Annotated in this window: 100 protein-coding genes and 1 pseudogene (1 of these 101 running past the window's edge); 41 read left to right on the plus strand and 60 right to left on the minus strand. The window is 68.9% G+C overall.

Annotated elements, in window-relative coordinates:
• Positions 1–168 precede the first annotated feature (168 nt).
• Positions 169–732: a 3'-5' exonuclease gene (locus AB0C30_RS29845; protein ID WP_357950780.1), complete on the plus strand. Its 564-nt coding sequence runs from the start codon at positions 169–171 to the stop codon at positions 730–732.
• 52 nt (positions 733–784) lie between these two features.
• Complete coding sequence (locus AB0C30_RS29850; RefSeq protein WP_357950783.1) at positions 785–991, plus strand: hypothetical protein; 207 nt, start codon at positions 785–787, stop codon at positions 989–991.
• On the opposite strand, the gene AB0C30_RS29855 is transcribed toward AB0C30_RS29850, so the two are convergent.
• Both AB0C30_RS29855 and AB0C30_RS29860 read right to left on the minus strand, forming a co-directional pair.
• Entirely contained in the window at positions 963–2,783 is a 1,821-nt protein-coding gene (locus AB0C30_RS29855) for a protein kinase (RefSeq protein WP_357950786.1), read from the minus strand. The two genes, AB0C30_RS29850 and AB0C30_RS29855, sit on opposite strands and share 29 nt — an antisense overlap.
• A gap of 45 nt (positions 2,784–2,828) precedes the next feature.
• Positions 2,829–3,527, minus strand: coding sequence for a M50 family metallopeptidase (locus tag AB0C30_RS29860; RefSeq protein WP_357950789.1), 699 nt, complete (start codon positions 3,525–3,527; stop codon positions 2,829–2,831).
• A 241-nt stretch (positions 3,528–3,768) separates the two neighbouring features.
• On the opposite strand from AB0C30_RS29860, the gene AB0C30_RS29865 reads away from it, so the two are divergent.
• Complete coding sequence (locus AB0C30_RS29865) at positions 3,769–4,245, plus strand: nuclear transport factor 2 family protein (protein WP_357950792.1); 477 nt, start codon at positions 3,769–3,771, stop codon at positions 4,243–4,245.
• A gap of 22 nt (positions 4,246–4,267) precedes the next feature.
• Positions 4,268–5,389, plus strand: a complete 1,122-nt coding sequence (gene corA / locus AB0C30_RS29870) for a magnesium/cobalt transporter CorA (RefSeq protein WP_357950795.1) — start codon at positions 4,268–4,270, stop codon at positions 5,387–5,389.
• Between the two features lie 47 nt (positions 5,390–5,436).
• Here the strand turns inward: corA and AB0C30_RS29875 are convergent, their stop codons facing one another.
• The 4 genes from AB0C30_RS29875 to AB0C30_RS29890 all read right to left on the minus strand — a co-directional run bounded on the left by AB0C30_RS29875 (position 5,437) and on the right by AB0C30_RS29890 (position 9,224).
• Positions 5,437–6,045, minus strand: a complete 609-nt coding sequence (locus tag AB0C30_RS29875) for a hypothetical protein (RefSeq protein WP_357950797.1) — start codon at positions 6,043–6,045, stop codon at positions 5,437–5,439.
• A 193-nt stretch (positions 6,046–6,238) separates the two neighbouring features.
• Positions 6,239–7,825, minus strand: coding sequence for a hypothetical protein (locus AB0C30_RS29880; RefSeq protein ID WP_357950799.1), 1,587 nt, complete (start codon positions 7,823–7,825; stop codon positions 6,239–6,241).
• Between the two features lie 179 nt (positions 7,826–8,004).
• A complete protein-coding gene (locus AB0C30_RS29885; RefSeq protein ID WP_357950801.1) occupies positions 8,005–8,670 on the minus strand; it encodes a hypothetical protein in 666 nt (221 codons plus the stop codon).
• Between the two features lie 422 nt (positions 8,671–9,092).
• A complete protein-coding gene (locus AB0C30_RS29890; protein WP_357950804.1) occupies positions 9,093–9,224 on the minus strand; it encodes a hypothetical protein in 132 nt (43 codons plus the stop codon).
• Between the two features lie 67 nt (positions 9,225–9,291).
• Here AB0C30_RS29890 and AB0C30_RS29895 point away from each other — a divergent pair, with 67 nt between their 5' ends.
• The gene (locus tag AB0C30_RS29895; RefSeq protein ID WP_357950807.1) at positions 9,292–9,855 is read left to right on the plus strand and encodes an ATP-binding protein; all 564 of its coding nucleotides are present in this window, start codon (positions 9,292–9,294) and stop codon (positions 9,853–9,855) included.
• Between the two features lie 255 nt (positions 9,856–10,110).
• On the opposite strand, the gene gap is transcribed toward AB0C30_RS29895, so the two are convergent.
• Positions 10,111–11,106, minus strand: coding sequence for a type I glyceraldehyde-3-phosphate dehydrogenase (gene gap / locus AB0C30_RS29900; protein ID WP_357950810.1), 996 nt, complete (start codon positions 11,104–11,106; stop codon positions 10,111–10,113).
• A gap of 47 nt (positions 11,107–11,153) precedes the next feature.
• On the opposite strand from gap, the gene AB0C30_RS29905 reads away from it, so the two are divergent.
• Positions 11,154–11,771, plus strand: coding sequence for a MarR family transcriptional regulator (locus tag AB0C30_RS29905; protein ID WP_357950812.1), 618 nt, complete (start codon positions 11,154–11,156; stop codon positions 11,769–11,771).
• Here AB0C30_RS29905 and AB0C30_RS29910 read toward each other — a convergent pair.
• The 3 genes from AB0C30_RS29910 to AB0C30_RS29920 are packed head-to-tail and all read right to left on the minus strand — an operon-like array spanning position 11,716 to position 14,046.
• Positions 11,716–12,186, minus strand: a complete 471-nt coding sequence (locus tag AB0C30_RS29910) for a nuclear transport factor 2 family protein (RefSeq protein ID WP_357950815.1) — start codon at positions 12,184–12,186, stop codon at positions 11,716–11,718. The two genes, AB0C30_RS29905 and AB0C30_RS29910, sit on opposite strands and share 56 nt — an antisense overlap.
• Before the next feature lie 59 nt (positions 12,187–12,245).
• On the minus strand, positions 12,246–12,893 hold the full coding sequence (locus AB0C30_RS29915; protein ID WP_357950818.1) for a response regulator transcription factor: 648 nt from the start codon (positions 12,891–12,893) through the stop codon (positions 12,246–12,248).
• Positions 12,868–14,046 carry a histidine kinase gene (locus AB0C30_RS29920; RefSeq protein ID WP_357950821.1) on the minus strand — a complete coding sequence of 393 codons (1,179 nt, stop codon included), beginning with the start codon at positions 14,044–14,046 and terminating at the stop codon, positions 12,868–12,870. The genes AB0C30_RS29915 and AB0C30_RS29920 overlap by 26 nt, the downstream gene beginning before the upstream one ends.
• A gap of 130 nt (positions 14,047–14,176) precedes the next feature.
• Here AB0C30_RS29920 and AB0C30_RS29925 point away from each other — a divergent pair, with 130 nt between their 5' ends.
• The 4 genes from AB0C30_RS29925 to AB0C30_RS29940 all read left to right on the plus strand — a co-directional run bounded on the left by AB0C30_RS29925 (position 14,177) and on the right by AB0C30_RS29940 (position 17,057).
• Positions 14,177–14,890, plus strand: a complete 714-nt coding sequence (locus AB0C30_RS29925) for an ATP-binding cassette domain-containing protein (RefSeq protein ID WP_357950824.1) — start codon at positions 14,177–14,179, stop codon at positions 14,888–14,890.
• Complete coding sequence (locus AB0C30_RS29930; RefSeq protein ID WP_357950827.1) at positions 14,887–15,621, plus strand: ABC transporter permease; 735 nt, start codon at positions 14,887–14,889, stop codon at positions 15,619–15,621. The genes AB0C30_RS29925 and AB0C30_RS29930 overlap by 4 nt, the downstream gene beginning before the upstream one ends.
• A gap of 1 nt (position 15,622) precedes the next feature.
• A complete protein-coding gene (locus tag AB0C30_RS29935) occupies positions 15,623–16,870 on the plus strand; it encodes an erythromycin esterase family protein (RefSeq protein ID WP_357950830.1) in 1,248 nt (415 codons plus the stop codon).
• 94 nt (positions 16,871–16,964) lie between these two features.
• Positions 16,965–17,057 carry a fumarylacetoacetate hydrolase family protein gene (locus AB0C30_RS29940; protein WP_357950832.1) on the plus strand — a complete coding sequence of 31 codons (93 nt, stop codon included), beginning with the start codon at positions 16,965–16,967 and terminating at the stop codon, positions 17,055–17,057.
• On the opposite strand, the gene AB0C30_RS29945 is transcribed toward AB0C30_RS29940, so the two are convergent.
• The 9 genes from AB0C30_RS29945 to AB0C30_RS29985 all read right to left on the minus strand — a co-directional run bounded on the left by AB0C30_RS29945 (position 17,018) and on the right by AB0C30_RS29985 (position 27,505).
• On the minus strand, positions 17,018–18,214 hold the full coding sequence (locus tag AB0C30_RS29945) for a GDSL-type esterase/lipase family protein (RefSeq protein WP_357950835.1): 1,197 nt from the start codon (positions 18,212–18,214) through the stop codon (positions 17,018–17,020). The genes AB0C30_RS29940 and AB0C30_RS29945 overlap by 40 nt on opposite strands.
• A gap of 5 nt (positions 18,215–18,219) precedes the next feature.
• Positions 18,220–19,011, minus strand: a complete 792-nt coding sequence (locus AB0C30_RS29950) for an SDR family NAD(P)-dependent oxidoreductase (protein WP_357950837.1) — start codon at positions 19,009–19,011, stop codon at positions 18,220–18,222.
• Positions 19,012–19,143: 132 nt separating this feature from the next.
• Entirely contained in the window at positions 19,144–20,727 is a 1,584-nt protein-coding gene (locus AB0C30_RS29955) for a heparinase II/III family protein (RefSeq protein WP_357950840.1), read from the minus strand.
• 178 nt (positions 20,728–20,905) lie between these two features.
• Positions 20,906–21,763, minus strand: a complete 858-nt coding sequence (locus tag AB0C30_RS29960; RefSeq protein WP_357950843.1) for a CU044_5270 family protein — start codon at positions 21,761–21,763, stop codon at positions 20,906–20,908.
• On the minus strand, positions 21,756–22,397 hold the full coding sequence (locus AB0C30_RS29965) for an RNA polymerase sigma factor (protein ID WP_357950846.1): 642 nt from the start codon (positions 22,395–22,397) through the stop codon (positions 21,756–21,758). The genes AB0C30_RS29960 and AB0C30_RS29965 overlap by 8 nt, the downstream gene beginning before the upstream one ends.
• A 178-nt stretch (positions 22,398–22,575) precedes the next feature.
• Positions 22,576–23,628: an endonuclease/exonuclease/phosphatase family protein gene (locus tag AB0C30_RS29970; protein WP_357950848.1), complete on the minus strand. Its 1,053-nt coding sequence runs from the start codon at positions 23,626–23,628 to the stop codon at positions 22,576–22,578.
• Positions 23,586–25,559 carry a serine protease gene (locus AB0C30_RS29975; protein ID WP_357950850.1) on the minus strand — a complete coding sequence of 658 codons (1,974 nt, stop codon included), beginning with the start codon at positions 25,557–25,559 and terminating at the stop codon, positions 23,586–23,588. Before AB0C30_RS29975 ends, AB0C30_RS29970 begins: the two co-directional genes overlap by 43 nt.
• Positions 25,560–26,196: 637 nt before the next feature.
• Positions 26,197–26,358, minus strand: a complete 162-nt coding sequence (locus AB0C30_RS29980; RefSeq protein WP_357950853.1) for a hypothetical protein — start codon at positions 26,356–26,358, stop codon at positions 26,197–26,199.
• Between the two features lie 79 nt (positions 26,359–26,437).
• The gene (locus tag AB0C30_RS29985) at positions 26,438–27,505 is read right to left on the minus strand and encodes a DUF5937 family protein (RefSeq protein WP_357950856.1); all 1,068 of its coding nucleotides are present in this window, start codon (positions 27,503–27,505) and stop codon (positions 26,438–26,440) included.
• On the opposite strand from AB0C30_RS29985, the gene AB0C30_RS29990 reads away from it, so the two are divergent.
• Both AB0C30_RS29990 and AB0C30_RS29995 read left to right on the plus strand, forming a co-directional pair.
• A complete protein-coding gene (locus tag AB0C30_RS29990; protein ID WP_357950859.1) occupies positions 27,492–27,662 on the plus strand; it encodes a hypothetical protein in 171 nt (56 codons plus the stop codon). The genes AB0C30_RS29985 and AB0C30_RS29990 overlap by 14 nt on opposite strands.
• 65 nt (positions 27,663–27,727) lie before the next feature.
• A complete protein-coding gene (locus AB0C30_RS29995) occupies positions 27,728–29,389 on the plus strand; it encodes an LLM class flavin-dependent oxidoreductase (protein ID WP_357950862.1) in 1,662 nt (553 codons plus the stop codon).
• Between the two features lie 41 nt (positions 29,390–29,430).
• Here AB0C30_RS29995 and AB0C30_RS30000 read toward each other — a convergent pair whose 3' ends face one another.
• Positions 29,431–31,650 (minus strand): thiamine pyrophosphate-dependent enzyme, encoded by a 2,220-nt coding sequence (locus AB0C30_RS30000; RefSeq protein ID WP_357950865.1) that lies wholly within the window; start codon positions 31,648–31,650, stop codon positions 29,431–29,433.
• A 198-nt stretch (positions 31,651–31,848) separates the two neighbouring features.
• On the opposite strand from AB0C30_RS30000, the gene AB0C30_RS30005 reads away from it, so the two are divergent.
• On the plus strand, positions 31,849–33,198 hold the full coding sequence (locus tag AB0C30_RS30005) for a hypothetical protein (protein ID WP_357950868.1): 1,350 nt from the start codon (positions 31,849–31,851) through the stop codon (positions 33,196–33,198).
• A 60-nt stretch (positions 33,199–33,258) separates the two neighbouring features.
• On the opposite strand, the gene AB0C30_RS30010 is transcribed toward AB0C30_RS30005, so the two are convergent.
• From AB0C30_RS30010 to AB0C30_RS30030, 5 genes are all read right to left on the minus strand, one after another.
• Positions 33,259–33,687, minus strand: a complete 429-nt coding sequence (locus AB0C30_RS30010; protein WP_357950870.1) for a hypothetical protein — start codon at positions 33,685–33,687, stop codon at positions 33,259–33,261.
• Between the two features lie 176 nt (positions 33,688–33,863).
• Entirely contained in the window at positions 33,864–34,718 is an 855-nt protein-coding gene (locus tag AB0C30_RS30015; RefSeq protein WP_357950873.1) for an ABC transporter permease, read from the minus strand.
• 37 nt (positions 34,719–34,755) lie between these two features.
• A complete protein-coding gene (locus AB0C30_RS30020; protein WP_357950877.1) occupies positions 34,756–35,736 on the minus strand; it encodes an ATP-binding cassette domain-containing protein in 981 nt (326 codons plus the stop codon).
• A 3-nt stretch (positions 35,737–35,739) separates the two neighbouring features.
• Positions 35,740–36,222 (minus strand): PadR family transcriptional regulator, encoded by a 483-nt coding sequence (locus tag AB0C30_RS30025; protein ID WP_357950880.1) that lies wholly within the window; start codon positions 36,220–36,222, stop codon positions 35,740–35,742.
• A gap of 223 nt (positions 36,223–36,445) precedes the next feature.
• Positions 36,446–37,030 (minus strand): TetR/AcrR family transcriptional regulator, encoded by a 585-nt coding sequence (locus tag AB0C30_RS30030; protein WP_357950883.1) that lies wholly within the window; start codon positions 37,028–37,030, stop codon positions 36,446–36,448.
• A 64-nt stretch (positions 37,031–37,094) separates the two neighbouring features.
• On the opposite strand from AB0C30_RS30030, the gene AB0C30_RS30035 reads away from it, so the two are divergent.
• The 4 genes from AB0C30_RS30035 to AB0C30_RS30050 are packed head-to-tail and all read left to right on the plus strand — an operon-like array spanning position 37,095 to position 42,843.
• Positions 37,095–38,663 (plus strand): carboxyl transferase domain-containing protein, encoded by a 1,569-nt coding sequence (locus AB0C30_RS30035; RefSeq protein ID WP_357950885.1) that lies wholly within the window; start codon positions 37,095–37,097, stop codon positions 38,661–38,663.
• Positions 38,664–38,683: 20 nt separating this feature from the next.
• Positions 38,684–40,789 (plus strand): biotin carboxylase N-terminal domain-containing protein, encoded by a 2,106-nt coding sequence (locus AB0C30_RS30040; RefSeq protein ID WP_357951604.1) that lies wholly within the window; start codon positions 38,684–38,686, stop codon positions 40,787–40,789.
• Positions 40,789–41,700 carry a hydroxymethylglutaryl-CoA lyase gene (locus AB0C30_RS30045; protein WP_357950888.1) on the plus strand — a complete coding sequence of 304 codons (912 nt, stop codon included), beginning with the start codon at positions 40,789–40,791 and terminating at the stop codon, positions 41,698–41,700. The genes AB0C30_RS30040 and AB0C30_RS30045 overlap by 1 nt, the downstream gene beginning before the upstream one ends.
• 6 nt (positions 41,701–41,706) lie before the next feature.
• Positions 41,707–42,843 carry an acyl-CoA dehydrogenase family protein gene (locus AB0C30_RS30050; protein WP_357950891.1) on the plus strand — a complete coding sequence of 379 codons (1,137 nt, stop codon included), beginning with the start codon at positions 41,707–41,709 and terminating at the stop codon, positions 42,841–42,843.
• Positions 42,844–42,848: 5 nt separating this feature from the next.
• Here the strand turns inward: AB0C30_RS30050 and AB0C30_RS30055 are convergent, their stop codons facing one another.
• From AB0C30_RS30055 to AB0C30_RS30070, 4 genes are read right to left on the minus strand one after another with little or no spacing between them, the layout of a single operon-like run.
• The gene (locus AB0C30_RS30055) at positions 42,849–43,613 is read right to left on the minus strand and encodes a hypothetical protein (RefSeq protein ID WP_357950894.1); all 765 of its coding nucleotides are present in this window, start codon (positions 43,611–43,613) and stop codon (positions 42,849–42,851) included.
• Positions 43,610–45,178 (minus strand): serine/threonine-protein kinase, encoded by a 1,569-nt coding sequence (locus AB0C30_RS30060; protein ID WP_357950897.1) that lies wholly within the window; start codon positions 45,176–45,178, stop codon positions 43,610–43,612. The genes AB0C30_RS30055 and AB0C30_RS30060 overlap by 4 nt, the downstream gene beginning before the upstream one ends.
• A 2-nt stretch (positions 45,179–45,180) precedes the next feature.
• Entirely contained in the window at positions 45,181–46,782 is a 1,602-nt protein-coding gene (locus tag AB0C30_RS30065) for a serine/threonine-protein kinase (RefSeq protein ID WP_357950900.1), read from the minus strand.
• Between the two features lie 4 nt (positions 46,783–46,786).
• Positions 46,787–48,421 (minus strand): serine/threonine-protein kinase, encoded by a 1,635-nt coding sequence (locus AB0C30_RS30070; protein WP_357950903.1) that lies wholly within the window; start codon positions 48,419–48,421, stop codon positions 46,787–46,789.
• 36 nt (positions 48,422–48,457) lie between these two features.
• On the opposite strand from AB0C30_RS30070, the gene AB0C30_RS30075 reads away from it, so the two are divergent.
• The 4 genes from AB0C30_RS30075 to AB0C30_RS30090 all read left to right on the plus strand — a co-directional run bounded on the left by AB0C30_RS30075 (position 48,458) and on the right by AB0C30_RS30090 (position 54,804).
• Positions 48,458–49,363 (plus strand): hypothetical protein, encoded by a 906-nt coding sequence (locus AB0C30_RS30075; RefSeq protein WP_357950906.1) that lies wholly within the window; start codon positions 48,458–48,460, stop codon positions 49,361–49,363.
• A gap of 109 nt (positions 49,364–49,472) precedes the next feature.
• Positions 49,473–49,907 (plus strand): GNAT family N-acetyltransferase, encoded by a 435-nt coding sequence (locus tag AB0C30_RS30080; protein WP_225289643.1) that lies wholly within the window; start codon positions 49,473–49,475, stop codon positions 49,905–49,907.
• A 235-nt stretch (positions 49,908–50,142) separates the two neighbouring features.
• A complete protein-coding gene (locus AB0C30_RS30085; protein ID WP_357950909.1) occupies positions 50,143–51,753 on the plus strand; it encodes a carboxylesterase family protein in 1,611 nt (536 codons plus the stop codon).
• A gap of 69 nt (positions 51,754–51,822) precedes the next feature.
• Complete coding sequence (locus AB0C30_RS30090; RefSeq protein WP_357950913.1) at positions 51,823–54,804, plus strand: AAA family ATPase; 2,982 nt, start codon at positions 51,823–51,825, stop codon at positions 54,802–54,804.
• A 117-nt stretch (positions 54,805–54,921) separates the two neighbouring features.
• Here AB0C30_RS30090 and AB0C30_RS30095 read toward each other — a convergent pair whose 3' ends face one another.
• The 4 genes from AB0C30_RS30095 to AB0C30_RS30110 form a co-directional block, all read right to left on the minus strand.
• Positions 54,922–57,759 (minus strand): hypothetical protein, encoded by a 2,838-nt coding sequence (locus tag AB0C30_RS30095; protein WP_357950916.1) that lies wholly within the window; start codon positions 57,757–57,759, stop codon positions 54,922–54,924.
• An 83-nt stretch (positions 57,760–57,842) separates the two neighbouring features.
• Complete coding sequence (locus AB0C30_RS30100; protein ID WP_357950918.1) at positions 57,843–58,772, minus strand: sugar kinase; 930 nt, start codon at positions 58,770–58,772, stop codon at positions 57,843–57,845.
• The gene (locus AB0C30_RS30105) at positions 58,769–59,695 is read right to left on the minus strand and encodes a pseudouridine-5'-phosphate glycosidase (protein WP_357950921.1); all 927 of its coding nucleotides are present in this window, start codon (positions 59,693–59,695) and stop codon (positions 58,769–58,771) included. The genes AB0C30_RS30100 and AB0C30_RS30105 overlap by 4 nt, the downstream gene beginning before the upstream one ends.
• 100 nt (positions 59,696–59,795) lie before the next feature.
• Positions 59,796–60,809, minus strand: a complete 1,014-nt coding sequence (locus AB0C30_RS30110; RefSeq protein ID WP_357950924.1) for a putative sulfate exporter family transporter — start codon at positions 60,807–60,809, stop codon at positions 59,796–59,798.
• Positions 60,810–60,879: 70 nt separating this feature from the next.
• On the opposite strand from AB0C30_RS30110, the gene AB0C30_RS30115 reads away from it, so the two are divergent.
• The 4 genes from AB0C30_RS30115 to AB0C30_RS30130 all read left to right on the plus strand — a co-directional run bounded on the left by AB0C30_RS30115 (position 60,880) and on the right by AB0C30_RS30130 (position 65,196).
• Positions 60,880–61,770, plus strand: a complete 891-nt coding sequence (locus AB0C30_RS30115) for a LysR substrate-binding domain-containing protein (protein ID WP_357950927.1) — start codon at positions 60,880–60,882, stop codon at positions 61,768–61,770.
• A gap of 67 nt (positions 61,771–61,837) precedes the next feature.
• Positions 61,838–62,743, plus strand: coding sequence for an NAD-dependent epimerase/dehydratase family protein (locus tag AB0C30_RS30120; RefSeq protein WP_357950930.1), 906 nt, complete (start codon positions 61,838–61,840; stop codon positions 62,741–62,743).
• Positions 62,744–62,777: 34 nt separating this feature from the next.
• Positions 62,778–63,626 (plus strand): SDR family oxidoreductase, encoded by an 849-nt coding sequence (locus tag AB0C30_RS30125; RefSeq protein ID WP_357950933.1) that lies wholly within the window; start codon positions 62,778–62,780, stop codon positions 63,624–63,626.
• A gap of 67 nt (positions 63,627–63,693) precedes the next feature.
• Entirely contained in the window at positions 63,694–65,196 is a 1,503-nt protein-coding gene (locus AB0C30_RS30130) for an NAD(P)/FAD-dependent oxidoreductase (protein WP_357950936.1), read from the plus strand.
• On the opposite strand, the gene AB0C30_RS30135 is transcribed toward AB0C30_RS30130, so the two are convergent.
• Positions 65,185–65,760, minus strand: coding sequence for a helix-turn-helix domain-containing protein (locus AB0C30_RS30135; RefSeq protein WP_357950939.1), 576 nt, complete (start codon positions 65,758–65,760; stop codon positions 65,185–65,187). The genes AB0C30_RS30130 and AB0C30_RS30135 overlap by 12 nt on opposite strands.
• Before the next feature lie 89 nt (positions 65,761–65,849).
• On the opposite strand from AB0C30_RS30135, the gene AB0C30_RS30140 reads away from it, so the two are divergent.
• The 5 genes from AB0C30_RS30140 (at position 65,850) to AB0C30_RS30160 (ending at position 72,614) form a co-directional block, all read left to right on the plus strand.
• On the plus strand, positions 65,850–67,049 hold the full coding sequence (locus AB0C30_RS30140) for a cytochrome P450 (RefSeq protein ID WP_357950942.1): 1,200 nt from the start codon (positions 65,850–65,852) through the stop codon (positions 67,047–67,049).
• Positions 67,050–67,122: 73 nt separating this feature from the next.
• The gene (locus AB0C30_RS30145) at positions 67,123–67,818 is read left to right on the plus strand and encodes a response regulator transcription factor (protein WP_225289654.1); all 696 of its coding nucleotides are present in this window, start codon (positions 67,123–67,125) and stop codon (positions 67,816–67,818) included.
• Positions 67,815–69,152 carry a HAMP domain-containing sensor histidine kinase gene (locus AB0C30_RS30150; protein ID WP_357950945.1) on the plus strand — a complete coding sequence of 446 codons (1,338 nt, stop codon included), beginning with the start codon at positions 67,815–67,817 and terminating at the stop codon, positions 69,150–69,152. Before AB0C30_RS30145 ends, AB0C30_RS30150 begins: the two co-directional genes overlap by 4 nt.
• Positions 69,153–69,195: 43 nt before the next feature.
• On the plus strand, positions 69,196–70,365 hold the full coding sequence (locus AB0C30_RS30155) for a bifunctional glycosyltransferase family 2/GtrA family protein (RefSeq protein ID WP_357950948.1): 1,170 nt from the start codon (positions 69,196–69,198) through the stop codon (positions 70,363–70,365).
• Positions 70,366–70,400: 35 nt separating this feature from the next.
• Entirely contained in the window at positions 70,401–72,614 is a 2,214-nt protein-coding gene (locus AB0C30_RS30160; protein WP_357950951.1) for a glycosyltransferase family 39 protein, read from the plus strand.
• A gap of 409 nt (positions 72,615–73,023) precedes the next feature.
• Here AB0C30_RS30160 and AB0C30_RS30165 read toward each other — a convergent pair whose 3' ends face one another.
• Positions 73,024–74,679: a hypothetical protein gene (locus AB0C30_RS30165; RefSeq protein ID WP_357950954.1), complete on the minus strand. Its 1,656-nt coding sequence runs from the start codon at positions 74,677–74,679 to the stop codon at positions 73,024–73,026.
• 954 nt (positions 74,680–75,633) lie between these two features.
• On the opposite strand from AB0C30_RS30165, the gene AB0C30_RS30170 reads away from it, so the two are divergent.
• Entirely contained in the window at positions 75,634–82,950 is a 7,317-nt protein-coding gene (locus AB0C30_RS30170; protein WP_357950957.1) for a LamG-like jellyroll fold domain-containing protein, read from the plus strand.
• 424 nt (positions 82,951–83,374) lie between these two features.
• Here the strand turns inward: AB0C30_RS30170 and AB0C30_RS30175 are convergent, their stop codons facing one another.
• Both AB0C30_RS30175 and AB0C30_RS30180 read right to left on the minus strand, forming a co-directional pair.
• Positions 83,375–83,656, minus strand: a complete 282-nt coding sequence (locus AB0C30_RS30175; protein ID WP_357950960.1) for a helix-turn-helix domain-containing protein — start codon at positions 83,654–83,656, stop codon at positions 83,375–83,377.
• A 37-nt stretch (positions 83,657–83,693) separates the two neighbouring features.
• A complete protein-coding gene (locus AB0C30_RS30180; protein ID WP_357950963.1) occupies positions 83,694–84,071 on the minus strand; it encodes a hypothetical protein in 378 nt (125 codons plus the stop codon).
• A gap of 400 nt (positions 84,072–84,471) precedes the next feature.
• Between AB0C30_RS30180 and AB0C30_RS30185 the strand changes: the two genes are divergently transcribed.
• The gene (locus AB0C30_RS30185; protein WP_357950966.1) at positions 84,472–85,044 is read left to right on the plus strand and encodes an ATP-binding protein; all 573 of its coding nucleotides are present in this window, start codon (positions 84,472–84,474) and stop codon (positions 85,042–85,044) included.
• Positions 85,045–85,601: 557 nt separating this feature from the next.
• On the opposite strand, the gene AB0C30_RS30190 is transcribed toward AB0C30_RS30185, so the two are convergent.
• The 3 genes from AB0C30_RS30190 to AB0C30_RS30200 all read right to left on the minus strand — a co-directional run bounded on the left by AB0C30_RS30190 (position 85,602) and on the right by AB0C30_RS30200 (position 88,066).
• Positions 85,602–86,885, minus strand: coding sequence for an MFS transporter (locus tag AB0C30_RS30190; RefSeq protein WP_357950969.1), 1,284 nt, complete (start codon positions 86,883–86,885; stop codon positions 85,602–85,604).
• A 651-nt stretch (positions 86,886–87,536) separates the two neighbouring features.
• Complete coding sequence (locus tag AB0C30_RS30195) at positions 87,537–87,911, minus strand: PIN domain-containing protein (protein WP_357950971.1); 375 nt, start codon at positions 87,909–87,911, stop codon at positions 87,537–87,539.
• A 20-nt stretch (positions 87,912–87,931) separates the two neighbouring features.
• Positions 87,932–88,066 (minus strand): hypothetical protein, encoded by a 135-nt coding sequence (locus AB0C30_RS30200; protein WP_357950973.1) that lies wholly within the window; start codon positions 88,064–88,066, stop codon positions 87,932–87,934.
• A gap of 436 nt (positions 88,067–88,502) precedes the next feature.
• On the opposite strand from AB0C30_RS30200, the gene AB0C30_RS30205 reads away from it, so the two are divergent.
• The gene (locus tag AB0C30_RS30205) at positions 88,503–88,901 is read left to right on the plus strand and encodes a hypothetical protein (RefSeq protein WP_357950976.1); all 399 of its coding nucleotides are present in this window, start codon (positions 88,503–88,505) and stop codon (positions 88,899–88,901) included.
• Between the two features lie 112 nt (positions 88,902–89,013).
• Entirely contained in the window at positions 89,014–89,262 is a 249-nt protein-coding gene (locus tag AB0C30_RS30210) for a hypothetical protein (RefSeq protein ID WP_357950978.1), read from the plus strand.
• 240 nt (positions 89,263–89,502) lie between these two features.
• Here AB0C30_RS30210 and AB0C30_RS30215 read toward each other — a convergent pair whose 3' ends face one another.
• From AB0C30_RS30215 to AB0C30_RS30225, 3 genes are read right to left on the minus strand one after another with little or no spacing between them, the layout of a single operon-like run.
• Positions 89,503–89,892, minus strand: coding sequence for a hypothetical protein (locus AB0C30_RS30215; protein WP_357950980.1), 390 nt, complete (start codon positions 89,890–89,892; stop codon positions 89,503–89,505).
• A complete protein-coding gene (locus AB0C30_RS30220) occupies positions 89,889–91,208 on the minus strand; it encodes a hypothetical protein (protein WP_357950981.1) in 1,320 nt (439 codons plus the stop codon). The genes AB0C30_RS30215 and AB0C30_RS30220 overlap by 4 nt, the downstream gene beginning before the upstream one ends.
• Positions 91,205–92,362, minus strand: coding sequence for a hypothetical protein (locus AB0C30_RS30225; protein WP_357950984.1), 1,158 nt, complete (start codon positions 92,360–92,362; stop codon positions 91,205–91,207). Before AB0C30_RS30225 ends, AB0C30_RS30220 begins: the two co-directional genes overlap by 4 nt.
• Before the next feature lie 203 nt (positions 92,363–92,565).
• Here AB0C30_RS30225 and AB0C30_RS30230 point away from each other — a divergent pair, with 203 nt between their 5' ends.
• The 4 genes from AB0C30_RS30230 to AB0C30_RS30245 are packed head-to-tail and all read left to right on the plus strand — an operon-like array spanning position 92,566 to position 95,957.
• Entirely contained in the window at positions 92,566–93,357 is a 792-nt protein-coding gene (locus AB0C30_RS30230; protein ID WP_357950986.1) for an ATP-binding cassette domain-containing protein, read from the plus strand.
• Positions 93,358–93,366: 9 nt separating this feature from the next.
• Positions 93,367–94,350, plus strand: a complete 984-nt coding sequence (locus tag AB0C30_RS30235) for an ABC transporter permease (RefSeq protein WP_357950988.1) — start codon at positions 93,367–93,369, stop codon at positions 94,348–94,350.
• A 10-nt stretch (positions 94,351–94,360) separates the two neighbouring features.
• Positions 94,361–95,320, plus strand: coding sequence for an ABC transporter substrate-binding protein (locus tag AB0C30_RS30240; protein ID WP_357950990.1), 960 nt, complete (start codon positions 94,361–94,363; stop codon positions 95,318–95,320).
• Between the two features lie 19 nt (positions 95,321–95,339).
• On the plus strand, positions 95,340–95,957 hold the full coding sequence (locus AB0C30_RS30245) for a TetR/AcrR family transcriptional regulator (RefSeq protein WP_357950992.1): 618 nt from the start codon (positions 95,340–95,342) through the stop codon (positions 95,955–95,957).
• 35 nt (positions 95,958–95,992) lie between these two features.
• Here AB0C30_RS30245 and AB0C30_RS30250 read toward each other — a convergent pair whose 3' ends face one another.
• The 5 genes from AB0C30_RS30250 to AB0C30_RS30270 all read right to left on the minus strand — a co-directional run bounded on the left by AB0C30_RS30250 (position 95,993) and on the right by AB0C30_RS30270 (position 99,459).
• Positions 95,993–96,259, minus strand: a complete 267-nt coding sequence (locus AB0C30_RS30250; RefSeq protein WP_357950995.1) for a hypothetical protein — start codon at positions 96,257–96,259, stop codon at positions 95,993–95,995.
• 69 nt (positions 96,260–96,328) lie between these two features.
• Positions 96,329–97,180 (minus strand): helix-turn-helix transcriptional regulator, encoded by an 852-nt coding sequence (locus tag AB0C30_RS30255; RefSeq protein ID WP_357950997.1) that lies wholly within the window; start codon positions 97,178–97,180, stop codon positions 96,329–96,331.
• A 56-nt stretch (positions 97,181–97,236) separates the two neighbouring features.
• Positions 97,237–97,497, minus strand: coding sequence for a hypothetical protein (locus tag AB0C30_RS30260; RefSeq protein ID WP_357950999.1), 261 nt, complete (start codon positions 97,495–97,497; stop codon positions 97,237–97,239).
• A gap of 88 nt (positions 97,498–97,585) precedes the next feature.
• The gene (locus tag AB0C30_RS30265; protein ID WP_357951002.1) at positions 97,586–98,596 is read right to left on the minus strand and encodes a phosphotransferase family protein; all 1,011 of its coding nucleotides are present in this window, start codon (positions 98,594–98,596) and stop codon (positions 97,586–97,588) included.
• Between the two features lie 56 nt (positions 98,597–98,652).
• Positions 98,653–99,459, minus strand: coding sequence for a GNAT family N-acetyltransferase (locus AB0C30_RS30270; RefSeq protein WP_357951005.1), 807 nt, complete (start codon positions 99,457–99,459; stop codon positions 98,653–98,655).
• Between the two features lie 66 nt (positions 99,460–99,525).
• Here AB0C30_RS30270 and AB0C30_RS30275 point away from each other — a divergent pair, with 66 nt between their 5' ends.
• Positions 99,526–100,404: an ROK family protein gene (locus AB0C30_RS30275; RefSeq protein WP_357951008.1), complete on the plus strand. Its 879-nt coding sequence runs from the start codon at positions 99,526–99,528 to the stop codon at positions 100,402–100,404.
• A gap of 7 nt (positions 100,405–100,411) precedes the next feature.
• On the opposite strand, the gene AB0C30_RS30280 is transcribed toward AB0C30_RS30275, so the two are convergent.
• The 9 genes from AB0C30_RS30280 to AB0C30_RS30320 form a co-directional block, all read right to left on the minus strand.
• Positions 100,412–101,542 (minus strand): methyltransferase domain-containing protein, encoded by a 1,131-nt coding sequence (locus AB0C30_RS30280; RefSeq protein ID WP_357951010.1) that lies wholly within the window; start codon positions 101,540–101,542, stop codon positions 100,412–100,414.
• Positions 101,539–101,688 carry a hypothetical protein gene (locus AB0C30_RS30285; RefSeq protein WP_357951012.1) on the minus strand — a complete coding sequence of 50 codons (150 nt, stop codon included), beginning with the start codon at positions 101,686–101,688 and terminating at the stop codon, positions 101,539–101,541. The genes AB0C30_RS30280 and AB0C30_RS30285 overlap by 4 nt, the downstream gene beginning before the upstream one ends.
• 93 nt (positions 101,689–101,781) lie before the next feature.
• Complete coding sequence (locus AB0C30_RS30290) at positions 101,782–103,488, minus strand: acyclic terpene utilization AtuA family protein (protein ID WP_357951015.1); 1,707 nt, start codon at positions 103,486–103,488, stop codon at positions 101,782–101,784.
• Positions 103,485–104,267, minus strand: coding sequence for an enoyl-CoA hydratase-related protein (locus AB0C30_RS30295; RefSeq protein ID WP_357951017.1), 783 nt, complete (start codon positions 104,265–104,267; stop codon positions 103,485–103,487). Before AB0C30_RS30295 ends, AB0C30_RS30290 begins: the two co-directional genes overlap by 4 nt.
• The gene (locus tag AB0C30_RS30300) at positions 104,264–106,132 is read right to left on the minus strand and encodes a biotin carboxylase N-terminal domain-containing protein (protein ID WP_357951019.1); all 1,869 of its coding nucleotides are present in this window, start codon (positions 106,130–106,132) and stop codon (positions 104,264–104,266) included. Before AB0C30_RS30300 ends, AB0C30_RS30295 begins: the two co-directional genes overlap by 4 nt.
• Complete coding sequence (locus AB0C30_RS30305) at positions 106,129–107,661, minus strand: carboxyl transferase domain-containing protein (protein ID WP_357951606.1); 1,533 nt, start codon at positions 107,659–107,661, stop codon at positions 106,129–106,131. The genes AB0C30_RS30300 and AB0C30_RS30305 overlap by 4 nt, the downstream gene beginning before the upstream one ends.
• A gap of 53 nt (positions 107,662–107,714) precedes the next feature.
• Positions 107,715–108,347, minus strand: a complete 633-nt coding sequence (locus AB0C30_RS30310) for a TetR/AcrR family transcriptional regulator (protein WP_357951022.1) — start codon at positions 108,345–108,347, stop codon at positions 107,715–107,717.
• Positions 108,348–108,441: 94 nt separating this feature from the next.
• Entirely contained in the window at positions 108,442–110,781 is a 2,340-nt protein-coding gene (locus AB0C30_RS30315) for a protein kinase (protein ID WP_357951025.1), read from the minus strand.
• 173 nt (positions 110,782–110,954) lie between these two features.
• Positions 110,955–112,316 carry an FAD-linked oxidase C-terminal domain-containing protein gene (locus AB0C30_RS30320; protein WP_357951028.1) on the minus strand — a complete coding sequence of 454 codons (1,362 nt, stop codon included), beginning with the start codon at positions 112,314–112,316 and terminating at the stop codon, positions 110,955–110,957.
• Between the two features lie 112 nt (positions 112,317–112,428).
• Between AB0C30_RS30320 and AB0C30_RS30325 the strand changes: the two genes are divergently transcribed.
• Complete coding sequence (locus AB0C30_RS30325; protein WP_357951031.1) at positions 112,429–112,950, plus strand: hypothetical protein; 522 nt, start codon at positions 112,429–112,431, stop codon at positions 112,948–112,950.
• A 97-nt stretch (positions 112,951–113,047) separates the two neighbouring features.
• Here AB0C30_RS30325 and AB0C30_RS30330 read toward each other — a convergent pair whose 3' ends face one another.
• On the minus strand, positions 113,048–113,623 hold the full coding sequence (locus AB0C30_RS30330; RefSeq protein WP_357951034.1) for a ricin-type beta-trefoil lectin domain protein: 576 nt from the start codon (positions 113,621–113,623) through the stop codon (positions 113,048–113,050).
• A gap of 383 nt (positions 113,624–114,006) precedes the next feature.
• The gene (locus AB0C30_RS30335; RefSeq protein WP_357951037.1) at positions 114,007–114,387 is read right to left on the minus strand and encodes a hypothetical protein; all 381 of its coding nucleotides are present in this window, start codon (positions 114,385–114,387) and stop codon (positions 114,007–114,009) included.
• Positions 114,388–114,737: 350 nt separating this feature from the next.
• Here AB0C30_RS30335 and AB0C30_RS30340 point away from each other — a divergent pair, with 350 nt between their 5' ends.
• On the plus strand, positions 114,738–115,295 hold the full coding sequence (locus AB0C30_RS30340; RefSeq protein ID WP_357951040.1) for a hypothetical protein: 558 nt from the start codon (positions 114,738–114,740) through the stop codon (positions 115,293–115,295).
• Here AB0C30_RS30340 and AB0C30_RS30345 read toward each other — a convergent pair.
• A pseudogene (locus AB0C30_RS30345) lies at positions 115,280–115,343 on the minus strand (IS630 family transposase); its annotated part runs 77 nt beyond the window's last position; the annotation flags it as partial. The gene AB0C30_RS30340 and the pseudogene AB0C30_RS30345 overlap by 16 nt on opposite strands.

A 115,343-nucleotide genomic window follows, 5' to 3' on the forward strand; every position in this document is an offset into this window, starting at 1 on the left:
CCAGATGCATGGACGCGCAGGATTCACCCTCCTTCGCCATCGCATCCTTCTCGGATAGCTGCACGCTCGGTCACCACCGAATGTGAGACAGGGCCAGAAACTCTGCGCGGGGGTGATCAGGCGAAATCCTGATGACCTGGGGCAAGGCTGCTTCTACGCTCACTCCTCATGGACGCTAACGAGCACCTGCTGAACGTGGTCGATGTCGAAGCGACATGCTGGGAGGGACAGCCGCCGCCCGGCCAGGTGAGCGAAATCATCGAAATCGGGCTCACTGTCGTTGATCTGCGCGCGGGCGAGCGCCTCGCCAAGCACCGGCTGCTTGTACGCCCAGCCCGATCGAGGGTGAGCCCATTCTGTACGGAGCTGACGGGGCTGACGCAGACCGAGGTAGACGGGGGTCTTCCCTTTGCTGAGGCGTGCCGAGCGCTGGCGGCCCAGCATCAGACGGGCTTGCTGCCCTGGGCCAGTTGGGGTGACTACGATCGTAACCAGTTCACCCGCCAGTGCCGCCAGACGGGTACGGAGTACCCCTTCTGCCAGCGTCACACCAACGCGAAGGTCGCCTTCACCGTCTCTAACGGCCTGCGACGACGCCCTGGAATGGCCCAGGCCTTGATGATGGCCGGCCTCCCGCTGGAGGGCCGCCACCACCGAGGCGACGACGACGCGTGGAACATCGCTGCCCTCGTGCTACATCTGGCGAGGCGCGGAGACTGGCCTGTCAGCTAGCTTCCCCGATTCACGGCGGCTGGCGGCCGCGTTGCGGATGCGGGGACGTCAGGTGGTCCACGATCGGGGCCGGGTGTTGTTCGATCTCCCCCTGCTCAAGCAGTGCTTCGCCGATCTCGCCCTGGCCAACGGCGACGGCCTGACCACGCGGCTCCTGCGCGACTCCGGGGCCGACACCGCCCGCAGCCAGGACTGGAGTACGGCGCTGGCCCGCTACGCCATCGCCGGCGCTAGCCGTTCTTGGCCACCGCGCCTCTGACGCAGACGGGCTTGGACCAGGCGACCTTGCTCGTCTTCGAGATCTGCAGTGGGACGCCCACCAGGAAGCAGTAGCCGGTGTCCGGGTCCAGGCCGCTCACACGGGCCGAGGTGGTGCCGGGCTGGAGGGCGGTGATCGCCTGCTCGCCCTGCTTGGCCGGGGAGCGCTGGACCACGACCGGGTAGCGGGCGGACTCCTTCGGCAGCGCCCACCGCAGCTCCACCAGTGTGCTGCGGTCGGCTACCACGCGTACCCGGCGCGGGGCCAGTGCGGCCAGGGCTTCCTTGCCGACGTTCTCGGACGGCTTGGCGGCGGTCGAGGGGGGCTGGGACCGCTGCGGGTCGGCCAGGGGAGCTTCGTTCTGTATCGACAGGTATACGGCGAACCCGGCGCCCGCTAGTGCCACGATCGTGGCGGCGGCTCCGATCGCCATCACCCGGGTCCTCGTACTGCCAGGCGTCCTCGAACCGTCGGACGGAACTCCGCTCGACGCGTGCGCGGGACCGGCTGGGTATGCGGCGCCGAACGAGGAGCCGGTCTGCGCCGGGTGCGCCGGTGGGACCGTGGCGGGGGCGCTCGACCCGTCCGTGCCGAGCTGGGAACCGGTCGCGTGCGGGCCGCCGAACTGCGGACCCGACGGCTGGAGCCCAGCGGGGTGGTGGCCGGACGGTTGCGGTGCGAAAGGGCTCTGATCAGGCGGTTGAGGCGCCGAGGGTTGGGGCGGCGCGAAGGGGCTCTGATCAGGCGGTTGAGGTCCCGAGGGCTGCGGCGCGAAAGGGCTGTAGCCCGTCGGCAGCGGGCCGCTCGCCGGGCGCGCCGGGTTCGGTGTGTACGCACCGGTCGCGGGCCCGGCCAAGTGCGCGCCCGTCGAGGGGCCGGGCACCGGGGGCTCGCCGCTGTCGGCTCGCCGGGGAGTCGTCGAAGGCACGGGCCCGGCATCTTGCCCGACCAGGTCCGTCACCGATAGTCCCAGCTCCGCCTGCACCTGCCGCAGCCGCTGCGCCAACTCGCGCGCCGAGCCGTACCGTACCTCCGGCTGCTTCGCCATCGCCCGCAGCACCGTCTCGAACACCACCGGTGGCACGTCGGCGCGGTTGATCGGCGGCGGATCCGCGCTCAGCACCCGGTACATCAGCGGCGCGATCGACGGGTCCGTCGGGCTGTGGAAGGCGGGCTGCCCGGCGAGCAGATGGTAGAGCGTCGAGCCGAGCGAATAGATGTCGGATGAGGCGGAGTGCGGCTGCCCGGTCAGCACCTCCGGCGCCGCGTGCAGCGGCGTGAACGCCTGCGCCGTGGCCGAGATCTCCGCCGAGTCGACGACCCTGGCCACGCCGAAGTCGGCCACGGCCGGCTCGCCGTACCGGGAGATGAGGATGTTCTGCGGTTTGATATCGCCGTGCAGGACCCCCGCCTCGTGTACGGCGGCCAGCGCCCCGGCCAGCTTCACGCCGGTGCGCAGCACGTCGGGCACCTGCAGCGGCCCCTCCTTGCGGACCTTGTCGCGCAGCGAGCCGTTCTCGAAGAAGTCCATGGCGATGTACGGCTTGCCGGAGCGCGTCACGCCGGTGTCGAACACGGTGACCACGTTCGGATGGCCGGTGAGCCGGCCGGTGAGCTGGAGTTCGCGCTGGAACCTGCGCATGGTCCGCTGGTCGACCCGGTCCACGGACAGGACTTTCAGCGCCACGATCCGATCGAGGCGCTCCTGGTAGGCGCGGTAGACGATGGCGAACCCGCCCTGGCCGGCCTGATCGAGTACCCGGTAGCCGGGCGCGTCCTCGACTGGCAGCACAGTACTCCCCCCTGTCACGGGCGAGTTTAATGTGATTTTTCCGGACTAGAGCGGATTCATGAGATAGGCGCCGGCCACCACGGAGGCGCCCGCCACGACCAGGAAGAAGAACACATAGAAGCCGCCGGGCAGGATGGTCAGCCTGGCGAGCTGGTCGGCGTCGGAGTCACGCGCCTGCCGCCTGCGCCGCTTGCGCTGTAACTCGATGATCGGCCGCACCCCGCCGAACAGCAGGAACCAGACCGCCACCAGGGCCACGACCTGCTGCACGTTGTCCGGCGCGTACATCGACAGGGCGAACACCGCGCCACCCGTCGCGAGCAGGATCAGCGCGCCGTACAGGTTGCGGATCAGTAGCAGCATGCAGACCAGGAACAGCAGCACGGTCCACATCAGCAACGTGATGCGTCCCTGCTCGGTCAGCCACGCGGCGGCCAGTCCGAGCAACGACGGCGCCAGATAGCCCGCCAGCGCGGTCAGCACCATGCCGGGGCCGGTGGGCCGGCCTCTGGTCAGCGTTACGCCGGAGGTGTCGGAATGCAGGCGAATGCCTTCGAGCTTCCGGCGGGTGACCAGCGCCATCAGCGCGTGGCCGCCTTCGTGGGCGATCGTGATCAGGCCCCTGGACAGTTGCCAGGACATGCCGAAACTGACGATCGCGAGCGCGACGAGTGCCGAGACCACCACGACCCACGGGTCGGGGGCAGGCTGAACCTCGATCAGGTGGGCCCAGAGCTTGTCCATCGAGGTATGACCCTATCCAGGTAAAGACCCGCTCGTGCTCACAGAACAAGATTCTGATGCCGCGCGTCTTTTCCGCCAAGTCGCCGCTTGATCTGGTTCCTGTGGGGAAGGTGGTGCTCGGCACAGATTTCCCGACAATTCCCCACTCGTACGCGCACCGGCTGGCCGCTCTTCACTCGTTCGATCTGGGAGGCGACTGACCGGGGGCCGTATGCTGGCATAACGGTACAACCATGATCTGATGGGCAAGGTGAACGACCAGCACGTGGCGCTGATCCGCGCCTTCTACGAGGCACTCGGCCGCACCGACTACGCGGCGATGGAGAGTTGCTACCACCCGGAGGTGAGCTTCGGCGACCCCGTCTTCCTGGAAGTGGAGGGGCGGCGGCGGGTGATGGCGATGTGGCGGCTGCAGCTGGGCGTGAGCGACGGGCTGAAGTCGGAGTTCAGGGACGTGACGGCCGACGACTACACCGGTACGGCGCGCTGGACCTCCCGCTACACCTTCTCCCGTACGGGTCGCGAAGTGGTCAACGAGATCGACGCGCTGTTCAGGTTCGAGGACGGCCTGATCGTCAGGCACCACGACGACTTCGACTTCAAACGCTGGTCCCGGATGGCGCTGGGCAGGCCGCACGGCCTGCTGTTCGGCTGGACGCCCATGTGGCGCAAGTCGATCAGGGACCGGGCGACGCGGGCACTCGACGACCTCGAGTAGAGATTTGGGTAAGGGGCGGGCAATGGCACGGATGAAGGGTTTCGGACGCGGAGGCGGCAGCGCCCGCGAGCCGGCGCCTGAGCACTCGATGGACCCGCGCCCCGGCGAAGAGGCCCCCTACCAGCCCACCGTCATCGACAACGCGATCTATCAGGACGGCAAGCGGGTCGACAACCCCGCCTCGCTGGCCGACGCCTTCGAACGCCTCAAGGAACTGCCCGACAGTCTCGCCTGGATCGGCCTCTACCGACCGAAGGACTGGGAGCTGGCCAAGCTGGCCGAGGAGTTCCAGCTGCACCCGCTGGCCATCGAGGACGCCATCGTGGGCTCCCAGCGGCCCAAGGCCGACCGCTACGGCGACATGCTGTTCGTCGTCCTGCGCGCCGCCCGCTACCTCGACGACGTCGAGGAGGTCGCGTTCGGCGAGCTGCACGTCTTCGTCGGGGCCAACTTCGTGATCACCGTACGGCACGCGGAGGCGCCTGACCTGCAGGCCGTACGCAAGCGCATGGAATCGGACCCCGACCTGCTCCGCCAGGGCCCGCAGGCGGTGCTGTACGCCATCCTCGACGCCGTGGTCGACGGCTACGCCCCGGTGGTCGCCGGGCTGCAGAAGGACATCGAGGAGATCGAGGCCCAGGTGTTCGGCGGCGACCCGTCCGTCTCCCGGCGCGTCTACGAGCTGTCGGGCGAGGTCATCGAGTTCCAGCGGGCCACCACGCCACTGGTACGGATGATCGACGGGTTCATCGCCGGGGCGACCAAGTACGGCGTCAACGAGGAGCTGCAGAGCTACCTGCGTGACGTGGCCGACCACGCCATCACGGTCAACGAACGCGTGGCCTCCTTCCGGCAGATGCTCCAGGACATCCTGCTGGTCAACTCGACGCTGGTGACCCAGGCGCAGAACGAGGAGATCGCCAGGATGACGGAGGCCAGCATCCGGCAGGGTGAGGAGGTCAAGAAGATCTCCGCGTGGGCGGCCATCCTGTTCGCCCCGACATTGGTCGGCACCATTTACGGGATGAACTTCGACTTCATGCCCGAGACGCACTGGGTGTTCGGCTACCCGTTCGCGATGCTGCTGATGGCCCTGGTCTGCCTGGTCCTCTATACGGTCTTCAAGCGCCGCGACTGGCTCTAAAGTCTGTACGGAGTTGAGACTGGTCAGTGTCGACTCCGCCACCGGCGCTAGCAGGCCAGTTCGAGCGCCATGCGGGCAATGCGGTTCTCGTCCCCCGTCTTGACGCCGCACTCCGCCGTCCCGCCGGAGTCGCCGGACTGCCAGGAGGTGGCGTGTCCCGAGCCGAGCCGCTTCCCGCCGCACTCCACGACGAAGTCAGCGTCTACCAGGTGACGCGCCACCTGGTAGACGACATACCGTCCCGCGGCACCGAAAGAGTTTTCACCGTGACGGCCCTTGGACGGATACATCTGGCCGATCGGTGCCAACGACTGGCCGACCCGCTTGCCCAACGACGTGATCGCTGTCTGCGGGTTGTCGAGCTTCACCCCGGTCACCTGCGCGACGCCCGACCGCAGCACATGCATGGACGGGACCCACTTCTCGCCCTTTGCCAACGTTCTCGCTTCGGAGACCGCGGTGAGGACGTCACGGTCGTCGATGTTGGACCAGGTGAACGTGCATGACTCCTGGGAAGCAGTCACGGCTGAAGTGGTACAGGCGGACGAAAAGATGAGGATGCCGACCCCGGTGATGGCTGCGGTCACGATCTTATGCATGATGCGTAGGACGTGAAGAACCTCCCAAAGGTTCCCGCGCGCCATGGCGATGGCCAACCAGGACCTCACACCAGAACGCGGGCGGATCCGCTGATCTCAACTCCGTACAGGCCTAGGCCATTCACCCGGAATCCCCGCGCATACATAGCCATTCCGCTTCAACATCTTCTTCTCCCTGGTTACCATCCAATCGACCCCGCCTCCACGAGATCGGGCGAGATCAGGCCAACGACCGAATTCTTCCGCCAGCTCAAGCCCCTCCTGCTGGACAAGCCGAAGTGAGGCCGCAAGATCGCAGGGTGTCATCCAGTTGGCGAACGTAACTGGTGTCCGCCCATGGCCCCAGCCGGGCCCGCGCCTGGCCGACCTCGTCGATCAGCCGAGCCGAGTTGTGCTGCTTGGTGACATCGGCGGCCTCCGCCAGCTTGGCTGCTGCCTCGGGGATTGCCTTGGCCAAGGTCAAGGCAATGGCATACCGGGCAAGTGCCAACCCATATAGCCTCGGTCTCGCACGCCGGGGATCGAGTCCGGCCAGAGATTGCTCGGCCGCCGCCAGGGCGGGCTCAGGCTGGTTGAGCCGGATCAAAGACCAGGCCCTCCTGGTCTCCTCTGAGGAGGGTGAGACCCAGTACAGGAACGGTGGTTCGTCGCCCTCCGAGGGCCCAGCCAACGCGAGTGCGCGTTCATACGCGCGGGTACTCGCCGCGGCATTACCCTCAGCGGCGTAGGCGAGCGAGAGCAATCCTTCGTGTATGGACGCCAGCAATTTGCTGGGGGACCGGACGGCCCATTCCCGAGCCGCGAAGGCATGGTCAAAGACCGAGGCAGTCCGGTTCTGCTCAGCGGCTGCCCTGCCCAGCCAGTAGTGCACGTAGCCGATCAATGTCGGATCGCCCAGGTCGAGTGCCGCCCGCAGCCCGTCGTTCAGGGGTTGCTCGGCCGCTGCGTAATCGCGGAGGTCGCAGGCGAGGAACCCCGCCAACTGTGACAGCTGGGCATACGTCCCGAGGAGCCGGTCGCGCAGGCCCGGCGGCATTGACTCACGTACGAGAAGCCGCCCGACCGCTGCCCGCTGCCCGTTCACCACGGGTAGCAGCGCCGCAGGCCCGGACATGTCGTCGGCCCGCCGCGCGTGCATCGTCAGCTTCTCAAACGTCTGCACTGCTGCCTCATCCACCCGCCACGTGCTGCGCAGCACCCCGGCCAGGCGTTCCTCCTCTTCCGATGTGAGGATCCGCAGCAGGTCGAGCGCCCGAGTGCCGCCGAGCACCAGGGCTAGTTCGAAGAGCAGTTCCCGTCGCTTCACATCGGCCTCCTCGGCGCCGGTGGCATGCAGCAACCGCACGCACGCTGAGGCGTCCAGGGGCGACGTGTCAGCGGGTGGGGCTGCCGCGCTCATCTCCATGGTGACACGCGCTCCAGCGGGCCGATTGGCGTCCAGGTCGCGGAAATCCGCACCATCGATCAGCTCACGATCAGCGACCCCGTACGCCACTAGGTCTTCTCCTCGCGCCAGGTTGCGCGCGGCGGTCTGGTAGATCTTGGCGAGTACGGTGAGCAGACGCGCGGGCGGCCGACGTCCCGCCTCCGGCCAGGACTCGTAGTCGTACAGCCGCGTCTCACGCAGAGCGGCCGCGCCCGCCGGGTCGGCGTCGTTGACCATCGCCACCACGTCGGCCGCGGTGCGGCCGTGTGCCAGCCGGTAGAGCCGCAACGGGCTCACCTGATGGGTGAGCGCGAGCACGTCAGCGATCTGATCCCACGTGAAGCCCTTCTCCCTGAGACGCTTACTCCAAGAGCGGGCCTGGAGCAACGCTCGATAGCCTTCGCCGGACATCGGCACCCCCTCAAGCTTGAGATCGCATACTTATTGTAAAGCTACGGTTACGTTCAGCACGGGTGGATGGTAGATGGATCGAGGTCGAAGCGGGTCGACGGTTGCGAACGTCCGCATGGGCCAGGGCTGCGAACTCAGCGATCTCAGTCATGGTCACTTTCAAACCCATCGCGGCTTCCTCAGAACCGGGGGGTGAGGCTTCCGTCCAACACGCTGGCACGCCGATCCAGTACTTCCTGAACGCGGCTGAACCTCGCAACGCATCGGGCGGCCTCCGGGGAGATGTAGTCAAGGATCTTCAGCAGTGTCCGGTTGTCCTGCTCAAGATGACGACCGTGGATGGGCTCGCAGTGTGAGATCCGGTTACGGAAGAGGCGGAGGTTGTAGACGTCAGCATGCAGCGGGCCCCGGACGCCGGAGTAGCCGGGGAACGCGTCCCTGAGTGCTGGCCACCACAGGTGACTCTCGTAATTGTGTTTGCGGCCCAGGAGGGACTCCCAGAATCCGAAGGTCAGGCCTGCGACAACATCATCCGCCGTAGGTATGGCTCCGGCTTTCGGCATCGCAACGGCCGTGATCTTGTCACGGGCATGAGGTGCCAGTCTGATCCGCGGAGACGCCCACCAATCACGCCCGCCGAAGTGCGATGTGAGCCGACGGTCCATAGCGTTGCGCAGGACGACCTCAAGCTCGGACAGCGAGCCGGAGAACGCCCCGACGATCTCCTTGTTCCACGTATAGAGGCGGAGCGCCACTTCCAGATCGCCTCCACACGCGCGCAGGTAGGGTGCAAGGCGGGCAGGCGAGATGGCATCTGCGATGATCTTGTTCTCAATCGGATTCACGGCGCCTACCTCCCTTAGCCGCGGAGAGTGAGCTACGATGCTTCTGTAGGCCCCGGGATATCGCCACTGCTCTGCATGCGACCCGGGGCAAGCTCTTTTCAGGCGACATGTGGTCGCCTTCGCGCCAGGTCTCCAGCCTTGTTGTGTCGTACGGGAGAGGCTGCGGGTGAATTTGGAGTGCTATGGTCCCGATCACGTACAAGGTCGTGGAAGAACTGCCCACTCGCGGGGTCATGTTCATGCAACGGGCCCACGGCGGGTAGAAGTACGGGCGGTCGACGCCCGGCCTCCGGTTAGGACTCGAAGTCGTACAGCCGCGGGTTGCGGGATGTGAGGAGCGGGCCTGAGGCAACGCCTGGTACCTCTCGCCGGCCATCCGTACCACCTCCAGACTGGAATTACCGCTTATTGTAAAGCTTTGATCACAGTCCGTACTGGCGATCGTGGAGGTAGATCGAGATCGCATCGGGGTGCCGATCCTCGACGCCGACAGATGCGTGCAGGTCAGCGCGCGCGTAGCGCGGGTTGTCCATGAGGATGCGTTGGGGGTCCACACAGCGCATCCGATGGGGCACCGTTTGGGTACGAGTCGAACGGCTCACGTGTCCACGGAGGATCCCAATGCCCGACACCGCCGAAACGGTGGACGCACCTGCTCACCTGCTCATTCCCCGGCAACGCGACCAGGACCCGAGCGCCGGGCCATCCCACCCGGTCCTGCGCGAACACATCGACGCGATGATCGACCTGCACCCCGGCGGCCTGAACTGGCGGCGTACCTTCCCTGGCACCCCCGACCAGATCCCGCACGCCCGCCACTTCGCGCGATACCTCCTGGCCGACGCCCCATGCCGGGACGATGCCGAGCAGATCGTCGCCGAACTGGCCGCCAATGCGCTCCAGCACACCAGCAGCGGCAGCCCTCGCGGGACCTTCATCGTCGAGATCACCCGCACGACCGCCATGATCACTGTCGCGGTTTATGACTGCGGTTGGGGTGGACGCCCTCACTTCGGCGCGGCCTTCCGGACCGATGCGGAGCGTGGCCGGGGGCTGGCCCTCGTCGCCGCGATCGCCGACCAGGTGGGGTGTGAGGGCGAGAAGGAGGTGGGCCACAGGGTGTGGGCGAAGATCCACACCACCCCTGCCCATAGATCCGGTCCTGGTCCGCTCCTCTTCTACTAGAGGTCTCTTTCTGGCCCAGACCTGCAAGGGGCCCAGGCTGGGGCCGCCCCGTTTCCGGTCCCGCAAGGACGGAAACCCGTGCCTGAGATGGGCGGGAAGCGGAGACGGAGAACGCCTGCGGAGACCGGTAAGACCCCTCCGCCCGCTCCTCGGGGCGAGCACGGGCGCACGGTCGATGAAACAGGAAGCCACAGAAGTGCCGCGTGACACCACACGGCACAGACTGAATCCCCGGCGTGAACGCCGGGGAGCGCGTCAAAGCATGAGGGCCAGGTCGATGAGGCGGTTGGAGTACCCCCACTCGTTGTCGTACCAGCCGACGACCTTGACCTGCGAGCCCATCACGCGGGTCAGTTCGGCGTCGAAGACGCACGAGGCCGGGTCGCCGACGATGTCGCTGCTCACGATGGGTGCGTCGGTGTAGGTCAGCAGGCCCTTGTACGGACCGGCCGCGGCCTCGGCGTAGGCGTCCTTCACCTCCTGCACGGTGGTGGCGCGGCTGGTGGTGACGGTCAGGTCGGTGACCGAGCCGTTGGACACGGGCACTCGCAGCGCGAACGCGTCCAGCCGGCCCCGCAGCTCCGGCAGCACCAGGCCGATCGCCTTGGCCGCCCCGCTGGAGGTGGGCACGATGCTGAGCGCCGCTGCCCGGGCCCGCCGCAGGTCCTTGTGGGGCGCGTCCTGGAGGTTCTGGTCCTGCGTGTAGGCGTGGACGGTGGTCATCATGCCCGACTCGATGCCGACCGCGTCGTGCAGCACCTTGGCCAGCACACCCAGGCAGTTGGTGGTGCACGAGGCGTTGGAGATGATCGTGTGGCGCGCTGGGTCGTAGACGTCGTGGTTCACGCCGAGCACGATCGTGACGTCCTCCCCGCTGGCCGGTGCGGCGATGACGACCTTCTTCGCGCCGCCGTCCACGTGCGCGCGGGCCTGCTCGGCCTTGGTGAAGATCCCGGTGGACTCGATCACCACGTCCACGCCCAGGTCACCCCACGGCAGGTCGGCGGGGTCGCGCTCGGCCAGAACCTTGATGGTCGCGTCCCCGGCCCGGATCGCGCCCGGCTCTGCGGCGACCTCGCCGGGGAAGCGGCCCATGATCGAGTCGTACGCCAGCAGATGCGCCATGGTCGCCACGTCGCCGAGGTCGTTGACCGCGACGATCTCGATGTCGGCGTCGGCGCGAGCGGCCACCGCGCGGAAGACGTTCCGGCCGATCCGCCCGAACCCGTTGATGCCCAATCGAAGTGTCATGCCGGACATCATAAGCAACTTAAATAAGTTTGCGATATATTTCCGGCGTGAACACCACGCCGGACGAGACACCGGGCGAGATGCCGGACGAGGCGCTGGGCGATCGCGGCTCGGACCGCGACCCCGCCCAGGGCGCTGACCGCGACGGCGACCTGGACGCTGACCGCGACGGCGACCTGGACGTGAATGCCTTCGCCACCGCGATTGAGAACTTCAACCGCTTCTACATCCGCCTCCCCATGCTGGAGAAGCTGTCGTTCACGACGCTGTCGGTGCTCGACACCCTCGCCACCCGCGGCGCCCCCATGCGGCTGACCGACCTCACCAAGACAGAGCAGGTCAGCCAGCCCGGCATCACCCAGCTCGTCACCCGGCTGGAGCGCGACGGACTCGTGGAACGCCGCCCCGACCCCAGCGACCGGCGCGCCGTCCTGGTCCACATCACCGAGGCCGGACGCCAGATCGGGCGCTCCCGCCACGACGACCGCACCCGCCACCTGGTCCCGCTCATCGCCCAGCTGACCCCCGAGCAGCGCCAGGCGATCACCGACGCCCTCCCGGCCCTGACCCGCTTGGCCGAACTCGGACAGGCGAGCGCCGAATCAGTTCTTAGCGGCTCGCGGACGCCGGAGCGCGCACCGGGCTCTCCGTTGCCTGAGCGCTGAGGGCGCGCGCGACCGTGAGACTGTCCTCGTAAATGTGGTAACGGGTGATGAGTCCGTCCTCGACGGTGAGGTGCAGCGCGAACGGTGAGCTGTAAGCGGTGCCGCTGCTCCGTACCGTCTGCACGATCTCCCCGAAGACGACGGCGTCCGCCCCGTCGACCAGGATTCGCGCCACCGACGTGCCGTTCAGCTCGGGCACGTGATGGGCCTCCAGTGTCCGGAAATGGTCGGCCACGTCGGCTCGGCTCGATCGCGGCCGGATCCACGGCACCGCCGGATGCCCCTCAGCGGGCCAGTCGAGCTGCCAGTCGATCGGCTCGGCGAACAACTCGGCGACACGGTCGTGATCGCCCTCGGCGATACGCCGCATCAGCGCTTCCACGATGTCACGGGTGGCATTGGCGTTATGGGTCATGCCGCAAGCCTGTCCGAGCCTGGTGCGGCCTGTCGATTACCTGCCAGATAAGCGGATTCCTAGAGGAGGCCGGCGTCGCGTACCTTCATGGCGACCTGGACGCGGCTGTCGCTGCCCAGTTTCGCGAAGATCCGGGTGATGTTCGCCTTCACGGTCGCGACGCTCATGTGGAGCTGCCCGGCGATTTCGGCGTTCGATCTGCCTCGGGCCACCTCGATCGCGACCTCTCGCTCGCGGTCGGTGAGTCTGGCCAGCTCCCGCGGCGCCTCCGCGCGCTGCGGTTCGCCCGCGCCGGTCGCTGCGGCGATCACCTGCCGGGCGATGCTCGGCGACAGTACCGGCTCACCCCTCGCCACGGTGCGGACCGCCTCGATCATCTTCGGTGGTGGCGTGTCCTTCAGCAGAAAGCCGTCGGCACCGAGCCGCAGAGCGCGCAGCACCATGTCGTCGGCGTCGAAGGTGGTGAGTACGAGGATCCGGGGCGGGTCCGGCTGGGCCAGCAGCAGCTCGGTGGTGGTCAGCCCGTCCTGGTTGGGCATCCGGATGTCCATGAGCACGACATCGGGCCGCAGGTCGCGGATCACGTCCATGGCCTGCCGGCCGTCCCCGGCCTCGCCGACCAGGTCCAGGTCGGGCTCGCCGCCGAGAATCAGGCGCAGGCCGGTGCGTACCATCGGGTCGTCATCCACGATCACCAGTCGAGTCACGGCGTGAAGTCTCCCATGGCAGCGTGGCGTCGAGGATGAAGCGTCCGTCCCGTACGGCGTGGCTGAGAGTGCCGCCGGCCATCCGGATGCGTTCTGCCAAGCCGACCAGCCCCAGCCTCGAGCCCGGTCCCGCGGCCGTCGCGAACAGCGCCGGGTTGCTCACCCGGATGCGCAGGCCGTCGCCCGGCCGCCCGCCGAGTTCGGCCATCACCCGGCTGCCCGGCGCATGCTTGCGCGCATTGGTAAGAGCCTCCTGCACGATCCGGTACGCGTGCCGCCCGGTCGGCGTCGGCAGCAGTTCCCGGTCACCGATGGTGTCGTCCACCTCGACCTGCTGACCGGCGGTGCGCACCTCGTCGAAGAGGGCATCGAGATGGGTCAGGTTCGGTTGCGGGGCTTCCAGGGATTCGTCGTGCCGGAGCGTGCCGAGCACGGTGCGCAGCTCGTTCAGTGACTGGTGCGCGTTCTCCTGGATGGCCAGTGCGGCCTCGCGGGTCTCCTCGGCGCTGAGGTCCTTCCGGTACGCCAGGCCGCCGGCGAGCATGGACAGCAGGGAGATCCGATGAGCCAGGACGTCGTGCATCTCGTGGGCGATCTTGAGCCGTTCCGCCAGCTTGGCCTGCTCGATCAGCTGCAGCTGTTGACGTTCGGCGAGCAGGGCCGTCTCTTGCTGTGAGGCGGCCAGGTCCTGGCGACCGCGGAAGTAGAGGCCGAAGAGGGTCAGTCCGCCGAGGATGGCGGTTCCGGTCATGATGGACACATCGGTCGCCTCGGTGATGGCCGGCAGGGCGGCGAACGCCACCACGCTCAGCCAGGACACGACCGCGACGGGGACGATCTGACGCCACCGACGATGCATGCACAAGGAGACATACGTGACGTATGCCGGGCCGCTCGCCGTGCTGGAGAACGCGCTCAGCAGGGCGGTGACCAGGGCGATCTGCCACGGCCAGCGACGCCGCCAGCCCATCAGGACCAGAGCGATCACGCCGAGCCCCACATCGACCAGTGCCGACGGAAGCCGGTAAGGGTCGCGGGAAACGACCGCGATCAAGGTGGCTCCATGGAACAGCATCGGCAGCAGGGCGCACACATAGCGCAGTGTGATGCTTTGCGGGTCCAGGGCCGCCCGGCTCTCCTTCAGGTCGTGCACGTCCTACAGCCTAGAGATCTCCTGGCCGAAGCCTTAGCGACCCAGGTCCACATCCAGGTGGCCAAAGGTCTATAACCGGACTCGACCTGGGTTCGATGACCGGCGGCGTCGCATCCGGTGAACTTGATCCATGATCGAGTTCGACCACGTCAGCAAGTTCTACAAGAACGTGAAGGCACTGGACGACGTGTCCTTCACCGCCGAAGCGGGCAGCGTCACCGGCTTCCTCGGGCCCAACGGCGCCGGAAAGTCCACGGCCATGCGTATCCTGGCCGGGCTGTCCCGTCCCACCTCGGGCTCGGCCACCGTGCTGGGCCGGCCGTACGCCGAGTTGGATTGCCCGGGTTCCCAGGTGGGTGTGCTTCTCGACGCCGCTGCCCAGCATCCCGGCCGGACCGGCCGGGAGATCCTGACCCTGAGCGCGATGCTGCTCGGACTGCCGAAGTCGCGGGTCGGCGAGGTCCTCGACCTGGTCGGACTGGCCGCCAGAGAGAGCCGGCGGACGGTCGGTGGCTACTCACTCGGTATGCGGCAGCGGCTCGGCATCGCTCACGCGCTCCTCGGCCGGCCCAAGGTGCTCATCCTGGACGAACCCGCCAACGGTCTAGACCCTCAAGGCATCCAATGGATACGCGGGCTGCTGCGCAACCTCGCCGACTCGGGCCGTACGGTGCTGCTCAGCTCGCACCTGTTGCACGAGGTGGAGCGGGTCGCCGACCACATCGTGATGATCGGCCGCGGCCGTGTCCTCGCCCAGGGGACCGTCGACGAGCTCGGCCGGGGCCGGGACCTCGAACAGACCTTCCTCGAACTGACGGCGAACGCGGACCGGAGTGCGGCATGACCACATCGATTCCCTTCTACCGGCTGCTGTCGGTCGAGGCTCGCAAGCTCTTCGACACCCGCAGTGGCAAGATCATGACGGTGATCCTGATCGTTTTGACCCTGATGTCCATTACGGCGCGCAGCGTCATCGATGGTCCGCAGCTGGGCACCTTGATCGGGACCGCCGGAATCGGATTCAGCACCTTGCTCCCCGTCATCGGCATTCTCACGCTGACCGGCGAATGGAGCCACCGCACCGCCCTGACCACCTTCGCGCTCGAACCTCGGCGCCTGCGGGTGCTGGCGGCCAAGTGCCTGCCTCCGTTGATCACCGCCATGGCGGCCTCCCTGTTCGCGATGCTGGTCGCGGTGCCGGTGACGGCGGCCGTCGCCAGCGCCCAGGACGTCCCGGCGGGCTGGGAGATCACCCCTCTCGCCCTGCTGGGCTGGACCGCGACGAACGTCTTGGTGGTCGCGATGGGACTGTCCGTCGGCATGCTGCTCCTGAACGCGCCGGCCGCGATCGTGATCTGCCTGGCGACCCCGATGCTGTGGAGCGTCGTCGCCCGGCTCGGTGCCACCGGCGCGGCCCTGACCGAGTGGCTCGACCTGGGCAGCACCGCCACCCCTCTGATGGTCGGCGACATGACAGGGGGCGACGCCGCTCGGCTGGCCGCGTCAATGATCTTCTGGATCGTCATCCCGATGACGCTCGGCGTCATGCGCGTGCTCCGCAAGGAAGTGAACTGACATGAGGCGCAAGCTCGTCCTGAGCATCGCCCTGATCGGCCTGGCGGCGGCCGGGTGCGCGGGGGTGGACACCTCGCGAGTGACGTCCGACGCCGTGGTCCCTCTCGACCAGGCCCCGCTCGCCGACGCCGCCGGCAAACGGGTGGTCGGGATCGGCGAGGCCACGCACGGCAACAAGGAGTTCGTCCAGAGCCGCGCGTTGATCATCCAGAAGCTGGTAGGAGAGTACGGCTTCCGCACCGTCGCCCTGGAGGCCGATTTCGGCGGCACGGCCACGGCCAACGACTATCTCATGAAGGACCGGGGCAGCGCGGAGGACGCGGCTAGGGCGCTCGGCTTCGACATCTACCGGACCCGCGAGATGGCGGATCTGCTCAAGTGGATCCATGACCACAACGCCGCCGTCCCCGACGCGGACAAGGTGCGTCTGTACGGCTTCGACATGCAGCGTTACGACCGGAACAAGGAGCGGCTGCTGCGTTATCTCGCCACGGTCGACCCCGCTCGGGTCCGCCCGGTCCAGGAGTCGCTGGCCGCTCTCACCGATGCCACGAGGTCCGAACAGGAGAAGGAGAAGGTCGCCGCCGCCGCCACCGCCGCTGGGCGGCTCGTCGCCCAGATGACGGCGAATCGGGAGAAGTACGTCAGCCTCAGCTCCCAGGAGTCGTTCGCCCTCGCGGTGCACCACGCCGAGACGATCCAGCGCGGTGCGCAGTTACAGAATTCCGGCAATGACTACAACAGCAAGCGGGACGCCTGGATGGCCGAGAACGTCAGGTGGATCGCCGACGCGGAGGCCGCCCAAGGACGGAAGAAGGTCATAGTGGGCGGTCACAACGGCCACATCGACAAGAGCGGTGCGGCGTTCTCCTACGAGTCGATGGGGCGGCGGCTGGCCAAGGCGTACGGCAAGGACTACTTCACGATCGGCACCGAGTTCGGCACGAGCACCTTCGTCAGCAGGGACGACGGCTCCGGCGAACGCAAGCGGTTCACCGTGAGCCACACCTCGCCTTTGGCCAAGCTGTTCGGCGACCAGCCGCTGGGCTACGTGAACCTCGCGCAGGCCTCGTCGCAACCCGGCAACCGTGAGGTGCTCACCTCGGAGGTCCCGATGGGTAACGTCGGTGACGGCTTCCGGTCGATCTACAGCTCCCTGAGCTGGACGTACACGGTGAAGACGGTGCCCGCCCAGGCCTACGACGCCCTGGTGTACGTGCCGCATGCCAGCCCGGTCACCCCACTGTGATCAGTCGGCGAAGTCGGTCAGGGCCTGCTCGACCTCGGCGACCGCGCGTCTCAGCTCCCTCGCGAACACCTCCACCTGATCCCCGCCGAACCGGGTGGAGGGCTCAGCGATCGACTCGCCCGAACAGGCGCGGGCCGCCGTCGCGGGCTACTCGGTGTTCAACGACGTCACGGCACGCGACTGCTGACCGTGCGGCGCCCGCGCTCGGCCGCCGGCTCTAAGGACCGCTCCGGCGACGATGTCGGCTATGGCCTCGGTTCCCGCGTCGTTGGGATGGATGTGATCGCCGCTGTCGTATTCGGACCGCAGGACAGCCGGCGCGGCCGGGTCACGCAGCACGTGATCCAAGTCTGCGACGACGTCCGAGTGGGCGCGGATCCACTCGTTGACGCGTTGCCGTGTCCGTTCCCCCTCGGGGGTGTCGAATCCGGGGCTGACACCGTTCGCTCCGCCGAAGGGGGTCATGGTCGCGACGACCGTCGTCAGCCCCGCTCGCGCGGCTTGCCGGATGATCGAGCCGAGCCCGTCGATGAGGTCGTCCGCCGGTACGGCGGGCAGACCCAGCATGCCCGGCATGCCGATGTCGTTGAGGCCCAGCTCCAGGACGACGTGCGTCACCCCTGGCGCGGCGAGCACGTCGCGCTCGAATCGGGCGACGCCGCGTTCGCCGAAGACGTCACTGAGCAGCCTGTTGCCGGCGATGCCGAGGTTGAGCACAGAGGTGTCGGCGAGTCTGCCGGCCAACAGGTCGGGATAGCGACGGTGGGTGCCGTGGGCGGTGCCCACTCCGTCGGTGAGTGAGTCGCCGAAGGCCGCGATCACCCGGCGTCCCTCGGGCCCCCCGATGTCGATGCCGCCCAGGTGAAACCGGGATTCCACCTCTTCGGCAGCCGTCAGGCGCGTCCGCGAGACGGCGTCGCCCGCTACCACGTAACCGGTCTGCAGGGCGAAGGGATGGTAGGTGGCCAGACCGGCGTCTGAGGCGTGATACGTGCTGACCGCCAGGTCGCTGTCGCCTGCTGTGACGAAGCCGATGGGATCGCTCACGGCTTCGGCCCCGGCGTCGATCGTCACATGCGCCGTTCCCCCGAAGGTGACCGCTGTGTCGGTGCCCGCGATGATCGAGGATCGGGTGTCGTGCGCGGCCACGCTGGTCCGGGCGATGGTCAGGGGTTGCTTGCCGTACTGGTTGCTGAGACGGATCCGTAGACGATCACCGGCCCCGCGGACGCGCACGATCTGACGCAGGGTCTGGTCATGAAAGGCCCGCGAGGGGTGGATGAGCGTCATCGACTCGTACGCGCTGACCGGGGCTGACCTGAAGGCCGCCGTCCATGTGGTCATGTTGTTCAGCCCTCCAGGGAGCGCAGCAGGTGGCGGGTGACGTCGCTGAGCCTCGCGGCGGCCTCAGCCGAGAATGACGGGTGGTCCAGGCTGATCGGCTTGCTCCGCATGAAGGCGCTGAGCGGGGCGGCGGGCGGGGCATCGACGCGGGCGATGACGGGTTTGACGCCTTCGGCGACCGGCGCGCCGTGCCTTTTGAGCTGCTCGACGTGGGCGGCGGTCGCGGCGTCGTACTCGCCGCGGAAGGCGGTGGACACGGGCCCAGGGTTGATCAGGACATACCGGGTACGGCCGCTCGGCCGCTCGGCCGCGAAGGCGGTACCGAGCAGGTCGTTGGCACGGCCGGCCTGCATCTGGGCCGCCACCCCGTCATAGCCGCGCTCCAGCATCAGGTCGTCCCAGTGGACGCGGCCCATGGGGACGCCCGGGCCGGACACGTTGATGATGACTCCGGGATCGGTCAGGCCGTGGCTGAGGAGGTGGCGGCTCAGGTACTCCAGCGCGAAGGTGGCCTCGATTCCCTCGGCGGTGACGAACCGGGTGGAGCGGAAGTACCTGGCGCACAGCACGAGTGCGTCAACGGCCGGATAGGCGGCGTTGATCTCGTCGATGACCCGCCTGTTCTCGCTGACCAGGCTCAGGTCCGCGGCGATGAGACGGGCGCCGGGGAGGGCTTTGTCCTTGTCGCGGCCGACGATGACGACGGTGTCGTCGCGGCGCAGGTAGGTGCGGGCGAGCTCCTTGCCCATCCCGTCGGTGCCACCTGTGATGACCAAGGTCTTCCGAGTTGAACTCATGGGTTCAACATAGTTATCCGGACTGTTCATTTGCAAACCATTTGGTTCAGGTTTTTGAACCCATGGGTATAGTGAGCGCATGCACAGGAGGCGGCGCAGGTCGCTCTTCAACAGTGGCAACCGATCGCCTGATCACCGCAGTGGGCACAGTGTCGACCCGCCGAAGGTGACCGGGCCGCCGGGCGTACGCACCGTGATCAGGTGGCCCTCAGCCGAGACCGCCGGGTCCTCGGTGCCCGGCACGATCACGGTGAGCAGCCGGGAAGCCTCCGGGGACGTCACCGTCACGGTCACCGCCGTCCGGAGGTATCCCGGTGAGACCGTGCCCGGCCGTACCGTCTGACCGCCCACCGGCCTGCCGTCGGTCGTGAGCTGCAGGAGCGTTACGCGGCGGGCGTCGTCGCCCAGCACCACGACGCCGTCGCGCTGGTCGATCAGCCGCAGCGACGGGTCGAAGTGCCACAGGTCGCGCACCGCGTGCCCCTCCGGCACCGAGTCCAGTACGGCCATCAGGTCCGCTCCGTGACTGACCAGGACCTCGCGCGTACGGCGCACGCCATACGCCTCGTCGCTGAGCCGGTACGACTGCCGCGACGGGCCGATGTCCGACGCGTCCAGGCGCGTGGCCGTACCCGCTCGGAAGCCCGCGCCCACCACGGAGGGTACGTTGTGCGCGTCGGGCGACTTGGTCCACTCCACGTAGTCCGTCTTCTCGTAGGAGTGGAAACCGGCCTCGACCAGCACCGGGCGACCCTGCGCGTGATAGGTGACGCCCAGATGGTCCTCGTGCCCGTGCAGCCGCCGCCCCGGCCCGAACCTGATCGAGTAGAACGCCGAGCCCGGATCGTCCCATGCGGTCCGGCCGAAGACGTACCCGCCGTCGAAGACCCGCACCGTCGCCCCGTCGTGCGCGAACCCGGCCGCCCGCGTGTCCGCCGGGCTGTCCCCGAGGGGTGCCAGGAAGCCGTCGGGCTGCGTGGCATGGGCCACGTACGCTTCGAGGGCGGTCCGGCGCGCCGTCAGCCGGTTCGGGATCTTGGCGCCGCTCTCCTCGATCGCCCGTAATGCCACCCCGAGCCGCCGGTGCACGTACAGCCCGTATCTCGGCGCCTGTTCGTGCAGGACGCCCTGCTCGTCGATGGCGAGTTCGGCCGAGGCGAGCATCCGGCGGATCGCCAGGTCACGCCACTCGTTCCGGCCCAGGCGGCAGCCCACCACCAGCAGCGCGATGTCCTGGTCCAGGCCGTGGTTGTGGCCCTGCCGGTAGAGCGCCGGGTCGGACAGGATCTCGCCGTGCTCGGCGAGGCTGTCCAGCAGGCGGCGGCTGTCGACGTGGGCGCTGAGGCACACCAGCACGGGGGCGCGCAGCGCGACGGCGTGCTCGGCCCAGGCCCAAGGGCTGATGTCGGCATGGTCGCGCGGGTTCTTGCGGATCCAGTCGTCGGCCAGGGTCTCGGCCCGGTCGAGGTAGGCCCGCTCGCCCGAACCCTCGTACTCGGCGACCAGGCCGCCCATCCAGCGCAGGGTGTGCAGGTTCAGCGCCCAGGAGCGGTTGCCGTGCGGGTTCAGCCGCCAGTCGATGTCCTGGCCGAGGTCCACCGGGGGCAGGCCGACGAAGGTCACCCGCCCGGCCATCACCTCCGGCAGCTTGATCTTGGGGAACTGGTGGGCCAGGCAGATGGCCCGGCCGGGCGTCGTACGGGCACGCCAGAACACGTGGCGACTCCTGATTTCGGGCGCGCGAAACCCACACGCGGCGCGAACGGCGGCGCGCGAGCTTCACTTGCGGGGGAGGGCCGCGGCGCGCGAGAACCGAGCGCGGCGGTGCGAGCGCGTGGCACAGACGCCCGCGCGGCGGTGAGATCAGGGCACGGGTGTGCCCTGACCTATGGGGTTATGGACGGGTGCTTGCGGATTCCGCCGGACCCTTGTCGGTCCAACCGGCGCCCAGGACCACCTCGGACGTCTGCGGGCCGCTCGTCCCCGTGGTGTTGGAGCTGGCCAGCACCTGCGAACTGGTCACATCGATGATCAGCGTCCGCTGGACCGGCGGATCGCCGGCCAGGCTGAAGGTGAACGCGTCACCGGTACGTCCCCGCTGGTCCGTCTTCCGGCCCAGGTACCGGACGTTCGGCAGGTCACCGAGCAGCCGATAGGCCGCCGCCCGGACGGCCGGTGGTGACGGCTTGCTCCACAGCAGCCCGCTGAGCGCGTCCGCCAGGACATCGTCGCCGGACCCGGCGGGCAGCATCCCGATCACCCACTCCTTCAGCGCGGCCGGGTCGGACGGCAGCCGCTGGATCTGCTCGACCGTCAGATCCTTCCCCGCCATGCTGAACGGCGCCCGTCCCGAGACCGCGACGACCTTCGAGGGCCGGCCCGTCACCCGCTCGCCCGTCCACGCCTTCCCGTCGGGGGTCGCCCAGAGGTCGGTGACCTTCGTGCCGTCGTGGAGCTTCTCGATGTGCCAGTACGTCCCCTTGTCGGCGGGACCCGACGCCGCCGTGGTCGCCGCGGCCAGCAGGATCGACCGCCCGGAGACCGCCGAGCCGGGCGTACGGGGCGAAGCGAGCGCCACCACGGCCGTCACGGCGACCGCCGCCGCGGCGAGACTGCCCACGACCCCTCTCCAGGAGAGCCACGACGTACGCGAGGAGCGCTCGGCGTCCAGCCGCTCGCGGACCCTGGCCTTGAGCGCCGGGTCGGCCGAGGGCTCGCCGTACAGCTCGCGGATCGACGACAGCTCATCCATGGTCGGCCTCCTCGGGGGCGAGCAGCGGATTGGTGTCGCCCAGGGAGCCGCGCAGCTTCTTCCTGGCCCGGCTCAGCCGGGAGCCGACCGTGCCGTACGGGATGCCGAGCGCCGTGGCGATCTCCTCATGGCTCAGCCCGGCCAGCGCGACGAGCAGGATGACGTCGCGATCGCGCTGATCCAGCGCCGCCAGGGCGGAGGCCAGGTTCGGCTGCAGGCTCTGGGCGCTGACCCGCGCGGTCACCCGGTCCTCGTGTCCCGGCGCGTCGCGGTCGGGACCGTACCGTCCCAGCGCGCGCAGCGTCCGCGCCTCCAGGCGGCGGTGCTTGCCGATGAGCTTCGTCGCGATGCCGAACAGCCAGGCCCGCACGGTCGCGCGCGCCGGGTCGTACTGCGCGCGCTTCCTGAACGCGATGAGGAACGTGTCGGAGACGACGTCCTCAGCATGGTCCGCACCGAGGCGCTGGGCGACATAGCCGTGGATGTCGCTGAAACAGGCGTCGAACACCGCCCCGAACACCTCGGCGTCCACGAGCGACCCGGGCGCGCCCCCGGCCCGGTCGAGGGACTCCGGCTCCCGCTCGACCGATCCCTGGGCGGCGTGGCCGGAGATCCAGGACAGTGCCGTCACCACGGTCGCCCCTTCACAATGCTTGCCCCGTCATGTGCCACCCTTCGAACGATCAGCGGATATCTCTTATCCCCCGATCCGCCCGATCGCTTTCACGCTCGCTCAGGGCAGATACCCATCCCGCCCGGACGAGCTCCTTCCGTACGCCCCCGCCGCCCTGAGCCGGCGCCGGAAGAGCGTCTCAGGGATGAGTGAGAGTGACGCTGGCCGGGCGGTGATCGGTCGCGCGGTGGTCCCGTGCGGATCCGTCGCCGGAGATCTGGGCTTCCCAGGCGTCATGTTCGATGCGACCGGACCCCGGCACCTTGGTCAGCGATGCCCCGCCTGCCCCGCCGTTCGTCAGGGCGGGTGAGAGGAGGATGTGGTCCAGCAGCATGTGCCGGTGCGGCTCGTCGGTGACGAAATCGTCGAACACGGCGCTGTAGCGCTTGTCCTCAGCCACATCGGCCTGGGCATGGCCGAACAGTCGCTCGGGCCGATACGGTGAGCCGACGAGGATGTCGGTGACGTTGTGCGCGAGGTACAACTCCTCGAAGTAGTCCTGGCCAGGGCCGTCGTTCAGGTCTCCGAGCACGATGAACGCCGAGGCCGGATCGGCGTCCAAGCGCCGCTCCATGGCTCCGCGGATCCGCATCGCCTCAGTGGCGATCCGTCGCCGGTTCCGCAACGAGGCGCGAATGAAATCCGGGCGCCGGGCAGGGTCCTGCCACAACGCACGGCCCTGGTTGATGAAGTTCGACTTCAGATGCGCGACCACTACCTCCAATCGGGTACCGGAGACATCGGCGGTGCAGCACAGCGGGTTCCTGGTGAACGCGTACTCGTCGAGCACCGCGTCGCCGTCGACGTCGGCCAGCCACGGCTCGATGAACGGCGCCGCCTCCGTCGAAGGAGTGAGAGTGACCGCGACACGATCGGGTTTGAACAACAGGGCCAGCTTCTGACTTCCACCGGAATCGCCCAGCACGAAGTCGTACGTGGCGGTTCCGCCAACGGTCAGATAGTCGTGGATGAACAGCGCCAGTTCCGCTGCTCGGCTTGGCGCCTCCACCAGCGCGACGATGTCCGCGTCGACGGCGGAGATCAGCCCGCCCAAGCGGCCGGCGGCCTCCGCGGTGACTCCCTGCTCGCCATCGCGGGAGAATGTCGGCTTGAACGCCGCCGGTTGCGCGTCGAGGGTGAACCAGTCGTTCATCCACTCGCCGTTGACCGTCGCGACCTTGAGTGTGGCCATGGCTTTGTCCCTCCATTCATCGAACGCATGATGACCGGGGCCGGTGACGTGAGCGGAGTCCCGATCACACGGGCGACCTCGGGGTGAGCGAGATACTCCTCGATGTCGTGGGCCCGGCTTGCGGGGTTGGCGACGGGGACTTCGGTCAGCTCACCCTGCCAGCGGTCGCGCAGCGGGCAGCCGATGGCGACCGGATCGATGGGGCACCAGACATTGACCCAGTGGGCCACTCGGTCTGGACGCTGGGCCCCGCCGGTGAGCAGGCGCTGGTAGACGCTGTCCATACCGAGCGGGCTGCCGGCGGTGAGAAGTAGTTCGACCTCGACCCTCGGGTCGAGCCGGGTGAGCAGGTCCACGGCGACCACCGTGCCCAGGCTGTGGCTGACCAGCACCAACCGGCCGGTCTGCGGCATCGTCTGGAGCACGCAGTCCAGAACCGCCTCCCGGATTCGCTGGTCGTCGAGGTAGGCGGCCACATCCGCGAAGATCGCGGCTATGAGCAGCCGATCCAGGTTGGTGGTGTTGGCCAGCCAGCTCAAGCCCTGGTGTACGGCATCGCCCAGCCCTTCCCTCCGGACCAGCCGCTCGGCGGGCATACCTGCCCGGTCCGCCGCCTCAATGATCATCTGCTCGTACAGCTGACGCGTGGCGCCGGATCCCGGCGCGGCCGCATCGACCGGATCGTCGACCATCTCCCGCGGTGAGCGGGGAAGGGCTTCTCCCCGTGTTCGCATGGCCTGGACGAGCTGTTGTGCGTAGAAGGGGAACCAGACGTCGGCCGGTGCGATCGTGGCCAGCCCCGCTCGGGTGAGCCCGCCGTTCAACCCAGCGGTCCAGTACCGGCGCAGTTGCTCCGGGTCATGGTCCTGCTGGGCACGGCCGTGCAGGAAGACCAGATGCCTGGACCCGCCGAACGCGCCCGGGCCGGCGGCCAGGCCGACGCCGACCCGTACGGCTGATTCGACGGGTAGCCCGTCGACCGAAGGGGCGGGAGGCGAGACTGTGCCGGTGACGGCCGTCCGCACGGCGGTCCTGTCCTGGAGCCCGGCCTCCGGCCCCATCTCGGCCAAGAGCGCCAGATGAGCGTCGTCGAGCGTCAGCTTTGCCAGATGCTTGAGGATGACGCTGATGCGCACGCCCTCGTTGGAGACCCAGTCGATGGCGTCGTCGCCGTCTCCCTCGTGCCAGATCTGCCCGTCGCGCCGCAGGATCCGTCCCTGGTCGTCGGTCTTGGGCACGCCACTGTGGTGGAGTGCCGTCACCTCCCACTGGTCGTTGAACACCGGGGAGCCGGAACTGCCCGGCTCGGTGTCGGTCTGGTACTGGATGAAGTTGTCCAGCCGTGCCTCCAGCCGGTTTTCACGGATGGAGATCTCCTTCAGCCGGCCGCTGGGATGGCCGATGATGTTGACCGGCTCTCCGATGACCAGTTTGCCCGTCTGAACACTGAGCCTGTTCCACCCGAACGTCTCTCCCAGGGGCTGGCCGTCGGCATCAGGGCTCACCAGGACCAGGGCGAAGTCGAGATCGTAGTCGGCGATGAAGAAGGTGTCCGGGACGAGGGCGAACCGCCTGGACACGTCAGGGAGATTGTCGACGGTGACTTGGGCGTCGAATTCCACAAAGGCCGACCGCGCCGCCGTGACGCTGGGAAACACGTGGTGATTGGTCAACAGCAGCCGTGGTGAGACCAGGAAGCCGGTGCCGATCGGGACCTCGCGGCCGTTCTCGCTGACCGAGATCCGTGCGACGGTCCGCGCGGCCCGTGCGCCCCGAGGCAGGAAGCTCCAGGCTTGCAGCTCTTTGGCCACCCCGAGGATGCGTTCGTACATCCTGGTCCGGTCCAGGCTCTCGCCCCGGGTGGCCTCGATCGCTGCCTCGACCGGGACCCCGTTACGCTGGATGAGGCGGGCGGTGCGGGCTGCGAGCATCTCTGGCGAGTCGGGGAACGCCTCACCCTGCTCTTGCCTTCGCGAGGCTTCATAACGATCGGAGCCGCTCCAGCGATACCGTTTGGCGGCGGCTTTGGTATGCCTGACTTTATTTTCCTGCACTGCTGTTGATATATCCATAGCGGTCCGCCGCTCTGAGCTCCAACGATTTCACTAAAAGGTGCACATCATTTAAATATGCATGTCGCGGAGGACTGGAGTCCAGATGGCGGTGGGTTAATTGACCGCTCACTATCTTGTTTTCTACATTCGGCGATATTTCGATGAGAGACCTTTGCGGAAAGGTGGATGTCATGTCGGTTTGGTCAGTCGGAGTAGCTCCACGGCCACCTGGAGCCCTTGGCCGTGGCATCGGCGGCGGACTGTCGAAACACGCTCCCGGCCACGGCGGCATTTGGGGAAATTTCACGAAAGATCAGCCAAAGGTCGGGGTGCAGGGTAGTGATCCGCTCACGGGCGCATTTGGTAGTCTGCCGACCTCATCGCCCGCTGCGAGGCGACGGGCGTAGATCAAATGATCTTCGTGCTCCAGGTCGGTCCCCATCGCCATGAGCACATTTTCAAAAGCCGTGAATTGTTCGGGGAAAAGGTTCTGCCCGCATTCACCGAAGGCGGACTAGAAATCAGCTTTCCGCGCCGCCTTCTCGTTCTCCTCCTCGGACATCAGCACGTGAGCGGCCGCCTCGCCCAGCGGGATGAAGCTGTCCGCCGACGTCACCCGCCCCACCTGCCCGGAGAACTCCGCGTCCATCAGCTCGGCCACGATCCCCTCCGACACCCCGCCCGTGTGGCGGGTCTCGTCGGCGATCAGCGGATATCTCTTATCCCCCGATCCGCCCGATCGCTTTCACGCCCGCTCAGGACGAGCTCCCATCCTGCCGTTCTCCGGCCAGCAGTGCCTCGGCGACGGCCGTACGGGCATAGAGCACATATCTCCCAGTACGGTGCGCGCTGGTCAGTCCGGCCTTGCGGAGCGCGGTGAGATGCTGGTTCGCGCCCGGTTCCGACAGGTCGAGGCGGGTGGCCAGTTCCCTGGTCGAGGCGGGCTGGTCGAGTTCGGCCAAGAGCCGGGCGCGGGTCCGGCCGAGCACGGCGGCCAGCGCCTGTGGCGGGTCGCTCTCGCGGTGCTCCCAGAGCGTCGCGACGCCCCGCGGCGGGTAGCGGATCGTGGGCTGCCAGGGCGGGGTCGTGATGGAGAAGACCCGCGGCCAGGTGAACACCGACGGCACGAGCAACAGCCCCAGCCCGTCCAGCGGACGCACTCCTTCGCAGGCCGTCTTCGGCAGGCGCAGGGTCTCTCCCTCCCACGTCACGGCCGTGTCGAGGTCGCTGAGCATGTGCCGCAGGCCACCCTCGGCCAGCGACCTGGCGCGATAGAGCACGTCGCCGTCGAGCAGGCTGCTGATCCGGGGCCAGTAAGGCGCGATGGCCGCGTCCCAGTAGCCGCGGATCTCCTCGGCCAGCCGTTCGAGACCGCCCGCGGGGTCGGCATGGAGCGCCTGGAGCGCTCTGGTGGGTGGACCGTCCCAGATGTCGAGACCCTCCCGGACCAGGGGCGCCATCGCCACCATCGTGGCCAGCTCCACCTCCAGGTTGGGCACGGAGGTCGAGGGTGGCGGGCTGACGAAGCCGACGATCGAGGTCGTGGGCACCGGCACCAGGTCGGACAGCAACCGCCAGTCGACATCGGCGAGCCGCCGGCGTACCCGCTCGGCCCAGGGCTTGAGTACGGCATGGGCGGCCGGGTTCTTCACCACCCGGACGCTGGCGACGACCTCCCACAGAGGAGAAACGGCGAAACGGACATGGGCCGCATCCTGCGCGGTGAATGTCAGCTCAAGCCCCGGGTTGAACAACGTGCTGCTCGTCAGCTTCCGGCAGCGGGTCACGCCCGACTCGATGCTCGGCCGGATGAACGCCACCATGCGCCTGATCCTGATGGGCGCGGTCGGTGTCGGCGGCCTGCTGGCGGGTCTCCTCGGCGAGCTCTGGGGTACGGGGGCGGCGATGTGGGCAGGTGCGTCGATCATGGCGTGCAGCTGGATACCGATCTGGCTCAGCCCACTGCGCCGCGAGATCTGAGCCGGGACTCGGTGATGTCGCCGCCGTATGGTGGGAAGCATCGTCTCTGAGACCGGAGGCTTGAGGTGCGGTTCGGAATCTTCTACGAGCATCAGCTGCCCCGCCCCTGGGAGCCGGACAGCGAGCAGCGCCTGTACGCCGACGCGCTGGAGCAGGTCGAGATCGCCGACCGGGTCGGGTTCGACTATGTGTGGGAGGTCGAGCACCACTATCTGGAGGAGTACTCACACTCGTCCGCCCCGGAGGTGTTCCTCGCCGCCGCCTCCCAGCGCACCAGGAACATCCGGCTCGGCCACGGCATCGTGCAGGTGCCGCCGCCGGTCAACCACCCTGCCAGGGTCGCCGAACGCGTCGCCACGCTCGACCTCGTCTCGGGTGGCCGGGTGGACTTCGGCACCGGGGAGGCCAGTTCGGCGGCCGAGCTGGGCGGGTTCGGCGTGGATCGGGAGCGGAAGCGGGCCATGTGGCAGGACTCGCTGGATGCGATCACCCGGATGTTCGTGGAGGAGCCGTTCGCCGGGTGGCACTCGCCGTACCTGCGGATGCCGCCGCGCAACGTGATCCCGAAGACCGTGCAGAAGCCGCACCCGCCCCTGTGGGTGGCCTGCTCGCGGCGGGAGACGATCCATCTGGCGGCGCGGAACGGGATCGGGGCGCTGTCGTTCGCGTTCGTGCATCCGGAGGACGCGGGGAAGTGGTCGCGGGACTACTACCAGCTGCTGGAGTCGGCGGAGTGCGTGCCGGCGGGGTTCGCGGTCAACGCCAACCTGGCGGTCGTGCTGCCGATGATGTGCCACGAGGATCCCGCCGAGGCTCGGCATCGGGGCGCTCAGGGGGCGGCCTTCTTCGCCTATGCCCTGGCGCATTATTACGGGCCGTCGAAACACACTCCCGGCCACAGCAGCATTTGGGGAAATTTCACGAAAGAGCAGCCAAAGGTGGGGGCGCAGGGGAGGGATCCGCTCGCGGGCGCATTGGGGAGTCCGCAGCAACTCATCGACCTCATCAGCCGCTACGAGGTGGCGGGCGTGGATCAAATGATCTTCGTGCTCCAGGCCGGTCCGAATCGCCATGAGCACATTTGCGAAAGTCTTGAATTGTTCGGGAAAAAGGTCCTGCCCGCATTCACCGAAGGCCGTGAAGAGCGCGAGCGCGCCAAGTCCGCCCGGCTCGCTCCGGTCATCGAAGCCGCCCTGTCCAGGCGTTCTCCGGCCAGAAAGCTCTCCCAGCCGTACGTGATCGACGAGGACGCGGAGCTGTCCCGCGTCACCCACCGCCCGCCGCCCACCCCGGCGGACGTCTTCGCCGCGGCCCGCAAGCGAGCCCGCCTCACGGGCCGGCACCTTCTGTCCCGCTTCGTCGCGGGCCGCTCCGACGAGGACCTGACCCGCTGGCTGAGCCCCGGCCGTCAGCGGCTTCTCTTCAATCTCATGGCCCGCTCCTTCAGGCCGGACAAGGCCTTCGGTTTCCAGGGCGCTCTCGAATTCCGCCTCCAACCCCGTGCCACCTGGACCATCGCCATCCGAGGCCGCCGGGCCCGCGCCTTCCCCGGCCCGGCCCGCGCCCCGTCCATCACGCTCACCCTCCCGGTCGCCGACCTGCTCCGCATCGTCGCAGGTACGGCGAACCCGGCCGCCCTGCTGATGTCGGGCCGCCTCCAGATAACGGGCGACGTGACGCTGGCCTCCCGGGTGGGGGAGATGTTCGGCGGCGCTTCGCCGTACTGAGTCGTCCTGAAAGCCGTAGTGAGCCGTACTGAAAGGAGACCTCAGCCCAGCAGCTTCCGTGCCGCCTGCTCGATCTCCTCCTCGGACATCAGCACGTGAGCGGCCGCCTCGCCCAGCGGGATGAAGCTGTCCGCCGACGTCACCCGCCCCACCTGCCCGGAGAACCCCGCGTCCATCAGCTCGGCCACGATCCCCTCCGACACCCCGCCCGTGTGGCGGGTCTCGTCGGCGATCAGCACCTTGCCCGTCAGCTCCGCCGCCCGCACCAGGTCCTCCACCGGCAGCGGCGCCAGCCAGCGCAGGTCCAGCACCCGGCAGCCGTAGCCCTCCTGCGTCAGGCGTACGGCGGCGCGCAGGCTCATCCGCAGCCCGTTGCCGAAGGTGACGATCGTGAGGTCGCGCCCGTCGCCATAGGACCGCGCCCGCCCGATCGGGACGTGCGTCTCCGGCCAGCGCGACGGCGGCGCGTAGGGCGCCAGCCAGCCCGCGTCGCCCTCCTCGAACAGGTCGCGCGTGTGATAGAGCGCGATCGGCTCCAGGAACACGCACACGGAACCCTCCGTGCGGGCCGCCGCCAGACAGGTACGCAGCATGGCCGCCGCGTCGTCGGGCCGCGACGGCGAGGCGATGACCAGGCCGGGGATGTCGCGCAGGGCCCCGACCGCGTTGTCGTTGTGGAAGTGGCCGCCGAACCCCTTCTGGTAGGCGTAGCTCGCCACCCGCACCACCAGCGGATTGAGATAGGCCCCCTGCGAGAAGAACGACAGCGTCGACGCCTCGCCCCTGAGCTGGTCGAGCGCGTTGTGCAGGTACGCCAGATACTGGATCTCCGGCACGGGCAGCAGCTTCGACACCCCCGACCCGAGCGCGAGCCCCAGGATGGACTGCTCGTCGAGGTGCGTGTCGAACACCCGCCCGCCACCGAACCGCTTCTGCAGCCCCCGGGTGACGCCGTAGACGCCGCCCTTCTTGGCGACGTCCTCGCCGAAGACCATCATCTCCGGGTAGACGGCGAGCGCGTCGGTCAGGGTGCGGTTGATGGCCTGGGAGAGGGTCAGTTGCTTCTCGGCCTCGGGCAGGGAACCGGCGAAGGCGCGTTCTCTGACCGACGCCTCGGCCGCCACCGGGCTGATCCTGGCGATCATCTCGGGCCGGCGGGGCGCGAGCGGCTCCATGATCTCCTTGGCCGAGCCGAGGCGCGGACTGCGGGTGGTCTCCAGGGCGATCCGCAGTATGTGCTCGCGCGACGACTCGTACTGCATGAGCAGCTCGTCGGGCGTGACCAGCCCCGCTTCGACCAGCAGCCGGGCGGTGGCCAGGAGCGGGTCGCGCTCCATGTCGGCGCGGATCTCCCGCTGGGTGCGGTAGGCGGACTCGACGTCGGAGCCGGCGTGGCCCATGAGCCGGACCGTGCTCAGGTGCAGGAACGCGGGGGAGCGGTTGTCGCGTACGTGCTGGACCGCCCGGACGGCCGTGTCGTAGGCGTCGGCCAGGTCGCAGCCGTCGGCGGCGAAGTATTCGATGCCGGGACGCCGCGCGCTCGCCGCCACCCAGCCCTTGGGCGTGCGGACGCTGATGCCGATGCCGTTGTCCTCGCACACGAACAGGATCGGCAGCGCCTGCCCCTGATGCGTGGCGTAGGCGGCGGTGTTGAACCCGGTCAGCGCCGTGGCGTGGTTTACCGAGGCGTCGCCGAAGCTGCACACGGTGATCGCGTCGTCCGCCCACGGCGTGGGAACGCCCAGCGCGCGGCCCCGCTCGATGGCGAAGGCGACGCCCACCGCGCGCGGCAGGTGGCTGGCGATCGTCGAGGTCTGCGGGATGATCGCCAGGTCGGGATGGCCGAACACCTTGTGCCGGCCGCCCGCGATCGGCTCGTCGGCCGCGGCGGCCAGCCCCATGAGCACGTCGCGGATGCCCTGCTCGGGCAGCCGTCCGGCCTGCTCGGACCGGGTCAGGTAGAAGGCGCCGGAGCGGTAGTGCAGCAGCGCGGGGTCGCCGGGCCGCAGCGCGGCGGCGACCGCCGCGTTGCCCTCGTGCCCGGCCGAGCCGATCGTGTAGAAGGACTGCTCCTGCGCGCGCAGCCAGCGGGCCGCGATGTCGAGCAGGCGGCTGTCGAGCTGGCGCTGGAAGAGGGTGCGGCACTGCTCACCGGTCAGCGACGCGCCCTCGCGGACGGGCCGGCCGGGATCACGGGCCGCGCCCCCCTTCAGCGTCGCAATGGCTTGGGTGAAATGAGTCTCAACAGTGTCGCGCGCCACAAGGCGATTATGTCGCCCCGATCCCGGGTTCGTCTGCCCGTCGGGAGTGACATGTTGTGGACCGGTCCGATTGACCCCGATCTATAACAAGTTGTCAGATTTCGCAACTTTCTGGCCAACCTGAATGTCTACTGGGAAAGATAAGCGTGGCACCCTCAATGCCGCGTTGAGCACCAGGGGATCCAGAAAGGAACCCGCATGTTACAACGCATCCGTGTCGCCGCCGTCGCGCTCGCGACGGCCGCCGGGCTTCTCGCCCTGGCACCATCGGCGTCGGCCGCGGCCAAGGCCCCCGCCATCTCCAATGTGGACCTCAGTCCGGGCTCCCCGGCCGTGGTCTTCGACAAGCCGGTCACGGTGACGTTCACGTTCACCACCAAGGACGCCGGAAAGGCCGAACTCCAGCTCAAGCCGCCCGGCCTGAGCGTCGGCACGCCCATCGACCTCAAGTCGGCGCCGTTCGGCGTGTGGACGAAGTGGACCGGTACGAAGAGCTTCGAGGCGAAGGACGCCGGAAAGTGGAGCTTCCTCGCCATCGCCCACGGTGACGGCGACAAGTCCGCCAGCGGCACCTTCGACGTCCAGAAGGCCCTCGTCACCAAGATCGTGGACTTCGGCGCCAGCCCCGGCCAGGTGCACCGCGGCGACATGATCAGGGTCTCCGGCCGACTCCTGGCCGACGGCAAGGGATACACCGGGGTCGTGGCGATTACTTTCCGTGAGCGGAGTGCCGACGCCTACCGCCGGGTCGCCACGGTCACGAGCGGCCGCGACGGCTGGTTCAGCACCAGGGTGCGCGCCGATGCCACCGGCTGGTGGCGGGCCGAGTTCGGCGGGAACAAGGAAGCCAGGGCATCGGTCAGCGACAGCGACCGGGTCGACGTCCGGATCAGGCACAATTCCGACAGCAGGATCGTCGGCTTCGACGTCACCCCCGCGCCCGCCGACAAGGGCGCCCGGCTGAACTTCACCGGCACCCTGCAAGTCGAGCGCTGGCAGGCCCTGCCCGGCCAGCGGGTCTCGATCTACTTCAGGCAGGACGGCTCACGCCGCTGGGAGTACGTCACCAGCGACGTGACGAACCGCGACGGCCGCTTCTGGGCCACCGCGACCGCGCAGTCCTCGGGCTGGTGGCGGGCCGCGTTCGCGGGGACCAGGGGCGTCAAGGGCTCGGTCTCCGACGCCGCCTGGGTCAAGGTCCTCGAGCCCACCCCGCCGCCGACGGCCGACAAGTCGGCCAGCCGGGTGATCAAGTTCAACGCCTACCCGGAGCCGGTCAAGCGCGGCAGGTACCTGAAGGCCAGGGGCGTGCTGCAGATCGACGACAGCGGATCCTGGGAGGGGTACGCGGGCAAGGTCGCGCTGTACTTCAAGCCGGTCGGCTCGCACAAGTGGCAGTACGTGAAGACCACGCGGTCCGGTGACAGCGGCAAGCTGTACGTCAGGGTCAAGGCGTGGAAGTCGGGCTCGTGGAAGTTCGTGTTCGGCGGGGACGACGATTTCTACGGAGACAGCAGCCGTAGTGACTATGTCCGCGTGAAGCGGTAACACGTCGGAATCGCTGGTTTGAGGCCCGGGGCAGGTTGCTCCGGGCCTCATGCGTCTTTGCTAGGACTCGGGGGCTTTCGCGCCGAGGCTGATGAGCATCGACTTGAGCTCACCGAACCCGGTCTTGAGCTCACCCACATCGGTCTTGAGCTCACCGACTCCCGTCTTGAGCTCACTGACATCGGTCTTGAGTTCGGCTATGTCCTTGTCGACGGCCTCGAATCGACGGGCCATGGACAACTCGAGGTTGTCGAGCCTGGTGTTCTGCTGATCGAGGCGATGATTGACCTTTGCAATGTCTTGGTTGACCCGGTCGAAGCCATCCAATGTGTCGCTATTGAGCGTGTAGATCTTCTCGTCGAGCTGGTTCGCCCGGCTGTCGATCTTCTGGTTGAGCTCTTTGGTCCGCTTGTCGATCTTGTCGAGGATGTTCTTGCCCATGGCGTCCGCGCGCTCATGGTGGGTGTTGAACCGTTCGGCGACCGTCATGTCAGGCACACCGCTAACTGTACGTCTCTCGAGTACGGAGACCCGGCCCTCGAGCTCAATCACTGCCGCGTGCAAGTCCAACTCTGGCGCTCCTTTGAAGGGGGGATTGCGCTTGCATCGCAGAAGTTACCCTCCGTGACCGGAGCGTCGCAACCAGATACGAAAACCTGTACGACCTACTCCGCCCGCCTGAACTGCGCGATCCCAACCCCAAGCAGAACGGCCCCCAGCAAGGCCACAACCCCGAGCTCCACCCCCACCGGCACCTGGAAGTCGAACCACCGGACCCCGGGATTGAGCACCGCGTTCACCTGTGCGGGCACGTCGAGGTGGGAGAACACCGCGTGCCGCATCGGGTCCACCGCGTACGTCATCGGGTTGATCACCGTCAGCAGGTGCAGCCACGACGGCAGGTTGGCCAGCGGAAACATGGCCCCCGACAGGAACAGCATCGGCATGATCGCCATCTGCATGAGACCGAAGAAGGTCTGCATGTTCCGCATCCGGGCCGCCAGCATCACCCCGAACGCCGTGATCGTGAACGCCGCGAGGAACATCTCCGCCAGCATCGTCACGATCAGTGCCGGCGAGTACGGTACGCCGACCAGCCCGGCCATCGCCAGGATGATGACGCCCTGCCCGGTGGCCACCACGGCCCCGCCCAGGCACTTGCCGACCACGATCGCCGCGCGTGAGACCGGGGCGACGAGCATCTCGCGCAGGAAGCCGAACTCGCGGTCCCACACGATGGACCCGGCCGAGAACATGCCGGTCATGATCACGGTCATCGAGATCATGCCGGGATACATGAAGGTGCGGTAGTCGATGCCCGGGATGGCGCCGCGCACCAGTGAGCCGAGCCCGGTGCCCATCACGAACAGCCACAGCACCGGCTGCAGCAGCATCGACAGCATGCGGGTGCGGTCGTTGACGAACCGCAGCAGCTCCCGGTGCAGCACCACCTTGACCGCCCGGAGGTCGTGCCCGGCGCCTTGCACCGGCACCCGGACGCCGATCGCCTCTGTCGCCATCCCTACCACCCCGCCATCGCGTTGATCCAGGCCATGACTACCGCCTCGCCATCGCTCTCATCCACGTCCGGCCGCCCGACTCGCCGCCTTCCTCGGCGTCGCGGATCGTGGAACCCGTGTAGTTCATGAACACGTCGTCGAGTGAGGGCCGTGAGACGCTCACCGACCTGATCGGCATGCCCAACTCGGCGAACAGCCGGGGCACGAACTCCTCGCCCGACGCCACGGCGAACGTCACCGCGCCCTCGTGTACGGCCGCCTCCAGGCCGAACTCCTCGCGCAGCGCCCGGATCGCGGCGGCGTCGTCGCCGGTGTGGATCTGTACCCGATCCTTGCCGACGCTGGCCTTCAGCGCCTCCGGCGAGTCGATGACGACGACCTCGCCGTGGTCGATGATCGCGATCCGGTCGCAGTACTCGGCCTCGTCCATGTAGTGGGTGGTCATGAAGATGGTGATGTCCTCCAGGCGCCGGAGCTGGTTGATGTAGCCCCAGATGGCCGAGCGGGTCTGCGGGTCGAGGCCGACCGTGGGCTCGTCCAGGAACAGCACCCGGGGTGAGTGCAGGAGCCCGCGGGCGATCTCCAGCCGCCGCTTCATGCCGCCGGAGAACGTCATGACCTTGGCGTCCTTGCGGTCCCAGAGCGCGACCATCTCCATGACCTGCCGGATCCGGTCGCCGACGACGCTCTTCGGCACACCGTACAGCTCGGCGTGGAAGCGCAGGTTCTGCTCGGCGCTCAGGTAGCTGTCGAGCGTCGGGTCCTGGAAGACCAGGCCGATGTTCCGGCGTACCTCGTCGCGCTGGCGCACCACGTCGTACCCGGCGACCGTCGCGCTGCCGCCGGTCGGGTTGACGAGTGTGCAGAGCATGCTGATCGTGGTGGTCTTCCCGGCTCCGTTCGGGCCGAGGAAGCCGAAGACCTCGCCGGGGGCCACGTCGAAGTCGACGCCTTTGACGGCCTCGATCTTCCCGTAGTCCTTCCTTAAGCCGTGTACGGCCACCGCCGCGTCTGTCATCGCTCAGTCCTCCGCGAGGATCTGGAAAACGGACTTGCGCGTCTGCCTGAGCAGCTTCTTGGCCCGGACGACCTGCTGGTCGTTGGCCGTCCGCGCCAGGTGGCTGAACGCCTCGTTGAGCTGGGCCCACAGCAGTCGCAGCTCGTGCCGGTCCTCGGGCACGGAGCGCGCCACCTCGTCCCAGGGCGGCTCGCCGTCGAGATGACGTACGGCCCGCTCACGGCCCTGCTCGGTCAGGCTGTAGAGCCGGGAACCGCCGGTGTCGTCACCGGTTACCAGGCCCTCGTCCTCCAGTTGCTGGAGTGCCGGATAGACCGAGCCGGGACTGGGCCGCCACACTCCGCGGCTGCGCTCCTCTATGTCCTGGATCATCTGGTAGCCGTTCTTCGGCCCTTCGGCGAGCAGGCTCAGCAGCGCGGCCCTGACGTCTCCCCGCCGTACGCGCGGAGCGCCGCCCTCCCAGCCCATCGGCGGCACATCGGGCATGCCGCCCATCCCCGGCGCACCTCCCATTCCCGGCCCGCCGCCCGAAAAGACCGGCGGACCAGGCGGGCCCGGGGGAAGCGGGGGGTGCGGTGGCGGTGGGGCGCCGGGCGGCCCTTCCCACATGTGTGGATCACGCATCACGCCTCCAACTATCGAGATAGCGTGACGATATATCTAGATAGTTGGCATGAATAGCCCCATTTTTGGGTGTTGTGGCGCTGTGTTAGTGAGCCTTAACCGAGGCCGCGATGGCGGCCCGGGCCATCGCGTGCAGGAGGAGGCGCATGGCGCGCGCGGGGAGCTCGCCGGCGCTGTGCGGCGTGGAGTTGAGCAGCCCGAAGACGGCGTGCGTGGCGGCCCGCAGGCGCGGGGGCGGGCACGACGGATGCAGCTCGGCCAGCACGGTGACCCATTCCTCGACGTACAGCCGCTGCAGCCGCCTGATCTGCCGCCGCTCCGGCTCGGGCACGTTGCCCAGCTCCCGGTCGTGCACGGTGATCAGCGCGGGCTGTTCGAGCGCGAAGGTGATCTGCACGTTCAGGAGCGCGTCGAGCGTCTCCTCGGGCCCGCCGGGCGAGGTGACCGCCGCGGCGGCCGATTCGCGCAGCCGCGAGCTGATGCCCAGCAGCATCTCGGCGAGCAGCGCCTCCTTGCCGCTGAAGTGGCGATAGAGCGCCGGGCCCGAGACGCCGACGGCGCCGCCGATGTCCTCGATCGAGACGCCGTGGAAGCCGCGCGCGGCGAACAGGTTCGCGGCCGCGCCGAGGATCTCCAGGCGCCGGCTGCCCCGGCTCCGCGTCGTCGTCACGTCTCACATGGTAGACGGTTACGTTAATGATGACTAACATCTGCCTCATAACGGAGGGGGATACATGAGCGACTGGCCGGTGCTGAACTCGGCCGCGAACCCCGGCAGCGAGGCGTACAAGCACAACGCCGAGCTCAACGAGCGGCTCGCCGCCGACCTGCTGGAGCGCCTCGCCGTGGCCGCCGCGGGCGGTCCCGAGCGGTCGCGGCAGCGCCACGTCGAACGCGGCAAGCTGCTGCCGCGCGACCGCGTCGACGGCCTGCTCGACCCCGGCTCCCGCTTCCTGGAGCTGTCGCCGCTGGCCGCCAACGGCCTCTACGACGACCAGGCGCCGGCCGCCGGGATCATCACCGGCGTCGGCCGGATCGCCGGGCGCGAGTGCGTGGTCGTGGCCAACGACGCCACCGTGAAGGGCGGCACGTACTACCCGATCACCGTCAAGAAGCACCTGCGCGCGCAGGAGGTGGCGCTGCACAACCACCTGCCGTGCGTGTACCTGGTCGACTCGGGCGGCGCGTTCCTCCCCAAGCAGGACGAGGTCTTCCCCGACCGGGAGCACTTCGGCCGCATCTTCTACAACCAGGCCACGATGTCCGCGCGCGGCATCCCGCAGATCGCCGCCGTGCTGGGATCGTGTACGGCGGGCGGCGCGTACGTCCCGGCCATGAGCGACGAGGCCGTCATCGTGCGCGACCAGGGCACCATCTTCCTCGGCGGCCCGCCGCTGGTGAAGGCGGCCACCGGCGAGGAGGTCACGGCCGAGGAGCTGGGCGGCGGCGACCTGCACGCCCGCGTCAGCGGCGTCACCGACCACCTGGCCGACGACGACGCGCACGCGCTGGCCATCGTCCGCGACATCGTCTCCACGCTGGCCCCGAGAGCCGAGCGGCCCTGGGACCGGGTCGAGCCCGAGGAGCCCCGCCACGACCCGCGCGACCTCTACGGCATCGTGCCCGCCGACACCCGCCGGCCGTACGAGGTGCGGGAGATCATCGCGCGGCTCGTCGACGGCTCGCGGTTCCTGGAGTTCAAAGCCGAGTACGGCGCGACGCTGGTCACCGGCTTCGCCCACCTGCACGGGCACCCGGTCGGGATCATCGCGAACAACGGCATCCTGTTCAGCGAGTCCGCCCTGAAGGGGGCGCACTTCATCGAGCTGTGCGACCGCAGGCGCATCCCGCTGGTGTTCCTGCAGAACATCAGCGGGTTCATGGTCGGCAAGGCGTACGAGGCGGGCGGCATCGCCAAGCACGGCGCCAAGATGGTCACCGCGGTCTCCTGCGCCAGGGTGCCGAAGTTCACCGTGGTGATCGGCGGGTCGTTCGGCGCGGGCAACTACGCGATGGCCGGGCGGGCGTACTCTCCCAGGTTCCTGTGGATGTGGCCGAACGCCCGCATCTCGGTCATGGGCGGCGAGCAGGCCGCGAACGTGCTCACAACCGTCGGCAACGCCGACGCGGAGGCCATCAGGGCGCAGTACGAGCACCAGGGCAATCCCTACTACTCCACGGCCCGGCTGTGGGACGACGGCGTGATCGACCCGCTCGACACCCGTACGGTCCTCGGTCTGGCACTCTCCGCGGCGGCCAACGCCCCGCTCGACCCCGTCGGCTACGGCGTCTTCCGGATGTGACCACGTTGACCACGCTGCCCATGTTCACCCGTGTCCTCGTCGCCAACCGGGGCGAGATCGCCGTCCGGGTCATCCGCACGCTGCGTGCGCTCGGCATCACGTCGGTGGCCGTCCACACGGCCTCGGACGCGGGCGCCCGGCACGTCCGCGAGGCCGACATCGCTCTCCAGATACCGAAATATCTGGACATGGGGGCGATGGTGGTGGCGGCCGAGGCGTCCGGGGCGCAGGCCGTACATCCCGGATACGGGTTCCTCGCGGAGAACGCCGAGTTCGCCCGCCGGTGCGCCGAGGCGGGGCTGGTCTTCGTCGGCCCGCCGCCCGCGGCCATCGACGCCATGGGGGACAAGATCCGCGCCAAGGCCACCGTCTCGGCCGCCGGGGTCCCCGTGGTTCCGGGCGGCGCCGAACCCGGCGACTCGCTGCTGTCCTGGACGGACTTCCCCGCCCTGATCAAGCCATCGGCGGGCGGGGGCGGCAAGGGCATGGTGCTGGTCCGTTCGGCCGCCGAGCTGCCCGACGCGCTGGAGTCGGCCCGCCGTACGGCCCGCTCCGCGTTCGGCGACGAGACCCTGCTGATCGAGCGCTACGTCGAGAACCCCCGCCACATCGAGATCCAGGTGCTGGCCGACACCCACGGCAACGTCGTCCATCTGGGCGAACGCGAGTGCAGCCTGCAACGCCGCCACCAGAAGATCATCGAGGAGGCGCCGTCCCCCTTCGTCGACGCCGCGATGCGCGAGCGAATGGGCGCCGCGGCGGTGGAGGCGGCCCGCGCGGTGGGCTATGTGAGCGCGGGCACGGTCGAGTTCATCGTCGACGGCACGACCGGCGAATACCACTTCATGGAGATGAACACCCGCCTCCAGGTGGAGCACCCGGTCACCGAGCTGGTCACGGACCTCGACCTGGTGGAGCTCCAGCTCCGGGTCGCGGCGGGCGAGCCGCTGCCCTTCACCCAGGACGAGGTACGCCTCCGTGGCCACGCCGTCGAGGCCCGCGTCTACGCCGAGGACCCGTCGCGCGGCTTCCTGCCCACGGGCGGCCGGGTCCTGCGGCTGGCGGAGCCGGGTGGCGTCCGGGGCGGCTCGGGGCTGGTCGAGGGTGGTATGCGGGCCGGCTCAGGGCTGGTCGAGAGTGGCGTCCGGGTCGACTCGGGGCTGGTCGAGGGCGGTGTCGTGGGCAGCGAGTTCGACCCGATGCTGGCCAAGGTCATCGCGTGGGCGCCCACGCGGGAGGCGGCCTTCCGGCGGCTCGACCAGGCGCTCGCCGAGACGGTCGTGCTCGGGGTGATCACGAACGTCCCGTTCCTGCGGGCGCTCGCGGCGCACCCGCAGGTGCGGGCGGGCGAGCTCGACACCGGGCTGGTCGAGCGGGCCCTGCCCGCGCTGGTCCCGGCCGCCGGACCGCCCGAGGAGGTGCTGGCCGCCGCCGCGCTGGCCTTTCACACCGTGCCTCAGGCTACGGACCCGTGGGAGGTCGCGGACGGCTGGCGGGTCGGCGAGCGCGCGTGGACGGCCTGGCGGCTGGAGTCGCGGGACGGCGTCCACACGGTCCAGGTACGCGGCCTGCCCGAAAAATCAGCAGAAATCCGCATAAATCCCCCAGAGGCCGCAACCCAAGAGACCGCCGCCACCACCGCCACCGTCCCAGCGACCGGTGCGACCGGTGCGACCGGTGCGGCTGGCGCGGTCGGCGGGGTCGTGCCCGGGGTGGCCGTTCCGGCAAGGCTTCTGGTCGACGGCGCCAAGCTGACCGTCACCCTGGCCGGCCGTACCCACCACTACACCCACGCCCGCCACGACGACACCCTCTGGCTGGGCAGGGACGGACAGTCCTGGTCCCTGACCCGTCACCGCATCGGCGACCCCGGCGACCGCCCGGGCGCCGCGCACGCGGGCGACGGCGTGGTCAGAAGCCCCATGCCCGGCACCGTCCTGGTCGTCAAGGCCCAGCCGGGCGACCAGGTGAGCGCGGGCCAGCCGCTCCTCATCGTGGAGGCCATGAAGATGGAACACACCGTCACCGCCCCCTGCGACGGACGGGTCACCGAGCTGCCCGTGCAGGCGGGCCGGCCGGTCGACATGGACGCCGTCCTGGCCGTCGTCACCGCCGGGGAGTCCTGATGCGCAGGCCGTACCCGATGGAGGGCCTTCCGCACCAGGTCACCGTCTACGAGGTGGGCCCGCGCGACGGCCTGCAGAACGAGTCCGCGATCGTCCCGGTCGAGGTGAAGGCCGAGTTCATCGACCGGCTCGCCGACGCGGGCCACCGGGCGATCGAGGCCACCAGCTTCGTCCACCCCACCTGGGTGCCGCAGCTCGCCGACGCGGAAGAGCTGCTGACCCGGCTCGACCGGCGGCCGGGCGTGCGCTACCCGGTGCTCGTCCCGAACGCGCGCGGCCTGGACCGGGCGCTGGCCCACGACGTCGAGGAGATCGCCGTCTTCGCCAGCGCCACGGAGACGTTCGCCGCCAAGAACCTGAACCGGAGCCTGGAGAGCCAGTTCGACATGTTCGAGCCGGTCGTGGCCAGGGCGATCGACAACGGCGTCAAGGTCCGCGCGTACGTCTCGATGTGCTTCGGCGACCCATGGGAGGGCCCGACGCCCATCGCGCAGGTCGTCGCGGTCGGCGAGCGGCTGCTCGGCCTCGGCTGCCACGAACTGTCGCTCGGCGACACCATCGGCGTCGGCACCCCCGGGCATGTGACCGCGCTGATCGAGTCGTTCCGCGATCCCGACCGGCTGGCCGTGCACTTCCACGACACCTACGGCCAGGCCCTGGCCAACACGCTGGCCGCGCTCCGGTCGGGCGTGACCGTCGTCGACGCCTCCACCGGCGGCATCGGCGGCTGCCCCTACGCCGAGTCGGCCACGGGCAACCTCGCCACCGAGGACCTCGTGTGGATGCTGCACGGGCTCGGCATCGACACCGGCCTCGATCTCGACAAGCTCGTGTCCACGAGCACCTGGCTGGCCGAGCGGCTCGGCCGCCCCAGCCCGTCCCGCGTCGTCCAGGCCCTCGCGAAAGGCTGACCCGCCATGCTGACCGACGAGTACGAAGAGCTGCGCAAGACCGTCGAGGCGTTCGCCCGCGACGTGGTGGCGCCGGTGATCGGCGACTATTACGAGCGGGAGGAGTTCCCGTACGACATCGTGCGCCGGATGGGCGCCATGGGCCTGTTCGGCCTGCCCTTCCCCGAGGAGTACGGCGGCATGGGCGGCGACTACTTCGCGCTCTGCCTCGCCCTGGAGGAGCTGGCGCGCGCCGACTCCAGCGTGGCGATCACGCTGGAGGCCGCGGTGTCGCTGGGCGCCATGCCGATCTACCGATTCGGTACGCCCGAGCAGCGGGCGACCTGGCTGCCGGGGATGGCGGCGGGGGAGACCCTCGGCGCGTTCGGCCTGACGGAGCCCGGCGGCGGCTCCGACGTGCCCGGCGGCATGCGTACCACGGCCACGCTCGACGGCGCCGAGTGGGTGATCAACGGCACCAAGGCGTTCATCACCAATTCGGGCACCGACATCACCGGCGTGGTCGGCGTCGCCGCGCTGACCGGCGAGCGGGAGATCTCCACCATCCTCGTGCCGTCCGGGACGCCCGGATTCACGGTCTCGAAGAAGTACTCCAAGGTCGGCTGGAACGCCTCCGACACCAGGGAGCTGTCCTTCTCCGACTGCCGCGTCCCCGCCGCGAACCTGCTCGGCGAGCGCGGCCGCGGCTACGCCCAGTTCCTGCAGACGCTCGACGAGGGCCGCATCGCCATCGCCGCCGTCGGCGTCGGCTTGGCCCAGGGCTGCGTGGACGAATGCCTGCGCTACGTCAGGGACAGACGCGCGTTCGGCCACCCGATCGGCCACTACCAGGCCATCCAGTTCAAGATCGCCGACATGGAGGCCCGCGCCCACACCGCCCGCCTGGCCTACTACCACGCGGCCGAGAAGATGCTGGCCGGCGTGCCGTTCAAGAAGGAGGCGGCGATCGCCAAGCTCGTCTCCTCCAACGCCGCCATGGACAACTCCCGCGACGCGACGCAGGTCTTCGGCGGCTACGGGTTCATGAACGAGTTCCCGGTGGGCCGCTTCTACCGCGACGCCAAGATCCTGGAGATCGGCGAGGGCACCAGCGAGGTCCAGCGCATGCTGATCGCCCGCCAGCTGGGGCTGGGCGACCTGTAAACCGATCAGTTCGACGTGCCGAGCTTCTCGGCGACCGATCTGGCCACGTCCAGGGCGCCCTTGGTCAGCCTGCCCGTCGGGTCCTCGGTGACGTGCCGCTGGTAGGTCACCTGGATCACCGCGTTGCTGACCCGGACGCCGGCGGTCGCGATGGTCGGCCCCTTGCCCGTGTCGCCGGGCAGTGTGTAAAGGGTGGTCCAGGAGGCGTCGCCGATGGGCGGCTCGGCGGGGGTGGAGGTCTTGGCCAGAAGGACGGCCTCCTGCCGCTGCGCGACGAACTGCTCGTGCGCCGCCGCCACGTCACCCGGGAAGACCTTCACGTACACCTGGAGCCGGAACTGCATGTTGCCCGGCATCCCCGACCCGGGCGCGAGCGTCGACCACTCGCACTCCTCGGCCTTGATCTGCGACTTGTCCGGGAACAACGTCAGCTTCTTGACCAGGTCCTCGTCCGTGACCGTGCATGGGTCGACGGTCTTGGTGAACGTGGCGGCGCCGGTCGGCGCGGGCTCGCTCGTGCCGGCCTGCTCGCTGGGCGAAGGCGGGCTGACTGAGGGCTCGACCGTCCGCGTGGTCTTGACGGGTATGGCCACGGCCGCCGACTTGTCGGGCTGCCGGGTCAGCAGGAACAGGACGGTGAACAGCATGAGCACGACCACGGCCGCCGCCACGCTCAGGATCGCCGGCGTCACCCGCAGCCCGGGGCGGGACTGCTGGGTGGGAGCGGTGCGCGGCACGGCCGCGGTCGGGAAGTCATTTTGCTGGTTCATCGCGCCTTCTGGAGGGTGTCGGCCACCGCGCGGGCGGTCTTGAGAGCGGTGTCCCGGAGTTGGGGGGTCACCTTCGTTCGCTTCGGATGGCTGGCCTCCACCTGGATGATCACATTGCTGACCCGCATCCATATGGTGGTCGTCGAGGTGTGGGTGATGCCGGCCTCGTTGTCCTGGGCGGCCGCCTCGTCGCCCGCGCGCACCGTCCTGGTGCGCGAGGTCGTCACCGTCTGCTGGCTGCCCGCCTTGGTGTCGTGGGACCGTACGGTCTGGGTGAAGGCACGTTCGGCGGCCTTGACCGTGCCGGAGTACTTGACCTTGAGGTTGATGGACGTGCGGTCGAGAAGCCCGAGCGTGCCGACCGACCAGTAGCATTCGCTCTCGTCGTAGAGGGCGGGCTGCTTGGAATGGGAGCCGGGCAGGACGGTCTGCGCCTGGTCGTCGGTGAGCAGGGAGCACGCCTTCGGCGGCTGGCCGAACTGGCCGTCGCCCCTGGCCGGTGCGGTCGGGGGCGCCGTGGTGGGAGAGGGCGCCGGGGTCGGGGGCGCCGTGGTCGAGGCGGGCTGGGCGACGGGGGTGGCCGACGTCGTGACGGTTGGAGAGCCTCCGGAGCTGTTGACGAGTACGACCGCCGTGACCGCGATGGCCGTACCCGCCGCGAGACCGCCCAGCACGAGCGGTGTACGGCGGCGCGACCCCGCCCGGATCGGAATCGTGGCGGGCGCGGTCTCGCGCGGCCGGACGGGCAGCGGGATCGCCAGTGACTCCAGGTGCGCCCTGATGGCCCGAGGGTGCGGCCGGGCGGCGGGGTTGCGGTCGAGCATCGCCAGGAGCAGGCCGCCGAGCGGGCCCGCGTTGACGGGCGGCGGTGGTGGCAGCGTGAGCACGGCCGCGACGATCGCCATCGCCGAGTCGCGCTCGAACGGCGCCCGGCCCTCCGCGGCCAGGTACAGGGTGGCGCCGAGCGACCACAGGTCGGCCATCGGGCCCGCGGGCTCGCCGCGCAGGTGTTCGGGCGCGATGTAGCCGGGGGAGCCCGCGACGTCGCCGGCGTGCGCCGCGGCGGCGGCCGTACCCGCGCCGGGGGCGTCGCCCGTGTGCGCGGCGATGCCGAAGTCGGTCAGCACGACCTCACCGACATCGGTGATCATCACGTTGCCGGGCTTCACGTCCCTGTGCAGGATGCCGCGGTGGTGGGCGGCCTCCAGCGCGTCGAGTACGCGCAGGCCGATCGTGGCGACGTGGCCGGGCGGCAGCGGGCCGCGCGTCTTGACCAGATCGCCCAGCGAGGTGCCCGCGAGCAGGTCCATGATGATCCAGGGCTGGCCGCCCTCGGAGATCACGTCGTGCACGGTGATGATCGACGGGTGGTTCAGCGCCGCCGCCGCCCTGGCCTCGCGCAGCGTGTCGATCAGGGCCCGCTGCTGGTCCTGGCCGGGCGGCAGCCGTACCTCCTTGACCGCGACCTCGCGGTGCAGCAGCTCGTCACGCGCCCGCCACACCGTGCCCGCGCCGCCCGCCCCGAGCGGGGCGAGCAGCTGGTAGCGTCCGGCGATCACGCGCATGGTCAGGAGGCCTTGGCGTCGAGGTTCGCGGCCAGGAACTTGGCCGCCCGCGCGGCCTTGTCCCGCAGCGTGGCGTCCTTGGCCACGTCGTGCACGAAGCGGAACTCGCCCACCATGTTGCCGGTGCGGAAGAGTACGTGTACCTCGGCCTCCGCCTTGTCGTTGAACTTCACCCGGGAGATCTCGTACGCGATGGCCTCCTCGCCCGCGCCGGGGATCTCGAAGACCTCGCCCTGCTTCTCGCCCGAGCCGCCCCTGCCCGCCTTGTCCTCGGCTTCCTTCCGCGCCCCGGCGATGTGCTCCTGCGCGAGCGTGGTCTCGTAGCCGTCGCCCTGCGGCGCGTAGAGCCAGAGCGTCAGGAAGACGCTCAGCTCCTTGCCCGCCGGGGGGAGGCCCGTGGTTGACCACGCGCATCTGAACGTCGGGTCGGTCGAGGACGTGATGAACGCGCCGACGAGCTGGGTGGCCTGCGCCCTGGTGAGCAGCTGGCAGGGCCGGGGGACCTTGGAGAACTTGCCGGCCGGCAGCGTGACCGCGGGCGAGGGACTGGCGGAAACCGAGGCCGTGGGCGCCGCGCTCGTCGGGGCGGCCTTGCTCGGCGCCGGCTTCGTGGTCCGTGCCGCCGCCGACGGCGTGGCCTGCGGCGGGGCGGCGGACGACCCCATGGTCAGGATGAGCGTGACCGCGACGACGAACGCCACGACCACGGCCGCCGCCGAGCCGTACGCGGCCGTGCGCGAGACCACCCACGCGGGCGCGGGCGTCCTGACGGTGGGCACCGCGTGGCCCGCCACCTGCTCCAGTCCCCGCCGCAGCGTGCGTACGTCGGGCCGGTGGGCGGGGTCCTTGGCCAGCAGGCCGAGCAGGAGCGGGGTGAGCGTGCCGGCCCGCTGCGCCGGCCTGGGCGGCTCGGTCATCACCGCGCCGAGCGTGGCGATCGCGGTGTTGCGCTGGAACGGCGGTACGCCCTCCACCGCCGTGTAGATCGTCGCGCCGAGCGAGAACAGGTCGGACGGCGGCCCCGGCGCGACGCTCTCGGTGAGGCATTCGGGCGCGGTGAACCCCGCTGTGCCCACCGGCACGCCGCCCTGCTGGGGACCCGCTTGGGCCGCACCCGTCGGGGCGGCGATGCCGAAGTCGGACAGCAGGATGCGGCCGTCATCGGCGAGCAGCACGTTGCCCGGCTTGACGTCGCGGTGGAGCAGGCCGCGCGTGTGCGCCGAGGCCAGCGCCGACAGCACGAACAGCCCGATCGAGGCCGCCCACGGCGCCCCCATCGGCCCGCCGGTCTTGACGACCTGGTCGAGCGAGCGCCCGCGGACCAGCTCCATGATGATCCACAGCTGGCCGCCGTCGTCGATCACGTCGTGGATGCCGACCACCGCGGGGTGCCGGATCCCGGCCGCCGCGCGGGCCTCGTGCAGCGTACGGTGGCGCAGCGCGGCCTGGTCGGCGGGGGAGAGGTTCGGCGGGAGCAGCACCTGCTTCACCGCCACCTCGCGGCCGATCATGGTGTCGTGCGCGCGCCAGACGATGCCCATGCCGCCGCGGCCGAGCTGTTCGAGCAGCTGGTAGCGGCCGCCCACGAGTCGCGGTTGGTTCATTGCCTCACTCCTGGCGGTTCAATGCCTCGGCCAGCCATCGCGCGGCGTCACGCGCCCCCTTGCGCAGGGCGGCGTTGTCGCCGATCTTGTTGACGTTGACGTAGCCGATCTGGACGTTCACGTTGCTGAGCCGGAAGACCACGGTGATGTTCTCGGCGTTGCCCTTCGGGCTGACGAACTCGTAGCCGTACGCCTCATCGCCGATGCCGTCGATGTCCTCGACGTGGCGGCGCTGCTGTTTGATCCCCTTGGTGAGGCCGACCTCCGGCCATGTCCAGGTGAACTCCGAGCCCTCGCTTGCGCCGTTGCGCCGGCCGATGTACTCCTCCTCCGCGTCTTCCGGGACCGCGCTCCATTTGTCGGGCCCGCCGATGTTGGTCAGTACCTCGGCGGACAGCCCCTTGCCGCGGGTGGTCCACTCGCACCTGTCGCCGTCGCGCTTGCCCTTGCCCGCGCCGGGCACGAGCTTGGCGACCTGCGCGGGGGTGAGCAGCGTGCACAGGTTCACGGCGGCGGTGAACTTGGGGGTCTTCGCCGGCTCGGGTTCCTTGCTGGGGGTGGGAGTGGGGGACGTGGTGTGCGGCTGCTGCTTCACGGTCTCCGCCACGGGTGTCGCGGGGGTGTCCGCGGGCCGCAGGGCCACGAACGCCACCGTACCCGCCAGCACCGCCGCCGCGACCACCGCGCCGCCGACGACGATCGGCAGCCGGTTCGCGCGCCCGGCCATCGGCTGCGTGACCGCCATTGCCGGGCCGCCCTCCGCGACCCGCCGCAGCAGCTGCTCGGCCGCCTGCGGGGCGGGTCTCTGGTACGGGTCGCGGGCCAGCATCATCATCAGCACCGGCCCCAGATTCCCGGCGCGCTGGGGCGGCCGGGGCGGCAGGGTCAGGGCGTCACGCAGCACCGACATGGGGGAGGTGCCGACGTACGGAGCCTGGCCCTCCACGGCCGCGTACAGCGTGGCGGCCAGCGACCACAGGTCCGACTCGGGCCCGCCGCGCTCGCCGCGCAGCCGCTCGGGGGCGATGAACCCGGGCGACCCGATCAGCAGCCCGGACTCGGTGATCGTCGCCTGGTCCTCCAGCCTGGCGATGCCGAAGTCGGTCAGCACCACCCGGCCGTCGTCGGTCAGGAACACGTTGGCGGGCTTGACGTCGCGATGTTGGATGCCGTGCGCGTGAGCGACGGACAGCGCCTCCAGCACCCGTAACCCGATCGCCGCCGTGCGCTCCGGCGACCACGGGCCCTCGGCGGCCACCGCGTCCTTGAGGTCACGGCCGCGGAGCAGTTCCATGACGATCCACGGCCGCCCGTCCTCGGACAGTACGTCGTGAATGGTGATGATGCCCGGATGCCGCAGCTGGGCGGCCGCCATCGCCTCGCGCATGGCCCGCTGAAGCGCCTCCGCCCGCTCGGCCGGGGCGAGGGACTGCGGGAGCAGTACTTCCTTGATGGCGACCTGGCGGTCGAGCAGCTCGTCGTGAGCCAGCCAGATGGTGCCCATGCCACCCTGACCGAGCGCCCGTAGCACCCGATAGCGGCCTGCGATTTTGGAATCCCCCAGACCAGGCACGTTGGAGACCATAGTGTGCAAGACTTTCGGTTCGCTATATTTCCATCCCGGACGCGTCAACAGCATCCCATTCGTAATGATCCGCCGCGATGAGGGGTGGCCATGATCCAGGGCCCACAGGCACCGCAGGCGCCGCCCGTTCCGCCGGCCTCGTACTGGCCGGACGGCGGCGGCGAGCGGCCCGTCTCGCCGAAGGCGCCCGGCTGGGCCAAGGGCGTGCTGGCGGGGGCCGCGGCGGTGGCGGTGCTGGGCGGGGCGCTCATCGCGGTACGCAACGTCGGCCAGGAGGCGCCTCCGGTCGCGCTGCCGTCGCCCTCGTTCGACCTGCCGTCCACACTGCCGTCCACACTGCCGTCCTCCCTTCCCTCGTCGTCCGGGCTGCCGTCGGAGGCGGCTTCGTCGGATCCGGCCGAGACGCCCGCGGCCACCTCCACCTTCCCGCCGCTGAAGGCGGTGCCGGAGGTGTGCGACCTGCTGCCCGCGAGCCTGACCAGGCGGCTCGCGCCCAAATCGCAGTCCGCGCCCGGCGTCCAGAAGGACGGGTACGGAGCGCTGCGCAAGGGCTGCGAATGGACCCAGACGGCCAAGAACATCAAGAACGGCACCCTGGAATCGCGGACCATCCACCTGGCCGTCAACGTCTGGCCCAGTGTCGCGGCCGCGAGGGACGACGCCGAGTTCAACTTCGGCTCGATGAAGGACATGGCGGGCACCAAGGAGGACAACCCCGGCCTGCGGTTCCTGAGCACGTACGGTGAGATGAAGGACTTCGACGGCGTCGGCGACGAGACCCACGCCATGTACACCCAGAACCTCAAAGGCACCACGAACGTCTGGGCCTACATCGTGATGGGCAACACGACGATCAACGTCCGCTACTTCGGCACCGACAACAAGAACGGTGACATCCTCGCCCAAGGCAAGGACACCGAGCCGGTCGCCGAGGACGTGCTCATGAAGGGCGCCCAGGAGGTCGCCGAACAGGCCGTCAAGGCGCTGACGAGCTGACCTGACCGCGCCGGCCCGCTGTCCTGAGCGGGCTGACGAGCCGACATGACCGGGCTGACGGGCTGACCTGAGTGGACGGCGGCCACGCCACGACTTAAGGTCGTACGACATGACGTCAGACGATCTCCACATCAGGAGAGCGGAGAAGGCCGACGCGGACGAGCTGTTCGCCTTGGCGATGGAGTTCGGGCTGACCTTCAGGCCCGAACGGGAGGCCTTCGACGCGGCGCTGCCGCAACTGCTGCGCGATGACGACGTCATGCTGATCGCGGCCGTGGTGGGCGGCCGGGTGCACGGTTATCTGCTGGGGTTCGTCCACCTGACGCTCTTCGCCAACGGGCCTGTCGCCTGGGTCGAGGAGGCGATGGTGCAGAGCGGGTCGCGCCGGCAGGGCATCGGGCGGGCGCTGCTGGTGGAATTCGAGGCGTGGGCCCGTTCGCGGCAGGCCGGTTACGTGGCCATGGCCACGCGGCGAGCGCCCGAGTTCTACCACGCGCTGGGCTACGAGGCGTCGGCGACGATGTTCAGGAAGATCCTCCGCTAGCGCCGGCGGCGTCGCACCGTCCCCGGCGCCTTGGCATGTGAATGGGTAACGTTACCCACATTTGCGATGAGCTATTGGCCTGCTCTCCTGCTTCGTTGTGCCTTGACCAGTGACGACATCGACGTCTATGGTCGGGAAAATGTGAAAAACGTTACTCATTCGGGCTAGTCCTGCATGCGCGTGCGCTCTCCAAGAGAGGAGCCTGATGGTGGGGTCGGGAATGAGCCGCAGGGCGATGATCGGCACGTCGTTATCCGTGGTCGCCGCCGTGACGGGTGAGGGCTCCCCGGCACTCGCGCAGGGAACTGGGCGAACGGACGAGGCGGCAACCCGTTACGGCAGGGTGCGCGGCAGACGCGAGGACGGCATCGTCAAGTTTCTCGGCGTGCCCTATGCCACGCCGCCGCTCGGCAAGCTCCGGTTCAAGGCCCCGAAGCCGCCCACGCGCTGGACCGGCGTGCGCGACGCGGTGGACTTTCCCAACCCGGCATTCCAGGCAGCGGGCAACGAGATGGGCCCCAACGGCAATGGCCGGATGCCGGCACCCTCTGAAGACTGCCTCTACCTCAATATCTGGACCCCGGCCGCCGACTGCGAACGGCGGCCGGTGATGTTCTACAACCACGGCGGCGGCTACATGATCGGCTCCGGTTCGGCCACGGGGCAGGACGGCACCCATCTGGCGCGGCTCTATGACGTGGTGGTGGTCGAGTCCAACCACCGGCTGGGCCTGCTGGGCTATCTGTTCCTGGGCGATCTCGCCGGCGGCGACTACGCCGCCGACCAGGGGATGCTGGACATTCTCGCGGCGCTGCGCTGGACCAGGGAGAACATCGAGAATTTCGGCGGCGACCCCGACAACATCATGGTCTGGGGCGAGAGCGGCGGCGGCGCCAAGACCGCGGCCGTCTACACCATGCCGGATGCCGCGTCGCTGTTCCACAAGGCCTCGATCGAAAGCGCCGCACCGCTGCGCTTCCCCACCCGCGAAGGCGCCACCGCGCGGGCCGAGCGCACGCTGGAGCTCTTGGGACTGACCACGTCGGACATTCCCCAGCTGCATGAGATTCCGGCCGGAAGGCTGCTCGAGATCCAGCAGTCCGAAGCCGCGAACGGCGTCGCACCCTGGGGCGACCCCGGCTCGCTCCCCGGCTTCGGCGCCTTCGTCGATGGCACCGTCATCCCGCGGCACCCCTTCGCCGACGGAGTCGCGTCCTTCTCGGCCGGCAAGCCGCTGATGTGCGGCACATGCCGCGATGAAACGGTGTTCTTCAGTCTCTTCGGGCCGCCCGACATCTTCCGCATCGACGAGGCCGGCCTGCGCAGGGAGCTGAGTCGCACGTACCAGGGTGCCGAGCTCGACCAGATCATCAGGACCTTCCACGCGTCGCGGCCCGACGCGACGCCCGCGCAGCTCTACTTCGCGATCACGACCTCGCCCATCTGGCGCGACGCGATCAAGATCGCAGAGGCCAAGGTGACGCAGCGCGCCGCGCCCGTGTTCATGTACCAGCTCGCCTACAAGAACCCGACCGTGGTGCCAGGCACCGATTTCCCCATCGGCTCGCCGCACGCATCAGACATCAACCTCAAATTCGCCAACACCGACAAGAACCTCGACTTCTTCCTCTACGCCGATCAATCGCCGGGGCGGCTGGCGACCGCGCGGCATATGAGCGGACTGTGGGCGGGCTTCGCCCGCACGGGCCGTCCCACCGCCGTGGACGTGCCGAGATGGCCCGCCTACACGCTGAAAGACCGTGCCACGATGTGGCTCGACGCCGAGTGCGAGATCGTCACCGATCCGGACAAGGACGAGAGGTTGTTCTGGGAGAACCGCGCCTGAGGCGCGTCACCTGTACTGGTGATCAGGCCCGGGGCCGTTTCTGTCGCCGCCTGATGGCATTCTTGGGGCGTGAGCATCCACGCGGTGAGCCCGCGCTTCGTCGGCCGCGGCGGCGAGCTGAGCGCGCTCGAGCGCGCGCTGGCCGGCGTCCGGACCGGCGCGGCGTCCACCGTGCTGGTCGGCGGCGAGGCGGGCGTCGGCAAGACGCGCCTGGTCAGGGAGTTCGCCGACCGGGCGGGCGAGGCGATGGTGCTCGTCGGCGGCTGCATGGAGCTCGGCACCGAGGGCCTGCCGTTCGCCCCCTTCACCGCGGTGCTGCGCGGGCTGGTGCGCGAGCTCGGCCGCGACGGCGTCGCGGCGCTCGTGCCCGGCGGCACCACGCGCGGGCTGGCCCGGCTGCTGCCCGAGTTCGGCGAGCCCGACGGTGACGGCTCCGAGGCCCGCGCCCGGCTCTTCGAGCAGCTGCTCGGCCTGCTGGAGCGGCTGGCGGAGGACCGGCCGGTCGTCCTGGTCGTCGAGGACGCCCACTGGGCCGACCGATCCACCCGCGACCTGCTCTCGTTCCTGGTCCGCTACCAGCGCTCCGGCGTACGGCTGCTGATCGTCGTCACCTACCGTGCCGACGAGCTGCACCGCACCCACCCGCTGCGCCCGCTGCTGGCCGAGCTGGGCCGCGTCGACTGGGTGGCCAGGCTGGAGCTGCGCAGGCTCACCCGCAGGGAGGTCGTCGAGCAGGCGGCGAGCATCCTGGAGCGCGAGCCGTCCGGCCCTGACATGGACCTGATCTACGCGCGCAGCGAGGGCAACCCGCTGTTCGTCGAGGCGCTGCTCAGCGAGTCCGGTGTCGGTGAGTCGCTGCCCGAGTCGCTGCGCGACCTGCTGCTCGCCGGCGTCGAACGGCTGCCCGACGACACCCAGGAGTTGCTCCGCGTGGCCAGCGCGGGCGGCCAGCGCATCGAGCACGACCTGCTGTCCGCCGTCGCCGGGCGGGACGACGTGGCGCTGTCCAACGCGTTGCGCCCCGCCGTGGCCGGCAACGTGCTGGTCGTCGACGGTGAGGGCTACTCCTTCAGGCACGCGCTGATCCGCGAGGCGCTCCACGACGACCTGCTGCCGGGCGAGCACACCCGCCTGCACACGCGCTTCGCCGAGGCGCTGGAGCGCGACCTGTCGATCCTGCCCGTCCCGCGCGGCGCGATCGAGCTGGCCCACCACTGGCACGCCGCCCACGACACCACGTGGGCGTTGATCAGCGCCTGGCACGCCGCGGCCGCCGCCCGCCGCTCCGCCGCCTACGACGAGCAGCTCAGGATGCTGTCCCGGGTGCTGGAGCTGTGGGATCAGGTGCCCGACGCCGCGGAGCGCATCGGCGCCGACCACGTCGAGGTGCTCAGGCAGACGGCCACGGTCGCCCACCTGGCGGGCGAGTACGAACGTTCGATCGCCCTGGCCACCGCCGGGCTCGCCGAGATCGACGAGCCGGCCGAGCCGGCCAGGGCCGCCAGGCTGCTGCGCCAGCGCGGTCTCACCGGCTACGACCTCAGCCGCCCCGGCCATGTCGACGACCTGCGCCGGGCGGCGTCGCTGGTGCCCGCCGACAAGCCCAGCAAGCTGCGGGCCCAGGTGCTGGAGAGCCTGGCGCGCATGCTCTACGACGACTGGCAGGAGAAGATCTCGACGGCCCGGCTGGCCATGGAGCTCGGCCACGAGGTGGGCGACGCCAACACCGAGGCGCACGCGCTGATCAGCCTGACCTGGGCGCGCTGCCAGTTCTCCGACATCGACGCCTACCTGGACGGGTTCGCCGAAGCGCGCCGCATCGCGGCCACGGCCGACGCCCACAACGCGATGCTGCGCGGCGCCATCTCCGAATCCGACGTGCTGGAGGGCGCCGGCCGGCACGAACGCGCCGCGCAGGTCGCCCGCGACGGGATCGCCGAGGCCGAACGCTACGGCGTGGCGCGCACGTCGGGCACGTTCCTGTCGATCAACCTGGCGGAGCCGCTGTGGTCGCTCGGGCGCTGGGACGAGGCGCTGAAGGTGATCGAGCACGCCCTGGAGCTCATGCCGCCGCCGCCCTACCGGGCCAGCCTGCAGGGGTTGGCCTCCGACATCGCGCTCGCGCGCGGGCGGGTCGATCGGGCCGAGGAGCTGTTCGCGGCCTCACGCAGCGTGCTGGCGCGCGGGCGCTTCCGCGACCAGAGCGTGCTGCCGCACGCCTGCAGGGAGGTCGAGCTTCTGGTGGCGCGGGGACGCCTCGACGAGGCGCGGGAGGCGGCTGCCCGGACACTGCGTGAGCAGGATCTGGTGGCCAGCCCGCGTTACGCCTGGCCGCTGCTGGTGGTGATCGCGCAGCTGGGCGGGGATCTTGTGGGGGAGCTGCGGTCGGTCGCGGGGCGGCTCGAGGCTGAGGGCGACAGCCAGGAGGCGCACCGGCTCACGTTCATGGCCTTGACGGGGCTGTCCGAGTCCGAGCTGGGTTTAAGGTCTGGTCCTGAGTCGGGTGCCGGATCGGAGCGGGGCTCCGGGTCTGGTGTTGGCTCGGGTGTCGGATCCGAGTCTGATTCCGTGGTCGGTCTCGATGACGCGGCCTGGCGGCTAAAGATGTGGGACGCGGCGGTGGCGGCTTGGGCGGGGCTGCGGGAGCCCTACTCCGAAGCTTGCACCCTGGAAGGTGCCGCCCGTGCGGCGCTGGAGGCCGGTGATCGGCAGGGGGCGGGGGTCAGACTGGCGAGAGCCCGTGAGCTGGCCGAGCGCCTCGGTGCGGCGCCGTTGGTCGAGCGGCTGGACGCGCTCGCGCGGCGGGGCCGTGTCGCCGTGGCCGACGAGCCGGCGCCCGACGGGTTGCCGTTGGGGCTGACGGCGCGCGAGATGGAGGTGCTGCGGCACGTGGCCGAGGGGCACAGCAATCGGGAGATCGCGGGGGAGCTGTTCATCTCGGTCAAGACCGTGAGCGTGCACGTCTCCAACATCCTGGCCAAACTGGGCGTCGCCTCCCGCGGCGAGGCATCCGCGGTGGCCCATCGGATCCGCCTCTTCGCCGACGACTGACCGGCCTCGTCCGCCGCTTGACCACGGCACAAGGGTGCGGCCGCTGCTGGCCTTCGACGCCAAGACGCCGGTTGCTGCTTGGCCTCTGGTGCCAAGCGGTGTCCCGGGCGGCTGTGGTCAGCCGGTGAGCTGGGCTTCCAGGCGGTAGCCGTCGACCGTGACGTACACCTGATCGCCGGGGCGGGCGTTGAGGCGCATGAGGACCGGCTGGAGCGAGTCGAAGACCGGCTGGTGGCCCTGCCAGACCAGGACGATCGCGTTGTCGCCCGGGCCGGTCACCGACAGGAGGGTGCCGGGGCGCATGCCGAGCTGCGTGGCGTACCCCTCGGGCACCGGGACCGGGCCGCCCCGGAGGTGTTCGTTGGTGACCTCGATGCGCTGCCAGCGGCGCGGGTCCGAGGAAGGGCTCGGCAGCGGCGGCGGTGGGGTGGCCGGAGTGCCCGCGAGCGTGGGGGGCAGCATGCCGGACCGGCCGCCCGACAAGGCGGAGAGCGTGGCGAGGGCCGCCGAAGGGTCGATGGCGTTGCTCTCGGCCGAGGGGATGGGCTGGCCGCCCCTGTGGTGGTGGCCGTTGGCTCCGGGGGTACGGCGGGGGAGCGGCTGGGCCGGGGAGGGGGCGGAGGCCACAGGGTCCGACGTGTCCGGCAGCGCGTCAAGCCACGCCTTGGCCGAGTGCGCGCGGATGCCCAGCTCGCTGAGCAGCTCCACCACGTCGGCGTCGGCGGGCTGACCGGCCAGCAACTGCCTGGTACGGGCCTGCAGGCCGTGGAGGTCGCCCACCACCAGCCAGCCGTCCTGGAGACGGCGGTCGGGCATGAGCGTCACGAGTACCCGCCAGAGCGGAGTGCGCAACGACGGCACCATCACCGGGTGCGCCGGGTCGGCGCCGATGAGCTGGTCCTGCGTGGCGGCCGCGCCGAGCCACTCCGTCAGCCGGAACATGTGCCCGGTGACCGGCGCCGACTCCGACGAACGCAGCCAGTGCAGCACGCGCTCCTCGGCCGTCCGCTGCGCCTGGGAGAGCGCGTCACGGTCGACGAGCATCTTGTGGGCGAGCGTACGCAGGCTGACGGGGTCTTCGGCGAACAGGCGGTGTACGGCCACCGCGAGCGCCAGCTTGTCCAGGCTGCGGAACAGGCTGTCGACGACCCGGACCATGGCGTGATCGGTCTCGGAGGGCGCGGGCGTCGCCGCCGGTGCTGGTGTGTCGTACGCGCCGCCGAGGCCCGGAACGCTTGTCGGCGGGAGAGAGACGTCGCCGGTGTGGGTGGAGGGGTCCGCGTTCGGGGTGCGGGGCGTGGTGCCCAGGTCGCCTGGGAAGGCGCCTCCGGGGCGCGATCCCGTGCCGGCACCGGCGGATGATCCGTTGCCTGCGGGTGTTCCGGTGCCGGCGAGTGGCCCGACAGCGGGGAACGAGCCGGTGCCTGTGACGGACCCGACGGCCGGGAACGAGCCGGTGCCGCCGACGGACCCGACCGCGGGGAAGGAGCCGGTGCCGCTGACGGACCCGTTGCCCGCGGGCGTTCCGTTGCCCGCGAGCGGTCCGGTGGCGGGGCGTGGTCCGGTGTGGGGTGTTCCGCCGGGGAGGCGGTCGGCGCCCGGGAGGGCACTCGGCTGGGCGCCCGGTTGGGCTGTCCCGCCAGGACGGTCGGTGCCGGACCGGGGGTCGGTGTGCGGGCCACTGGGCGGCAGCTGGCCGCCGGCGGGCGACGTACCGGCCTGAGGGCCGCTGGTGGGGTGCGGACCGGTGTTCGGGCCGACGGTCGAGTGCGGACCCGTGTGCGGACCGGTGGCAGTGGGGTGCGGGCCCGTGTGCGGATTGGCGGTGGGATGGGGACCGGTGTGCGGGCCAGTGCGCTCGGGGTCCGCGTTGCCGGGGACGTTGGCACCCGGAAGCCCGGTGCCCGAGACGGACCCGACCGCTGGGAAGGAGCCGGTGCCTGGACCGTTGGCGGCGGGGAGGCCGGTGTTCGGGAACCCGCCGCTCTGCTGGCCAGTGCCCGGGGCGTTGGTGCCGGGGAAGAGGCCGCCCTGCTGGGCGGTGCCGGGGGGATTGGCGCCGGGGGAGTTCGTGTCCTGGCGGGCGGCCTGGGGGCTGGACTGAGGTTGCGGGGCGGACAAGGGCTGCCGACCGGCCGTGGGCGACGGGGCGCCTTCGTTCTGCGCCGGGAACGAGCCGGTCTGGCGGGCGGCCCCGCCCAGAGCGGCGAAGGAGCCGGTCTGCGGCCCACCTTGGTCAGGGAAGGAACCCGACCGCGGGGCCCCCTGGACAGGAAAGGAGCCGGTCTGGCGGGGAGAGCCGCCGTTGTCCTGGGCCACGGCGGGCTGCGGACCGGTGTGCGCCGGGCTCTGGCCCGGACCCCCGTCACGCTGGCCGGGGCCTCCGTCGCGTTGGCCGGGGACCGTGCCGCGCTGAAGCGGGCGGGTCACCTCTGGGTGGCCCTGTCCCGGATGGGCGGCGGGCTGGCCCGGCCGGGTCTGTGCCGGGTGGCCCTGCTGTGCGGGCTGGGCGGCGGGCTGGCCGGGTTCGCGTTGAACCGGGATGCGGCTGAGCACCTCGCGGAACACCGAGCCGATCACCACTTCAGGCGTGGCCGACGGCGTGCTCAGGTCGCCGGGCGACAGGCGGCGCAACCGCTGCCAGCCCCCCAGGCCGGTGATCGCCGTCCTGGTGGCCTCCGGCCAGCCGGGCAGCGCCGGGTCGATGGGGTGCACGGTCAGCGCGGGCAGCACGTCCGAGAGGGCGAGGTGGTCCCAGCGGGCCGAGGCCAGCAGGGCGAGCCGGTCGCAGATCCAGTCGAGTCCGGTCGTGCCGAGCGCCCTCGACAGGGCGACGGACGACCACCACCCGGCGGGCAGGCGCGGATCGCCCAGCGCCTCCGCGACTTGCTGGGGACGGCTCCAGCGCAAGGCAGGGACCAGGTCGCTCAGGCAGATCGATGACTCGACTTCCATCGGCGGACCTTATCCTCCCCAGTGAGCCGCGTGATGCCACTCAATACGCATGTGGTTCTTGGTGCAGCCTACGCGGCAAGCTATCAATCGGTGTGAATAGGGTAAAGAAGGTTCAGCTCCAAACCGTACCGTGGCCGACCGCCCACCAGGGCCACGCACTCCGCTCCGGCCCGGCATCCGGCGTCCAAAGACTGCCCTTCACCGGCGCCGTTCAACCTCGCTGTGAGATATCCCGCAGCGAACGCATCGCCCGCTCCCGTCGAGTCGACGACCTCGGCTGGAACCCCCGCTGCCGCCTCCGTCACAGTGCCCTCCGTGGCCGCCAGAGCTCCCTGGGGTCCCAGCTTGACGATCGCGGTGCCGTACCTCTCGCTGAGGAGTTCGGCGGCCCGCTCGGGCGTCTGCGCGCCGGCGAGCAGGAGGGCCTCGTCCCGGTTGGGGATGATGAGGTGGGCGGGGGCGGATTCGCGCAGGAACCGGGCGACGCCGAACTCGCGCAGGAAGCCGGTCGAGGCGGGATCCATGCTGACGGTCACCCCGGCGGCGCGGGCCTCGGCCATGGCGAGCCTGGCCAGCGCCAGCCCCGCCTCCGCGAAGAGCGTGTAGCCGGACAGGTGCAGGCGGCCCACGCCGTCGAGCAGCGAGCCGTCCCAGTCCTCGGCGGAGATCCGGCCGCCCGCGCCCCGGTTGGTGAGGAACGAGCGTTCGCCGGTCCGGTCCACCATGGCGATCACGATCGCCGTCGGATGGTGGGGATCGACGCGTACGTGCGGACGTACCCCGGTCTTGCGCAGTTCGGCGGTGTGCCACTCGCTGCTGTCGTAGCCGAGCCGGGCCAGCAGCCGTACGTCGGCGCCCAGGTGGGCGGCCCAGGAGGCGGTGTTCGCGCCCGAGCCGCCGGGGCGGAGCGCGATGTCGGCGGCCGTGTCGGTACCCGACATGACCGGAGTGTCGTGCAGGGCCACCACATCGGTGACGACGTCGCCGATGACGAGGAGGCCGCCTGCGCTCACGCTCGGGACCAGGCGAGCGCGATCTGCGCCGCGAGGGCGACGTTGCCGCGGACCGCGGCCAGGTTCGCCTCCAGGGAGGCGCCGCCGGTGCCGCGTACCAGGTAGTCGAGGAGGAACGGGGTGATCTTCTGCCCGGTCACGCCCTCGCGGTCGGCGGCGGCCAGAGCCTCGCCCAGCACGCGGTCGTGCAGCGCCGGATCGAGCTGCCGGTCCACCGGGATGGGGTTGGCGACGATCAGCGCGGTCTCCTGGCCGCCGAACCCGTCCTGTCCGCGCATGATGGCCGCGGCCTCGTCGGCCGACTCGATCCGCCAGTCGATCGGCTCGCCGGAGGAGTGCAGGTAGAAGCCCGGGAAGGTGTCCGTACGGTATCCCGCCACGGTCACGCCGCGGGTCTCCAGGCGCTGGAGGGTCGCGGGCACGTCCAGGATCGACTTGACCCCGGCGCACACGACGGTGATGCGGGTACGCGCCAGCGTGTCGAGGTCGGCCGACTCGTCCTGCGCCTGGGTCCAGCCCCGGTGCACGCCGCCGAGCCCGCCCGTGGCGAAGATCCGGATGCCCGCGCGGGCGGCCAGGAACGACGTGGCCGACACGGTCGTCGCGCCGCTCGCCTTCAGCGCCGCCGCCACCGGCAGGTCACGCTGGCCCAGCTTGCGCAGGCCCGACTCGGTCGCGACGCGTTCGAGTTCCACCTCGTCCAGGCCGACGCGGGCGACGCCGTCGAGCACCGCGATCGTGGCCGGTACGGCACCCGCCGCCCTGACGATGTCCTCCAGCTCCCGGGCGACCGCCAGATTGCGCGGCTGCGGCAGGCCGTGCGAGATGATCGTGGACTCCAGGGCCACGACCGGAGCGCCGGTGGCAAGGGCTTCGGCGACCTCGTCGGACGGCCGGAGGATGGGGTCGGCGGCGCTGCGCATGTGGGTTTCGTGCTCCTTCGTAGGACGGCTTGGTGGAACGGTCTATTTTACGAAGTTTGTTCCGGACAAGCACGTTACGGAGGAGGACGTCCGCCGGTGATCACACGAGAAGCATGACACCCGCGAGCGAGATGGTCCCGATCAAGCCGGTGGCCACGGCGCCGAGCAGCAGTGTGCGCCCGTCCTTGATCAGCGCGCGGGCGTCGATCCCCGTACCGAGGCCGAACAGGGCGGCGGCCATGAGAACGTTCGTGACCTGGGGGATCACGGTGGTCACGGCGGCGGGGACCAGGCCGCTGCTGCGGAGCGCGACCATGGCCAGGAATCCGGCCACAAAGAGCGGGATGACCGGCGGGCGCTTGAGCCGGCCGGGGGAGTCAACGCGGTGACGGTATGAGGTCAGGGCGACGATCGGGGCGAGCAGGATGACGCGGCCCAGCTTGACCGTGACGGCGGTGGCCAGCACGCCCGAGGCGGCCCCGATCGCGGCCACCTGGGCCACCTCGTGCACCGCCGCCCCGGCCCACACTCCCAGCTGCGTCGCCGACAGACCGAGCCAGGACGCCGCCAGCGGCACCACGGCGATGGCGGCGGTGCCGTACAGGACCACCACGCTGAGCGCGCCGGCCGCGTCCTCGTCGGAGGAGCCGTCGGTACTTTCGCGCATGGCCGCGATCGCGGCGGCGCCGCAGATCGAGACGCCGGTGGCGACCAGCAGTGACGCGCCCGGTGTGAGGCCCAGGCGGCGGCCGATCAGCGGAGTGAGCGTGAACGTGACGCCGGTCGCCACCACCACGACGGCCACCGTCCGCCACCCCAGCGCCAGCACCTGCGGCACCGCGATCTGCAGGCCGAGCAGCACGATCGCGATACGCAGCACCCGCTTGGCGACGAACCGCAGACCGGGCTTGAGCCGCTCGCCGACGCCCACCAGGTTCGCCAGCGCCGCGCCCGACACCACGGCTATGGCCGCGGGACTGAGCACCGGCACGAACCGGTTCACCACCAGCGCGAACACCACCGCCAGCGCCGCCGCGCCGACACCAGGCAGGCGATCGTCGCGCAGACGATCACCAGGCGGACGATCGTGCGGCACACGCGCGGTGGAGTACATGATCCCAGTGTTCTGAGCGCCTGGAGGGCTCGGTAGCCACGCGTTGCCTGGGAGGTCATAGCCTTGGGCTATGAGTACGCTGCCGGATCTCGACTCGCTCAAACTCCTGGTCGACGTGGGCGAGCTGGGCAGCCTCGGGCAGGCGGCCAAGGTCGCGGGCATCGCCCAGCCGTCGGCCAGCAAGCGGATCGCCCACCTGGAGCGCCGCCTGGGCCTGCCGCTGCTGGAGCGTACGCCGCGCGGGTCCACGCTGACCGCCGAGGGCAAGATGGTGGCGGGCTGGGCCGCGCAGGTGCTGGCCGCCGCCCAGGAGCTGATGCGCGCCGCCCAGGCGGTACGGCGCAGCGAGGCGGCTCATCTGCGGGTGGCGTCGAGCATGACGGTGGCCGAGTACCTGGTGCCGCGCTGGCTGGGCGAGCTGCAGAACCGCGAGCCTGACGTGCAGGTCGGCCTCGACGTGGTGAACTCCGCCGACGTCGCCGCCCGGGTCCTGGCCGAGGAGGTGGAGCTGGGCTTCGTCGAGGGGCCGAGCGTGCCCGAGGGGCTGGCCAGCCGGGTGGTGGGCACCGACCGGCTGGTGGTCGTGGTGGCGCCGGGGCACGCCTGGGCGCGGCGCCGTACCGCGCTGATGGGGGCGGAGCTGGCCGCCACGCCGCTCGTCGTCCGCGAACCCGGCTCGGGCACCCGCGAGACGCTGGACGTGGCGTTCAAGAGCCTGCACCGGGCCAGCCCGCGACTGGAGCTGGGCTCGAACTCGGCCGTCAAGGGCGCCGCCCAGGCCGGGGCGGCGCCCGCGGTGCTCAGCGGGTACGCCGTGGAGGCGGAGGTGGCCACAGGCCGGCTGGTGGAGGTGCCGCTGGCCGGGATCAACCTGGTCAGGAGCCTGCGCGCGGTGTGGCGCCGCGGCCGCTCACTCGCCGCTCCCGCCGCCACCCTCCTGGCGATCGCCAGCCGACCCTGACCGATGGTTTTGCCGCTTCGGCAAAGCAGCTTGCGATTCCATCCAGCGCAGGCTGATCCTTTCCGCCATGCATGTCTTCGTCACCGGCGCGAGCGGCTACATCGGCGGCTCCGTCGCCGCCCGCCTCATTCAGGCAGGCCATACCGTCACCGGCCTGATCCGCGACCAGGCCAAAGCCGAGGACCTCGCCCGGCTCGGCTGCCGGCCGGTGGTGGGCACCCTTGACGACGCGGCGCTGCTCACCGAGCAGGCCCACCGCGCCGACGGTGTCGTCAACGCCGCCAGCAGCGACCATCGCGGGGCCGTCGAAGCTCTCGTCGCCGCGCTGGCCGGGTCCGGCAAGCCGCTGATCCACACCAGTGGCTCCAGCATCGTGGGCGTCGGCACCGAAGGCGAGGCATCCGGGAAGATCTTCGGCGAGGACATCCTCGACGCCGACTCCGCATGGGAGCCCGACCATCCCATCCGCAAAGCACGCCTCGCCATCGACCGCTTGGTCCTGAGCGCCGCGGAGAAGGGCGTGCGCTCCGCGGTCCTGTGCAACAGCCTGATCTACGGACCTGGACGGGGTCTGGGCCGCGACAGCGTCCTGATCGCGGCGCTGGTCCACCAGGCGCGCTCCGGCGGCGTGGTCCGCCATGTCGGGAGCGGCGGCAACATCTGGTCCAACGTCCACATCGACGACATGGCCGACCTCTATCTCCTCGCCCTGGAGAAGACGCCCCCTGGCACGTTCTATTTCGTGGAGAACGGCGAGGAGTCCTTCGCCGCGATGACCGGCGCCATCGCCCGCTCCCTCGGTCTGCCCGGCCCGCGGCCCTGGGACCCTGGCTCGCCGGACAACGTCTGGGATCCCCAGTTCGCCCGCCACGCGCTGGGCTCCAACAGCCGCGTGCGCGGCACCCGTACCCGTGATCTCCTCGGTTGGCGCCCGCTGCACCGGTCGATCACCGACTGGCTCACCGATCTTTGACACCATAGAGAGCCCTCGACAGGAAAGGGCATCCATGATCAGCCAAGCGAGGATCGCCGTGACCGGCGCCACCGGCCGCCTCGGCGGGCGCGTTGTCCGGCGGCTCGCCGCCGCCGGTATCCCGCAGACCATGGTGGTACGCGACCTGGACCGCGCCCCTCAGCTGACCGGCGCCACCGCGGTCCGCGGCGGTTTCGGTGACCGTGACGCCGTCCTGCGGGCCCTGGACGGCGTCGATCGGGTCCTGATGGTGTCGGCCTCGGAAACCCCCGACCGCCTCCAGCAGCACCGCACCTTCGTCGACGCCGCCGCCGAGGCCGGAGTCGACCACCTGGTGTACATCTCCTTCTACGGCGCCGCCCCCGACGCCACGTTCACGCTGGCCCGCGACCACTGGGCCACCGAACAGCACATCCGCGCCAGCGGCCTGGCCTTCACCTTCCTGCGCGACAACCTCTACGCCGACTTCACGCCGGCCCTGGTCGGCGACGACGGCGTCATCCGCGGTCCCGGCGGGCAGGGGCGAGCCGCGGTCGTCGCGCAGGACGACATCGCCGACGCCGCCACCGGCGTACTGCTCCACGCTCCCGAGCACGCCGGAGCCACCTACGACCTGACCGGACCAGAATCGCTCACGCTCGCCGAAGTCGCCGCGATCCTGTCGCGGACCACGGGGCGCGCCATCACCTACCACCCTGAGGGCGTGGAAGAGGCCTACCGGTCCCGCGCCTCCTACGGAGCCCCGGACTGGCAACTCGACGCCTGGGTCTCCACCTACACCGCCATCGCCAACGGCGAGATGGACGGTGTCAGCGACGCCATCGCTCGCCTGACCGGCCACCCCGCCACCCCGCTGGCCGACGTCGTCCGTCCCCTCCGCTGAAGCGGGCCGGGTGCTCGCTCGTCATGCCCCGGACTCTACGAGAGCGATCACTAGGTATGGTGCCGGTATGGGGTCCTATGACGTCGTTGTCGCGGGTGGCGGGCACAACGGACTGGTGGCGGCCGCCTACCTGGCGCGGGCGGGGCGGCGGGTGCTGGTGCTGGAGCGGCTCGGGTACGTGGGCGGCCTGGCGATCTCCGCGCGGCCCTTCCCTGGCGTGGACGTACGGCTGTCGCGCTACTCCTACCTGGTCAGCCTCCTCCCCACGGAGATCGTCCGCGACCTGGGGCTCCGTCTAGACCTGCGCCGGCGCCGCTACTCCTCCTACACGCCCCACGGCGCCACCGGCCTGCTCGTGGACGACGGCGACGAAGGCGCGACCGCCGCCTCGTTCAGGGCCGTCACCGGAGGCGACGCCGACCACCGGGCGTGGCGGGAGTTCTACGGGCTGACCGCCGAGGTGGCCCGGGCCCTGGCGCCCACGTTGCTCGAACCCCTGCGTACCCCCGCCGAGATCGAGCGCTTGGTGGGCGCCGAGGCGTGGCGGGAGCTGTTCCAGCGGCCGATCGGGCAGACGGTGGACGAGCGGTTCGGTGACGACACCGTACGCGGCGTGGTGCTGACCGACGCGCTGATCGGGACGTTCGCCGACCCCGCCGCGGACCTGCTGGCCAACCGGTGCTTCCTCTATCACGTGATCGGCGACGGGACGGGCGACTGGAACGTGCCTGTCGGCGGGATGGGCGCGGTGTCAGGAGCGCTCGAAGCGGCCGCCAGGCAGGCGGGCGCCGAGATCAGGACCGGTGCGGAGATCATCGGGATCTCCCCATCGGGTGAGGTGGCGTTCCGCGCGGACGACGGTGAGCACACGGTCACCGGACGGCACGTGCTGGCCAACCTGCCGCCGGCCGTGCTCGACCGGCTGCTCGGCGCGACACCGGAGGTGCCCGAGGGCGCCCAGCTGAAGGTCAACATGGTGCTGAGCAGGCTGCCGCGGCTCAAGGACGACTCGGTGGACCCGCGCGCGGCCTTCAGCGGTACGTTCCACATCAACGAGAGCCGCGACCAGCTGGCCCGGGCCCACGCGCAGGCGGTGTCGGGCCGGATCCCGGACCTGCCGCCCGCCGAGGTCTACTGCCACTCGCTGACCGACCCGTCGATCCTCGGCCCCGAGCTGCGCGGCCGGGCGGAGACGCTGACGCTGTTCGGGCTGCACATGCCCGCCCGGCTGTTCCGCGAGAATCCGGACAAGGCGCGGGACGAGGCGCTCAAGGCCACCCTGGCCTCCATCGACAGCGTGCTGGCCGAGCCCATCGAGAGCTGCCTCCTGCGGGCCCCTGACGGCACGCCCTGCGTCGAGGCCAAGTCACCGGTGGACCTGGAGAACGAGGCGGGCCTGCCCGGCGGGCACATCTTCCACCGGGACCTGAGCTGGCCGTACGCGGAGGAAGGCGGCTGGGGAGTGGAGACGGGGCACGAGCGGATTCTGCTGTGCGGCGCGGGCGCCCGGCGGGGCGGCGGCGTCAGCGGCATCGGCGGCCACAACGCGGCGATGGCCCTACTGACCTGAGGACTCGTGGTCTGAGACCAGCCGGACCGCCACGGTCATGGCGGCGGCGGCCAGCTCGGACGGCGGCAGGTCCATGCCGAACAGCTCCGGCACCCCGCCCAGGATCAGCGCGAACACCGCCAGCCGCGCCTCGAACTGCGTGATCGCGTCGGCCCCGGGCCTGCTCAGCACCGACACCAGCGTGACGATGCGCTCCTGCATCCGGTCGCCCACCGACGACTGGGCGAACGCCCCCTGGTTCATTTGCGCGAAGCGCATCAGTGGCCGCCACTTGTCCTCCAGCAGTTCGGAGATGCGCCGCAGGATCTCCTGCCGGGCCTCGAACGTGTCCGGCTGCTGCGTACGGGCCCACTCCGCGAGCTCGTCGAGCGAGGCGATGAACCCGTCGGCGATGCTGGCGAGAATCTCCTCTTTCGTCCGGAAGTGGTAGTACAACGCCGGCCGGGTGATCTCCAGCCGCTCCGCGACCTCCTGCAACGTGGTCTTGTCGTAGCCCCGCTCGGCGAACAGCTCCATCGCGACCCGCTGGATCCGCTCACGTGTATCGGTCCGCCGCCCTGCCATTCCACTCCGTTCGCTTGACGGCCGGGCCCATCATTGCTTACTTTCGCGTAAGTAAGCAATGCGATTCCGGCTTCGTAGGGAGCAAGACTATGACCCCCTCCTTCCCTGTCCCGCGCACGTGCCCGTACGCGCCGCCGCCCGAGTACGAGCGGATGCGCGAGGAGGCGCCGCTCGTACGGACGTCGCTGCCCAACGGCGACGTCTGGCTGGTCACCAGGTACGCCGAAGCCAGGCAGGTGCTGAACGGCCAGGGCATCAGCACCAGCCCGGCCACCCCCGGCCATCCGAACAACGCCTTCACCACGGAGGAGCCCACCCAGGAGCAGCGCGAGTTCATGGAACGGTTCAGGGTCGGCCAGTTCATCGACATGGACCCGCCCGAGCACGGCCGATTCAGGCGGCTGCTCATCCCCGAGTTCACCGTCAGGCGGGTCAAGGAGATGCGGCCCGGCATCCAGCGGACCGCCGACCTGCTCATCGACGACATGCTCGCCAAGGGCCCGGAGGCCGAGCTGGTCGCCGACTTCGGGCTGGCGCTGCCGTCGCTGGTCATCTGCCAGCTGCTCGGCGTGCCGTACAGCGACCACGAGTTCTTCCAGTCGCGTACCCGCATGATGGTGTCGAGCGACGACCCGCAGGCGAGCTTCGCCGCGATCGTGGAGATCAAGAGCTACCTCGACGACCTCGTCACCGAGGCCGAGAAGCAGCCCAAGGACGACCTGCTCGGGCGGCTGATCTCGGCGGGACAGGTGAGCCACGACGAGATCGTCGGCATGATCTCGCTGCTGCTCATCGCCGGCCACGAGACCACCGCCAACATGATCCCGCTCGGCGTCCTCACCCTGCTGCGCCACCCCGCCCAGCTGGCCAGGCTGCGCGAGGACCCGGGACTGTGGCCGATGGCGATCGAGGAACTGCTGCGCTACCTGTCGATCGTCGACTGGGTGGCCTTCGACCGGGTGGCCATCGAGGACCAGGAGATCGGCGGGCAGCTCGTCAGGAAGGGCGAGGGCATCTTCGTGCTCGGCGCCTCGGCGAACAGGGACGAGCGGGCCTTCGAGCGGCCGGACGACTTCGACATCGACCGCGGCGCCCGCCACCACGTCGCCTTCGGCTACGGCGTGCACCAGTGCCTCGGCCAGAACCTGGCCAGGGCCGAGCTGGAGATCGCCTACCGGACGCTGTTCGAGCGGATCCCGTCGCTGCGTCTCGCGGTGGACGAGGAGGAGGTGTCGTTCAAGTACAGTCAGGTCATCTTCGGGGCGAACGCCATGCCCGTCACGTGGTAGCTGCTATAGCACTCATGAAACAGCCTCGGAACCGTTCATGGCGTTCTCATGATGGGGCCTTAGCGTAAAGATTATGAGTGAGCCCGCACGGTTGCTGGTGGTGGACGACGAGCCCGCGTTGCGCGAGGCGCTGCAGTCGAGCCTGGAGTTCGAGGGCTACAAGGTCGTCACCGCCAACGACGGGCAGGCCGCGCTGGACCAGGTGGCGCGCGAGACGTACGACGCGGTGCTGCTCGACGTCATGATGCCGCGCCTCGACGGGCTGACCGCCTGCCGCCGGCTCAGGGCCACGGGCAACCACATCCCCGTCCTCATGCTGACCGCGCGCGACGCGGTCGGCGACCGGGTCTCCGGGCTCGACGCGGGCGCCGACGACTACCTGGTCAAGCCGTTCGAGCTGGACGAACTGCTGGCCAGGGTCCGCGCCCTGCTGCGGCGGGGCGCGCTCAACTCGGCCGTCCCGGAGGTCACGCTGACCTACGGTGACCTGCGCATGGACCCCGACACCCGCGAGGTCACCAGGGGCGAGCGGCGGCTGGACCTGACCAGGACCGAATATCTGCTGATGGAGCTGTTCCTGACGCACCCGCGCCAGGTGCTGACCCGTGAGCAGATCCTGGGCGAGGTGTGGGGGTTCGACTTCGAGCCGACGTCGAACTCGCTCGACGTGTACGTGATGTACCTGCGCCGCAAGACCGAGGCCGGCGGCGAGCCGCGGGTGATCCACACCGTCCGCGGCGTCGGCTACACCCTCCGGGCCGCGCCGTGAGGCGCTACAGCCTGCGCTCCCGGCTCACCCTCCTCGTCACGGTCGCCGTGGCGCTGGCCATCGCGGCCTGCGCTGGTCTGTCCTGGCTCATCGTGCGCGAGCAGATGGTCCGCCAGCTCGACCAGACGATCATGGACCCCGAGTCCGGGAAGGACCAGAGATGGCTGAGGGACCATTGCTCGGCGGAGGGAACCCCCGCCGAATACGCCGCCGGCCTGGTGACGTTGCTGTACGGGGACGGCACTACCTGCTCGCTGGGCTCGCCGATCGTGGTGACCGAGGAGGACAAGCCGGCCATCCCCCACCCCGGCCGGCCGATCTACCGCTACGGCGTCACCAAGGACGGCATGCCGGTGCGCGTCGTGACGGTGAACTTCGCGCCAGGTGTGGCCGTCCTGGAGGCCAGGCCGCTTTTCCACCTTCAGGACACGTTGCGCAACACCGCGTTCGCGCTGGCCGCCGTCGCCGCTCTGGGCGTGCTCGGTGCCGGATGGGCGGGCCTGGCCATCTCCCGTACGGCTCTGGCGCCCGTCGGCCGGCTCACCAGGGCTGTTGAGCACATCGCCCAGACAGAGGACCTCGACACCCGCATTCCGGTCAAGGGCGGCGACGAGATCGCCCGGCTGAGCCTGGCGTTCAACGGCATGATCACCGCTCTGGCCGGGTCACGCGAGCGCCAGCAGCAACTGGTCGCCGACGCCGGGCACGAGCTACGCACCCCGCTGACCACCTTGCGTACCAACATCGACCTGCTGCTGCGCAGCGAGCAGACGGGCCGCAGCCTCGACCCCGGTGCCAAGGAACGCCTGCTGATCAACGTGAAGGCCCAGTTCGCCGAGCTCACCGCGCTCGTCGGCGACCTGCTCCAGCTGGCCAGAGGCGACACCGACCACGAACCGCACGTCGAACTGGGCCTGCACCAGGTGGTCACCGCCGCCGTCGAACGGGCCAGGCTGCGCGGCGCCGACGTCACGATCGACCTCCTGCCCTGGTACGTCGTCGGCAACGCCGCCTCCTTGGAACGTGCCGTACTCAACCTCATCGACAACGCCGCCAAGTTCAGCCCGGACGGCGAGGTCCAGGTGACCCTGCGGCAGGGCGAGCTGACCGTACGCGATCACGGACCCGGCATCCCCGAAGAGGACCTGCCGCACGTCTTCGAGCGCTTCTGGCGCTCCCCGGCCGCGCGCGGCCTGCCCGGCTCCGGGCTCGGCCTGGCGATCGTCGCGCAGGCCGTGGCCGAGGCGGGCGGAAAGGTACGTCTGGAGAACGCCCCCGGCGGCGGCGCGATCGCGATCGTCGAACTGCCCGGGAATCTCACCCCTCACTCATAATCGGCTAATTCCCGTTAAAGACCCCCACGATGGGATCTGGGTCATGCACACAACAGTCAAGACCCGGCTGGTCGAGGTGGTCGTCCCGGTCTACAACGAGCAGCGGGCCCTGCGCGACAGCATCGGCCGGCTGCACGCCTACCTCTCAGGCACCTTCCCCTACGACTACCGCATCACGATCGCCGACAACGCCAGCACGGACAGCACCTGGCAACTGGCCATAGAGCTGGCCGCCGAACTCCCGCACGTGCGGGCCGTACACCTGGACGGCAAGGGACGCGGGCGGGCGCTGCGCCAGGTGTGGTCGGACAGCGACGCGGACGTCGTCAGTTATATGGACGTCGACCTGTCCACCGACCTGGACGCGTTCCTGCCGCTGGTGGCCCCGCTGCTGTCGGGCCACAGCGACCTGGCCATCGGCACCCGGCTGGCCAGGACGTCGCGGGTGGTGCGCGGGCCGAAGCGCGAGCTCATCTCCCGCTCGTACAACCTGCTGCTCCACTCGGTCATGGGCGCGAAGTTCTCCGACGCGCAGTGCGGCTTCAAGGCCGTACGCACCGAGATCGCGCAGGCGCTGCTGCCCGCCGTCGAGGACGAGCAGTGGTTCTTCGACACCGAACTGCTGCTGCTGGCCGAGCGGCACGGGCTGCGCATCCATGAGGTGCCCGTCGACTGGGTCGACGACCCCGACAGCCGGGTGGACGTCTTCCAGACCGCCATGGACGACCTGCGCGGCCTGGTCAGGGTGGCCCGCAAGACGCTGTCGGGCGCGGCCCGCATTCCGGTGCCCGCCCGCGTGTCGCAGGCGCGGCTGCCGCGCGGGATGGCGGCGCAGCTGCCCAGGTTCGCGGTCGTGGGCGTGGTGAGCACGCTGGCGTACCTGCTGCTGTTCTCGGGGCTGCGGCAGGCGATCCCGGTACTGGCGGCCAACGCGATCGCGCTGCTGGTGACGGCCGTGGCCAACACCGCCGCCAACCGGCGCTTCACGTTCGGGGTGACGGGGTCGGCGGGGGCCATGCGGCACCAGTTCGAGGGGCTGATCGCGTTCCTCGTGGGGCTGGCGCTGACCAGCGGGGTGCTGGCGCTGCTGCCGGACGGGGTCTCGCATGGGGTGGAGCTGGTGGCGGTCGTCGTGGCCAACGCGCTGGCCACGTTGGTCCGCTTCCTGCTGCTGCGCGTCTGGGTCTTCAACCCTCGCCGGAGCACGTCATGACCACGGCTGCCCTCGACCGTCCGAGTCACCGTCGCATGTCCCGTCCAGCCCGGATCTGGCGCGGCGCCCCGGAGGACCCCCGCTGGTCCCGGCCCGCGCTCTGGGCCGTCCTGGCAGTCGCCCTCGTCCTCTACACCTGGGCACTGAGCGGCAACGCCAACGAGTACTACTCGGCCGCCATCCTGTCGGGCACCAAGAGCTGGAAGGCGTTCTTCTTCGGCGCGATCGACTCCAGCTCGTACATCACGGTAGACAAGCCGCCGCTGGCCCTGTGGGTGATGGGCCTGTCAGCACGGATCTTCGGCTTCTCGACCTGGAGCATGCTGATCCCACAGGCGCTGGCCGGCGTGGCCTCCGTCGGCCTGGTCTTCTCCGCCGTCAGACGGGCCTACCCCATCGTCGTGTCTGCCCACTCGGAGGTACGGCAGGCACACGTGGCGGGCCTGATCGCGGCCGTGGTCATGACCCTCACCCCGATCACCGTGGCGATCAACCGCGACAACAACCCCGACACGATCCTGGTGCTGCTGCTCGTCCTGGCCGCCTGGTTCTGCCTGGAGTCGCTGCGCACCGGGCGGCTGGGGTCGCTGCTGGTGTGCTCGCTGTTCGTGGGGCTGGCGTTCAACGTCAAGATGCTCCAGGCGTACGTGGTCGTGCCCGCGCTCGCGCTGGCGTACCTGCTGTGTGCGCGGGTTTCGTGGGTCAAGCGTGTCGGGCATCTGCTGGCGGCGGGCGCCGTGATGGTGGCGTCGAGCGCCTGGTGGATGGTGATCGTCGACCTGTGGCCTGCCGACTCCCGTCCGTACATCGGCGGCTCGACCGACAACACTGTCTGGGACCTGGTCATCGGCTACAACGGTCTGGGCCGTGTCTTCGGTCAGAGCGGTGGCGGTCCCGGTGGTGGTGGCGGTGGCGCCTCGTTCGGCGGGGCGGCGGGGGCGGACCGGCTGTTCAACGAGACGATGGCGGGTCAGATCTCGTGGCTGCTGCCGTTCTGCGGGCTGGCCCTGGTGTTCGCGCTGACCGCCCGGTGGCGGCGCGCCAAGCTCACCGCGCCGCATTGGGCCGACACGGACACGAGCACCGCCGCCAAGCCTGAGGCGACCACGCCTTGGGTCGGCCTGGTCACGCCCGAGGTTGGCACCGCGTCCAAGGTTGGCGTCGCGTCCGAGGCTGGAATCGCGCCCAAGGTCGGCACCGCGCCCGAGGCCACTGGCCCGTCCATAGCCGCTGGCACTTCAGGGGCCGCCGATCAGCTCGGGGCAAGCCTCGCCGCATGGCTGGTCTGGGGTGGGTGGCTCGTCGTTCACTTCATGGTGTTCAGCTTCGCCAGCGGTACCTTCCACCCGTACTACACGACCGCCATGGCGCCCGCCGTAGCCGCCATCACCGCTTTCGGCGGACTGGCCATGTGGGACGCGTACCGACACTCGCGGGCATGGGCGTGGGTCCTGCCTTCGGGCATCGCCGTCACGGGCGCCTGGTCGTTCATGGTGCTGCGCCGTACACCCGACTTCCTGCCATGGCTGGCCTGGGTAGTGCTTGCTGCGACCGTTGTGGCGGTGGTGGGGCTGGTCTTGGCCACGTTCCGTCGCGAGGTCGCGGTCCGACTGGTCGCGATCGGGCTGGCAGCGGCAGTGATCGCCGGGTTGGCCGGTCCGGCCGCGTACGCGGTAACGCCGCTCCAGTCGCAGGTCAACGGCTCGAACCCGACGGCAGGACCGTCGGGCGGCGCAGCCTTCGGGCCGGGCGGCGGCTTCCGCGGCATGATGCGCCCCGGCCAGAACGGTCAGCCTCCGATGACCCCACCGAACGGCCAGGACGGCCAGGCCCAGGACGGCCAGTACGGCCGGGTCCAGGACAGGCAGGACGGGCAGGGTGCGGACGGTCGGTTCGGGCGAATGGGCGGTTTCGGCGGGGGCGTCAGCAGCTCGATGATCTCCTATCTGGAGGCCAACCAGGGCAAGGCTGAGTGGCTTGTGGCCGTGAGCAGCGCCATGCAGGCGTCGTCGATCATCCTGTCCACGGGCAAGCCGGTCATGGCCATGGGCGGCTTCACCGGCAGCGACCCCGCCATGACCGTCACCCGCCTCAAGGAGCTGGTGGCATCCGGCAAGCTCCGCTTTGTGCTGGCCGGTGACGGCGACCGGGGTGGCCCCGGCAGGGGCAACAGCGAGGTGACCACGTGGGTCCAGGCCAACTGCAAGGCCGTAACCGGCCAGGACGGCCTGTACCACTGCTCCTCGTGATCCGTCTAAGGGCGCTGTGATCCGTAGCGGCGCGGCGCCCCGGGGCGGGCCTAGAGGAAGTGGAGAGGGCTTCCAAGGGCCGAAGCAGAGGGTGTCTGAAAAGGGTCGGGCGAGTCATGCTGACAGATGTCGGGGGCGTGAGCTTGGAGGCATGCGATGGTTCCTCGGCGTCCGTACCCGACCGATCTGTCCGATGCTGAGTGGGAGCTACTCGATTCCCTGATTCCAGGTCCTATGGCCAGCCTGTCGTTCATGAGCGTCGGGAGATCGTGAATGCGCCGCGGGTCAAGCCGCTGGCCTTGCACCCGCGGTGCTGAGATGACGGCCGCACCCTGACGCGCTCACCGCGTCAGGGCAAGATCCTCGAAAGGTGCTGCCCGGCGGCGGCAGGGCCGGGCAGCACCGTTGGTCACCTGCTCGGTTCGTCGACCGTGACGGCCTGACTGGTCTGTGCCGGTCCGGTCCTGCTGTCGCCGGGCCACAGCACGGTGTAGGTGTATTCACCCGCCTCCGGCGTGTCGACGAAGATGTACGACCCGTCGCTGCTGACCCTCGCCGACCACAGACGCAGGCCGCTGCCGTCGGCGGTGAGAGTGCGCTGGACGGTGACACGGGCGCTACTCGGCAACGCGACGCCCTCGAACCGCAGCACTCCGCTGAACACCATGGTGTTGCCGGCGACCCCGCTCGTCGGCCCCGTCAGCGTCAGCGTGGTCCCATACCTGACCGCAGTGGTGGCCGAGGCCTTGCTCCACCGGACTTCCCCGTCGCCCTTCCAGAGCACGGTGTAGGCGATCCGCCCTCCGACCGGTGGTGCGTCCGTGATGGAGAAGGTCCCGTCCGCCGCGGTCGTCACCCCGGGCAGTTCCGCGCTGGTTCCGTCGGGCAGAGTGCGGGTCACGGCGAGGGGCTGCGCGCCCGGGGCCGTCCCGTCGGCGAACGCCAGCTGTCCTGTCATGGTGAGCGGTTCATGCGCCGTCCCGCCGGGTGCCGCCGTCAGCGTCAGCGTCGAGCGCGGCAAGGTCATGTCGTGCAGCCGCCACAGGTAGAGCTGGTCCGTGCGCGACTTCACCAGGCTGAAGACGTCCCGGCCAGAGAACGCGACGCTCCCGTTGACCACCTCACCCACGGTGGTGTTCTCGGTGTGAAGGTTCGCCCCTGAGGCCGCGTCGTACAGCGTCATCGACGCTACCCCCTGGCCGTTGTCGCGCCCGCCCGCGACGTAGGCACTGTCTGGACTGATAGCGACCGCCGTCGCCCACGCGGGCCCGTCATAGCCGCCTACCTTCGCCAAGGTGGTGGCGTCCCACACGTCGAACGAGTAGGGGAGGGCGAACGCCGAGATGACGTGAGAGCCGTCCGGGGTGACGGTGACGTCCATCAGCCGGGCGTTGTCGTTGGCGTGCCCGTCGATCTCGCCGCGCAGGACAGGAGCTGCGCCGCTGATGTCATAGACGAACAGATCGGTCGGATAGTTCCCTCCTTCGCCGACCACCAGCGTGTTCCCGGCCGCCGCGACTACCGGGGCCGACTTGAGGAGAGAGGTGTCGAACGGCTCCGGCTCCGGCTTCGCCACCGACAGGTCGAGGCCGACGACGCCGTATCCTCCATTGCCGCAGCCGTAGTATCCGACCCACAACCGCTCACCGGTGAGCGCCAGGCTCCCCGGACACGGGTAGTCGGCGAGGTCGATCCGCCGGGTGATTTCCAATGTGGCGGTGTTGATCTCGGCCACCTCGTTCGAGCGGTACAGCGCCGCGTAGAGGCGGGCGCCGTCGGGCGTGATGGCCAGGCTGAAGGCACCGGACAGGCCGGTCACGGTGCCCTCGATCTTGCCGGTGGTGTCCGCGACGACGATGCGATCGCTGGCGGCGACGGCGACCTTGTCGCCTCCGACGACCAGGTCACTGTTGTTGGAGAGAACGTGGAGGTCGGTCATGGAGTCCTCGGCCGAGGCGGTGGGTGCCAGAGCGATGAGGAGGCCGGCCGTCAGGGTCAGAACGCCGCCGAGGGCGGCCGGCCATAATGCGGCGGGTCTGCGACGTTCCGTGGATAAGAGACGCACGTGGATCTCCGCTGTGAGGAATGAGGAAGAGATGAAGCGCCCTGATCAAGCCACACCAGTACACCTCTGGTCAAAATCTACGATCAGTAGTCATCGATGATCACCGTCCAGAAGGTGGTCACCTGCGGTGATCGCAGCAGGTCGCAAGCTTGGTAAGTGACGTCAAACCGTGACTATGCGCACATCTGGCCCGCGTCACCGCTCTGATCAAGGAGCTGTTCCGTATCGACTACACCCCGCGAGCCCCAGGTGCCCGCGCACCGCGCTGCCGAATGCGATGACGAAGCCATCACTGCCTGGGTGAAGGAGATCTGGCCGCATATTGGGAGCAGGTCGCCGAGCGCGGTGCGGACAGATTCCGCTCGTGAGCGTGTCCGGCAAGGGCTCCGGCCGGGTCGCACGATCGTCTTGGACAACCTCCCCACCCACATCTGCGCCGAGGACTCCATCAAAGTCGTGGCGGTTCAGCCGGTGTCCGAACACGGGTCTTGGATAGGCGGCTCATCGGCCTGAACTTGCAATTGGCCGGTCCCGAACACCCTCCCTGTCCAGCGAAGCGGTGCGATCTGTTACTCCTTGGCCCTGCATGCGCATACATGTCCTTATGCACGCCTGATCGTGCGGTAAGTCGCATTCCGTGACTCTTGATCACAAAAATCGATCTTGTGTCGGTTTTATACGCAGCTTACGCTTTGCCCGTTTGGCAATCTTGCTCCGAACCACACGGGCGGGGGCCTTCGGGCTCATGTCAGGTGAGCTGGGGCTTCGTCCGGCGCTGTGCGGCGCCCCGCGTGGTTCGGAGTGTGACGGCGTATGCGCCGATTGCTGGCTTGGGCTCGTTCGTGTGCGGTGGCCGCCCTTGTGGTGAGCATGCCTGTTGCGACGCTGGCGGTCCTTCCCCTATCTGCGCAGGCGCAAGTGGCAAGTGAGGCGGAGCAGACGCAGGGAATGCCCATGACACCCAAGCAGCTGACTGGTGGGGCGGGTCTGCTGCCGACGCTGGTGGAGCCTGACGCGACATCGGCGACGGGTCCTGTCCGGGCCACAACGGGGGAGCGGCCCAAGGGGGCGTTGCCGCTTGAACGTCGGCCTGCGGAACAGGCGGCGGAAGATACCGATGAGCGGGCGTTACCTGGTGGGGTGGCTCGTGCCGAGCGTTTGGACGCCGCGTGCTGTGCTCCGCTGATCGAGGACATGTTTCCGCTGGATTTTGCGCTGGTCGGGACCAGGACGCCGTTGCTGGTCGTCTATGCGACCAGCGATAACGGCATCGACTATTCCTTCAAGGTGTGCCGTGACGCCTCGATGCTGGCGGGGTGTTCCTCGTCCGCGGTGTTGAGCGATGTCAACACCTGGAGGGTGCCCGCGGGCAAGCTGGCATGGGGCAAGCAGTATTACTGGCAGGTCACGGCCACGGATCGCGGCACGCTGGTGGAGACCGAGTCGGAGGTGAACACGTTCACCACCGGCGTGAAGCAGCCGGTGGTGGGTTCTCAACTGGCGGCGCGGGGCGTGAACGGCCAGGAGTTCCACCAACTGGATGGCAACTACACGACCACGTTCGCCGACGCGTCGGTCGCGACGGCCAGCCCGCCGCTGTCGGTCGTACGCACCTACAACACGCTGGATGCACGCGTGGATGGGATGTTCGGCGCCGGGTGGTCGACGCGATGGGACATGAGGATCGTCCAAGAAACGGGAGCGCTTCTGGTCACCTGGCCTAATGGCCAGATTCTGCGTTTCGCGGCCAACGGGGACGGCACTTTCCAGTCTCCGCCGGGCATGCATGCCGCGCTTGCCGCGCAGACCGGTGGCGGCTGGCGGTTGATGGATCAGTCCTCGACTTCGTATGTGTTCGATGCTGCTGGACGGTTGCTGAAGGTGCGTGACGGTCGCGGTCGTACGCAGGATCTGGCATACGGAACCGACGGCAAGCTGGCTTCAGCGACCGCTACAGGGGGCCGGTCGTTGCGGTTCGGCTGGACGGGGAACCACGTCACCACCGTGTCAACTGACCCCGTTGATGGCGCGGCGTTGACGTGGTCATATCAGTACGACGGTGATCGTTTGACGGCCTCCTGCTCGCCGGTGGCGGCGCCGAACTGTACCCAGTACGGATACGGCAGCGGGTCGGCGTACCGGCCGCGAGTGCTGGATTCGGATCCGTACGGATATTGGCGCTTGAACGAGGCCACGGGTACCGACGCGGCCAATCTCGGATGGGGTGCGGGTCCGGCGACCTATAACGATCCCACGCTGCGGCAGCCGGGTGCGCTGGCCGGCACTGCTGACGCCTCGGTCGGGTTCACGTTTGGCGGTTTGGCGACTGGCGGCATCCAGCTTCGGCCCAATGTGGTCGGGCGGCTGGCGGGACAGGCTTCGGTGGAGGTGTGGTTCAAGACCACTCAACCCGGCGTGGTCTTCTCCGCTGGTGAGATGGGGAGTTCGTCTTCGGCGATCTATGTCGGCACCGATGGCAAGCTGCGTGCGCAATTTCGAGCGCATGGTCTCGACGTGGACGACTGGTACACACCGATCACCAGCTCAGCCACGGTCACCAACGGACAATGGCACCACGTGGTGTTGACAGCTGAAAACGGAACCGATCGGCTGTACCTGGACGGACAGTCCGTGGGCGTGCTGCAGTCCGTGCGGGATGAGGCCTGGCAGCCTGTGGCACAGTTCGCCGGCGGGCAGCTCGGCTTCCGCTGGCCTGTCGCAAGCACTGGCTTCCGTGGCCAACTGGATGAGGCGGCGATCTATGACCGGCCATTGACGGAGGCGGAGATCCAGTCGCATTACGCGGCCCGTCTGGAAGCGCCCAACAAGCTGACGAAGGTCACCTTGCCGTCCGGCCGGGTGTGGGCGGATAACACCTACGATGCGGCGACGGACAGGATCAAGACCCACACCGATCAGCATGGCGGCACGTGGCAGATTGGTGAGCCGGTCATCGATTCCGCTGAGGGAACGTCCACCATTGAGGTGACCGACCCGAATGGCAAGAAGATCACAAGTGTGCACAGCGTTTGGCGTGGCGGCCGGCTGGTCTCGGTAACCGATCAGGTCGGCGGAGAGACCAGCTACGACTACGACACTGGTGGTTTCCTGGCACAGGTGATCGACCCCAATGATAACGTCACCACGCTGGCCAATGATGAGCGGGGAAACCCGATCAGCGGCAAGACCTGCCGTACCAGCACGGTCGACTGCCAGATCGCCTATGCCACGTACTACCTGAACAAGAATGACGAGTTCGACCCGCGTAACGACCGTGTGCTGACTAATCGGGATGCCCGATCGTCTAGTTCCACGGACAATACCTACGTCACCACCTGGGAATACAACCAGTACGGGGAGTCAACGAAGCAGACTTCCCCCGCGACATCCGATTTCCCCAATGGCCGTTCGATCGGCATGAGCTTTACCGACGGGACTGAGGCGGCGATCGGTGGTGGGACCACTCCCGCGGGCCTGGTCGCTTCGCAGATCGATGCCAGAGGCTACACGTGGACTTACCGTTACACCGCAGCTGGTGACTTGGCCGAGCAGACCAATCCTGAGGGCCTGCTGGTCAAGCTGGCATATGACGGGCTCGGGCGCGTACGGGAGAAGTTCGAGGTCTCGCAGGCGTACCCGGACGGCGTGAAGACCACCTTTACCTACGATGGGGTGGGCCGTCCCTTGACGCAGACCGATCCAGGAGTGAAGAACGAGGTCTCCGGGGTCACGCACACCAAGCGCGCCACGTTCGCCTATGATCCGGACGGCAACAAGCTCAGTGACACCCTCACCGACCTGACTGGCGGAGATGCCGAGCGTGTCATCGGCTACACCTACGACACTCACGGCAAACTGGAGACGACCACCGACCCCGAGGGCGGCGTCGTTCGGCAAACCTGGAACGCTATCGGCCAGCTGGCGACGATCACCGACGCCCGCGGCGCGTTAGTGGAGTACGGCTACGACGCGCGCGGCCTACTCACCTCACGCACGTTGAAGGGCTGGACCGGCAGCCCGGTCAATCCGCAACCGGCCAAGGACGAGGTACTGGAGTCGTTCACCTATGACCCAGGCGGTCGCCTTGAGACTCAGACGGACGCGATGCGCCGCACGACCTTCTACAGCTACTTCAAGGACAACCTGCTGGAGAAGAAGACAGCCGTAGGCGCCCTGCTGAACGACTCCACGACCACCACCAGCGATGTGGTGCTGGAGAATCACACCTACGACGCGGCAGGCAATCAGATCAAACTGGTCAGTGGCGGGGATAAGTCGATCACCACCAACTCTGTCTATGATGCCGCCGGCCGACTGACCTCACAGACCTTCGATCCCACTAGCCTGGCCCGCAAGACGGCCTTCGTCTACGACGCCAACGGCAACGTGCTCGAGACCACCCGCACCGGCGCCGGCTCCACCCGCGCAGAGGTCACCGAGTACGCCTACAACAAGGTCAACCAGGTCACCAAGACCACCGTGGAGAATGGCGACCAGGACCTGGTCTCCACCACGACTTACGACGATCGCGGCCTGGCCGTCGCCAGCACCGACCCGCGCGGCAACGTGACCGGCGCGAATGCGGCGGACTTCACCTCCACCATGCGCTACGACGCGCTCGGTCGGCTGATCGAGGTGAGCGGCCCGCAGGTGAAGGTGGACAAGGCCGGCACGTCCAGCGATGTGCACCCCACCGCCCACTTCGGCTACGACACGCTCGGCGTCAAGACCCACGAGACCGACGCCGAGGGCCGTACGGTCACCTCGGTCTTCGACAAGGCCGGGCGACTGACCAGCCAGAGCGCCCCCAGCTACACCCCGCCCGGCGGCACCGCCGTCACCCCCACCACCAGCAACACCTACGACACAGCCGGTCAGCTGATCACCACCACAGACCCGCGCGGCTACGTCACCACCTTCGAGTACGACAAGCTAGGCCGCCAGGTCCGCATCACCGACCCCGCCCCGGACGGCCAGACCCCAGGCCGGTCGATCATCGAGTACTACATGGACGGCGCGAAGAAGGCGACCGTCGACCCGACTGGCGCCCGGACTGAGGCCACCTACGACGGCCTAGGCCGTCAGATCACCCAGACACAGATCGAGCGCAAGCCAGCCACGGCCGCCTACATCACCAACCTGTTCTACAACCAGGCCGACTTCCTTATTAAGACGGTCGCCCCGGGCAACAAGACCATCGACTACACGCCGAACGCGGCTGGTGAGGTGGTGACGCAGATCGCCGCGAAGGGCACGGCCACGGCGACCACCACCACGATGGGTTACGACCTGGCCGGCCGCTTGATCAAGACCGCCGACGACCGAGGCAACTCCACCACCGTCGAGTACGACCTGGCCGGCCGTCAAATCGGCACCAAGGAACTGGAAGGTACGACGGTTCGGCGCACCACCAGCGCTGGCTACGACCCGGCTGGCAATCAGACCAGCGTTACCTCCGGCGAAGGCCATACCACCAGGCAGACCTTCGACGCGCTCAACCGCGCCACCTCACTGATCGAGCCGATCTCCGCCACTGACTCGATCACCACCAGCTTCGGCTACGACGCCACCGGCGCCCGCACCCGGCTCACCGACGGCCGCGGCAACGCCACCTGGACCACATACAACAGCCTCGCCCTGGCCGAAACGGTGACCGAGCCAGCCACCATCGCCCACCCGGACCCGGCCGACCGTACCTGGACCACCGGCTATGACGCGGCCGGCAACCCCAATGTGGTCATCCAGCCCGGCGGGGTGCGTATCGACCGCACCTTCGACCACCTCGGACGGCTCACCAAGGAGAGCGGTGCGGGCGGCGGTGCCGCTACTGCGGAGCGCACCTTCGGCTACGACCTGGCCGACCGCCCCACCACCATCGGTGATTTGACCGTCGACTACAACGACCGCACCCTGCCCCTATCGATCAAGCGTGGCACGACCCAGCTGACCGGCTACGCCTACGACGGCCTGGGCAATCCCACCCAGCGCGTGGACGCCGCTGGTACCGCCACCTTCACCTGGGATGCCAACAACCGCGCCGAAACCGCCAGCGATCCGGTCACCGGCCGCAAACTCACCTACGGCTACGACGCCGCCAACAACCTTGCTTCGCTGACGGCAAAGACCGGTACCACCACCGTCGACACTCAGGTCTTCACCTACGACTACGCCGACCGGCTGGAAACCCAGACCCTGCGCAAGGGCGCCGCCAGCGGCACCCAGCTCGCCAAGATCACCTACGGCTGGGACAAGGACGACAACCTCACCACCAAGACCACCGCAGGATTGGCCGGAGCGGGCACCAACACCTACGGCTACGACCAGGCCGGACGCTTAACGTCCTGGACCGCCCCCGGCGGCGCCACCACCGCGTACGAGTGGGACAAGTCTGGAAACCGCACCAAGGCCGGTGCCAAGACCTACACCTACGACGAACGCAACCGCCTCACCTCAGGCGACGGCACCGACTACACCTACACCCCGCGCGGCACCCTGGCCACGGAAACCAAAGCCGGCGCCACCACCAACTACACCTTCGACGCCTTCGACCGCCTCATCGCCGACGGCGACTCGCTGTACAGCTACGACGCCCTCGACCGCATCAGCTCGCGCATCAAAGGGGCGGTCAAGCAGAATTTCGCCTATGCCGGACTCAGCAACGACCTGGCCGCCCTCACCGACAGCAGCGGCGCCATCCAGGCCAAATACGGCCGTGACGCAGGAGGCACGCTGCTCGGCCAGCAAGAGGGCACCAACCCCGCCCTGGCCACGCTGAGTGACCTGCACGGCGACCTGGTCGCTACCTACAGCACCACCGCCCTGGCCACCACTACCGCCTACGACCCGTTCGGCACCGTCACCGCCCAGACCGGCGTCAAGACCACCCTCGGCTACCAGGGCGAATACACCGACCCGGACACCGGCAAGGTCAACATGCACGCCCGCTGGTACCAGCCCGGCACCGGCAACTTCACCAGCCGCGACACCGCTACTCTCACGCCGAACCCCTCCGTGCAGGCCAACCGCTACACCTACGCCAACGCCTCCCCCCTCACCGGCACCGACCCCACCGGCCATGCTTCCGTCACGACCAGCGGCTTCGGCTCAATCTCGGATACCCCCTCCTACGTCGGGTTGCCGGTCTCAGGAGTCGCAGGCACACCTTATGGTCCCGTCCGGGACAACTACGAGATCGGTGACATGTGTGCATGGGCCAGTAATTGTGTCAGCGGCGGAGGCTATATCTGTGCCGGAAATATCTGTTCCGAGACCTTTGTTCACCAGCAATGGTGGAACGAATACGTCACCTCCCCTGGATACGACTACGAGCATCTCCCACTGGCCTCGGACGAGGAAATCAAGAGACTCGGATATAGGGTCATGCCCAACGGCAGGGCGGTGCCGAAAGACATAGAGTCTCAGTTCTGGAAAGCTAGCGCTGCGGTGCAGAATGCCTTTATGGCGGCCTACAGTCCGGCGTTCGACGATAAGCAGCTTCTGGCCGCATGGATCGGCGCCTTGATGATGAACGCCGGCACGATGGCCGGCGGGAAGGGCATTCCTCGGAATCCATGTAAGTTTGGAGAGTCCAAAGCGCAGTCGGCATCATGCTACATGTCTCCCGCGCATAAGATGCTCAAGGATGCCGCAAGGAAGTATGAGAAATATAACCAGGGTGCGCCGGAATGGGGTTTCAGTGACTGGGCCGCCTGGCAACTCAAGGAGAACTGGGACAAGCTAAACAACTTCAAGAGAGGTTGGGTGCGCCACTACAGAGAGGTCATCAAGGGGGCGGCTGCTTTTTATGCCATCCCTGCTATCGTCCTCGGTGGCATCGCGCTAATCGAAGTCGGCAAAAAATGGGAAACATTGGAGAAAATCGCAGAAGAGATTCGGGCTGCGGCCCCCAATACGATTATCAAGGGAGGGAGGTGGTTAGATACGAGTCTCGGTGCGATGAATGTATCGATCAGGGTGGCCGCAGTGGCGCTCGGGTACGATCCGAACAAGCTGAAGGCCGTACAGGCTCGACTAGTTCTCGATGCTCTCGCCGATCCGGTCCTCTCAATCTTTATTGCCGCAAAACATATCGCCGCCTATCGCGATAGCTATATGCAGGGGAAGAAGGAGCCGGTCACCGATGCACAATGGACGCAGGCATGGACAAATATCGCAAACGTTTACAATCCAGGATATGTCCATAATGGCCAGCGGTACGGTTACTGGGTTATGGCAAGTCGCATAGAAGTTGGCAAACTGCTCGCCCCGTGAAGGGGAAGGGCTTGCGCTCTGATTCATCGGAGAAGGATTTTGTTTCATGCGGATATTTAGGACTATAGTCGGTGGCATCTGCTATGCAATGGCTGCTCTCTGTCTATGGCTGAGTTTCGCCGTGGATGCCCGCACCTATGACGCGGTTGATGTTGGGGCGACTAATCCTCCATCTTTGGGCAACATTCTTGGGGCTACTGTGATGGCCATACTTGCAGTGATTTTCTCGGGTGGGGCAAGTGTAATTATCTGGAAAAAATGGGCTCTTGTTTCTGGGTGTGCTGGCTGTGTGTTGGCGATTGTCAGAATTATGTATGTTTGGTTGACCGCCTGACGTCTCGAGTTTGTTTCCTCTGTAGCGTTGAAGCAGATGGAGAGTGCATTCAAGGAGTTCTGGTGTAATCGCGCTCTGTTTACCGTAGACTTACCGCAACTCGGCATCCAACCCCTCCCACTGCCCCGCCGACAAGCTCTCCGCCGAGACCGGCCCCTTGGACCGCAACGCCTCAGCGCCGCCCTCCCGCCAGGCCTTACGCCAGTGCGTCACCGGCCGCCCGTGCATCCGTAACCAGGCGGCCACCGCCCTGGTCGATTCTCCGGCCTCGAACCACTCGGCCGCCTGCAGCCGTACACGCTCCCGCCGCTCCTGCTCAGCGGGCGTGTACTCACCCCTCTGCCCATACCGCAGCCCACGGTCGTACCGCACCCGAAGCGATCCGTGACGACGCTAAGACACTACGCATTCAAGCTGTGTGTAGCTGGGGTTCGTCGGCGGGGTGGCTGCGGTAGTGGTCGGTGGCGGCGGCGATGTTGGTCCAGCCGATGAGGCGAGCCAGGCCGATGGCCAGGTTGCGGAGGGTGGCCATGATTCGGGGTGCGGTGCCGGTGCGGATTTTGGAGGTGTCGTCGCGGTAGGTGACGTCGCGAATGTGGTGCAGGGCTTCGATGCTCCAGTGTCCGCGGATCAGCCCGGCGAGCTGTGCGTGTGTGATCCGTCCCGGTGGGAGGCTGGTGACGGCGTAGATGGTCACGATGATGGTCTTGCCGGTCTTGTGGTCGGTGCGGCGGCGTTTGACCTGGATGGCCTGGGCGAGCTCATCCAGACCCTTGCTCGGCAGCACAACATCCCTGCGTTCGCTCTGCCACTACGAGGCGACCAGGTCATCATCTCGATCTGCATCGGCCTTCTGGTCCACACCGACGGGACCCGGCTCTGGTGGCTCGTCCCCAACGCCTGTGAGCGCCCCACGCCGCTCTGAACGTACGCCGTCACTGTCCAGGCCGCAGCGGAACGGCTCGCCGCCCGCTACCACGAACTGGGTAGTCGCCCCTTGGCCGAATTGCCACCCGCCACTGGCAGGGAGATATGGCGTGGAGCCGCCTACCTCGCCCCCAACCCGCGCCCATAGACGCTGGCAGGCCCCGTCGTCGGGCACACGGATGCCCCCGTGGTGCCCGCATGCCTGACGGGGGCTACCAGCGCACCCATTCACAGCCACTGATACTGAACGGTACGTGCTCATGGCGTTCACGCTCGGCTTCCTCAAGCGCTTCCGTAGGCCTTTCCGCAAGTCAGATGCTGTGCCCAAGTACCTCTGCCATCCGCCGACGTGGTCTCCGAGTGGCCTGATGGCGAGCCCTGTGCATGTCGAGCAGGCCCTGCACTGGGACCTGCCTGATGATTCAGTCATCATCGGGCAGGCTCGCGATCTGGTTCGCGACACCCTCACCTCGTGGAATCTGCACGACCTGATCGACGACATCACTCTGGTCATCAGCGAGTTGGTCACCAACGCGCTGATCCACGGAGCCCCTCCGATCAGGCTGTACTTGGGCCTAACCCCCGAGGCGCTGACCGGGCACGTCTATGACCAGGGTGCTGGACGACCTCGATGTCTCATGGTCCGACACGACTCAGACCACGGCCGCGGCCTGTCGATCGTGGCTGCTCTCACGGACGAATGGCAGTACGAACCGGTCCCCTGCGGTATGGGGAAGACCATCTGGTTCAGCCGCAGTCTGGAACCGCATTCCCGTCACCAACCTCTACGTAAGAGTCTGGTAGCAGAAGAGGACGTGCCCGAGGGACCGTAAACCGTACGATCCCGACGCCGCCATCCTGTATTTGCCGTCCTCCTTGGCGTAGGAGGTGCTCTCCAGGCCCGTAGGGGTGAACGGCACGGGCGGTGTGAACGGACACGAGTTCCCCCAGGTAGACGGCCATGACGATCCAGATCCATGGCCACGCGACCTTCCGGCAGACGGGCACCACGCGTCCCGGCGGACGGCCATCGAATGAGCACCTCGTGGCCTTCGAAGGGCTTCAAGCTGAGGCCGTCACGATCGCTGACCTCGGCACTCGCCGTAGGGCCACGGCGATCAGGGCCGCAAGGTCCTCCTCGCCACGTCTCCGGCATCGGGCACACAGCTCTGCGCAGCTTGGTGGAACCTGCGGGCTACGCCCTCGTCCGCAGCGCCTGACTCCCGGTGCCCTCATCACAGCCCGATCGTTGACATAATCACAGTGCCGGGCCGACACGCGATGGTGTTTCAGATGCTGGTGACCGTTCCCAGGTCAGGAGCCCCCGGGTTTCGGGCGTTTCCAGGTCGTCAGTTGCCGGTTACCGCCGCCCAGCCGCCAAGATCAGCCTTCAAGTCGACACTCCCTCGCTCGGGCTTTTCGTTCGAGACCAGTTGAGGGCGACGGCCCCTGCGCCGGCCGCGAAGAGTGTTGCGGCGAGGAGCATGGTGCCGCCGGTTCCGAAGGTCCCGGCGAGGGCGGCGAGGGCGGCGGCGCAGAGGATTTCGCCGGTGTACTCGGCCTGCGCCAGGAAGGAATGGGTGGTGGCCCGGATGTCGCTGGTGGTGCGACGGTTGACCCAGATGGTGGTGACGGTCCGCACCAGGGGCATGGCGATGCCGTTCGTGGTGATCACGGCGGCGACCGCGAGGGGGAGGCTCGACGCCGAGCCGAGGAGGACGAGGCTGACCAGCCCGGTAAGACAGGAAAGGGCCAGGGAGGTGCGGGCGCCGCCATCGGAGTCGAGTCGGCGCTGGGCGGCGGCGAGGGCGAGGGCCGCAGTGGCGTAGACGGCCAGGTTGATCGCGGTGAACCAGGCCATGCCGGAGGCGCCTGGGGGGAGGCCGAGGTCGGCGAGGTGTACCGGGTAGATCCGGCCGAACGTGTCGGCCGCGCCGTTCACCAGGACGGTGACGACGACCAGCATGGGGATGGTGCGATCGGTGACCGCCAGGTGTGCGCCTCGGCGGGCGATACCGAGGGCGGCCTTGAGGTGGTCCTTGCGGACGCGGACGAAGTTCTTCTCGGGGAAGGCCCCGGTGAACCACGCCCCCAGCAGGAGCATCAGGACGCCCGCGCAGACGATGGCTGTCGGGCGGTCCACGATGGCCGCGAAGACGCCGAACGCGACGATCCCTGCCCCTGCGCCGATCATCTGCCATCGGGCCTGAGCGGCGATCAGGAGGTGTATGCGGTCGGGCCGGTCAATCTCGTCGGTCGCCCAGGCAATGTCCGATCCGCTGGTGAAGGTCCAGGAGATGCCCCACAGCATCTGGGCCAGCATCAGCGGGACGAAGCTGGGGAACAGGCCGGTGACCGCCATGGCGGTGGCCATCAGGACGTGCGACGCGACGATCGCCTTCTTGCGGCCGAGGGTGTCGGCCACAACCCCGGCCGGGACCTCGAAGAGGATGCTCGCCACCCCCTGCGCGGCGGCGATGAGCAGCAGCTGCGCAGGGGACAGGCCCGCATCGATAGCCATATAGAGGCTGGTGACGAGCCACCAGCCGTTGTGTAGCACTGCCCGCAGGAAGTTCCAGACCAGGAAGCGGCGGGCGAGGACGCGGGGTCCGGGGTGCGGGTGCTCGTGAGAGGCGTCAGGTCCTGCGGGCGTCGGCGGGTTCGAACGGCTCATGGCTCCTCGTGTGCAGGTCGGCGGTGGCTTCTGGGCACACGAGTCCGCGCATGATTCGTTCCGTCCCTCTCACTGGATCGCATACGACTGTTCGTCGAGATACTGCTGAGGTCGGCGGCGTGCTGTCAACGCAAATTGGCGCAGTCCGACTCGCGCTCGGCCGCCATCGTGCCCGATTGCTGTCCGCCTACCTGGACCGCCTACGTCCGCCTACCGGGAGGCACCTGGCCATCTACCAGGCATGATGTGTCCGCTTACCAAGATTTCCACATGACCGCTGACAGGCGGGCGGCGGCGACTTCGTCGCCCCCGCGCTCCTCACATCCGTGGGACATGTTGGTATGGCCGTGCCAATGAAGAGCAGTCCATGCGCTCATAATGCGCTTTCGGGCGAGATCGCCCTGGACGGTAAGCCGATCGCGTCTGGGCCCGTCGAGGAGGCCAGGCGCGCGTGACGTCGATGGTGAAGGGCGCAGTCGATGCGGTCGCCGGTCGCATCCGCCCAGCGTGGTCAACCGACGGACGATTCCCGGATGTTGTCCGTCGCTTGCGAGGAAGTCGAGATCCCCTGGGCGGATCAGCCCTAACCCGGGCAGGGCGCCGGCCAAAGCCCGCTCCACCGCCCTCCGTGGTGCTGACCGGCCGTGGCGGTCAGATGGTGAAGAGGCGGAGTTTGACGCCGATGGAGTCGGCGAGGTGGGTCAGGTCGTCGGGGTCGCTGGTGATCAGGGAGGCTTGGTGCTGGACGGCGGTGGCGACGACGATCGCGTCGGCTACGTCGGAGGTTCCTGCGGCCCCGCAGGCGAGGCCAGCGGCGCGACCGGTGCGCTGGTCGCTGGGGAGAATGTCGCAGCCCTTGAGCACCCTTGAGATCTGGTGTTGCGGTCCGCCTCTCCAGGTTTGGGCGAGGACGACGACAGGCACGATGGGGCGGATGTGTGCGGCGGTGAGCTTGTCGTGCGGGGCGAGGAAGTCCGGGTTGCGGCGCTCGGCGGCCAGCAGGGTGCCGGTGTCATAGACGATCATGCGCACTACCCGATCGCCGATCACGGCTCGTCGTCCAGCAGTCCGGCCTTCATGATGAACTGGCGGGCGCGCTGCCTCGACTCCTCGGGGAGTTTGCCGTGCTCGCTCTCGTACTCCGCCACCAGTTCGCGCGCAGCGGCGCGGCCCTGGGTCACGTGTCACGCACGGTAGGAAGACGTTCCTACCGTTTTCGCGAGCAGGTTCGGGCGTGGGCTGTGCAAGCTGATAGATCTGGACCGCCGTCTACCAGGATCTCGCGCCATGCTGACCGATCGTGCGCCGATCACCTGTCCGCCCGGCTGAGTCATCACGCCCGCCACCGCTACCTGTGCATCGACCGGACCTGGCCCTGGGCACAAGCCTTCGTCCTGACCTGGCGGCGCCTCACCGACCTGCCCGCTCTCACCTGAGAGCCGGTCCCCACCACAACGATCCAGAAAGGAGCCTCACCGGGCCTGTGGAAGCCGGCGCCCCGCAGCGTCACGCGATGGCCCGCCCCAACCGCATCGGGGACATTACGGGCAAACCGCGGAGAGACTCAGAGAACAAAGCCCACTGAAGAATCGAGGCTAACCTTGGTATGCTCCGAAAATGGAAGCGGATGATCGATCTGCTGTAGCGCGAATCATGGCTCTTCTTGGTCTGGTAGGCGAAGTGGAATGGGCGCGAATTGCAGTTGGGCCAACGCTTGACGGAAAACCGCGTCCGCCGTTGCTGGTGTGGCGGTTCAAGCAAGGGGACGAGCCTCTTGAAGAACGGTTCGCTCTCGCGGTAAACGCCTTCCGCGGAAGGGTCGGCTGGCTGTTGGAGCAGACTGATCGCAACTGGGTTCTAATCCCAAGAGAACTGTCGGAGACGCTTGGTCGCGGAGGCTGGCGGACCGACTCGGAAGCCATCCTGTACTTTGCGGAAAGCCGCCCAGATTATTCTCGGGATTCAATGGAAGATCTCGAAGATATTATCTTGTGCATCGAACATGCGCTGGAGTGATTCCCTGCGGCGTGAATATCGCGTTGAGGCGATGGCGGCAGTGCCCAGGTTGAATTCGTAGATCCGGTTACACGATCGTTGATCCGTGAGGCGCTGAAAGTGAAGGATGTTCATGGCAGGCGCGACAGAACTTCAGGTCAACAGCTTTGACGAGCTCCGCTACCTTGATCTTAAGGCATTTCCGTTCGCGGTGGACTTCACTGTCGAGCTGACTGGCGAGGGAGTGGAGTCATCGATTCGCTTTCTCGCCCCAGGGCTTAATATTACTGTCCGGTTTCCGTGGTGGGGAAATGTAAAGGCAGAAATCAGCGAATGGTCGCTGGCTGATATTCCAATCGGATCGATTGAGTCGCCCTATTAGGACATGGATCAAGGTTGGCATATTTTGATCTGGCAATCCGATGAACTTGTCTATGTCGCGCAAGGAGGGGCGGTGGACGGTGAGTACGATCAATGGTTCTCATTGCCGGCCACGCTCTACCGATCTGAGTGGAACCAGGTAATTCAGCTCGCGTCATCTGCCGGACAATGAGGTGATCTCGTGCGCCCAGAAGAGCAGGAGCTGAAGCTCTGACGTAGCGGCTGACCGGTCGCGCGCCGATCAGCCGGTGATCGGCGCGTTCACGGTCAGTACCTCCTCGCCCGCAGGTCCGTTCAGCCGGATTGAGAGCTCCCAGACACCGGTCATCGGGAAGAACTCGCCCTCGGCGACGAAGTGGCTGGGTTCCGGCTTCCGGGCGGTGATCTCCGGCATGGCATGCCCCATGGTGGGCATCACCGCGGACAGGGCCGCGCTGTTCGCGTCACCTGAAGTCAGCCGCACGTCCACGACGACGCGTCCCGTCGTCGGTCGGTCGATTGAGACGGTGGCGGCGTAGTGCGTTCCCCTGGCGGTCACCTGGAGCGGGTCGGGGGCCGAGTTTCTTCCGACGATGAGGAACGTCACCACTGCCACCGCTAGAACGGCGACGGCCACCGCAGCCCGCTTCACTGCGCGGCTCCCGATGCCGTGACGTTGATGGTGAAAGGCGCGGTCACGATGTGGTCGCCGGTCGCGTACTGCGCCCAGGCGAGGTAGCGGCCAGCCGACGGGAAGCTGAAGGTGAAGCGGAGCCGGGGGCCGGGCGTACCCATCTCGTGTACGTGGCCGAGGAAAGTGCCGTCCTGGCTGCGGACGATCAGGTGGCCGGTCATGCCCAGCCAGGGGCGTGGGGTGCCGGACGTATTGAGTTCGATCGTCGTTGGGCGGCCCGCGACGGGAGCGGCGGGCTGCATGAGCGGCGTGACGGTCTCAACGGGCGTCTCCGCCCTAACAGAAGTGTCGCCGCTGATGCTGAACTCGCCGGTGATGAGTTGCCCGCCGGAATCCTCGCGCTCCAGTTCGGCGTACGCCAGATACCGGCCCGGCCGGTCGGCTCGCATCTTGACCTCCAGCCGGCCCGGTGCCGTGCGCAGCGGATGTATATGGCGGAAATAGCGCCCGTCCTCGCTTGTGACGATCATGTGGGCGAGGGCCTCATGGTGCAGGACGAGGTCGTCCACGGGCCTGCCGGTGGAGCCGTCGACCAGGTCGAGCCGTAACGTGAACTCCTCTCCGGCGGCCGGGCGGGCCGGGAGCGTCGCCATCCGGCCCTGCGCGAACGGGCGGCCGCCGGTCTGCGCCCCCGACGCCGCCCCAGCTCCCGCACCCGCTCCCACCGTCGGCGCCACCGTGGGTGGGGCGCCGTCGGGTGGGGCGGCGGGGAGTAGTGGCTCGAAGATGACGACCATGGCGGCGACCGTCAAACCGATCGCGGCGCCGCCGGTCAGCAGCATCGCCTGATTGCGGCGGGCCAGTGCCCCGGTGAGCAGGCCGCCGATCATCAGCAGGGCCGCCACCAGCAGGCCGCCGTAGATCAGTAGCTCTATCGCCGACCCGCGGTCCACCAGGACGCGGAACGGCACCACGGCGGTCTCGTTCCCCGCCCGTAGCGTGAGCTCGTGCGGGCCCGTCCGGTCCACCGTGAGCTGCGTGTACTGAGGCTCGTACGCGGCCCGCGCCACGCCCGTCACCGTACGGCCGTCCGCGACCGAGCGCAGTTCCAGGGCGACCGGCAGGTCGGTCACCGGCTGGAAGGCGATGACACCGACCTGCAAAGGCCCGGGCACCCGCTTCGTACCCTTGATCACGATGGTGAGCTCCGTGCCCGCGATCGTCTGGGCGATCCGCAGATCCGCTCCGACCGTGACATTGTGCGCGGCGGCCGGAGCGGCGCCCGCCAGCATCAGTACGGCGGCCAGACAGAGGACCCGGAGGACTCGGATCATGCCCGGTCGGCGTCGGCCGCGCTGGGCGGAACCGGCTCGGCGTCGGCCGTGCTGGGCGGAACCGGCTCCGCGTCGGCCGCGCTGGGCCGAACAGGCTCGGCAGTGACCGCGTTGGGCAGGAACAGCGCCCCGAGCGCGAGCCCAACCAGTCCGGCCACGACCGGCGCGCCGGTCCACAACTCGGTGACAGTGGGCAGCCCGCCGCCCGCCACCGACGCCGCCCCGATGTACAGCGACCAGGTGAGGAAGCCCGACAACCCGGCGAACGCCCAGTAAGCGCCCCGTCGCTCGCCCGAGGGCTTCAGCCAGAGGATCAGCAGGTCGCTCACGAGGCCCGCAGCCACGAACGTCAGCAGCACCGGCAGGTTCCCGAACGCGGTCTGCGCGCCCGACATCAGGATGCCCACCGCGTGCAGGATGGTCACGCTGCCGAACGGCAAACGCCAGCGACGCGCCAGCAACAGTACGGGGGCGAGCGTGACGACGTTGCTGATGACCATGCCGCTGGCCAGCCGGTCGGCGCCCTGGTCGTGCATGTCGGAGAAGGCCCTGACAATGCCCTGCGGGCCCCACTGGAGGGCGTCGGCGTACCCCAGGAACAGCGTCACCAGCGTGGTGGCGAACGCGAGCCCGATCAGCGCGGGGAGCATCCGGCCGAGCGAAGGGCGCGGGCCCAGGTCGGGGGCGTTCCATACGGAGCGGAGCGGTGTGGTGATGATGAGGAGCATTGTCACGATCAGCCCGAGGTGCGAGGGGCTGAACAGGATGTTGATGGTGGTCTCGATGCCGAGGAAGGTGTGCCACATCATGTCCAGGAGCCCGAAGACGGCGAACCCGGGAATCGCGAGCAGCCCGGCCAGGTAGCCGGTGGGCACCGCCGCGACCCCCTGGCGGCCGGTCTGGACGTTGCGCCATACCTGCCAGATGATCCAGCCGGAGACCACGGCGAACCCCGAATAGAACGCCGCATGCCAAGGCGTGAAGAACGTCTCCAGCTGCGTCAGGTTCGAGTGCGCCCAGGCGTCGATCATCAAGCCGATGCCGAACCAGACGCCCAGCAGCGCGGTGACCAGGTCCGTTCTGGGTGACACCCACCCGCGCTGCTCTCCCGAGTCCGCGAGTAATCGCCGTATCCCAGTGTTGGTCACTGCCATGTCGAGACTCCCTTCTCCTAGATCGAATAGATCGGGTAGCTCGAATCCTGGCAGACGGAGCTGGGAGATGAGTGCCCGGGTGATGATCTTCACTAAGGTCGATCGTCATCGTCACGCATGGTTGCGCACTTCGTACGAGGCCATGCCAAGCCGTGTGAAGATCGGGGTTGACAACGATGTCATGCGCGGCACTTGATAGTTCTATGTCCGCACCGCTGCTGGAAGCCCGCGGGATCGTCAAGAGTTACGGCCACGTGGAGGCGCTGCGCGGCGCGGACTTCGCGCTGCTGCCCGGCGAGGTCGTCGCGCTGGTCGGCGACAACGGCGCCGGAAAGTCGACGCTGGTCAACATCCTTTCGGGCGCCGAAGGGCCGGACGCCGGTGAGATCGTCGTGGATGGCGAGCCGGTGGAGTTCGGGTCGGTGGAGGAGGCCAGGGATGCCGGGATCGAGACGGTCTATCAGGATCTCGCGCTGTGTGCTGATCTGAGCCCGGCAGCCAATTTCTTTCTCGGCAGGGAACTGCTTCATAAGGGTCTGCGCGGTCGGCTTGGGCTGCTCGACAACACGGCCATGCGCGCCCGTACCAGAGAGGCCTGTGAAACGCTCGGGGTGCGGCTCAAGTCGCAGAGCGCGCCTGTTTCCACGTTGTCGGGTGGGCAGAGGCAGGGGGTCGCGGTCGCGCGGGCGGTGACGTGGGCGCGCAGGGTGGTGTTCATGGACGAGCCGACCGCCGCGCTCGGGGTGGTGCAGACGCAGAAGGTGCTCGATCTCATCCGCCGGGTGCGGGACACCGGGGTGGCGGTGGTGCTGGTCAGTCACAACATGCAGGACGTCAAGGCAGTGTCTGATCGGGTTGAGGTGCTGCGGCTCGGGCGGCGGGTGGCCAGGTTCGAGACGGCGCGGGTCTCGATGGAGGATCTGGTCGGCGCCATGACAGGCGCCATCGAACAGGCCGCTGAGCAGGCCACAAGCCAGCCGGAGATTCCCAGGTGAGAGGCTCAAGTGAGCGTAGTTGAAACGCCGCCCGAAGCGAGCGCCCCCGAGAAGACCCGCCTGCGCGACCGCCAAGTCGTCTGGATCGCCGCCGTCCTAGCCGCCCTCCTGATCGTCTTCTCGATCCTGCGCCCCACCAGCTTCGCCACCTCCTTCAACCTCCTCAACCTCGTCAGCGACGCCGCCATCCTGCTCCTCCTCGCCACCGGCATGACCTACGTGATCATCACCGCGGGCATCGACCTCTCCGTCGGCGGTGTGCTGGTGTTCAGCGCGGTCGCGGCCACCAAGCTCATGGACGCCACCGGCTCACTCCTGCTCGGCGCCGCCACCGCCGTACTGACCGGTCTGGCCTGGGGCCTGCTGAACGGCTTTCTGATCGCCAAGGGCCGCATTCCAGCGCTGATCGTGACGCTCGGCACCCTGGGCATGTCGCTCGGCGGCGCGCTGCTGCTGACCGGCGGCGTGGACCTGCGCGCGCCCGGCGACCTCAACCTCGGGCTGGGGCTGGCGCGCTGGCTCGGCGTGCCGCTGATCGCGTGGATCTGCGCCGCGATCACCCTCGTGCTCGGCGTCACGCTGGCGCGCACCCGCTTCGGCCGCCACACGTACGCGATCGGCTCCAACGCCAAGGCGGCCCGCCGTGGCGGCGTGGCCGTGAACAGGCACTTGATCAAGGTGTACGGCCTGGCGGGGCTGCTGGCGGGCCTGGCCGGGTACCTGTCGCTCGCCAAGTACGGGATCACCGGCGTCTCCGCCCACTCCACCGACAACCTGCAGGCCATCGCGGCCGTGGTGATCGGCGGCACGTCGCTGTTCGGCGGCGTGGGGACCGTGGTCGGGACCGTCATCGGGGTGTTCATCCCGGTGGTGCTGCAGAACGGGTTCCAGATTCTCGGGGTGCGGCCGTTCTGGCAGCAGGTGGTGGTGGGCGCCGTGCTCGTCGCCGCCGTCTATGTCGACCAGTGGCAGCGCGGCAGGCGCGACCAGTAAGGAGACAGACATGCGTAAAGCTCTGGCACTCGCGACGCTATTGCTCACCGTCGCGGCCTGTGGTGGTGGTGGGACATCAACCCAGAGTGGGCCCACCAAGATAACGCTCGTCCAGGGGCTGGCCGGCGAGGAGTTCTACGAGACCATGGCCTGTGGCGCCAAGGCCAAGGCCAAGGAGTTGGGTGTGCAGCTCGACGTACAGGGGCCGCAGAAGTTCGACCCGACGTTGCAGACGCCGATCGTCAACTCGGTGATCGCCAGCAAGCCCAACGCCATGCTGATCGCGCCGACCGACGTGAAGGCGCTGATCGCGCCGCTCACCCAGGCCAAGCAGCAGGACATCAAGATCATTCTGGTGGACACGGTGGTCGAGGACCCGAGCATCGGGCTGTCCCGGATCAGTACCGACAACGTCAAGGGCGGCGCCGCCGCCGCGAAGGCGCTGGCCGAGCAGATCGGCGACAAGGGCAAGGCGCTGGTCATCTCCACCGACCCGGGCGTCAGCTCGGTGGACGCCCGGATCAAGGGGTTCGAGCAGGAGATCAAGGCGAGCCACCCGGGGATCTCCTACCTCGGCGTCCAGTACTCGCACAATGACGTCAGCGAAGCCTCCAAGATCGTCAACGCCGCGCTGGCCAAGGACCCGGACCTGGCCGGCATCTTCGCCACCAACCTCAACTCCGCCACCGGCGCGGGCTCCGCGCTCCAGCAGGCGGGCAAGCTGGACAAGGTGAAGATGGTCGGCTTCGACGCCGGTCCCGCACAGGTCAAGCAGCTCCAGGACGGCGTCGTGTCCGCCCTGATCGCCCAGTTGCCCGGCGAGATCGGCGCCAAGGGTGTCGAGCAGGCCGTCGCCGCGGTGAAGGGCCAGCCGGTCACCGCCTCGATCCCGACCGACGCCACGATCGTCACCAAGCAGAACCTGAACACCCCCGAGATCCAGAAGATCCTCTACAAGGCCGGCTGCTGAGGGCGGATAGGCTGACCCGGTGCGGAGTACGAACCGGGCCGAACAGGCAGACCAGCGCAGGGCCGAGCTCCTGGAGGCCACCCGCAAGGTGGTCCTGGAGCGCGGCCTGGCCCACACCCGGATCGCCGACATCGCCAAGTCGGTCAACGTCAGCGGCGGCCTCATCCACTATCACTTCGCCACCAAGGACGAGCTGATCACCGCCATGCTACGGGCCACCCTCGACATCGAGGGCGCCCGCCTGGGGGAGCTGGCGGCCGGCCCCGGCACCGCGGTCGAGCGCTTGGACCGGGTTCTGCGCTATTACATCCCGGAGTCCCGTTCTGACCAGAGCTGGCTGCTGTGGATCGACGCCTGGAACACCGCCCTCCGCGAGCCGGCGGTCAGCGAGATCATGCTGGAGCTCGAGTCGGCGTGGCTGGGGGCCCTCACTCAGGTCCTCGCGGACGGTACGGAGTCGGGCGAGTTCAGCTGCGAAGACCCGGCGGCCTCCGCCGAGCGTATCGACGCCATGCTGGACGGCCTGGTCATCCGCTACACCCTCCACCCGGCGGTCCTGACCCGCTCCCGCCTGCTGGACCACGCGCACACGGCGGCGGCCAGAGAGGCCGGGATCGAGCCTTCGTCGTTCGAGTAGGGAAGGCGCTTTCCCGACGGGCCTTAAAAAAGGGGCTACGCGGGCAGTGCGGCCAGGAGGAAAGCCAGCCGGGCGGCCGCGCCCTCGACGTCGTCCGTCGTGCCGAGCCGATAGCCCCATGAGGTGATGAAACTTCCACTCTCGGAGAGAGTGACGGTTTCGGCCAGGTTCGCGGAGAAGCGATTGCGCACGGACACATAAGCGGGGTCGCTGGAAAGAGCGACGTTCTGAATCGCCAGGTCGGCGTGTCGTCGCGCATACCACGCGAACCGCTCGAGGCTGAGCGCGGTGTCGAGCATCATGCATCACCTCCGCAACGTCTCGCGACAGAATTGCACGATCTTGTGGTGGGAGGCAAGCAATTGCGATGGTTAATGTGAGGATTGTTTCCGATAGTCGTCAAGAATGCGGATGATGACGTCCCGGCCGGCCTCGTCGAACTCGGCGCACTTCGCATAGTCCTCGAACGCCCGCACGTAGAAGGCGATGTCGTCGGGGTCGCGCAGCACCAGGTCCTTCGTCATGGTGGCCAGGCCGATCATGGCCTCGTTGTAGATCCAGAACCCGTTGATCGGCGACGAGGGGATCTCGGTGCTGAACGGGATGACCCCGAACTCCACGTTCGGCAGCGTGCTCACCGCCAGCAGCCGGTCGAGCTGACCGTGCATGACGTCGAGCGGCGCGATCCGGGTGCGCAGCGCCGACTCCGTCACGACGAACCTGAACGTACGGCTGCGGTCATAGAGGATCTCCTGGCGCTGCATCCGTACGCGAACGGCCGCGTCGATCTGGTCGGCGGCGCTGTAGAGGCGCTTGACCTTGCGGAAGACGTGCCTTGCGTACTCGGAGGTCTGCAGCAGCCCGATGACGATCGCCGGCTCGAACACCCGGAAGAGCTTGGTGCGGGCCTCCAGGTCGCGGATGTCCTCCTGGAGCGCGGCCAGGCCGCTGCGGTGCCGCTGCTTCCAGTCGTCGTGCCGCTCCAGCAGCGCGATGGACTGCCGGATCAGGTCGTCGGCCGTCTCCGAAGACGCCTGTACGGCAGCCGCCCAGACGACCACGTCGTCCTCTGTGGCGGTCTGCCGGGCGTTCTCCAGGCGTGAGACCTTCGACGGCTGCCACCGCAGCCTTTCGGCGAGCTCTTTGCCCGAAAGGTGGGCGGCTTCGCGCAACTGGCGGAGCTGGCTGCCGAGGTCGACGCGCGCCTGCTGAAACGACGTCACCGCATGAGGCTAGACCGGGTTGCGTGGATCATGCCAGACCCGGTCTGCAATTGTGATCAATCGGTCGCTGGGGGTGTCCCGTCCCTGCTCGGGAAAGCGGTTACCGGAGTTTCGGCCAGGACTCGGCGGGCTATTTCGGTAATGAGCTCGCGGGGTACCTCCACTGCCGTCTCGCCATCGAGGATGTCACGAAGGTCCGCGAGTGCTTCTTTGTCGGTGAGTTCGAGGCCCTGAACGACGATCGTGCCCCGATCGGTCTCGTACAGGGTGGGGCAGGCGCCCGCCTCCGAGGTGGAGCCGAGGAACCGCATCCGCATATCTATCCTTCCCCGAGCATCAACTGCAATTGCGCGCAATTGTATGACTCGGGCGGACATAAGTGATCGTTTTGGGAAAAATCGGTATTTAGAGCAGCCCTCCCATGAACTCCTGGGCCCTCGCGAACAGGGCCAGCGTGGTGGCGTGCAGCCGATCCCCGATGTCCTTGGGGGCCCGGCCCGCGCAGGCCCTGGCATGCGTGCCCTCCAGCACGATGCCCAGCTTGAAGCAGGCCAGCACGGCGTACCAGTCGATGGCCGACAGGTCGCGCTCCGACAGCGCCGCGTAGTAGGCGACGAGCTCTCCCGGCGGTGGCAGGCCCGGGACGTGCTCGTTGTTCGATGGCCAGGTGGCCAGCAGCCAGCCCAGGTCGAGCAGCGGGTCGCCGATGGTGCACATCTCCCAGTCGACGATCGCCGCCACCCGGGGGCCGTCGTGGGCGAACATCAGGTTCGCGAAGTGGTAGTCGCCGTGCATGACCCCCGGCGTGAACGTCGCGGGCCGGTGCCGCTCCAGCCACTCGGCCGTCTCGGCGAGGCGCGGGATGTCGGGTCCGGGGTAGCCGTCGAGCCGGCCGTACGAGTCGAGCTCCCTGAGCCAGCGCGGCACCTGCCGTTCGAGGAACCCCTCAGGCCGGCCGAAGCCGGGCAGCGCGGCGGGATCGACGCGTCCCAGCTCGGCCAGCGCGCCCGCCGCCTCCAACCCCATCCGGTGCCGGATCGCCGGGTCGGAGGCGTGCGGCTCAGGCAGTCCGTTCGACGGGTTGAAGCCGTCGACCGGCTCCATCAGGTAGTAGACCGGCTCGTCCGCCGTCTGCGCGGCCACCAGCCTCGGCGCGGGCACCGGGGTGTCGCGCAGCGCCGCGAGCACCCGCGCCTCCCGGCGCAGCACCTCGTTGCTCTGCTGCCGCGCGTGCAGGGGCGGTCTGCGCAGGATGTACGGGGTGCCGCCGCGTTCGAAGCGGACCATGACGTTCTGCGTGCCGCCGAGGACCGGGACGGCGTCGCCGATGTCGCCGCCGGGCAGGCCCTGGGCGTCCATCCAGGCGCCGAGCGCGCCGAAGTCGATGGCGCCGACGTCGATGTGGGTGGAGGTCATCGCTGCCCTTTAGTAGAATGAAGTTCTAGTACCTTATGAGAGGCACGTTCGGCCGGTCAACCGAGCGCCTGCATGTACGGCAGGAACTGGCGGGCCCGGTCGCCAGGAAGCTCGCCGCCCAGCACCATGAGCGAGACCGGCCACGGGTTGCCGATCCCGTGCGCATCCGCCCACTTGATCAGGCCGTCCTTGGCCAGGTCGATATCCAGTCGCACGACGCCGCCCATGTCCAGGGCCAGGTCGCCGATCAGCGCTTCGGCGGTCGCCTGGTCGCGTGCCACGACAGGGCCGATGACCACGTTGCCGTCGTTGCGCCACGCCTGCCCGAACCCGCCTTCGGCGACCCGTACCTGCTCCCCGAAACCGAACATGCGGCGCAGCAGCGGCGACCTGTCCATGCCGAACACCTCCGCGTCCAGCGCCAGGATCGCGCCGAGATCCTCCTGCGTGGCGGGCCTGGTCCGGCCGGAACGCTCGCCCTGGAAGACACCGGTATGCGCGGCGACCCTGCCGACGGTACGGAAGCCGAGCCGCTCGTACAGCGGGCGCCCGTTCTCGGTCGCGTGCAGCCAGACGACGCGGTCTCCCGCCTGCCGCAGCACATGCTCCATCAGCTTGCCGGCCAATCCCTGCCTGCCGTACCTGGAGGCGGTGAGGACCATGCTGATCACGGCGTGGTCGTGGCCGTAGCGGGTCAGGATGGTCGTCGCGGCGAGGCCGTCGCCGTCGGGCGCGTCGATCCCGTACACCTCGCCGACCTCGAACAGCAGCCCCCACTTGTGCCGCTCGGGCGGCCACTCGCGGTCCTGGGCCAGGCGGGTGCAGGCGTCGAGGTCGGCTCGGGACAGCAGGCGCGGGTTCATGCCGCACATCTTTCCTGGTCCTCGGCCGCTCGTTCAAAACGATTTACTAGGCGTGTGGAATGCGTGGTGGCGGTCGATGTGGGTGGGACGACGCTGAAGGGCGGCCTCGTCGGCCGCGACGGGACTCCGCTGTACGTGGAGCGCCGGGCCACACCGCGCGCCGAGGGCCCCGAAAGGGTGATCGCCGCCATCTCGGCGTTCGTCACGGACCTGTCCCGCGCACGCTCTTCCGGTGGTGGGGTTCTGGAGCCGGTCGCGGTGGGGCTGGCCGTGCCGGGGCTGGTGACGGCGACGCACGCGGTGTTCTCTGCCGCGATCGGCTGGCGCGACGTCCCCGTTGAGGCATTCACCGAGGTCGACCTACCGGTCGCGCTCGGCCACGACGTCCGCTCGGCGGGGGAGGCCGAACTGGCGTACGGCGGCGGGTCGGGAGACGTGCTGTACCTCCCCATCGGCACCGGCATCGCGGGCGCGGTGGTCCTTTCCGGCAGCCTGTACGGCGGAGCCGCCGGCTGGGCCGGCCAGATCGGCCACATCCCGGTACGGCCCGACGGTCTCCTCTGCGCCTGTGGCCAGCGCGGCTGCCTGGCGGCGTACGCCTCGGCCTCGGCCATCGCGGCCCGCTGCGGCGAGAACTCCGCCGCCGACGTGGTCGCCCGCGTGCTGACGGGCGACGCCCAGGCCGTGGCGGTCTGGGACGAGGCGGTGGAGGCGCTGTCCCTGGCCCTGGCCACGTACACGCTGCTGCTCGACCCGGACCTGGTCGTCATCGGCGGCGGCCTCTCGCTGGCGGGCGACACTCTGATCGGGCCTCTCCGAGAACGGCTGCCGGACCTGCTCACCTTCCGTCGTCCACCGGCCCTGCGCGTCTCGGCCCTCGGCGTCCACGCGGGTCTCCTGGGCGCGGGCCTCCTGGGCTGGCGCGCCCAGGAGGCTCACGTATGACTCTGACCTATCGGCTGATGACACGCTCCGGCGTGTCCAGCCAGATGTGCTGGCCCTCGGGGGTGACCGTCATGCCGAACCGGTCACGGTCGGGCTCGCCCCAGCTCACCCACCGGAAGTAGGCGTCCTCGGCCTCCTGCCACACGGCCCGGTCGCCGATCTGGAAGACCTCGTAGTCGTCCCCCTTCAGCTCCCAGGTCGCCGCCGCCCACCGGTCGCTGTCGCCGATAACCCACATGCGATAGAAATCAGCCTCGCGGTAGGTGCGAGATTGCAGGCCGGTAAGCGTCGACATCGCCAGGTCGGCTCCGGCCGGTGCGTAGGCGAGGGTGCGCGGGTCGATCCTGGTGGTGGACAGTTGCGCCTGGTCGGGGTCGAAGTCGCCGATTTCGACCAACCGCTGGGAGCGCATCATCATGTACGAGGCGAAGCCGGGGAAGCGGCCGATCGCCGTGCCGTCCGGCCTGACCACGAGCCGCAGCGCATTGTTGAGGCCGAAGCCGGGACAGTATGGGGCGACGATCACCGCGCCGGGCCGGGACTGTGCTATCCAGGCGTAGGGCACGGTGTGGATGCCGCACGTGACATGCACCCGATCGAAAGGGGCGTGGCCGGGGAAGCCGTACGCGCCATCGCCGACGAGAAGATGCGGCTGTACTCCGGCGGCGACGAGGTTCTTGGCCGCTTGTTCGGCGTTGGCCCTGTCGATCTCGATCGAGGTGACGTTGGTCGCGCCGACCACGTGGGAGAGCAGAGCGGCGGTCCAGCCGGTGCCGGTGCCCACCTCGAGCACCCGATGGCCGGGTTCGGGGTCCAGCCATTGGAGCAGGTCGGCTACGGTGCTGGGCGCGGAATTGGACGAGGTGGAGCCTCTGGCGCCGAGCTGGATCTCGGTGGCACCGTCATCGAGCTGGGTGACGAGCACGCTGTCGGAGTAGACCACCTCCCACCAGGTATCGGGGTCGGCGTCGCGGTCGATGATGCTCTCACGCTCCTCCAGCCCGACGAACGCCTGAGCGATCGACGGGATGAACAGGTGACGGGGAACGGCTCGCAGCGCGCTGAGCACCCACTTGCTGCGTGGGGAAACGGCCATGATCTCGTCGAGCATCCGCTCGATTCGGCCGGGGGCGTTCACTTCTTGTCCCCGTTGTCTTTGTTGTCCTTGTTGTCGCCCTTTCCGCCGCTGTGTTTGCCGTTTCCGCCGCACAAGGTGTCTTCGTCCTTGGCCTTGGGGGCAATGTACGGCTTGTACTTCTTGGGGTCGCCTTCGTGCTTACCCATGACGATCTCCGTCGCCTAGTTAGCGACTCCGCATAGTCATCCCGCCGGTAACAATAAGACTACGGACTGTGATCAGGCAAGTGGATTCCGCTTTCAGGCCAGCAGCATCGCCGGCACGTCGACCGGCTGGGCGCGTAGCTGCTCGCCAAGGGCCTTGGCCTGGGGGTCCATGCGAGGACTGGCCGCCACGCCCCTACCCAGCAGGCCATGGACGACGAAGTTGAGCGCGTGGAGGTTCGGGAGCTCATAACGGGTGATCCGATGGGCCGCCAGCTCGGGGAGGAGCTCCTTTAGGCGGTCCGTAGTCAGGTGCGCCGCCAGCCAGTCGTACCGCTCCGCCGTGTCGACCCAGACCCCCAGGTTGGCGTTGCCGCCCTTGTCTCCCGAACGGGCACCCGCCAGGCGGCCCAGCGGGGTGCGAACCGCCGGCTGGGCGCCTGAGACCCGCGCCGGGGGCCGCCGCACGTCGTCGGCCCGCTGTGACCGCGGAGACGGGGAGGCGGTGGGAGCCATTGACTCACGGTCCGTGACTGCCGGCACCTCCTCGCCGTCCAGGAAGACCCGGGCCCGCACCTCCGCGGCCGGTATCAGCACCGGCCAGTACACCCCGTACGGCGACGCGTTGCCCGGCGGGGTGAGACCGTAGAAGCCGGGATAACCGGCCAGCCCCGTCTCCACCACGGCCGAGGAGAAGGCGCGGCCGGCCCGGCGCTGGTCGGCGTCCATGACCGTGATCCGCAGCAGCCCCCCGTCCGCGAGCGTGACGTCCACCGAGTCGAACGACTCCTTCGGCACCCTGGCCCAGATCGCCTCCTCCGCCACGCGGGCCTTGGCCTCGATGTCCAGGCCCGTCAGGACCAGCGTCATCGTGTTGCGGTAGCCGGCCAGGTAGTTGACCGCGACCTTGAGCGTGCCGGGCGGCGGCTCGCCGCGTACGCCGGAGACGCGCACCCGGTCGGGGCCGTCGTCCGACAGCGTGATGGTGTCGAAGCGGGCCACGACGTCGGGCCCGAGGTAGCGGGGGCCGGCGATCTCATAGACGAGCTGGGCCGTCACCGTGCCGATCGAGACCAGGCCGCCGGTCCCCGGGTGCTTGGTGATCACGGAGGAGCCGTCGGCGTGCAGCTCGGCGACGGGGAAGCCGCAGTGCGCCAGATCCGGTACGTCCTGGAAGAACGCGTAGTTGCCGCCCGTGGCCTGGCAGCCGCATTCGATGATGTGGCCCGCGACCACCGAGCCAGCCAGGGGATCGAGGTCGCCGGGTGCCCAGCCGTACCGCCAGATGCCGGGACCCGTCACCAGGGCGGCGTCCGTGACGCGGCCGGTCACCACGACGTCGGCGCCGGCCGACAGGGCCGCCGCGATCGGGCGGCCGCCCAGGTAGGCGTTGGCGGTCAGGGGCGTCGCGGTGAGCTTCTCGCCGGTGTCGGCGTTGGTCAGGTCCAGGTCGCGGCCGGTGAGGTCGTCGCCGGTGACGTGGGCGACCCTGGGGGAGAGGCCGAGGCGGGCGGCGAGCTCGTGTACGGCGGCGGCGCACCCGGCCGGGTCCAGCCCGCCGGCGTTGGTCACGATTTTTATGCCTTTATCGAGGCAAGTGCCGAGGACCTCTTCGAGCTGGGTCAGGAACGTCGGCGCGTAGCCGGGGCGGCCCTTGAGGCGGTTGCCGGCCAGGATGAGCATCGTCAGCTCCGCCAGCCAGTCACCCGTGAGCACGTCGATCGGCCCGCCCTCGACCATCTCCCGCGCGGCCGACAGCCGGTCACCGTAGAAGCCGCTGCAGTTGGCGATGCGCAAGGTCATACGCCGGGAACCCATTTGGCCGGGCGCTTGCCCATGAAGGCCGCGATGCCTTCCTGACCCTCCTCAGAGGTGAAGCGCTGGGCGGACAGCGCGGTCATCTGCCGCAGCCCCTCCTCGAACGAAACCTGTGGCAGCTCCCTGACCAGCCGCTTCGTGATGGCCAGCGCCTCGGGGCCGCCCTTGAGCAGCATCCCGGCATAGTGCCGCACGGTCGCGTCGAGCTCCTCGGCGGGTACGGCCCGCGTCAGCAGCCCGATCTCCACCGCCCTGGCCGCGTCGAACACCTCGCCGGTCAGGAAGTATTCGGCCGCCGCCCGAGGATCGAGCCTTCGCAGGACCGGCACGGAGATCATCGCGGGCACCACGCCGAGCCGTACCTCCGTGAACGCGAAGGAGGCCGTCACCGGCGCGATGGCGAAGTCGCACGCGGCCACCAGGCCGAGCCCGCCCGCGCGGGCGGTGCCGTTCAGGCGGCAGATGACCGGCTTCGGGCTCTCCCAGATCAACGAGAGGATCTCCGGGAACGACGCCGTCACCGGCGCGTCGCCGACCCCGGAAGCGGGCTCGACGCGCTGCTCCTTCAGGTCGGCGCCCGAGCAGAACACCGGGCCCGCGCCGGTCAGCACGATCACCCGGACCTCCGGCTCGGTCAGCGCCCAGTTCAGCCGGCGTTCCAGGTCGCCGAGCAGCCGCACGGACAGCGCGTTCCTGTTGGCCGGCGAATCCAGCGTGATGGTCGCGATGCCGCCGGCCAGCTCCTTGTGGACCAGGCTCGTCATGAGTCCCCTTCCCGGATGATCGCCAGCACGGCGCCCGCCTCGACCTGCTGCCCCTTCTCGACGTGTACGCCGGAGACGACGCCCTCGGCGGGCGCGGCGATCTGATGCTCCATCTTCATCGCCTCCAGCACCAGCACCGCCTGGCCCTTCGTCACGCGGTCACCCGGCTCGACCTCGACCCGCAGCACGCTACCCGGCATGGGAGCGAGGAGTGAGCCGGGCGCGACCTGCTCGACGGGCTCGGGCAGCCGGGGTACGAGCGTCAGCTCGACGGAACCGCTGGGGGAGTCGACGCAGACCTTCCCGTCGTAGTGGGCGATGTCGAACGTGTGCCGTACGCCGCCGCGTTCCAGGACGATTCTGGACGGGTCCGCATGGACCAGCTCGATACCGTCGGGAAGCGGCTCGTAGACGACCTCGGCCTCGTCGAAGACGGCGCGTGAGGGCTGCGACCGGACGTTGCGCCAGCCGGAGGGCAGGCTGCGTAGGACCGGCGCGGCGGCCCGGTTGGCGGCGGCCTGTGCCAGGGCGGCGGCCAGTACGGCCAGCTCATCGAGGCGTCTCAGGCCGTGCTGGTGTCCGTCCAGGAACCCGGTGTGCGTGTCTCCGGCCCTGAAGTCAGGATTTGTCAGGACGCTAAGCAGCAGATCCCTGTTTGTGGTGAGCCCGTGGATTCGAGCGCGTCGCAGCGCGGTCGTCAGCTTCCGTACCGCCTCATCCCGGGACGAGCCATGAGCGATCACTTTGGCGAGCATCGCGTCGTAATGAGCGGAGACGACCGACCCGGCCTCCACCCCCGAATCAACCCGTACGTCCCCGGGCACCTCGAACCGCCGCAGGACCCCGGTCTGCGGAAGATAGTCCCCGTCCTCCGCGTACAGCCGTACCTCTACCGCATGCCCATCAGGCGGCGGCGGAGAGCCCGGCAGCGCCAGCCCCTCGGCCACCTCGATCTGCAGCCGTACCAGGTCCACCCCATAGACCAGCTCGGTGACCGGATGCTCGACCTGGAGCCGGGTGTTCATCTCAAGGAAGGCCACCTGATCGCCCTTGACCAGGAACTCCACGGTCCCGGCACCGACGTATCCGATGGCCCTGGCCGCCCTGACCGCCGCCTCGCAGAGCTCGTCCCTGACTCGCTGGGTGATGCCGGGCGAGGGGCATTCCTCCACGACTTTCTGGTGCCGGCGCTGGATGCTGCACTCCCGCTCGCCGAGCGCCCACACGGTGCCGTGCCGGTCGGCCAGGATCTGTACCTCGACGTGCCTGGCGCCTTCGAGCAGCGGCTCGACGAACACGGTCCCGTCGCCGAACGCCGACTCGGACTCGCGCCGCGCCGACGCGATCTCCCGCTCCAGCTCGGCGGGGTCGCGCACCACCCGCATACCCCGCCCGCCACCACCGGCCGACGCCTTCACCAGCACGGGGAACGCTGTCACTGGGAACGCTGTGACCGCCGCCGTCAGCGACGGCAGCACCGGCACCCCGGCCTCGCCCATCAGCCGCTTGGCCTCGATCTTCGACCCCATGGCCGCGATCGACTCCGGCGACGGACCCACCCACACCAGCCCGGCATCCAGCACAGCCTGGGCGAAGTCCGCGTTCTCCGACAGGAACCCATATCCCGGGTGCACGGCGTCGGCGCCGGCCGCCTGGCAGGCCGCCACGATCCGCTCGATGTCCAGATATGTCTCCGTAGGCTTGGCGCCGGGCAGCCGTACCGCGTAGTCGGCCTCGGCCACGTGCGGCGACCCGGCGTCGGCGTCGGAGAAGACGGCCACGGTCTCGATGCCGAGCGAGCGGCAGGTACGGAAGACGCGCCGGGCGATCTCGCCCCGGTTCGCGACGAGCAGACGAGTGATCACGGCCGGAACACCCCGAATCCCGCCGCCTCGGGGATCGCGGCACTGTTGATCGCCGACAGGCACAATCCCAGAACGGTCCTGGTGTCGCGGGGGTCGATCACCCCGTCGTCATAAAGCCGCCCCGACAGGAAGAACGGCAGTGACTCCGCCTCGATCTGCGCCTCCACCATCGCCCGCATGGCCGCGTCGCCCTCCTCGTCGTACACCTGACCGTGCGCCTCGGCCGAGGCCCGCCCGACGATCGACAGCACCCCGGCGAGCTGCGCCGGCCCCATCACCGCAGACTTCGCGCTCGGCCACGCGAACAGGAACCGCGGATCGTAGGCCCGGCCGCACATCCCGTAGTTTCCGGCGCCGTAGGAGGCGCCCATCACCACGGTGAGGTGCGGCACCGTCGAGTTGGACACCGCGTTGATCATCATCGCGCCGTGCTTGATGATGCCGCCCTGCTCGTAGTCCTTGCCGACCATGTAACCGGTCGTGTTCTGGAGGAACAGCAACGGAGTGCGCGACTGGTTCGCGAGCTGGATGAACTGGGTCGCCTTCTGCGATTCCTCACCGAACAGCACCCCGCGCGCATTGGCCAGTATCCCGACCGGGTAGCCGTGCAGCCGCGCCCACCCCGTCACCAGCGAGGCCCCGTACAGCGGCTTGAACTCCTCGAACTCGCTGCCGTCCACGATCCGCGCGATCACCTCGCGCGGATCGAACGGCACCTTCAGGTCCTGCGGCACGATCCCGAGGAGCTCTTCGGCCGGATATCGGGGCTCTTGTACGGCCTGAGGACGTGCGCCGAGCTTGCGCCAATTGAGCGACCGGACGATCTGCCGCCCGATCCGCAGCGCGTCGTGCTCGTCGAGGGCCAGGTAGTCGGCCAGGCCGCTGGTGCGCGCGTGCATGTCGGCCCCGCCGAGCGACTCGTCGTCGGACTCCTCACCGGTCGCCATCTTGACCAGCGGCGGCCCGCCGAGGAACACCTTGGCCCGCTCCTTCACCATCACCACGTAGTCGCTCATTCCGGGCACGTAGGCGCCTCCGGCCGTGGAGTTGCCGAACACGAGCGCGATCGTCGGGATCCCCGCCGCCGACATTCGCGTCAGGTCCCGAAATATCCGCCCACCCGGGATGAAGATCTCCTTCTGCGTCGGCAGGTCCGCGCCACCGCTCTCCACCAGATTGACGTACGGCAGGCGATTCTGGAGCGCGATGTCGGCGGATCTGAGCGACTTCTTCAGCGTCCACGGGTTCGACGCTCCGCCTCTGACCGTGGGATCGTTCGCGGTGATCACGCACTCGACGCCCTCGATCACCCCGATCCCGGTGACCATGCTGGCGCCCACCGGGAACTCACTGCCCCACGCGGCCAGCGGCGACAGCTCCAGGAAGGGGGAGTCGGGATCGATGAGCAGCTCGATCCGCTCGCGGGCCAGCAGCTTGCCCCGTTTCCGGTGTCGTTCCACGTATTTGTCGCCGCCGCCCGCGACCGCCTTGGCCTGCTCGGCGTCGAGCTCTTCCACCTTGTCCAGCATCGCCGCGCGCCGCTCCTGATGGTCGGCGCCGCTGGGATCGAGCCTGCTCCGGATCACACGCCCTCCTGTTGCCAACTTGACGCCGATGTCAATCCGATGGCCCTGGCCCAGAGCTTGGTGAGCAGCTCCACGGCCGTCCGCTCGTCGGCCCGCTCGCCCAGGTCCAGCCAGACGTGGGCGAAGTGCTCCACCATCCCGCCCAGCATGACGGCCGTCAGCCGGGGATCGAGGGCCGGGTCGGCCAGCCCCTGCTCCTGCAACCGCCGCAGCCCCTCGGCGCCGCGCCGGACGAACACCTCGCGCAGCTCCAGCAGCAGGCCACGCAGGCCCTCCTCGGCGGTGGCGGCCTGTTCGAGCATCCTGACCAGCCGTGAGTTGGCCGCCCAGGCCCGCAGGTAGAGCCGGTTGGCCGCCTCGATGCGCGCGTACGGGTCGCCGGGAACGCCGGGACCCACGACGCTCGCCGTGAACATCTCCCCGACCACCGCCGCCGCCACCTCGCGGAACAGGGCTTCCTTGGCGTCGAAGTAGGTGTAGAAGGTGCCGTGGGAGACGCCGGCGCGGGCGCACACGTCGTCGATGCGCACCGCCTCGTAGCCGTGCTCGTCGAACGCCTCCCGGCCCGCCCGTACGAGCGCGTCTCTCGTACGCCGTCCTCGGGCGGTCAGCTCGGACTTGACGATCACGTCAACTAGGGTAACCCGCTTGTCCGGCACGCGAAAAGCCCTCCACGACGATCCTTTCCGTCGCGGAGGGCTTGGGTCCTTGAGGCTGGCTACGTCAGGTGCAGTGGCTCCAGCCGGACTTCCAGGACGCGGTGCCCCACGAGCCGCCCCAGATCACGCACTTCTTGACGGCCGCCACTCGCACCGGGCCCGCGTAGGCGGTGAACTTGCCCGGGTTGCTGCCGCTGCCGCCGTTCTGTACCTGGAGGGTGGCGTTCATCGAGACCTTGCCGGGATACACCAGCTTGGACATGGTCACGACGCAGTTCTTGCCGTTGCCGTACAGCAGGTAGATCGTCGCGGAGCTGCCCAGCGCGTGGCTGTCGATCACCTTGAAGCCGGAGCCGCACACTGCTGTCGCGCTGAAGGTGTTCGGCTTGGGGCTGGCGGTCGGCTTCACCGTGGGTTTCACGGTCGGCTTCACGGTCGGCTTCGTCGTGGGCTTGGTGGTCGGCTGGGGGTTCGGGTCGTCCGTGTCGTCCTCGGTGGGCGAGGTCGTGGGGCCGGGGTCCGGGGCCACCGTGTCGGTGCGCTTGGGCTTGGTGGGCTTGGGATCCGACTCCGGCTTGTGCGTCGTCGGCTTCGACGTCTGCGGGACCGTGGGGACGGTGACCGGGACCTGGCTGCTCGGGTCCTGGATCACCTGCTCCTTGGTCTTGGTCTTGGTGGGCTCGGGCTGCTCCACGCTCAGCGTCGGGACCGGCTGCGAGACAACCGGGCTGTCCTCCGTCAGGGGCGGCTCGACGGGCTGTCCGCCCCCGGAGCCGTCGGTGGGGGTGGCCTCGGAGGTGTTGCCGACGGCGACCACCTTCTGGATGTCGCCGCTGTTGGCCTGCACGATCACCGCGCCGCCCACGACCAGCAGGGCCGCCGCGGCCGCGCCGGTCAGGGCGAAGGTCAGGGTACGGCGCTGCTTCGCCGACCCGGCGTCAGCCGCCTGTGGCCCCTGCCCCGGCCCATTCGCACCGGGTCCACTCGCGCCAGGCCCACGACCGCCGGGACCGCCAGGGCCAGGGCCAGGGCCAGGGCCAGGGCCGCCAGGACCGTATGCGGGTCCGCCAGGTCCGCCTGCGCCGAACCCCGGAGCGCCGCTCTGTCCCGGCACGCCACCCATGGGCTGCCCCGGAGCGCCGCCCATGGGCTGACCGGGAGCGCCTGCCCCCTGGGCCATGGGGCCCTGCTGCTGCATCGGACCGCCGGGTGCTCCCTGGCCGCCGACGGGCATCCCGGGGGCGGCCGGCGCGTTGCCGTGCGGCATGTTCTGGCCGCTCGGGGGGTTGCCCTGGGGCATACCGGGTGATCCGGCCGAGGGACCTGCCGCCGCCATGGGAGCCGGGGCGCCGGCCTTGGTCGCGCCGGGAAGGCCGAAGTGACCGGTCTGACCGGTCTGGCCGGTCGGACCCGTCTGGGAGGCGGCGCCGGGTCGCATCCAGGGGCCGGGGTAGGAGTCCTGCGGGTTCGCGCCCGGCTGTGGCCCCGTACCCGCCGGTGCGCCCATGACGGCGCCCGTCTGAATGTCCGGCTGAGGACCGGTGCCCTGGCGGTTCGCGCCCGTGGTCAGCGGGTCCACGGCCGCGGGCGGCGCCGGCTGCCCTGTGAGGTGCACGATCAGCTGGTCCGCGCTGGGCCGCTGCGACGGGTCCTTGGACAGGCACGCCGCCACCAGTTGGCCCAGCGCCCCCTCCATCCCGCCCAGCTCCGGCTCCTCGTTCAGGATCCGGTTCATCACCACGGGAATCGAGTCGGCGCCGAAGGCGGGCTTGCCCGTCGCCGCGAACACCATCGTGACGCCCCAGGCGAACACGTCCGCCGCCTCGGACACGGCCGCCCCGCTGAGCTGCTCGGGCGCCAGGTACGACGGCGTCCCCATGGCCATGCCCGTGGCCGTCGCCCCAGGGGAGTCCAGCGCTCGGGCGATGCCGAAGTCGATCACGACGGGGCCCTCGGGCCCCATGAGGACGTTCGCGGGCTTGAAGTCTCGGTGCAGGATCCCGGCCCGGTGGATGGCCGCCAGCGCGGTCGCCGTACTGATCGCGAGCCGCTCCAGCGCCGCTCCCCGGCGTGGGCCCTCGTTGATCACCAGCTGCCGGAGGGATGGCCCCGGTACGTACTCGCTCACGATGTACGGCCGGCTGCCCTCAAGGTCGGCGTGCAGCACCGGAGCCGTACAGAACCTGGCCACCCGCTGCGCCACCGCGACCTCGCGCAGGAATCTGCTCCTGGCGTCGGCGTCGGCCACCAGCGCGTTGTGCAGCAGCTTTACCGCCGCCTGCTCGCCGGTGTCACTCTGGCCGAGGTACACGACTCCCTGGCCGCCCTCACCGAGCCGGGCGACGAGGTCGTAGTCCCCCAGCCGCCGCGGGTCGTCCGCCGCCAGCGGCTGGTGCTGATTCACGCCGTACCCCCAAGACCACGTATAACAAATCGACAGATGGTGCGAAACGCTACCAGCGTGACCCTTGGGGCGTTGCCCGGACCCATCAGATGTTTCATCTTTTGACGCAAGATGTCAGCGTTTCGGAGCAGGTCGTGTCCCCATTGACCGGGCTAGGTCACGGCTTGATGAACTCAGATCGCTTTGCCTGGGTTGAGCAGGCCAAGCGGGTCGAAGACGGCCTTGATGCCCTGCTGCATCTCCTGCGCCACCGGTCCGAACTCCAGGCCGAGCCAGCGCCGCTTGAGGACGCCGACACCATGCTCGCCGGTCAGCGTGCCGCCGAGCTGCAAAGCGTGCTTGAACACCTCGTCCGCCGCGGCCCACACCTCGGGCGGCGGCTCGGTCATACCACGCTCGAAGATGAAGACCGGGTGAATGTTCCCGTCACCGGCGTGCGCGGCCGTACAGATCTTCACGCCATGCCGTACGGCGGCCGCCTCGATCGCCATGATCATGTCGGGCAGCGCAGAACGCGGCACGCACACGTCCTCCACCAGGCACGCGCCAAGGCGCTCCTTGGCGTCGTAGGCCATCCTGCGCAGCCCGATCAGCTCCTCGGTCTCCTGAGGGCTGGAGGAGACCGCCACGAACGACGCGCCGTTGTCGACGCACAGCTGCTCCATGCGCTTGACGACCGACTCGCTGTCCGACGCGTCGGACTGGCCGATCAGCATGGCGATCGTGCTCGTTTCCAGGCCGATGTTGCGATAGTCGTCGATGGCCTCCAGCGTCGCCCGATCGAGCAGCTCCATCAGCGACGGCTGGCACCCGGCGGCCATGATCGCCGACACGGCCGCGCCTGCGTCGCGCAGCGAGCCGAACTCCGCCGCGAACGTCGCCGGCGGCTTGTCCGGTGCCCTGCGCAGCCGTACCGTCGCCGAGGTGATCACGCCGAGCGTGCCTTCCGAGCCGACGAACAGGCCGGTCAGGTCGTACCCGGTGACGCCCTTCATCGTGCGGCGGCCCGTCTCGAGGATCCGGCCGTCGGCCAGCACCACCTCCAGGCCGAGCGCGGAGTCGCGGGTCACGCCGTACTTCACGCATCGCAGCCCGCCCGCGTTGGTGGCCAGGTTGCCGCCGATCGTGGAGATCTCGTACGACGACGGGTCGGGCGCGTACATCAGCCCGTGCTCCCTGGCCGCCCGGTCGAGATCGGCGGTGATCACCCCGGGCTCGACCACGGCGATCTCGTCGGCGGGGGAGAGCTCCTTGATCGCCGTCATCCTGGCCACGGAGAGGATCACCGACCCGTCGCCGGCGGTGGCGGCGCCCGCCAGCCCTGTGCCCCCGCCGCGCGGCACCACCGGGACCCGGTGCTCGGTCGCCCATTTGAGCGTCGTCACCACATCGTCACGCGACGTGGCGAGCACCGCGGCCAGCGGCTTGCCGGGTTCCAGGAACGTACGGTCGCGGGCATAGGAGTCGATGACGTCGGGGTCGGTCAGGACGCGCCCCTCGGGCAGGGCGTTCACCAAGGCATCAATGGGTCTCACATGGGAAACTCTACGGTTTGCGCCGACAGCGGCTAAAGGCCAGACTGCCCAGGTGGAAGTCACGTGTCCGGTATGCAGCCGATCTGACCAGGTCTCCGCAGTCCCTGGAGTGGTGGCGGCGGGCACCACGTACCGGATCGGCCGCGCCCGGATGGCCGCCACGCGCGACATCGTGGACCTGCCGACGGCGGCCTCGCTGGGCGCCTCGAAACACCTCATGAGCCGTACGCAGCTGGCGGTCTGGCTGTCGTTCCCCAGCCGCCACTACACGGCGTGGACCAGGAACCAGGGCTACATCCTGCTCGGCGTCGCCGCCCTGGTCCACCTGGTGACCGCGCTGGTGATCGCGATGGGCAAGGACGCGAACTGGACCGAGGTGCTGCTCGCGCCGTTCTGCCTGACCGGGTTGTTCTGGGGGTTCGGGCTGCTGTTCGTGCTGGGGTCGTACGGGGCGCGCAAACGGGACACGGCGGAGGCCCCGGCCCGGGTGCAGGCGCTCACCGTTTGGGAGAGGTTGTGTTACTGCCCGCGGGACAACGTGGTGTTCGAGCCGGGGGTCGGGGTGTCGTTCCACCCGAGCGAGACCCGCGAGTACATCTTCGGCTTCCGCCAGAGCCAGACCCGCACCATCTAGCTAGTCGAGCCGGCCACCGGGTTGAAGCCGAGGACGCGGTGCTCTCGTGATCGTCAGTACGCGAAGGCGGACGGCCGATCATTCACCCTTCAGGCGGTCAGGGAGTCGTTCCGTCATCGAAGGAGAAACCGAAGCTGCCCGGGTTCGGCGGCATCACCCACTGCTGCAGGGGGCCGAAGTTGCAGCTCTGCACACTCAGCGGGGTACCGCTGGCCGTGCTGTTGCCGACCGGGGCCACGCAGTTGAAGCTGAAGTGCTGTCCCAGGACCCAGACGTTGTCGGGGGCGCCGGGGGTCAGCGCGCGGAAGGTCCATTGCTGGTCGCCCGTGACGCCGAAGGCGCAGGTCCGCAGGATCAGCCGGGTGCCGAGGGGAGTCGGGTTCTGGGTGTTGGCCAGACTGAGACACTTGCCGCTGGAGTGACGGATCGAGTTGTCGATCGACACGCCGATGGGTGCGAAGCCGTGCCAGACCTGACTGCAGTCCATCAGCACCACAGGGGTGTTGTCAGCCGTGCCGCCGTTGAGCGGGCCGATGCATCTGGCGGGTGAGACGACACCGTTGCTGCGGATGATCGTGGACGGGAAAGCCGCGGCCTGAGCTGCGGTGGCAGCCATCACCAGGGCCAGCATCAGGCCCATTCCGGTGAGTACGGAGAAGAGGATTCGACGCACGTTCGCTCCTTGAGCGTTCGGGGATCTTGTGACACGCGGAGCGCATGTCTGCCCTGAAGGCGTTCCGTGCTGTGCCGGGAGGTTCCGGGGAGTTCCGTGCTCAGGCCGGGGGCGGGGCGCGTCGTGGTGGCCGGGTGGCTTGAGGGCGATCACCGGGTCCGGCGCCGCGTGGAGGGTCAGGCTCGCCCGCCGGATCCGCCCGCGCGACCGCCCAGGCTCCGTCCGACGATCACCGTGTCCTCGGCGCCCACCTCTTTGACGAAGCCGGCCAGGATGGCGGCGGTACGACGCGCTCGCAGTCCGGCTTGCCGCACTCGCGGAGCCACCGGCCGTCGAGCTCGGCCCCGCACGGACCGGCTAGCCGGTCCAGCGCCCTTTCCACCTCAGCGCCACCTCAGCGCGGCATCCAGGCGCGCTATCGGTACTCCCGCTGCGCCAACGATCATGATCAGCAAGCACGATCCAACCGTCCAGAACGTCCCCGCATTGCGCCAGCCCGCCCCAATCGCAAGGAAGGCTGCGACTTCACCAACCACGAACACCACTGCCAGTAGCACATAGATCCAGAACGGCCCGAGCGCCGCATCGCCACCCTCAAACGGCATGGGCCCCCTCTTCGACACCTTCTCCTTATCCCACTTCGCGACCTTCTCCTTCCACTCACGTACCCGCCCCTGCGTCAGTAGGAGTAGTTCGACTGACAGGGCTATCAACATTGTCGGCAGGACCTGCGCGGCAGTGGTGTAGAACGCTTCCGTCCCCATGTCGGGTAATCGCCATCACACTGCGCAGCGTTCCAACCAGCCGGGTAATCCGTGCGGCACAGTAGAACCCGTACCCGAGCAGGTCACCCGCGTTGAAGGGCGTACCCGTGGCGGCGGCATGCAGTGGCACTCCACCGACTGCGCACTGGACGCTGCCCGTTGAGCAGGCCCAAGCCGCCGTGTACGACGCCGCGCAGCGGCTCCGTGACTACACGGCCATGCTCAACCGGCAGTTGCGTGCCCCGCGGTTAGTCTGGCCCCTTATCAGCCCTATCCCCTCCATAGGCTTTTAGAACAGCCGAATCATGGGGATAAAAGCACCGGCCACGATCATGCCTGCCACGGAGACCATGACCACCCAGAAGACGAAAGCGTTGAACCAGCGAAATCCCAGCGCTAGAACAGCCGTCATCTCGCCGACCAGGAACGCCCAACACCACCTCATGTTCGCCACTCGCCGTAGGAAGCTTGGCATCATCCTTGCGATGCTGCTGGTCGCCTTCGCCGTCCTCTTCGCAACCGCGCAGATCAACAAACCGCACTGGCAGTGGATCGCCCAGGTGGAACCGCTGGCCGACGGGCGCACTCTGCGCGCGGAACTGCTGTTCAGCAGGCCGAGGCCCGATGGCACCTTCTGCGAGCGTGTGGTGGACACGGTGGTGGAGGAGGAGTCGGCCGCCCGGGTGGCGGTGGGCGTACAGGTATACAACGAGTGCGCTCCCTTCATGTCCTGGGGAAGGGTGCGGAGTTCCGCGGCTGGTCATCCCTACACCGTGGATGTCCGGCTGCGTGCACCACTCGGGGGACGACTCATCCTTGAGAGGGGAAGCGAACGCCCCATCCCCATTCGAGGAGAATCCCCGCGGTACACGACCGGGAAGCCAATGTTGCTGCCCTTGCGCCGGTGATTGACGGCCCACAGCAAGTCGTCGCCGACGCAGTAGCAGCCGTGGAAG

Origin of the sequence: Nonomuraea sp. NPDC048901, from assembly GCF_040649695.1 — a bacterium.
In the GTDB taxonomy this organism is placed as follows: Bacteria; Actinomycetota; Actinomycetes; order Streptosporangiales; family Streptosporangiaceae; genus Nonomuraea.

Bases quoted from the DNA above. Each gene is read 5' to 3' on its own strand.
- AB0C30_RS29845 (WP_357950780.1), top strand. From the start codon at position 169: ATGGACGCTAACGAGCACCTGCTGAACGTGGTCGATGTCGAAGCGACA.
- AB0C30_RS29860 (WP_357950789.1), bottom strand. From the start codon at position 3,527: ATGGACAAGCTCTGGGCCCACCTGATCGAGGTTCAGCCTGCCCCCGAC.
- AB0C30_RS29865 (WP_357950792.1), top strand. From the start codon at position 3,769: ATGGGCAAGGTGAACGACCAGCACGTGGCGCTGATCCGCGCCTTCTAC.
- corA (WP_357950795.1), top strand. From the start codon at position 4,268: ATGGCACGGATGAAGGGTTTCGGACGCGGAGGCGGCAGCGCCCGCGAG.
- AB0C30_RS29880 (WP_357950799.1), bottom strand. From the start codon at position 7,825: ATGTCCGGCGAAGGCTATCGAGCGTTGCTCCAGGCCCGCTCTTGGAGT.
- AB0C30_RS29895 (WP_357950807.1), top strand. From the start codon at position 9,292: ATGCCCGACACCGCCGAAACGGTGGACGCACCTGCTCACCTGCTCATT.
- gap (WP_357950810.1), bottom strand. From the start codon at position 11,106: ATGACACTTCGATTGGGCATCAACGGGTTCGGGCGGATCGGCCGGAAC.
- AB0C30_RS29910 (WP_357950815.1), bottom strand. From the start codon at position 12,186: ATGACCCATAACGCCAATGCCACCCGTGACATCGTGGAAGCGCTGATG.
- AB0C30_RS29925 (WP_357950824.1), top strand. From the start codon at position 14,177: ATGATCGAGTTCGACCACGTCAGCAAGTTCTACAAGAACGTGAAGGCA.
- AB0C30_RS29930 (WP_357950827.1), top strand. From the start codon at position 14,887: ATGACCACATCGATTCCCTTCTACCGGCTGCTGTCGGTCGAGGCTCGC.
- AB0C30_RS29935 (WP_357950830.1), top strand. From the start codon at position 15,623: ATGAGGCGCAAGCTCGTCCTGAGCATCGCCCTGATCGGCCTGGCGGCG.
- AB0C30_RS29945 (WP_357950835.1), bottom strand. From the start codon at position 18,214: ATGACCACATGGACGGCGGCCTTCAGGTCAGCCCCGGTCAGCGCGTAC.
- AB0C30_RS29950 (WP_357950837.1), bottom strand. From the start codon at position 19,011: ATGAGTTCAACTCGGAAGACCTTGGTCATCACAGGTGGCACCGACGGG.
- AB0C30_RS29960 (WP_357950843.1), bottom strand. From the start codon at position 21,763: ATGGATGAGCTGTCGTCGATCCGCGAGCTGTACGGCGAGCCCTCGGCC.
- AB0C30_RS29970 (WP_357950848.1), bottom strand. From the start codon at position 23,628: ATGGCCACACTCAAGGTCGCGACGGTCAACGGCGAGTGGATGAACGAC.
- AB0C30_RS29975 (WP_357950850.1), bottom strand. From the start codon at position 25,559: ATGCTCGCAGCCCGCACCGCCCGCCTCATCCAGCGTAACGGGGTCCCG.
- AB0C30_RS29990 (WP_357950859.1), top strand. From the start codon at position 27,492: ATGAACGCCACCATGCGCCTGATCCTGATGGGCGCGGTCGGTGTCGGC.
- AB0C30_RS29985 (WP_357950856.1), bottom strand. From the start codon at position 27,505: ATGGTGGCGTTCATCCGGCCGAGCATCGAGTCGGGCGTGACCCGCTGC.
- AB0C30_RS30005 (WP_357950868.1), top strand. From the start codon at position 31,849: ATGTTACAACGCATCCGTGTCGCCGCCGTCGCGCTCGCGACGGCCGCC.
- AB0C30_RS30010 (WP_357950870.1), bottom strand. From the start codon at position 33,687: ATGACGGTCGCCGAACGGTTCAACACCCACCATGAGCGCGCGGACGCC.
- AB0C30_RS30015 (WP_357950873.1), bottom strand. From the start codon at position 34,718: ATGGCGACAGAGGCGATCGGCGTCCGGGTGCCGGTGCAAGGCGCCGGG.
- AB0C30_RS30020 (WP_357950877.1), bottom strand. From the start codon at position 35,736: ATGACAGACGCGGCGGTGGCCGTACACGGCTTAAGGAAGGACTACGGG.
- AB0C30_RS30025 (WP_357950880.1), bottom strand. From the start codon at position 36,222: ATGCCCGATGTGCCGCCGATGGGCTGGGAGGGCGGCGCTCCGCGCGTA.
- AB0C30_RS30035 (WP_357950885.1), top strand. From the start codon at position 37,095: ATGAGCGACTGGCCGGTGCTGAACTCGGCCGCGAACCCCGGCAGCGAG.
- AB0C30_RS30040 (WP_357951604.1), top strand. From the start codon at position 38,684: ATGTTCACCCGTGTCCTCGTCGCCAACCGGGGCGAGATCGCCGTCCGG.
- AB0C30_RS30045 (WP_357950888.1), top strand. From the start codon at position 40,789: ATGCGCAGGCCGTACCCGATGGAGGGCCTTCCGCACCAGGTCACCGTC.
- AB0C30_RS30050 (WP_357950891.1), top strand. From the start codon at position 41,707: ATGCTGACCGACGAGTACGAAGAGCTGCGCAAGACCGTCGAGGCGTTC.
- AB0C30_RS30055 (WP_357950894.1), bottom strand. From the start codon at position 43,613: ATGAACCAGCAAAATGACTTCCCGACCGCGGCCGTGCCGCGCACCGCT.
- AB0C30_RS30060 (WP_357950897.1), bottom strand. From the start codon at position 45,178: ATGCGCGTGATCGCCGGACGCTACCAGCTGCTCGCCCCGCTCGGGGCG.
- AB0C30_RS30065 (WP_357950900.1), bottom strand. From the start codon at position 46,782: ATGAACCAACCGCGACTCGTGGGCGGCCGCTACCAGCTGCTCGAACAG.
- AB0C30_RS30070 (WP_357950903.1), bottom strand. From the start codon at position 48,421: ATGCTGTTGACGCGTCCGGGATGGAAATATAGCGAACCGAAAGTCTTG.
- AB0C30_RS30075 (WP_357950906.1), top strand. From the start codon at position 48,458: ATGATCCAGGGCCCACAGGCACCGCAGGCGCCGCCCGTTCCGCCGGCC.
- AB0C30_RS30080 (WP_225289643.1), top strand. From the start codon at position 49,473: ATGACGTCAGACGATCTCCACATCAGGAGAGCGGAGAAGGCCGACGCG.
- AB0C30_RS30085 (WP_357950909.1), top strand. From the start codon at position 50,143: ATGATCGGCACGTCGTTATCCGTGGTCGCCGCCGTGACGGGTGAGGGC.
- AB0C30_RS30095 (WP_357950916.1), bottom strand. From the start codon at position 57,759: ATGGAAGTCGAGTCATCGATCTGCCTGAGCGACCTGGTCCCTGCCTTG.
- AB0C30_RS30105 (WP_357950921.1), bottom strand. From the start codon at position 59,695: ATGCGCAGCGCCGCCGACCCCATCCTCCGGCCGTCCGACGAGGTCGCC.
- AB0C30_RS30110 (WP_357950924.1), bottom strand. From the start codon at position 60,809: ATGTACTCCACCGCGCGTGTGCCGCACGATCGTCCGCCTGGTGATCGT.
- AB0C30_RS30115 (WP_357950927.1), top strand. From the start codon at position 60,880: ATGAGTACGCTGCCGGATCTCGACTCGCTCAAACTCCTGGTCGACGTG.
- AB0C30_RS30120 (WP_357950930.1), top strand. From the start codon at position 61,838: ATGCATGTCTTCGTCACCGGCGCGAGCGGCTACATCGGCGGCTCCGTC.
- AB0C30_RS30125 (WP_357950933.1), top strand. From the start codon at position 62,778: ATGATCAGCCAAGCGAGGATCGCCGTGACCGGCGCCACCGGCCGCCTC.
- AB0C30_RS30130 (WP_357950936.1), top strand. From the start codon at position 63,694: ATGGGGTCCTATGACGTCGTTGTCGCGGGTGGCGGGCACAACGGACTG.
- AB0C30_RS30135 (WP_357950939.1), bottom strand. From the start codon at position 65,760: ATGGCAGGGCGGCGGACCGATACACGTGAGCGGATCCAGCGGGTCGCG.
- AB0C30_RS30140 (WP_357950942.1), top strand. From the start codon at position 65,850: ATGACCCCCTCCTTCCCTGTCCCGCGCACGTGCCCGTACGCGCCGCCG.
- AB0C30_RS30145 (WP_225289654.1), top strand. From the start codon at position 67,123: ATGAGTGAGCCCGCACGGTTGCTGGTGGTGGACGACGAGCCCGCGTTG.
- AB0C30_RS30155 (WP_357950948.1), top strand. From the start codon at position 69,196: ATGCACACAACAGTCAAGACCCGGCTGGTCGAGGTGGTCGTCCCGGTC.
- AB0C30_RS30160 (WP_357950951.1), top strand. From the start codon at position 70,401: ATGTCCCGTCCAGCCCGGATCTGGCGCGGCGCCCCGGAGGACCCCCGC.
- AB0C30_RS30170 (WP_357950957.1), top strand. From the start codon at position 75,634: ATGACACCCAAGCAGCTGACTGGTGGGGCGGGTCTGCTGCCGACGCTG.
- AB0C30_RS30185 (WP_357950966.1), top strand. From the start codon at position 84,472: ATGGCGTTCACGCTCGGCTTCCTCAAGCGCTTCCGTAGGCCTTTCCGC.
- AB0C30_RS30190 (WP_357950969.1), bottom strand. From the start codon at position 86,885: ATGAGCCGTTCGAACCCGCCGACGCCCGCAGGACCTGACGCCTCTCAC.
- AB0C30_RS30195 (WP_357950971.1), bottom strand. From the start codon at position 87,911: ATGATCGTCTATGACACCGGCACCCTGCTGGCCGCCGAGCGCCGCAAC.
- AB0C30_RS30205 (WP_357950976.1), top strand. From the start codon at position 88,503: ATGGAAGCGGATGATCGATCTGCTGTAGCGCGAATCATGGCTCTTCTT.
- AB0C30_RS30210 (WP_357950978.1), top strand. From the start codon at position 89,014: ATGGCAGGCGCGACAGAACTTCAGGTCAACAGCTTTGACGAGCTCCGC.
- AB0C30_RS30220 (WP_357950981.1), bottom strand. From the start codon at position 91,208: ATGATCCGAGTCCTCCGGGTCCTCTGTCTGGCCGCCGTACTGATGCTG.
- AB0C30_RS30225 (WP_357950984.1), bottom strand. From the start codon at position 92,362: ATGGCAGTGACCAACACTGGGATACGGCGATTACTCGCGGACTCGGGA.
- AB0C30_RS30230 (WP_357950986.1), top strand. From the start codon at position 92,566: ATGTCCGCACCGCTGCTGGAAGCCCGCGGGATCGTCAAGAGTTACGGC.
- AB0C30_RS30240 (WP_357950990.1), top strand. From the start codon at position 94,361: ATGCGTAAAGCTCTGGCACTCGCGACGCTATTGCTCACCGTCGCGGCC.
- AB0C30_RS30250 (WP_357950995.1), bottom strand. From the start codon at position 96,259: ATGATGCTCGACACCGCGCTCAGCCTCGAGCGGTTCGCGTGGTATGCG.
- AB0C30_RS30260 (WP_357950999.1), bottom strand. From the start codon at position 97,497: ATGCGGATGCGGTTCCTCGGCTCCACCTCGGAGGCGGGCGCCTGCCCC.
- AB0C30_RS30265 (WP_357951002.1), bottom strand. From the start codon at position 98,596: ATGACCTCCACCCACATCGACGTCGGCGCCATCGACTTCGGCGCGCTC.
- AB0C30_RS30270 (WP_357951005.1), bottom strand. From the start codon at position 99,459: ATGAACCCGCGCCTGCTGTCCCGAGCCGACCTCGACGCCTGCACCCGC.
- AB0C30_RS30285 (WP_357951012.1), bottom strand. From the start codon at position 101,688: ATGGGTAAGCACGAAGGCGACCCCAAGAAGTACAAGCCGTACATTGCC.
- AB0C30_RS30290 (WP_357951015.1), bottom strand. From the start codon at position 103,488: ATGACCTTGCGCATCGCCAACTGCAGCGGCTTCTACGGTGACCGGCTG.
- AB0C30_RS30295 (WP_357951017.1), bottom strand. From the start codon at position 104,267: ATGACGAGCCTGGTCCACAAGGAGCTGGCCGGCGGCATCGCGACCATC.
- AB0C30_RS30305 (WP_357951606.1), bottom strand. From the start codon at position 107,661: ATGCTGGACAAGGTGGAAGAGCTCGACGCCGAGCAGGCCAAGGCGGTC.
- AB0C30_RS30335 (WP_357951037.1), bottom strand. From the start codon at position 114,387: ATGGGGACGGAAGCGTTCTACACCACTGCCGCGCAGGTCCTGCCGACA.
- AB0C30_RS30340 (WP_357951040.1), top strand. From the start codon at position 114,738: ATGACCACCCAGAAGACGAAAGCGTTGAACCAGCGAAATCCCAGCGCT.